This window comes from Kitasatospora sp. NPDC053308 (genome assembly GCF_055585785.1).
Genome location: NZ_JBVJJY010000004.1, coordinates 1 through 111,747, shown reverse-complemented (window position 1 = coordinate 111,747; position 111,747 = coordinate 1). Strand labels below are relative to the sequence as shown.

99 protein-coding genes and 1 pseudogene (1 of these 100 only partly in view) are annotated in these 111,747 nt (G+C 74.7%); 62 read left to right on the top strand and 38 right to left on the bottom strand.

What is annotated here, in order from left to right; translation table 11 throughout:
• Positions 1-1,304 carry the 5' portion of a radical SAM protein gene (locus ACZ6Y7_RS11185; protein WP_465757609.1) on the bottom strand. Its footprint begins 22 nt before the window's first position, so 1,304 of the gene's 1,326 nt are visible here — the first part of the coding sequence; it begins with the start codon at positions 1,302-1,304; its stop codon lies off the left edge, out of view.
• Between the two features lie 330 nt (positions 1,305-1,634).
• Here ACZ6Y7_RS11185 and ACZ6Y7_RS11180 point away from each other — a divergent pair, with 330 nt between their 5' ends.
• On the top strand, positions 1,635-2,906 hold the full coding sequence (locus ACZ6Y7_RS11180; protein WP_465757608.1) for an alpha/beta hydrolase family protein: 1,272 nt from the start codon (positions 1,635-1,637) through the stop codon (positions 2,904-2,906).
• A gap of 78 nt (positions 2,907-2,984) precedes the next feature.
• Here ACZ6Y7_RS11180 and ACZ6Y7_RS11175 read toward each other — a convergent pair whose 3' ends face one another.
• Positions 2,985-3,323: a cyclic-phosphate processing receiver domain-containing protein gene (locus ACZ6Y7_RS11175; RefSeq protein ID WP_465757607.1), complete on the bottom strand. Its 339-nt coding sequence runs from the start codon at positions 3,321-3,323 to the stop codon at positions 2,985-2,987.
• A gap of 290 nt (positions 3,324-3,613) precedes the next feature.
• Here ACZ6Y7_RS11175 and ACZ6Y7_RS11170 point away from each other — a divergent pair, with 290 nt between their 5' ends.
• From ACZ6Y7_RS11170 to ACZ6Y7_RS11155, 4 genes are all read left to right on the top strand, one after another.
• Positions 3,614-3,823, top strand: a complete 210-nt coding sequence (locus ACZ6Y7_RS11170; protein ID WP_465757606.1) for a hypothetical protein — start codon at positions 3,614-3,616, stop codon at positions 3,821-3,823.
• A complete protein-coding gene (locus ACZ6Y7_RS11165) occupies positions 3,810-5,201 on the top strand; it encodes an amidase (RefSeq protein ID WP_465757605.1) in 1,392 nt (463 codons plus the stop codon). The genes ACZ6Y7_RS11170 and ACZ6Y7_RS11165 overlap by 14 nt, the downstream gene beginning before the upstream one ends.
• 899 nt (positions 5,202-6,100) lie before the next feature.
• Complete coding sequence (locus ACZ6Y7_RS11160) at positions 6,101-7,381, top strand: family 2 encapsulin nanocompartment cargo protein terpene cyclase (RefSeq protein WP_465757604.1); 1,281 nt, start codon at positions 6,101-6,103, stop codon at positions 7,379-7,381.
• A 59-nt stretch (positions 7,382-7,440) separates the two neighbouring features.
• Complete coding sequence (locus ACZ6Y7_RS11155) at positions 7,441-8,319, top strand: geranyl diphosphate 2-C-methyltransferase (protein WP_465757603.1); 879 nt, start codon at positions 7,441-7,443, stop codon at positions 8,317-8,319.
• A 92-nt stretch (positions 8,320-8,411) separates the two neighbouring features.
• Here the strand turns inward: ACZ6Y7_RS11155 and ACZ6Y7_RS11150 are convergent, their stop codons facing one another.
• Positions 8,412-9,056 (bottom strand): dihydrofolate reductase family protein, encoded by a 645-nt coding sequence (locus ACZ6Y7_RS11150; RefSeq protein WP_465757602.1) that lies wholly within the window; start codon positions 9,054-9,056, stop codon positions 8,412-8,414.
• A 312-nt stretch (positions 9,057-9,368) separates the two neighbouring features.
• On the opposite strand from ACZ6Y7_RS11150, the gene ACZ6Y7_RS11145 reads away from it, so the two are divergent.
• Entirely contained in the window at positions 9,369-10,439 is a 1,071-nt protein-coding gene (locus tag ACZ6Y7_RS11145) for a phosphatidylinositol-specific phospholipase C domain-containing protein (protein ID WP_465757601.1), read from the top strand.
• 174 nt (positions 10,440-10,613) lie between these two features.
• Here ACZ6Y7_RS11145 and ACZ6Y7_RS11140 read toward each other — a convergent pair whose 3' ends face one another.
• Positions 10,614-12,233 (bottom strand): alpha/beta hydrolase, encoded by a 1,620-nt coding sequence (locus tag ACZ6Y7_RS11140; RefSeq protein WP_465757600.1) that lies wholly within the window; start codon positions 12,231-12,233, stop codon positions 10,614-10,616.
• A 216-nt stretch (positions 12,234-12,449) separates the two neighbouring features.
• On the opposite strand from ACZ6Y7_RS11140, the gene ACZ6Y7_RS11135 reads away from it, so the two are divergent.
• The 3 genes from ACZ6Y7_RS11135 to ACZ6Y7_RS11125 all read left to right on the top strand — a co-directional run bounded on the left by ACZ6Y7_RS11135 (position 12,450) and on the right by ACZ6Y7_RS11125 (position 16,728).
• Complete coding sequence (locus ACZ6Y7_RS11135; RefSeq protein ID WP_465757599.1) at positions 12,450-13,808, top strand: MFS transporter; 1,359 nt, start codon at positions 12,450-12,452, stop codon at positions 13,806-13,808.
• Positions 13,809-13,867: 59 nt separating this feature from the next.
• Complete coding sequence (locus ACZ6Y7_RS11130) at positions 13,868-14,782, top strand: SAM-dependent methyltransferase (RefSeq protein ID WP_465757598.1); 915 nt, start codon at positions 13,868-13,870, stop codon at positions 14,780-14,782.
• Between the two features lie 293 nt (positions 14,783-15,075).
• Entirely contained in the window at positions 15,076-16,728 is a 1,653-nt protein-coding gene (locus tag ACZ6Y7_RS11125; protein ID WP_465757597.1) for a purple acid phosphatase family protein, read from the top strand.
• Between the two features lie 202 nt (positions 16,729-16,930).
• Here ACZ6Y7_RS11125 and ACZ6Y7_RS11120 read toward each other — a convergent pair whose 3' ends face one another.
• The 5 genes from ACZ6Y7_RS11120 to ACZ6Y7_RS11100 all read right to left on the bottom strand — a co-directional run bounded on the left by ACZ6Y7_RS11120 (position 16,931) and on the right by ACZ6Y7_RS11100 (position 21,883).
• Positions 16,931-18,436, bottom strand: a complete 1,506-nt coding sequence (locus ACZ6Y7_RS11120; protein ID WP_465757596.1) for a cytochrome P450 family protein — start codon at positions 18,434-18,436, stop codon at positions 16,931-16,933.
• Positions 18,437-18,611: 175 nt separating this feature from the next.
• Complete coding sequence (locus tag ACZ6Y7_RS11115) at positions 18,612-19,229, bottom strand: GTP-binding protein (RefSeq protein ID WP_465757595.1); 618 nt, start codon at positions 19,227-19,229, stop codon at positions 18,612-18,614.
• Positions 19,210-19,572: a DUF742 domain-containing protein gene (locus tag ACZ6Y7_RS11110; RefSeq protein ID WP_402211468.1), complete on the bottom strand. Its 363-nt coding sequence runs from the start codon at positions 19,570-19,572 to the stop codon at positions 19,210-19,212. The genes ACZ6Y7_RS11115 and ACZ6Y7_RS11110 overlap by 20 nt, the downstream gene beginning before the upstream one ends.
• A gap of 119 nt (positions 19,573-19,691) precedes the next feature.
• Entirely contained in the window at positions 19,692-20,078 is a 387-nt protein-coding gene (locus ACZ6Y7_RS11105; protein ID WP_402211471.1) for a roadblock/LC7 domain-containing protein, read from the bottom strand.
• A gap of 17 nt (positions 20,079-20,095) precedes the next feature.
• On the bottom strand, positions 20,096-21,883 hold the full coding sequence (locus ACZ6Y7_RS11100) for an ATP-binding protein (RefSeq protein WP_465757594.1): 1,788 nt from the start codon (positions 21,881-21,883) through the stop codon (positions 20,096-20,098).
• A 433-nt stretch (positions 21,884-22,316) separates the two neighbouring features.
• Between ACZ6Y7_RS11100 and ACZ6Y7_RS11095 the strand changes: the two genes are divergently transcribed.
• The 8 genes from ACZ6Y7_RS11095 (at position 22,317) to ACZ6Y7_RS11060 (ending at position 29,642) form a co-directional block, all read left to right on the top strand.
• Positions 22,317-23,003, top strand: a complete 687-nt coding sequence (locus tag ACZ6Y7_RS11095) for a Crp/Fnr family transcriptional regulator (protein WP_465757593.1) — start codon at positions 22,317-22,319, stop codon at positions 23,001-23,003.
• Positions 23,004-23,121: 118 nt separating this feature from the next.
• Positions 23,122-24,048, top strand: a complete 927-nt coding sequence (locus ACZ6Y7_RS11090) for a hypothetical protein (RefSeq protein ID WP_465757592.1) — start codon at positions 23,122-23,124, stop codon at positions 24,046-24,048.
• Complete coding sequence (locus tag ACZ6Y7_RS11085) at positions 24,045-26,249, top strand: DUF445 domain-containing protein (protein ID WP_465757591.1); 2,205 nt, start codon at positions 24,045-24,047, stop codon at positions 26,247-26,249. The genes ACZ6Y7_RS11090 and ACZ6Y7_RS11085 overlap by 4 nt, the downstream gene beginning before the upstream one ends.
• The gene (locus ACZ6Y7_RS11080) at positions 26,233-27,192 is read left to right on the top strand and encodes a hypothetical protein (protein WP_465757590.1); all 960 of its coding nucleotides are present in this window, start codon (positions 26,233-26,235) and stop codon (positions 27,190-27,192) included. Before ACZ6Y7_RS11085 ends, ACZ6Y7_RS11080 begins: the two co-directional genes overlap by 17 nt.
• A 104-nt stretch (positions 27,193-27,296) precedes the next feature.
• Positions 27,297-27,743 (top strand): Pycsar system effector family protein, encoded by a 447-nt coding sequence (locus tag ACZ6Y7_RS11075; protein ID WP_465757589.1) that lies wholly within the window; start codon positions 27,297-27,299, stop codon positions 27,741-27,743.
• 122 nt (positions 27,744-27,865) lie between these two features.
• On the top strand, positions 27,866-28,801 hold the full coding sequence (locus ACZ6Y7_RS11070; RefSeq protein WP_465757588.1) for a class I SAM-dependent methyltransferase: 936 nt from the start codon (positions 27,866-27,868) through the stop codon (positions 28,799-28,801).
• Positions 28,785-29,369: a GNAT family N-acetyltransferase gene (locus ACZ6Y7_RS11065; RefSeq protein ID WP_465757587.1), complete on the top strand. Its 585-nt coding sequence runs from the start codon at positions 28,785-28,787 to the stop codon at positions 29,367-29,369. Before ACZ6Y7_RS11070 ends, ACZ6Y7_RS11065 begins: the two co-directional genes overlap by 17 nt.
• A gap of 69 nt (positions 29,370-29,438) precedes the next feature.
• On the top strand, positions 29,439-29,642 hold the full coding sequence (locus tag ACZ6Y7_RS11060) for a hypothetical protein (RefSeq protein ID WP_465757586.1): 204 nt from the start codon (positions 29,439-29,441) through the stop codon (positions 29,640-29,642).
• A 70-nt stretch (positions 29,643-29,712) separates the two neighbouring features.
• Here ACZ6Y7_RS11060 and ACZ6Y7_RS11055 read toward each other — a convergent pair whose 3' ends face one another.
• Positions 29,713-30,729, bottom strand: a complete 1,017-nt coding sequence (locus ACZ6Y7_RS11055) for an NADP-dependent oxidoreductase (protein WP_465757585.1) — start codon at positions 30,727-30,729, stop codon at positions 29,713-29,715.
• A gap of 200 nt (positions 30,730-30,929) precedes the next feature.
• Between ACZ6Y7_RS11055 and ACZ6Y7_RS11050 the strand changes: the two are divergent.
• Positions 30,930-31,501, top strand: a pseudogene (locus ACZ6Y7_RS11050) (Uma2 family endonuclease).
• Positions 31,502-31,551: 50 nt separating this feature from the next.
• Here ACZ6Y7_RS11050 and ACZ6Y7_RS11045 read toward each other — a convergent pair.
• The 3 genes from ACZ6Y7_RS11045 to ACZ6Y7_RS11035 all read right to left on the bottom strand — a co-directional run bounded on the left by ACZ6Y7_RS11045 (position 31,552) and on the right by ACZ6Y7_RS11035 (position 34,952).
• Positions 31,552-32,589: an LLM class flavin-dependent oxidoreductase gene (locus tag ACZ6Y7_RS11045; RefSeq protein WP_465757584.1), complete on the bottom strand. Its 1,038-nt coding sequence runs from the start codon at positions 32,587-32,589 to the stop codon at positions 31,552-31,554.
• A 217-nt stretch (positions 32,590-32,806) separates the two neighbouring features.
• Complete coding sequence (locus ACZ6Y7_RS11040; RefSeq protein ID WP_465757583.1) at positions 32,807-33,196, bottom strand: SCO5389 family protein; 390 nt, start codon at positions 33,194-33,196, stop codon at positions 32,807-32,809.
• Positions 33,197-33,296: 100 nt separating this feature from the next.
• Positions 33,297-34,952 carry an MFS transporter gene (locus tag ACZ6Y7_RS11035; RefSeq protein WP_465757582.1) on the bottom strand — a complete coding sequence of 552 codons (1,656 nt, stop codon included), beginning with the start codon at positions 34,950-34,952 and terminating at the stop codon, positions 33,297-33,299.
• 437 nt (positions 34,953-35,389) lie between these two features.
• Here ACZ6Y7_RS11035 and ACZ6Y7_RS11030 point away from each other — a divergent pair, with 437 nt between their 5' ends.
• From ACZ6Y7_RS11030 to ACZ6Y7_RS10995, 8 genes are all read left to right on the top strand, one after another.
• Positions 35,390-36,067, top strand: coding sequence for a lysophospholipid acyltransferase family protein (locus ACZ6Y7_RS11030; RefSeq protein WP_465757581.1), 678 nt, complete (start codon positions 35,390-35,392; stop codon positions 36,065-36,067).
• A gap of 260 nt (positions 36,068-36,327) precedes the next feature.
• Complete coding sequence (locus ACZ6Y7_RS11025; protein ID WP_465757580.1) at positions 36,328-37,041, top strand: molybdopterin-dependent oxidoreductase; 714 nt, start codon at positions 36,328-36,330, stop codon at positions 37,039-37,041.
• 40 nt (positions 37,042-37,081) lie between these two features.
• Positions 37,082-37,750, top strand: a complete 669-nt coding sequence (locus tag ACZ6Y7_RS11020; protein WP_465757579.1) for a cytochrome b/b6 domain-containing protein — start codon at positions 37,082-37,084, stop codon at positions 37,748-37,750.
• Between the two features lie 369 nt (positions 37,751-38,119).
• Positions 38,120-38,635, top strand: coding sequence for a hypothetical protein (locus ACZ6Y7_RS11015; RefSeq protein WP_465757578.1), 516 nt, complete (start codon positions 38,120-38,122; stop codon positions 38,633-38,635).
• Positions 38,636-38,885: 250 nt separating this feature from the next.
• Positions 38,886-40,163 carry an ABC transporter substrate-binding protein gene (locus ACZ6Y7_RS11010; RefSeq protein ID WP_465757577.1) on the top strand — a complete coding sequence of 426 codons (1,278 nt, stop codon included), beginning with the start codon at positions 38,886-38,888 and terminating at the stop codon, positions 40,161-40,163.
• Positions 40,160-41,092, top strand: coding sequence for a carbohydrate ABC transporter permease (locus tag ACZ6Y7_RS11005; protein WP_465757576.1), 933 nt, complete (start codon positions 40,160-40,162; stop codon positions 41,090-41,092). Before ACZ6Y7_RS11010 ends, ACZ6Y7_RS11005 begins: the two co-directional genes overlap by 4 nt.
• Positions 41,089-41,922: a carbohydrate ABC transporter permease gene (locus ACZ6Y7_RS11000; protein ID WP_465757575.1), complete on the top strand. Its 834-nt coding sequence runs from the start codon at positions 41,089-41,091 to the stop codon at positions 41,920-41,922. Before ACZ6Y7_RS11005 ends, ACZ6Y7_RS11000 begins: the two co-directional genes overlap by 4 nt.
• A 49-nt stretch (positions 41,923-41,971) precedes the next feature.
• A complete protein-coding gene (locus ACZ6Y7_RS10995; protein WP_465757574.1) occupies positions 41,972-43,156 on the top strand; it encodes an ABC transporter ATP-binding protein in 1,185 nt (394 codons plus the stop codon).
• Between the two features lie 42 nt (positions 43,157-43,198).
• On the opposite strand, the gene ACZ6Y7_RS10990 is transcribed toward ACZ6Y7_RS10995, so the two are convergent.
• Positions 43,199-43,582 carry a cupin domain-containing protein gene (locus ACZ6Y7_RS10990; protein ID WP_465757573.1) on the bottom strand — a complete coding sequence of 128 codons (384 nt, stop codon included), beginning with the start codon at positions 43,580-43,582 and terminating at the stop codon, positions 43,199-43,201.
• 229 nt (positions 43,583-43,811) lie between these two features.
• On the opposite strand from ACZ6Y7_RS10990, the gene ACZ6Y7_RS10985 reads away from it, so the two are divergent.
• The gene (locus ACZ6Y7_RS10985) at positions 43,812-44,111 is read left to right on the top strand and encodes a hypothetical protein (RefSeq protein WP_465757572.1); all 300 of its coding nucleotides are present in this window, start codon (positions 43,812-43,814) and stop codon (positions 44,109-44,111) included.
• Positions 44,112-44,233: 122 nt separating this feature from the next.
• Here ACZ6Y7_RS10985 and ACZ6Y7_RS10980 read toward each other — a convergent pair whose 3' ends face one another.
• The 3 genes from ACZ6Y7_RS10980 to ACZ6Y7_RS10970 all read right to left on the bottom strand — a co-directional run bounded on the left by ACZ6Y7_RS10980 (position 44,234) and on the right by ACZ6Y7_RS10970 (position 45,883).
• Positions 44,234-44,674, bottom strand: a complete 441-nt coding sequence (locus ACZ6Y7_RS10980) for a universal stress protein (RefSeq protein ID WP_465757571.1) — start codon at positions 44,672-44,674, stop codon at positions 44,234-44,236.
• Between the two features lie 109 nt (positions 44,675-44,783).
• A complete protein-coding gene (locus ACZ6Y7_RS10975; RefSeq protein ID WP_465757570.1) occupies positions 44,784-45,347 on the bottom strand; it encodes a YbaK/EbsC family protein in 564 nt (187 codons plus the stop codon).
• 62 nt (positions 45,348-45,409) lie between these two features.
• Positions 45,410-45,883 carry a nucleoside deaminase gene (locus ACZ6Y7_RS10970; protein WP_465757569.1) on the bottom strand — a complete coding sequence of 158 codons (474 nt, stop codon included), beginning with the start codon at positions 45,881-45,883 and terminating at the stop codon, positions 45,410-45,412.
• 334 nt (positions 45,884-46,217) lie between these two features.
• On the opposite strand from ACZ6Y7_RS10970, the gene ACZ6Y7_RS10965 reads away from it, so the two are divergent.
• Positions 46,218-46,724, top strand: coding sequence for a mycothiol transferase (locus ACZ6Y7_RS10965; protein WP_465757568.1), 507 nt, complete (start codon positions 46,218-46,220; stop codon positions 46,722-46,724).
• A 146-nt stretch (positions 46,725-46,870) separates the two neighbouring features.
• Positions 46,871-48,151, top strand: a complete 1,281-nt coding sequence (locus ACZ6Y7_RS10960; RefSeq protein WP_465757567.1) for a hypothetical protein — start codon at positions 46,871-46,873, stop codon at positions 48,149-48,151.
• Between the two features lie 9 nt (positions 48,152-48,160).
• On the opposite strand, the gene ACZ6Y7_RS10955 is transcribed toward ACZ6Y7_RS10960, so the two are convergent.
• Positions 48,161-49,057, bottom strand: coding sequence for a universal stress protein (locus ACZ6Y7_RS10955; RefSeq protein ID WP_465757566.1), 897 nt, complete (start codon positions 49,055-49,057; stop codon positions 48,161-48,163).
• A gap of 302 nt (positions 49,058-49,359) precedes the next feature.
• Here ACZ6Y7_RS10955 and ACZ6Y7_RS10950 point away from each other — a divergent pair, with 302 nt between their 5' ends.
• Entirely contained in the window at positions 49,360-49,722 is a 363-nt protein-coding gene (locus tag ACZ6Y7_RS10950) for a zinc ribbon domain-containing protein YjdM (RefSeq protein ID WP_465757565.1), read from the top strand.
• A 405-nt stretch (positions 49,723-50,127) separates the two neighbouring features.
• Here ACZ6Y7_RS10950 and ACZ6Y7_RS10945 read toward each other — a convergent pair whose 3' ends face one another.
• Together ACZ6Y7_RS10945 and ACZ6Y7_RS10940 are read right to left on the bottom strand one after the other, a co-directional pair.
• Entirely contained in the window at positions 50,128-50,688 is a 561-nt protein-coding gene (locus ACZ6Y7_RS10945) for a CGNR zinc finger domain-containing protein (RefSeq protein ID WP_465757564.1), read from the bottom strand.
• A 102-nt stretch (positions 50,689-50,790) separates the two neighbouring features.
• Entirely contained in the window at positions 50,791-52,425 is a 1,635-nt protein-coding gene (locus ACZ6Y7_RS10940) for an ABC-F family ATP-binding cassette domain-containing protein (protein ID WP_465757563.1), read from the bottom strand.
• A gap of 511 nt (positions 52,426-52,936) precedes the next feature.
• Here ACZ6Y7_RS10940 and ACZ6Y7_RS10935 point away from each other — a divergent pair.
• Positions 52,937-54,553 (top strand): tannase/feruloyl esterase family alpha/beta hydrolase, encoded by a 1,617-nt coding sequence (locus tag ACZ6Y7_RS10935; RefSeq protein WP_465757562.1) that lies wholly within the window; start codon positions 52,937-52,939, stop codon positions 54,551-54,553.
• Between the two features lie 99 nt (positions 54,554-54,652).
• Here the strand turns inward: ACZ6Y7_RS10935 and ACZ6Y7_RS10930 are convergent, their stop codons facing one another.
• Positions 54,653-55,120: an SsgA family sporulation/cell division regulator gene (locus tag ACZ6Y7_RS10930; RefSeq protein ID WP_465757561.1), complete on the bottom strand. Its 468-nt coding sequence runs from the start codon at positions 55,118-55,120 to the stop codon at positions 54,653-54,655.
• A gap of 283 nt (positions 55,121-55,403) precedes the next feature.
• Between ACZ6Y7_RS10930 and ACZ6Y7_RS10925 the strand changes: the two genes are divergently transcribed.
• Positions 55,404-56,330, top strand: a complete 927-nt coding sequence (locus ACZ6Y7_RS10925) for an alpha/beta hydrolase (protein ID WP_465757560.1) — start codon at positions 55,404-55,406, stop codon at positions 56,328-56,330.
• Between the two features lie 98 nt (positions 56,331-56,428).
• On the opposite strand, the gene ACZ6Y7_RS10920 is transcribed toward ACZ6Y7_RS10925, so the two are convergent.
• The 3 genes from ACZ6Y7_RS10920 to ACZ6Y7_RS10910 form a co-directional block, all read right to left on the bottom strand.
• Positions 56,429-56,857, bottom strand: coding sequence for an SRPBCC family protein (locus ACZ6Y7_RS10920; protein WP_465757559.1), 429 nt, complete (start codon positions 56,855-56,857; stop codon positions 56,429-56,431).
• A gap of 43 nt (positions 56,858-56,900) precedes the next feature.
• A complete protein-coding gene (locus tag ACZ6Y7_RS10915) occupies positions 56,901-57,764 on the bottom strand; it encodes an alpha/beta fold hydrolase (protein WP_465757558.1) in 864 nt (287 codons plus the stop codon).
• Positions 57,765-57,898: 134 nt separating this feature from the next.
• Positions 57,899-59,263 (bottom strand): amidase family protein, encoded by a 1,365-nt coding sequence (locus ACZ6Y7_RS10910; RefSeq protein ID WP_465757557.1) that lies wholly within the window; start codon positions 59,261-59,263, stop codon positions 57,899-57,901.
• A gap of 188 nt (positions 59,264-59,451) precedes the next feature.
• On the opposite strand from ACZ6Y7_RS10910, the gene ACZ6Y7_RS10905 reads away from it, so the two are divergent.
• On the top strand, positions 59,452-59,646 hold the full coding sequence (locus ACZ6Y7_RS10905; RefSeq protein WP_465757556.1) for a hypothetical protein: 195 nt from the start codon (positions 59,452-59,454) through the stop codon (positions 59,644-59,646).
• Positions 59,647-59,765: 119 nt separating this feature from the next.
• On the opposite strand, the gene yczR is transcribed toward ACZ6Y7_RS10905, so the two are convergent.
• Positions 59,766-61,208 (bottom strand): MocR-like transcription factor YczR, encoded by a 1,443-nt coding sequence (gene yczR / locus ACZ6Y7_RS10900; protein ID WP_465757555.1) that lies wholly within the window; start codon positions 61,206-61,208, stop codon positions 59,766-59,768.
• A 135-nt stretch (positions 61,209-61,343) separates the two neighbouring features.
• Between yczR and yczE the strand changes: the two genes are divergently transcribed.
• Both yczE and ACZ6Y7_RS10890 read left to right on the top strand, forming a co-directional pair.
• On the top strand, positions 61,344-62,090 hold the full coding sequence (gene yczE / locus ACZ6Y7_RS10895; RefSeq protein ID WP_465757554.1) for a membrane protein YczE: 747 nt from the start codon (positions 61,344-61,346) through the stop codon (positions 62,088-62,090).
• 150 nt (positions 62,091-62,240) lie between these two features.
• The gene (locus ACZ6Y7_RS10890) at positions 62,241-62,858 is read left to right on the top strand and encodes a TetR-like C-terminal domain-containing protein (protein ID WP_465757553.1); all 618 of its coding nucleotides are present in this window, start codon (positions 62,241-62,243) and stop codon (positions 62,856-62,858) included.
• A gap of 147 nt (positions 62,859-63,005) precedes the next feature.
• On the opposite strand, the gene ACZ6Y7_RS10885 is transcribed toward ACZ6Y7_RS10890, so the two are convergent.
• Positions 63,006-63,863 (bottom strand): slipin family protein, encoded by an 858-nt coding sequence (locus ACZ6Y7_RS10885; RefSeq protein ID WP_465757552.1) that lies wholly within the window; start codon positions 63,861-63,863, stop codon positions 63,006-63,008.
• A gap of 342 nt (positions 63,864-64,205) precedes the next feature.
• Here ACZ6Y7_RS10885 and ACZ6Y7_RS10880 point away from each other — a divergent pair, with 342 nt between their 5' ends.
• Positions 64,206-64,856, top strand: coding sequence for a helix-turn-helix domain-containing protein (locus tag ACZ6Y7_RS10880; RefSeq protein ID WP_465757551.1), 651 nt, complete (start codon positions 64,206-64,208; stop codon positions 64,854-64,856).
• Positions 64,857-64,921: 65 nt separating this feature from the next.
• Here the strand turns inward: ACZ6Y7_RS10880 and ACZ6Y7_RS10875 are convergent, their stop codons facing one another.
• Positions 64,922-66,169, bottom strand: a complete 1,248-nt coding sequence (locus ACZ6Y7_RS10875; protein ID WP_465757550.1) for an MFS transporter — start codon at positions 66,167-66,169, stop codon at positions 64,922-64,924.
• 165 nt (positions 66,170-66,334) lie between these two features.
• On the opposite strand from ACZ6Y7_RS10875, the gene ACZ6Y7_RS10870 reads away from it, so the two are divergent.
• The 15 genes from ACZ6Y7_RS10870 to ACZ6Y7_RS10800 all read left to right on the top strand — a co-directional run bounded on the left by ACZ6Y7_RS10870 (position 66,335) and on the right by ACZ6Y7_RS10800 (position 86,870).
• The gene (locus tag ACZ6Y7_RS10870) at positions 66,335-67,357 is read left to right on the top strand and encodes an ArsR/SmtB family transcription factor (protein WP_465757549.1); all 1,023 of its coding nucleotides are present in this window, start codon (positions 66,335-66,337) and stop codon (positions 67,355-67,357) included.
• 280 nt (positions 67,358-67,637) lie between these two features.
• Positions 67,638-68,876 carry a styrene monooxygenase/indole monooxygenase family protein gene (locus tag ACZ6Y7_RS10865; RefSeq protein ID WP_465757548.1) on the top strand — a complete coding sequence of 413 codons (1,239 nt, stop codon included), beginning with the start codon at positions 67,638-67,640 and terminating at the stop codon, positions 68,874-68,876.
• Between the two features lie 157 nt (positions 68,877-69,033).
• Positions 69,034-69,558, top strand: a complete 525-nt coding sequence (locus ACZ6Y7_RS10860; RefSeq protein ID WP_465757547.1) for a hypothetical protein — start codon at positions 69,034-69,036, stop codon at positions 69,556-69,558.
• Positions 69,559-69,651: 93 nt separating this feature from the next.
• On the top strand, positions 69,652-70,563 hold the full coding sequence (locus tag ACZ6Y7_RS10855; RefSeq protein WP_465757546.1) for a phytoene/squalene synthase family protein: 912 nt from the start codon (positions 69,652-69,654) through the stop codon (positions 70,561-70,563).
• A gap of 207 nt (positions 70,564-70,770) precedes the next feature.
• On the top strand, positions 70,771-70,938 hold the full coding sequence (locus ACZ6Y7_RS10850; protein ID WP_465757545.1) for an SflA family class IV lanthipeptide: 168 nt from the start codon (positions 70,771-70,773) through the stop codon (positions 70,936-70,938).
• Positions 70,939-71,009: 71 nt separating this feature from the next.
• Positions 71,010-73,736 (top strand): class III lanthionine synthetase LanKC N-terminal domain-containing protein, encoded by a 2,727-nt coding sequence (locus tag ACZ6Y7_RS10845; protein WP_465757544.1) that lies wholly within the window; start codon positions 71,010-71,012, stop codon positions 73,734-73,736.
• 522 nt (positions 73,737-74,258) lie between these two features.
• Entirely contained in the window at positions 74,259-75,224 is a 966-nt protein-coding gene (locus ACZ6Y7_RS10840) for an alpha/beta hydrolase (RefSeq protein ID WP_465757543.1), read from the top strand.
• Positions 75,225-75,549: 325 nt separating this feature from the next.
• Positions 75,550-75,747 (top strand): thiazolylpeptide-type bacteriocin, encoded by a 198-nt coding sequence (locus ACZ6Y7_RS10835; protein ID WP_465757542.1) that lies wholly within the window; start codon positions 75,550-75,552, stop codon positions 75,745-75,747.
• A 53-nt stretch (positions 75,748-75,800) separates the two neighbouring features.
• The gene (locus ACZ6Y7_RS10830; RefSeq protein WP_465757541.1) at positions 75,801-75,998 is read left to right on the top strand and encodes a thiazolylpeptide-type bacteriocin; all 198 of its coding nucleotides are present in this window, start codon (positions 75,801-75,803) and stop codon (positions 75,996-75,998) included.
• A 229-nt stretch (positions 75,999-76,227) separates the two neighbouring features.
• Positions 76,228-78,888 (top strand): lantibiotic dehydratase, encoded by a 2,661-nt coding sequence (locus tag ACZ6Y7_RS10825; protein ID WP_465757540.1) that lies wholly within the window; start codon positions 76,228-76,230, stop codon positions 78,886-78,888.
• A 613-nt stretch (positions 78,889-79,501) separates the two neighbouring features.
• Positions 79,502-80,728, top strand: a complete 1,227-nt coding sequence (locus ACZ6Y7_RS10820) for a hypothetical protein (RefSeq protein ID WP_465757539.1) — start codon at positions 79,502-79,504, stop codon at positions 80,726-80,728.
• On the top strand, positions 80,725-82,599 hold the full coding sequence (locus tag ACZ6Y7_RS10815; RefSeq protein WP_465757538.1) for a hypothetical protein: 1,875 nt from the start codon (positions 80,725-80,727) through the stop codon (positions 82,597-82,599). The genes ACZ6Y7_RS10820 and ACZ6Y7_RS10815 overlap by 4 nt, the downstream gene beginning before the upstream one ends.
• Positions 82,596-84,482, top strand: coding sequence for a TOMM precursor leader peptide-binding protein (locus tag ACZ6Y7_RS10810; protein WP_465757537.1), 1,887 nt, complete (start codon positions 82,596-82,598; stop codon positions 84,480-84,482). Before ACZ6Y7_RS10815 ends, ACZ6Y7_RS10810 begins: the two co-directional genes overlap by 4 nt.
• Before the next feature lie 68 nt (positions 84,483-84,550).
• Positions 84,551-86,206 carry a thiopeptide-type bacteriocin biosynthesis protein gene (locus tag ACZ6Y7_RS10805; RefSeq protein ID WP_465757536.1) on the top strand — a complete coding sequence of 552 codons (1,656 nt, stop codon included), beginning with the start codon at positions 84,551-84,553 and terminating at the stop codon, positions 86,204-86,206.
• A gap of 91 nt (positions 86,207-86,297) precedes the next feature.
• Positions 86,298-86,870 carry a DUF6368 family protein gene (locus ACZ6Y7_RS10800; RefSeq protein WP_465757535.1) on the top strand — a complete coding sequence of 191 codons (573 nt, stop codon included), beginning with the start codon at positions 86,298-86,300 and terminating at the stop codon, positions 86,868-86,870.
• Between the two features lie 98 nt (positions 86,871-86,968).
• On the opposite strand, the gene ACZ6Y7_RS10795 is transcribed toward ACZ6Y7_RS10800, so the two are convergent.
• On the bottom strand, positions 86,969-87,697 hold the full coding sequence (locus tag ACZ6Y7_RS10795; RefSeq protein ID WP_465757534.1) for a TetR/AcrR family transcriptional regulator: 729 nt from the start codon (positions 87,695-87,697) through the stop codon (positions 86,969-86,971).
• A 129-nt stretch (positions 87,698-87,826) separates the two neighbouring features.
• Between ACZ6Y7_RS10795 and ACZ6Y7_RS10790 the strand changes: the two genes are divergently transcribed.
• Entirely contained in the window at positions 87,827-88,981 is a 1,155-nt protein-coding gene (locus ACZ6Y7_RS10790; protein WP_465757533.1) for an FAD-dependent oxidoreductase, read from the top strand.
• Between the two features lie 298 nt (positions 88,982-89,279).
• On the opposite strand, the gene ACZ6Y7_RS10785 is transcribed toward ACZ6Y7_RS10790, so the two are convergent.
• Together ACZ6Y7_RS10785 and ACZ6Y7_RS10780 are read right to left on the bottom strand one after the other, a co-directional pair.
• Positions 89,280-90,023 carry an SOS response-associated peptidase gene (locus ACZ6Y7_RS10785; RefSeq protein ID WP_465757532.1) on the bottom strand — a complete coding sequence of 248 codons (744 nt, stop codon included), beginning with the start codon at positions 90,021-90,023 and terminating at the stop codon, positions 89,280-89,282.
• A gap of 50 nt (positions 90,024-90,073) precedes the next feature.
• Entirely contained in the window at positions 90,074-90,877 is an 804-nt protein-coding gene (locus ACZ6Y7_RS10780) for an AraC family transcriptional regulator (RefSeq protein WP_465757531.1), read from the bottom strand.
• Positions 90,878-90,931: 54 nt separating this feature from the next.
• Between ACZ6Y7_RS10780 and ACZ6Y7_RS10775 the strand changes: the two genes are divergently transcribed.
• Complete coding sequence (locus ACZ6Y7_RS10775) at positions 90,932-92,287, top strand: MFS transporter (RefSeq protein WP_465757530.1); 1,356 nt, start codon at positions 90,932-90,934, stop codon at positions 92,285-92,287.
• A gap of 30 nt (positions 92,288-92,317) precedes the next feature.
• Here ACZ6Y7_RS10775 and sigJ read toward each other — a convergent pair whose 3' ends face one another.
• On the bottom strand, positions 92,318-93,241 hold the full coding sequence (sigJ, locus tag ACZ6Y7_RS10770; protein ID WP_465757529.1) for an RNA polymerase sigma factor SigJ: 924 nt from the start codon (positions 93,239-93,241) through the stop codon (positions 92,318-92,320).
• A gap of 181 nt (positions 93,242-93,422) precedes the next feature.
• Between sigJ and ACZ6Y7_RS10765 the strand changes: the two genes are divergently transcribed.
• From ACZ6Y7_RS10765 to ACZ6Y7_RS10745, 5 genes are all read left to right on the top strand, one after another.
• On the top strand, positions 93,423-94,994 hold the full coding sequence (locus ACZ6Y7_RS10765; protein WP_465757528.1) for a sodium:solute symporter: 1,572 nt from the start codon (positions 93,423-93,425) through the stop codon (positions 94,992-94,994).
• Positions 94,995-95,129: 135 nt separating this feature from the next.
• Positions 95,130-96,113, top strand: coding sequence for a DUF1906 domain-containing protein (locus tag ACZ6Y7_RS10760; RefSeq protein ID WP_465757527.1), 984 nt, complete (start codon positions 95,130-95,132; stop codon positions 96,111-96,113).
• Positions 96,114-96,385: 272 nt separating this feature from the next.
• Positions 96,386-98,044, top strand: a complete 1,659-nt coding sequence (locus ACZ6Y7_RS10755; RefSeq protein WP_465757526.1) for a hypothetical protein — start codon at positions 96,386-96,388, stop codon at positions 98,042-98,044.
• A 244-nt stretch (positions 98,045-98,288) separates the two neighbouring features.
• The gene (locus tag ACZ6Y7_RS10750; RefSeq protein ID WP_465757525.1) at positions 98,289-98,612 is read left to right on the top strand and encodes a hypothetical protein; all 324 of its coding nucleotides are present in this window, start codon (positions 98,289-98,291) and stop codon (positions 98,610-98,612) included.
• 223 nt (positions 98,613-98,835) lie between these two features.
• Positions 98,836-99,306 carry a hypothetical protein gene (locus tag ACZ6Y7_RS10745; RefSeq protein ID WP_465758016.1) on the top strand — a complete coding sequence of 157 codons (471 nt, stop codon included), beginning with the start codon at positions 98,836-98,838 and terminating at the stop codon, positions 99,304-99,306.
• On the opposite strand, the gene ACZ6Y7_RS10740 is transcribed toward ACZ6Y7_RS10745, so the two are convergent.
• The 3 genes from ACZ6Y7_RS10740 to ACZ6Y7_RS10730 all read right to left on the bottom strand — a co-directional run bounded on the left by ACZ6Y7_RS10740 (position 99,296) and on the right by ACZ6Y7_RS10730 (position 105,337).
• A complete protein-coding gene (locus ACZ6Y7_RS10740; protein ID WP_465757524.1) occupies positions 99,296-101,362 on the bottom strand; it encodes an alpha-galactosidase in 2,067 nt (688 codons plus the stop codon). The genes ACZ6Y7_RS10745 and ACZ6Y7_RS10740 overlap by 11 nt on opposite strands.
• 121 nt (positions 101,363-101,483) lie before the next feature.
• Positions 101,484-103,868: an RICIN domain-containing protein gene (locus ACZ6Y7_RS10735; RefSeq protein ID WP_465757523.1), complete on the bottom strand. Its 2,385-nt coding sequence runs from the start codon at positions 103,866-103,868 to the stop codon at positions 101,484-101,486.
• Positions 103,869-104,074: 206 nt separating this feature from the next.
• On the bottom strand, positions 104,075-105,337 hold the full coding sequence (locus tag ACZ6Y7_RS10730) for an alpha/beta hydrolase (protein WP_465757522.1): 1,263 nt from the start codon (positions 105,335-105,337) through the stop codon (positions 104,075-104,077).
• A gap of 483 nt (positions 105,338-105,820) precedes the next feature.
• On the opposite strand from ACZ6Y7_RS10730, the gene ACZ6Y7_RS10725 reads away from it, so the two are divergent.
• Together ACZ6Y7_RS10725 and ACZ6Y7_RS10720 are read left to right on the top strand one after the other, a co-directional pair.
• Positions 105,821-106,066 (top strand): hypothetical protein, encoded by a 246-nt coding sequence (locus tag ACZ6Y7_RS10725; RefSeq protein WP_465757521.1) that lies wholly within the window; start codon positions 105,821-105,823, stop codon positions 106,064-106,066.
• Between the two features lie 167 nt (positions 106,067-106,233).
• Complete coding sequence (locus ACZ6Y7_RS10720; protein ID WP_465757520.1) at positions 106,234-107,202, top strand: LLM class F420-dependent oxidoreductase; 969 nt, start codon at positions 106,234-106,236, stop codon at positions 107,200-107,202.
• Between the two features lie 45 nt (positions 107,203-107,247).
• Here the strand turns inward: ACZ6Y7_RS10720 and ACZ6Y7_RS10715 are convergent, their stop codons facing one another.
• A complete protein-coding gene (locus tag ACZ6Y7_RS10715) occupies positions 107,248-107,520 on the bottom strand; it encodes a hypothetical protein (RefSeq protein WP_465757519.1) in 273 nt (90 codons plus the stop codon).
• 168 nt (positions 107,521-107,688) lie between these two features.
• Here ACZ6Y7_RS10715 and ACZ6Y7_RS10710 point away from each other — a divergent pair, with 168 nt between their 5' ends.
• Entirely contained in the window at positions 107,689-108,045 is a 357-nt protein-coding gene (locus ACZ6Y7_RS10710) for a helix-turn-helix transcriptional regulator (RefSeq protein WP_465757518.1), read from the top strand.
• A 93-nt stretch (positions 108,046-108,138) separates the two neighbouring features.
• On the opposite strand, the gene ACZ6Y7_RS10705 is transcribed toward ACZ6Y7_RS10710, so the two are convergent.
• The 3 genes from ACZ6Y7_RS10705 to ACZ6Y7_RS10695 all read right to left on the bottom strand — a co-directional run bounded on the left by ACZ6Y7_RS10705 (position 108,139) and on the right by ACZ6Y7_RS10695 (position 111,475).
• Positions 108,139-109,605 (bottom strand): aminotransferase class I/II-fold pyridoxal phosphate-dependent enzyme, encoded by a 1,467-nt coding sequence (locus ACZ6Y7_RS10705; RefSeq protein ID WP_465757517.1) that lies wholly within the window; start codon positions 109,603-109,605, stop codon positions 108,139-108,141.
• Between the two features lie 37 nt (positions 109,606-109,642).
• Complete coding sequence (locus ACZ6Y7_RS10700) at positions 109,643-110,680, bottom strand: trypsin-like serine peptidase (protein ID WP_465757516.1); 1,038 nt, start codon at positions 110,678-110,680, stop codon at positions 109,643-109,645.
• A gap of 99 nt (positions 110,681-110,779) precedes the next feature.
• Positions 110,780-111,475, bottom strand: a complete 696-nt coding sequence (locus ACZ6Y7_RS10695; protein ID WP_465757515.1) for a hypothetical protein — start codon at positions 111,473-111,475, stop codon at positions 110,780-110,782.
• Positions 111,476-111,600: 125 nt separating this feature from the next.
• On the opposite strand from ACZ6Y7_RS10695, the gene ACZ6Y7_RS10690 reads away from it, so the two are divergent.
• Positions 111,601-111,747: transposase (locus tag ACZ6Y7_RS10690; RefSeq protein WP_465758015.1), on the top strand; the 147-nt coding region annotated here is incomplete at its 3' end.

The following is a 111,747-nucleotide window of genomic DNA, read 5'->3' as shown; positions in this document are numbered from 1 at the left end:
AAGGAGCTGACCGAGAACACCGCGTTCCCCGGCCCGGCCGGGCCGTAGCCGGGCGGGGAGGAGAGCCCGAACTCCTCCAGGGTCGCGCGGTAGGTCTGCAGCAGCCGGATGTGGTACTCCAGCGGCGCACCCTGCGGATTGGCCTTGCCCAGCGGGGTGGTGGGCTCGGGGCACCAGGTGGTGAAGCGCGGCACGACGCCGTGCGACATGAAGAACCGCAGGCCCTCCTCGGTGGAGGCGATCGCCTCGTCCACCGTGGTGAAGCCGAACGGCTCGGCCATCTCCACGCCCGCCACGAAGTTGGGGATCACGTTCTCCGGGCCGAACACCTCGGTGGAGTCGAGGATCCGGCGGTGCCACTCGTCGCGGCCGACGTAGCGCTCCTTGCCCGGGCAGTAGAGCTCGAAGAGCCGCTTGTCCCAGACCTCGAAGTTCGGGTGGTAGATCCGCACGCCGTAGTCGTGGAAGCGCTGGACGTCCTCGCGCGGCAGCGCCTGCGCCACCACCTTGCCGATCCAGCGGCCGGGGAAGCGCTCCTCGATGGCCTTGGCGTACTGTCCGTAGAAGTCGGCCTCGTCCCGCCCGCCGACCTGCGAGGTGATCGCTCCGCCGGTGAGGGTGTACGCCTGCGAGGCGCGGGCGGTGTCGTGGCGGTCGATGATCTCCAGCGCCTCCAGCACCTCCTCCACCGGCTTCACTCCGGTGTACGGGCGGCCGGCGGCCTTGTGCTGGCGCCAGTTGTGGTTGATGTCGCAGTACTGGCACTCCTCCTTGGCACCGAAGTACTGGCAGACCCGGAACACCGTGAGGTAGATCAGGTAGCCCCACTGGATGGTCGGGGCGACCTCCATCACCGACTTCCCGTTGGCCAGTGTGTGCCGGTAGTAGTCCGGCATCGGCGGCAGGCCGACGTCGGCGATCCGCGCCCCGTCCAGGTAGAGGCCGAGCGTGCCGTCCTCTCCGGCTCCGACCCGGTACGGGGAGTCCGGGTTGACCCGCACCGACACCACCGTGCGGCGCAGCCCGTACGGTCCGCCGGTCAGCACCACCTCCTCCGGCGGCCGGTTGAGCGCGGCCGCGCCCAGCTCGGGCAGGGTGCGGTGGTCGAAGGAGAAGATGAAGTACGACTTCGGCTTGACCTCGCCGCCCCCGTCGGCGCTCGCGCTGCCGCTGAGCGCGGACTCGTCGAAGGCCATGCCGCCGCGCAGCAGGTCCTCCTTGATCACCGCCTCCCGGGGCACGTCGGGATAGCGCCCCATGAGCTCCTCGACGAGTGCGGTGCGGCTGCGGGCCTGGCTCTCCATAGCGCTGGTCTTCCTTCCTGGCCCCGATCCTCCACGGCGCCGTGGCCATTCTTCTCCCCCTTACGCGCCCAGCCCCGCACCCGTCGACCCGGGGACGGTCACCTCGTCCGTGCCGCGGGCCGGCGCGGCACTCCGCCCCGGCCCGCAGACCCGCCGGACGCGGGACTCCCGACGTAGGTCGTTCCCGGGACCCGGTGCGAGGGCCCGAACGCCGTCATACCGGGGTGCTACCGGGGGAATTGCCACCCCGGTATGACGGATCTCGCCCCTCCTGAGCCGTACGGTCGCCGTGTCGAAGGCGACGACGGAACCGAACGAGGAGGAACGGCGATGAGCAGGCGAGGACGGGCCGTGGCGGCCGTGCTGCTGGCGGCGACGGCGGTGTCGGGCGTGGTCGGCGCACCGGGCGCGGTGGCGGCACCGGGTGGGAACGCGGGTCGCCCGGCCGTGGCCCGGCTGCCGCAGCCCACCGGGCCCTACCCGGTCGGCACGACGGCCCTGCAGCTGACGGACGACCGCCGGGACGACCCCTGGAAGCCCGGCCGCCACCGCACGCTGATGGTCAGCTTCTGGTACCCGACCACCCGGCCCGCCGCCGGCGGTGACCGCGCGCCCTTCATGGTGCGTGCCGCCGCCGACCACTTCGGCAGCGCGGGGAGCGTCGGCCAGAGCGACTACGGCTTCGAGCCCGACCGTACGGACTGGGCCGGCATCCGGACCCACGCCCGCCCCGACGCGCCCGCCCTCCCCGGCGGCAAGCGGCCCGTGGTGCTGTACTCGGCGGGCTTCGGCGACCCGCGCACGTGGGGCACCGGTCTGGTGGAGGACCTCGCCTCGCGCGGCTACGTCGTCGTCACCGTCGACCACACCTACGACGCCTCCGAGGTCGCCTTCCCCGACGGGGACCTCGCGACCTCCGTGTTCCCGGGGCTGCTGACCCAGCCCGGCCTCGACCTCGGCGCCCTGCTGCGCAAGACGCTGCAGACCCGGGTCGACGACACCCGCTTCGTGCTGGACCGGCTGGCCGGGCTGTGCCACGACGACCGGCTTCCGGCCGGTCTCGCCGGCTCCCTCGACCTCGACCGGATCGGCATGGTGGGCCACTCCGGGGGCGGCTCCGCGGCCCTGCAGACCATGCACGACGACCCCCGCCTCAAGGTCGGCGTCAACCTCGACGGACAGCTCCACTTCCCCGGTCCGGACGGCACCGGCGTCGACCTGACCGGCGTCGCCGCGGACGGCCTGACCCGGCCGTTCCTGCTCATGGGCACCCAGAACCCCGACTCCGGCAGCTACCACCAGCAGCCCGGCTGGGACGCCCTGTGGCAGCACAGCACCGGCTGGCACGCCGACCTCACCCTCACCGGCTCCCGCCACGCCTCCTACACCGACGCGCAGTCCCTGCTGCCCCAACTCGCCGACCAGGGCGCGATCAGCCGGGCGAAGCTGACCGAGGACGTCGGCGACGTCCGCCCGGACCGCGCGGTGTCGGCCACCCGCTCGTACGTCGCTTCGTTCTTCGACCGCTGGCTGCGCGGCCGGGACGACCACCTCCTGGACGGCCCCTCGCCGCGCTTCCCCGAGATGGTCTACGAGCAGTAGGGGCGGGACCGCCGGACCGGGCACGGGGGTGCCGCTGCGGGATCGGGCGGTTCGCGCGGTGATCCCGTCGGACAGGACCTACGCCGTCGCCCGCTGGACGCGGTAGCTCCACCGCGCGAGCGACCGGACGACGGTCTCGGCGCCGATGGGGTTGGCGCTGTGAACGAAGACCGTTCCGATCCGGAAGGGCCGGCCGTGGAAGGCGGCCTCCTCCAGGAGGGTCACCACCGGCATGACGGTGTCCTCGCCGCCGAGATCGTGGTCGAGCCACAGTTCGTCGATGAACCGGTCGCGGTACTCCTCCAGGAGCCGGACACCGTCACGGCTGGTCCGGGCGATCCGCGTGGCCCGGGGGAGCGGACGGAGGTCGTCGACACCGAGGACGACGGGCGTCGCCAGGGCGGGGGCTTCGTTCACCGGGTCATCGTGGCAGGACCGGCGGCCTGGCGGCCACGGGTTATCGGGACTCCTGGCCCTCCGCCTAACGCAACAGATTTGCGTTAGGCGGAGGCGAAGCCTAGGGTCTCTTAAAGCGAATCCTTTGCCTTTGGGCCATGGGTCCTGGTCTTCGGGCCTGGGGCCTTCGGGTCTTCAGGCCATGGGCCTCCGGGTCTTCTGGGCCGCCGGCGCCGTTCGGGCGCGGCGGCCTCTCGGCTCCGGGGCCTTCGGGATCGCCACCCGCGCCATGACCGAGAGGGAGAACGCCCATGTCCGCCGTCGCACTCACACCGCCGGAGGCCGCCCGCTGGGCCGCCCGCGCCGGGCTGGTGCTGCCCGCCGAGCGCCACGCCGCGGTCGCGGCCGTCGCGAACCACATCCACCGCGTCGTCTCGGTCCTGCGCGAGCTGGACTTCGCCGACGTCCCGCCCGGCAGCGCCTACCGCGCCGGAGGGGAGCAGCCCGATGCAGCCGTTTGAGCTCTCCCTCACCGCCGCCGCGGAGGCGATCAGGGCCCGGACGCTGTCCCCGGTCGAGCTGGTCGACTTGGTGCTCGACCGCCTCGAACAGGTGGAGCCGAAGCTCGGTGCGTACGTCACGGTCGCCGCGGAACAGGCGCGCCGGGCGGCGCGCGAAGCCGAGCGCGACGTGGCGCAGGGCCGCCACCGGGGGCCGCTGCACGGCGTGCCGATGGGGCTGAAGGACCTGATCGACGTCGCGGGCATGGCCACCACCGCGAGCTCCCGGGTCCGCGCCGACCACCGCGCGCCGGCCGACAGCACCGTCGCCGCACGCTTGACGGCAGCCGGCGCGGTCCTGCTCGGCAAGACCCACACGCACGAGTTCGCGTTCGGCCTGACCACCCCGCAGACCCGCAACGCCTGGGACCGTGGCCGGGTCGCCGGCGGCTCCAGCGGAGGGTCGGCCGTCGCCGTCGCGTCGGGCGCGGCGACCTTCGCCCTGGGCACCGACACGGGCGGGTCGATCCGGGTGCCCGCCGCGCTCAACGGGGTCGTCGGCCTCAAACCGACCTACGGTCTCGTGCCCCGGCACGGCGTCACCTCGCTGTCCTGGTCGCTGGACCACGTCGGCCCGCTCACCCGCACCGTCGAGGACGCGGCGCTGGTCCTGAACGCGCTGGCCGGACACGACCCGCGCGACCCCGCCTCGCTGCCCCTGCCCGCCACGGACCACCGGCCGGGCACCGGCACGGACCTGACGGGGCTGCGCATCGGCGTGCCGCGCACCTACTACTTCGACCACGTCGACGCGCGGGTGGAGGCCGCCGTCCGGCACGCCATCGGACAGCTGGAAGCCCTGGGCGCACGGCTGGTCGAGATCGACGTCCCGATGACCCGCTACATCCAGGCCACCCAGTGGGGCCTGATGGTGCCGGAGGCCAGCGCCTACCACGAGGACGGCCTGCGCACCGTCCCGGAGCTGTACCAGGACGACGTCCGCATCCTCCTGGAGGCCGGCGAACTGATGAGCGCCGGGGACTACCTGCGCGCCCAGCGTTCCCGCACGCTCATGCGCGCCGCGTGGGCCCGCGTCCTGGAGGAGGTCGACGTGATCGCCGCCCCGAGCGTTCCGATGACCGCGGTCGGGGCCGGCGAGGAGACGGTCACCTGGCCCGACGGCACGGTCGAGAGCGTCTCCGGGGCCTACGTGCGGCTCTCCGCCCCGGCCAACATCACCGGCCTGCCCGCCCTGTCCGTCCCGGTCGGCCACGACCCGGCGGGCCTGCCGATCGGCATGCAGCTGCTCGCCCGCCCCCTCGGCGAGCCCACCCTCCTGCGGGTCGGCCACGCCTACGAGGAGACCCGGCCCGCCCGGGTGCTCGCCGCGGTGGCCTGAGCACGACGGCGCTCGCCGCGAAGGCGCTCGCCGGGCCCGATCCGCCGGCCCGGCGAGCGCCTTCGTGCGCGCCGCGAACCATAAAAGCAACCTCTGAGCGTTAAGGCGTCGCGGTGGGCCACCGGCGGCGCTGTCCCGCGAGGCTGTTCCGTCCCGCGAGGCTGTTCCGTCCCGCGGGGGTGGTCGCCCGGGCGGGCGAGCCGCTGTCAGGCGTGTGTCAGGCGTGGGTGTGCGGGACGGGTTCGCCGGTGGGGACGTCGGTCGGGGGCCGGGTGCCGAGAGGGTGCCGCAGGACGACCTTCAGCTCGGCGGCGCCGCCGTCCTCGCATCCGGTGCCCGGGCCGGCGTCCCGTCCACCGGGCGACGATCGGTGGTCGAACCGCCCGTGTCGCGGGCTTCACCGCAGGTGGTGCGGGCCGGGACACGCGTGGTGGGCGCCGGGTTGACGTGGCGCTGGCGCCGGCGCGGGCGTGGGCCGGGGCGGCCGGTCGGGGCCGGCTGCGCCGGGGTGCGGGGCGGGCCGATGCATGACAGGGGCGGTTCCAAACGCCGTCAGCATGAACGTTCACCCTATCGGGTGTAGAAGATCGTCCGTTGCGTTCCGGAACGGGCCCACCCGCCTACGGTTGGGAGTCGAGCGACACGGGGCCGGCCGCGTGGAGTTCCTTTCGCGACGGGCGAGATGACGTCCCGTCATATCGTGCGATCCTTTCCTGAGGAGGCTCCATGCCCCTGCGTGTCAGAACGGACTCACCACCCGGGCTCGTCGCCCCGGCGGTGGGGCCATGACCTCCCCGGCGATCGAGCGGATCCTCCGCGGCCCCAGCGGACTGGGCACCTCGGGCCTGCAGGTGAGGCCGCACGTGGGCGGGTCGGGTTCCGCTGTGCGGGAGCCTTCCGTGTCAGAGCCTTCCGTACCGGAGACTTCCGTACCGGAGATCGAGGTACCGGAGGCCGCCGCACCGGAGGTCACGGTACCGGAGGTCGACGCACCGGCCGCGGCCGCAGCAGGGCTTCCGGTGTCCGGGGTCCGGGCTGCGCAGTCCCCGGCGGTGTCCGAGGCCGTGGTCCCCGACGTCCAGGCACCGGCCGCGCCGCCCGCCTTGTCCCTGCCCGCACTCTCCGCACCGGGGCCGTCCGTTCCGGCCCTGCTCGGGGTGGCACCGGCCGCCGAGGCGCGGGCCGGTGGCAAGCCCAGGACCGGCGACCCCGTCCCCGGCCTCTACCACCACCCGATCGCCGAGCCGGACCCGGCCCGGGTGGAGGTGCTCAGCCTGAAGATCAAGGCGTGGGCGATGGACGAGATCGAGCTCTACCCACCGGAGTGGGAGAAGGACTTCGACGGCTTCTCCACCGGGCGCTACATGGTGGCCTGCCACCCCGACGCGCCCAGCGTCGACCACCTGATGCTCGCGGCCCGCCTGATGGTGGCCGAGAACGCGGTGGACGACTGCTACTGCGAGGACCTCGGCGGTTCGCCGGTCGGCCTCGGCAGCCGCCTGCTGCTGGCGCACACCGCGCTCGACCCGCTGCACACCACGCCGGAGTACCACCCGGACTGGGAGGCCTCGCTCGCCGAGGACGCCCCCCGCCGCGCGTACCACTCGGCGATGCGGTACTTCACCGCCGCGGCCACGCCCTCCCAGGCGGACCGTTTCCGGCACGACATGGCGCGGCTGCACATGGGCTACCTGGCCGAGGCGGCGTGGTCCGAGACGGACCACGTGCCGGAGGTGTGGGAGTACCTGGCGATGCGCCAGTTCAACAACTTCCGCCCCTGCCCGACGATCACCGACACCGTCGGCGGCTACGAGCTGCCCGCCGAACTGCACGCGCTGCCCGCCATGCAGCGGGTGATCGCGCTGGCCGGCAACGCGACGACGATCGTCAACGACCTGTACTCGTACACCAAGGAGCTGTCCAGTCCCGGGACGCACCTGAACCTGCCGACGGTGATCTCCGAACGCGAGGGCGTCTCGCGCAAGGAGGGCTACCTGAAGGCCGTCGAGGTGCACAACGAGCTGATGCACGCCTTCGAGGCCGAGGCGGCCGCCCTGGCCGTGGCCTGCCCGGTGCCGAGCCTGGTGCGGTTCCTGCGCGGCGTGGCCGCGTGGCTCGACGGCAACCACTACTGGCACCAGACCAACACCCACCGCTACACCCTGCCCGACTTCTGGTGACAGCCCCGGCGACGTCATCCGCAGTCCGTAACCCTTCTTGATGATTCGGGAGTTGACCCATGTCCCTGACCGACGACCTCACCACCCCCGGCAAGGCCATCCCCGGCCCGGCGACTCCGTACCAGGGCGACATCGCACGCTACTGGGACCACGAGGCTCGCCCGGTCAACCTCCGCCTGGGCGACGTCGACGGCCTCTACCACCACCACTACGGCATCGGCGAGATCGACCAGGCCGCGATCGGTGACCCGGCCGACAGCGAGCGCGAGAAGAAGGTGATCGCCGAGCTGCACCGGCTGGAGTCCGCCCAGGCCGACCTGCTGCTCGACCACCTCGGCGCCATCCCGGCCGACGGCACCCTGGTGGACGCCGGCTGCGGCCGCGGCGGCTCGATGGTGATGGCCCACCAGCGCTTCGGCTGCCGCGTGGAGGGCCTCACCCTCTCCACCCAGCAGGCCGACTTCGGCAACAAGCGGGCCGCCGAGCTCGGAATCGGCGACTTCGTCCGCTCCCGGGTCGCCAACATGCTGGACATGCCCATCGAGACCGGTACCGTCGCGGGCTCCTGGAACAACGAGTCCAGCATGTACGTCGACCTGCACGACCTGTTCGCCGAGCACGCCCGGGTGCTGAGCGTCGGCGGCCGCTACGTGACCATCACCGGTTGCTGGAACCCCCGTTACGGGCAGCCGTCCAAGTGGGTCTCGCAGATCAACGCCCACTTCGAGTGCAACATCCACTCCCGCCGCGAGTACCTGCGGGCGATGGCCGACAACCGGCTGGTGCCGCAGGCCGTCATCGACCTGACTCCGGACACCCTGCCCTACTGGGAGCTGCGGAACACCACCTCGCTGGTCACCGGCATCGAGGAGGCGTTCATCGAGTCCTACAAGGACGGCTCGTTCCAGTACGTGCTGATCGCGGCCGATCGGGTCTGATCCCGGTGCGCCGGTTCCGGTAGGAACGCCTGACGGCGGCCTCCCCGTGCCCTCGGGGAGGCCGCCGTCAGGCTTGGGCGGCCGAAGACCGGCTACCGCCGGGTGAAAGTGAGGTGGGTGACCCCGCTGGGGGTGCTCACCACCTCGGTGTCGAAGCGCTGTTCCAGCCCCTCCAGCCCTGCCCAGAGCCGCTCGCCCCGCCCGAGGACGATCGGCACCACGGCCACGTGCAGGTGGTCGATGAGGTCGGCCTCCAGGAAGGCGCGGACGGTGCTCGGGCCGCCGCCGATCCGCACGTCCTTGCCGCCGGCCGCCTCCCTGGCTTGCCGCAGCGCCTCCTCCGGCGTCGCGTCGATGAAGTGGAAGGTCGTGCCGCCCTCCATCTCCAGGGACGGGCGCGGGTGGTGGGTGAGGACGAAGACCGGGGTGTGGAACGGCGGGTTCGCGCCCCACCAGCCCTTCCACTCCTCGTCCTGCCAGGGTCCGCGCTGCGGGCCGAACTTGTTGCGGCCCATGATCTCCGCGCCGATGCCGTCGGCCCAGGTGCCGGCCAGCGCATCGTCCACACCGGTGCTGCCGCCCTCCTTGCCGTGCATCCGCTGGAACATCCGGGTCAGGAAGAACCATTCGTGCAGCCGGTGGCCGGCGTGGCCGAAGGGCGCGTCGAGCGTCTGCCCCTCGCCCGTGCCGTAACCGTCGAGGGAGATCGAGAAATTGTGGACCCGGACCAGGGACATCGGCTTCCTCCGCCGCTCGGCGCCTCGGTGCGGTGGAGCCGCACCCTGTTCGCCGGGCCACGCTAACCCGCCGGTCCGACACCCTGAGGCTCCGTCACCCGTCGCTGGCGTGGCGCGGCGGGAGCAGGGGGAGCAGCGGGAGCACCGGATGTGGACGAAGCGGGGGCGAAGGGGAGGGGGTGCGGGGAGAAGCAGCGCAGCCGTCACGCTATTGTCGTGCCTTCTTCACGCGGAGCACGCCCGGATCGGCGATGCTTCGTCAGGCCGCCCGGAGGAGGGCGGCCGGCACGTTCCGAGCCTCGGGGGGTTCCCATGACCATGCGCCGTACCCTGTCCGGATTCCTGGCCGCCGGCCTGCTCGCCGGAGCGGCCGCGCTCATCCCCACCGCCCCGGCGGACGCCGCCGCGAGCGGGACGGGTGACCTTCCCTTCGGCTCGGCCACCACCGTCGGCCTGCACAACACCTACGACCCGGCCGCCTTCCCGTACCTGGCCCAGGGCCTGGACACCGGCACCGGGATGATCGAGCTCGACCTCTGGCCGGACATCGTGACCAAGGAGTGGAAGGTCAGCCACTCCAACCCGCTCGGCAACGGCAACAACTGCACCGCCGCCACCACCCCCGCCCAGCTCTACAGCGGCGGCACCAACAAGAACCTGGAGAACTGCCTGGACGACGTCCGGGTCTGGCTCGCCGCGCACCCCTCGGCCGGGCCGCTGGTCATCAAGCTGGAGCTCAAGCCGGGCTTCTCCGCCAACCTCGGAATGGGCCCCGACCAGCTGGACACCCTGATCGCCCAGCACCTCGGCTCCGCCGTGCTGCGCCCCGCCGACCTGCTGGCCAAGCCGGGCGGCGGCTCGTACGGGAGCCTCGACGAGGCGGTGAAGGCGGGCAACTGGCCGAGCCGCTCGGCGCTGGCCGGGAAGGTGATGCTGTACGCGATTCCGGGCACGGTCGAGCTGGGCAACCCCTTCGACACCCTGCACACCGACGTCGAGTACGGCCGCCACCTGCGCGACCTGGCGGCGGCGGGCCGGATCGGCCGGGCCCAGGTGTTCCCGTCCGTGCTGGGCGCCGCCTCCGGCGACCCCCGGGCCCAGTACACCGGCGCGGACGCCTCGATCCGGCCCTGGTTCGTGGTCTTCGACGGTGACGCCGCCACCTACCTCAACGGCATCGACACCGCCTGGTACGACCGCTCGCACTACCTGCTGGTGATGACCGACGCGCACAAGATCGCGCCGGAGATCAGCGGCACCGACCCGACGGCCGACCAGGCGCGGGCCCGAGCCGAGCAGTTGGCGGCGGCGCACGCCAGCATCGTGTCCAGCGACTGGCGCAAGCTGCCGGCGGTGCAGTCGCTGGTGCTGCCGCGCGGCTGACGCGAGCGGACCCCCGGGACGCGGGCCCGGGCCGAACCGCAGCGGTCCCGTGTGCCCGGCGACGAGCCGTGCGCACGGGACCGCTGCGGTCGGTCACGGAAGCCGGGGTGACTGCCGCCGCTTGCTCAGATCAGCCTGTTCAGTCCGTTCAGTCCGTTCAGTCCGTTCAGTCCGTCAGTCCGTCGGGCAGTGCGTGCCCGCCGTCGGTACGGTGCCGTCCAGCAGGAAGGCGTTCACCGAGTTCCGGATGCAGGCGCTCGCGCCGTACGCCGTGTGGCCCTCGCCGTCGCGGGTGAGCAGGACGGCGTTGCCGAGTTCGGTGGTGAGCTTCTCGGCCCAGGCGTACGGGGTGGCCGGGTCGCCGGTACTGCCGACGACCACGATCGGCGCGGTGGCGGTGGACTTGATCACGTGCGGCTTCTCGGTGGCGCGGAACGGCCAGATCCGGCAGTCCGGGTCGAACAGCGCGGCCAGCGGGTCGTGCTTGCTGACCAGCGGGGCCTTGGCGGCGAGATCGGTGAGCGCCGCCTGCAGCTGCTCGCCGGCCGGGGCGTCGGTGGCGCCGTCCGCGCAGTGGATGGCGGTGTAGGCGTCGGCCGAGGGCGCGTAGTGGCCGTCCTTGTCCCGGCCGTTGTAGGTGTCGGCGAGGGCGAGCAGGTCGTCGCCCTTGCCGCGGACCATGGCCCAGCCGAGGGCGTTGCGCAGGCTGCTCCACGCCTTCTCGCCGCCGTAGAGGCGGCTGAGCACGCCGCTCCAGGCCGCGTTGGAGGTCAGGGCGCGGCCCTTCGAGGTCTTCAGCGGCTTGTCCTTGAGCCCGTCGAGGAACGCGGCGAGCTTCTGCGGGGCCTGGCCGGCGTCGGCGCCGAGCGGGCACGGGTCCTTGGCGACGCAGTCGGCGGCGAAGGCCTTCAGCGCGCGCTCGAAGCCGGCCTGCTGCTCGATGTTGTGCTGCACCAGGGAGAAGGACGGGGAGGTGGCGCCGTCCAGGACGAGCCGGCCGACCCGGTCCGGGAACTCCTCGGCGTACAGCGCGCCGAGGTAGGTGCCGTAGGACATCCCGAGGTAGCTGAGCTTCTGGTCGCCGAGGGCGCCGCGCAGCACGTCCATGTCCCGGGCGGTGTTCCGGGTGCCGACGAACGGGAGCACCTGGGCGTACTTGGCCTGGCAGGCGTCGGCGAGCTGCTTGCCGTGGTCGTCGCCCGGCGTGTCGGTGGTGAGCCAGCCGTCGCGGGCCTGGTCGTCGAGGCAGTTCAGCGGGCTGGTGCCGGCCACGCCGCGCGGGTCGAAGCCGACGATGTCGTAGCGGTCGTGCACCGGACCGTCGTAGCCCTTGGGGTTGTACGTGACCATCTCGACGCCGGAGCCGCCCGGGCCGCCCGGGTTGAGGAGCAGGGAGCCGATCCGCTGGTCGGGCTTGGCCGCCGGGTTGCGCACCACGGCGACGTCCAGGGTGCCGGTGGCCGGCGCGGTGTAGTCGAGCGGCACCTTGAGCGAGGCGCACTGCAGGGCGGAGGTGTCCGCCTGGTTCTGCGGGTCCTTCGGGCAGGCCGCCCAGGCGAGTTGCTGGCCGTAGAAGGCCTTGAGCGCCGGGTCGGCGGCGCCGGTGGGCTTGGCCGTCGGGGTCGGCGTGGCGCTCGGCGTCGCGGCGGAGGCGGCGGTGGCCGGGGTGGTCGCGGGAGCGGCCTTGTCGCCGCTGCCGCTGCCGCCGCCGGTGCAGCCGGCCAGCAGGGCGGCGGCGGTGGCGACGGCTGCGACGGCGGAGGGCAGGGAGCGCCGTGAGGTTCGGGGGATCATGAAATGCACCGCACACAAATATCATTTGCTCATCACATCGGTCACACGGGTATCCCGGGATCCGACCGACCCGCTGCGGACCCGCTGCGGCGGGGGCCGGGCTCGGGCGGGGTCTGCCGGAGCTCGGCCGGGATCCGCCGGGATCCGCCGGGGCTCGGCCGGTGGACATCGGGCTGCCGGATTCCGTCGCCTCCCGAACGGTGCCATGCTGAGGCCATGACAGAGAGCAGGGCGGTCGCGTCGCTCGGTGACCGGGTGGAAGTCGGCGGGCGGCGGCGGGAGTTGGCGGCGGCGACGGTCGGGTCGGTGGTCGAGTCCTTCGACTGGAACATCTACGCCGTCCTCGCACCGTACCTCGCCGCGGACCTCTTCGGGCACGGCAAGCACGGGGTCAGCGGGGTGCTCGGGGCGTACGTGACGTTCGCGGTGGGCTTCGTGGCCCGGCCGGTCGGCTCGTACCTGATCGGGCGGCTCAGTGACACCCGGGGCCGGCGGTTCGCGCTGAGCCTCGGGATGGCCGTGATCGCCGCGGCCAGTCTGGGGATCGCGGCGATCCCCGGCCAGCGCACGATCGGGGTCTGGGCGGCGGCGCTGGCCGTCCTGGCGCGGGTGGTGCAGGGGCTCGCCTTCGGCGGGGAGGCGCCGAGCGTCGCCGCGTACGTGACGGAGACGGCTCCGCCGCGGCACCGGTTCGCGTTCAGCTCGGTGTCGTACGGCGGGATCATCCTGGGCTCGCTGCTCTCCTTCGGGGTGCTCACCCTGCTGATCCACACCCTCGGCAAGTCCGGCCTGGAGAAAGGCGGTTGGCGCTGGGGCTTCGTGGTCGCCGCGCTGCTCGGGCTGGCCGCCGTGGGGGTGCGGCGGTGGGCGCCGGAGAGCGCGGAGTTCCACCGGGCGCGGGCGCGCGCCGCGGGCGGCGGCCCGCGCCGCCCGTCGTTCCTGCGGACGCTGCGCGAGCACCGCTGGGCGGCGTTCACCGTCTTCCTCAACACCCTCGGCGGGACGGTCGGTTACTACTTCGCCCTGGTCTACCTGCCGCAGTACGCGGCCGCCTACCACGTGATCGGCAAGGAGGAGGCGGCCTCCTTCATGACCGTGGTGCTCGCCGTGGTGCTGGTCACCATGCTGCTCACCGGCGCCGCCGCCGACCGCTTCGGCCTGCTGCCGGTCGCCCGGATCGGGTTCGGCCTGCCGATCCCGCTGGTCGGGCTCCTGCTCGCCGGACTGCGCCAGGGCTGGCTGCCGTTCCAGGCCGTCGCGGTGCTGCTGGGGATGCTGGTCGCGACGGTGCTCGGCACGCTCAACGTCTTCACCGGGCTGCTGTTCCCGACCGAGGTACGGGCGGTCGGCCTCGGCGTGGTCAACGCGGCCACCATCGCGGCGTTCGGCGGCACCTTCCCGCTGCTCGCCGAGTGGCTCAGCGACCGGCACCGGCTCGGCGTGATCCCCGTGTACGTCACCGTCTGCACCACCGGCCCGGCCCTCGCGCTGCTGACGGCGATGAAGGTGCCCTCCTTCGCGGCCGCCGTCCGGGAGGCCCGGGCCACGGGCGGCAGTTCACCGGGATCCGCCTGACGGGCGATCACCGGCTGTGGTTGAGTGGTCCGGACAACCGCCGAACGGGGAGGGCGAGCGTGGACACCGACACGCCGGACGACAACGCGGCCGACGACGGCTCCTGGGACAGCGACGCCTTCGGCGGCGACGCGGCGGAGAGCTGGCTGGCGGGGGCGGGCTTCGAGGAGCCCCCGCCCGTGGACCTGCGCACCGACCGGGCGCACTCCGCCCGGGTCTACGACTACCTGCTCGGGGGCAAGACGAACTTCCCGGCGGACCGCGAGGTCGGCGACCGCGTCATGGCCGACCTGCCCGGCGCGCGGGAGGCCGCCACCGCCGCCCGCGCGGTGATGCACCGGATGGTCCGCCGGCTCGCCGAGGTGCACGGCGTCCGCCAGTTCCTCGACGTCGGCACCGGCATCCCCACCGCGCCCAACCTGCACGAGATCGTCCAGTCGGTCGACCCGTCGTGCCGCGTGGTGTACGTGGACAACGACCCGATCGTGCTCGCCCACTCGCGCGCGCTGCTCACCAGCACCCCCGAGGGCCGCACCGCCTACGTCCAGGGCGACCTGCGCGAGCCCGAGGAGTTCCTCGCCGACCCGGCGGTGGCCGGCACCCTGGACCTCACCGAGCCGGTCGCGCTGACGCTGATCAACATCGTGCACTTCCTCTCCGACGAGGCCGCGCACCCTCCGGTCCGCAAGCTGCTGGACGCGCTGCCCCCGGGCAGCTTCCTCGCGCTGACCGCCGGCACCGGGGACAGCTCGCCCGACCGGGCGGAGATCGGCTCCCGCCGCTACGCGGAGGCCGGGATAGAGGTCCACATGCGCTCGCACGAGGGCGTCCAACGCTTCTTCGCGGGATTGGAACTGGACGATCCCGGGGTGGTCCTGATCAACCGCTGGCACCCCGAGCTGGGCGAGGCCCCGTCGCCGAGCCTGGCCGACGAGCAGGTCCCGGTGTTCGGGGGAGTGGGCCGCAAGGCGTAGCCGGGTGGCGCCGGGGCCGACCGCCGGCTCGCGGTCGGCTCGCGCCTGGAGGGGCCGCCGAGTGGTGGGGCGGCCGAGTGGTGGGGCGGCCGAGTGGTGGGGCGGCCGAGTGGTGGGGCGAGGGCGGGCGGTGGGGCGGGGAGTTCGAGCAGCGCCTCCGCGAGCCGCCACCGCCGATATTGCGTCAATTCGACGACGGTCCGGACCCGGAGCCCGCCGAAACGATCGCCTTTACGTGCACATGTCATTACAGTGGCCTCCCGTCGATCCCCCACTCGACACCCGGAGCTTCCATGACCCTTGCACGCAGGTCCATCCTCAAAGGCACCTCGGCGGCCGGAGCCGCCCTGGTGGCAGCGGGCACGACGGCGGGCGCCCAGCCCGCGGTCGCGCAGCCGGCCGACGACGCCCCCGCCGGCCCCCTCCTGCAGACCGGCCCCCTCCTGCAGACCGGCCCGCACCGCAGCGGAGCCGCCGGCGTGACCGGACTGCACCTGCAGTTCGGCACCGACCCCGGCTCGGAGATGACCGTCTCCTGGCTCACCCCCCAGTCCGTCCGCCGCCCGCAGGTCCGCTACGGCACGCCGGACGGCGGCCTCGGCCGGGTCGTCCAGGCGGAGACCCGGACCTACCGGGACTCGATCGACAAGGTGGAGGTGTACGTCCACCACGCCCGCCTCGGCGGCCTGCGCCCCGGCACCACCTACCTCTACAGCGCCGGCCACGAGGGCGCGAACCCGGAGACCGGCACCTTCACCACCGCCCCGCGCGGCCGCGCCCCGTTCACCTTCACCAGCTTCGGCGACCAGGCCGCGCCCAACCTCCGCCGGCTGGTGACTTTCCCCGACGGCGTCCCCTCGCCGCTCGGCACGTACCCGGTGTACATGAGCAGCCAGGTCGGCACCTCGGCCTCCGCCGACATCGTCAGCGCGGTGGAGCGCGTCGGGCCGCTGTTCAACCTCCTCAACGGCGACCTCTGCTACTCCTCCTACGCCGGGCGCCACGGCCAGAGCCGCACCGCCACCTGGGCGGACTGGTTCATCAGCAACAGCCGCTCCACCCGGCTGCGGCCCTGGATGCCCTGCGCCGGCAACCACGAGAACGAGGGCGGCAACGGCCCGATCGGCGCCCTCGGCTACCAGGCCTACTTCGACCTCCCGGACTCCTCCGCCTCCTCGGACGAGGAGACCCGGGGCATGTGGTACGCCTTCACCGTCGGCTCGGTGCGGTTCATCAGCCTGGCCAACGACGACGTGGCGATCCAGAACTCCGGTGACAGCTATCTGCGCGGCTACTCAGGCGGCGCCCAGCAGCGTTGGCTGGAGCGCGAGTTGCGCGCATCCCGGAACAACCGGGCGATCGACTGGATCGTGGTGTGCATGCACCACCCGATGATCTCCAGCTCCCTGCACGGCGCCGGCAGCGACCTCGGCGTCCGGGAGACCTGGGGTGCGCTGTTCGACGCCTACGGGGTCGACCTGGTGCTCTGCGGCCACGAGCACTACTACGAGCGCTCCCACCCCGTCCGCGGCACCCTGCCCAACGACACCCGCACCCCGGTGCCGACCGACACCCGCACCGACCTGATCGACACCGGCCGGGGCACCGTCCACATGATCATCGGTGCCGGCGGCAACGCCGCCACCACCCAGGGCGACCTCTTCAAGACGCCCAAGGGCCGAGTGGTCATCGGCCTGGAGGACCCGAAACCGGGGGCGCCGTACCGGGAGTCGATCTGGCTCACCGAGGACGCGCCGTGGGCCGCCGTCCAGGACCGCGTCCACAGCCACGGCTTCGCCGCCTTCGAGGTCGACCCCGGCGACCGCCGCGGCGGCACCACCACCATGAAGGTCACCTACTACACCTTCGACGGACCGCACGGCGACCTGACGCCGGTGGACACCTTCACCCTGTACCGGCGCCGGACGGACGGGCGCTCGGGCTGACGGCGTAGCGGCCGGCGGGGGGAAGGCCGAGGTGCGCAGCGACCGGCGGGGTCGGTGAAGACCCCGCCGGTCGCGGTCCACGGCCGGTCCGCCGCCGCGGATCCGGGCCGCGGCGCCGCGGCGCAGGCGTTCAACGCAGACCTTCAACGCAGGCGTACAGTTCGGGCGTTCAGTTCGGGCGGTCAGCGCAGTCGGGTCCGGATCAGCGCCGGAAGTAGCCGGTCAGCGCCGTCCACCAGGAGCGCCGTCGCTGCCCCGGAACGCGCGGCGCGGCGGAGCCGGACGCCCCGGCGCCCGTGCCCGCGGCCTCGATGCGGGCGGCCCGCTCGGTGTCCGCCAGCCGCTGGGCCTCCGCCCGCCGGGCCGCCGCCCGCTCCGCCTCGGCGACCGACTCCGGGTCCGGCTCGATGTCGCGCGGGGTGAACTCCACCGGCAGCGCCGTCAGGTGCCGGGAGATCCAGGCGGCGCTCCAGGTCAGGTCCTCCTCCGGCACGGCGAGTCGGACGTCCGGCAGCAGGGTGAGCAGGATGTCGATGCCGGCCTCGGCGACGTGCCGTCCGATGTCCTGGCCCGGGCACTCGTGCGGTCCCGCGCCGAAGGACAAGTGCGAGCGGTTGCCGTACAGCGGGGTGGTCAGGTCGGGGCGGACCACCGGGTCGACGTTCCCGGCGGCGAGCCCGAGCAGCAGCAGGTCCCCGGCCTTGATCTGCTGGCCGCCGAGCTCGGTGTCGGCCGTCGCCCAGCGCCCGGCCACCAGGGACATCGGCGGGGAGTCCCAGAGCACCTGGTCCAAGGCCTCGCCCAGGGTCATCTGGCCGCCGGAGAGGTGGGCGCGGAAGCGCGGGTCGGTGAGCACCATCTTCAGCGAGTCGGCGATCAGGTTGACGGTGGTCTCGTTGGCGGCGAGCAGCACCACCCGCAGGTGCTCCATCACCTCGTCCTCGGTCAGCCCGGCCGGGTGCGCCAGCAGGTGGCTGGTCAGGTCGTCGCCGGGCGCCTCGCGCTTGAGGGCGATGGTCCGGCGCAGGCCGGCCACCACGTACTCGTTGCTGGCGATGGCCGTCTCGGTGCCCTTCATCAAGTCCCGTGCGGCTTCGACCAGTTGCGGGCCGTACTCGTCGGGCATGCCGAGCAGTTTGGTCATCACCAGCATCGGCAGGTGCTCGGCGAACTGGGTGATCAGCTCGGCCCGGCCGGTCGGCCCGACCACCTGGACCAGGTCGGTGGTGAACCGGCGGACGTGGCGGCGGATGCCGCGCCGGTCGAAGCGGTTCAGGCCGTCCAGCACGGCGCCGCGCAGCCGGCGGTGCTCGTCGCCGTCCGCGAACACGCAGATCGGCTGCCAGGCGATCACCGGCAGCAGCGGGGAGTCCATCGAGACCTCGCCCTTGCGGAACGCCGTCCACAGTCGGGAGTCGCGGGAGAAGAGGGAGGGGGTGCGCATCGCGGTGATGTTGGCGCCGTGGCCGAGGATCAGCCAGGCCCGGTGGTCGCCGTGCAGCAGCACCGGGGCCACCTCGCCGTACTCGGCGCGCAGCTTCTCGTAGAGGCCCGCCGGGTCGGCCTCGGCGTCCGGGCCGTACAGGCGCCGCAGGCCGCCGGGGCCGATCGGGCCGATCCGGTCGGCGGCGAGGCCGTGGGCCGGGCAGCCGGGCGGCGGGGTGGGGGCGGCGGAGCCGGCGGAGGCGTCGGGGAACGGGGTGGTCACAGGGTCTCCGGTCACGGGGGGTCGGGCTGGTATGTAGGCGGGCCGCGGGACCGCGCCCGCTGGTTCGGGCCCGCGGGTTCGGCCTACGGGATGGTTCGGTCTGCCGGATGGTTCGGCCCACGGGATGGACCGGCCGGCGTGCCGTGGTTCGCGGCGGCCGGCCGGTGGACGGTCGTCAGCGGCCGGGCGGCGCGGCGAGTTCGTACAGGTAGTGCATCAGCGTCATCAGGGTGTCCCGGCTGGACTCGCGGCTGCGCGCGTCGCAGGCGACGATCGGGACCTCGGCCGGGAGGTCGAGCGCACCGCGCAGCTCCTCCAGCGGCACGCTCGGCGCCTCGGGGAAGCCGTTGACGGCCACCACGAAGGGCACGCCGCGCTCCTCCAGCCGCCCGATCACCTCGAAGCTGACCTCCAGCCGTCTGGTGTCCACCAGGACCACCGCGCCCAGGGCGCCCTCGAACAGGCCGTTCCAGAGGAACCAGAACCGCTCCTGCCCGGGGGTGCCGAAGACGTACAGCACGAGTCGTTCGCTGAGACTGATCCGGCCGAAGTCCATCGCCACGGTGGTGGAGGTCTTGGCCTCGACCCCGGTCGGGTCGTCCACGCCGACCCCGGCCTGGGTCATCGTCTCCTCGGTGGTCAGCGGGCGGATCTCGCTGACCGAGCTGACCAGCGTCGTCTTGCCGACGCCGAAGCCGCCCACGATCACCACCTTGACCGCCGTGGTGACGGTGTCCGGCAGCAGGTCCGCGCCGGCCGGCCCCACCACCGTGTCAGAGCCGCTGAAGTCCATGGATCACCGCCTCCAACAGGGCCCGGTCGGGAAGTTCAGCCGCCGGGACGGCGGCGCGGGCCTCGATCAGTTCGTCGTCGAGCAGGTCCGCCAACAGGACGGTGACCACGCTCGTGGGCAGCTCCAGGTAGGCGGAGACCTCCGCCACCGAGAGCGGGGAGCGGCACAGCCGCAGGATGGCCGCGTGCTCGGGCTGCAGGGCGGGCGTCGGCTCCCCCCGGGAGACGATCAGCGTGACCAGGTCGAAGACCCCGGGCCCGGACGGACCGCTGCGGCCGCGGGTGATCACGTACAGGCGGTCGGGCTCGGGGCCTTCCCAGCCGCTGCCCTGGTCTGCCGTCATGCGACCGCCTCACTGTCCTCGTTCATGTGCCCGTCGCTCGTTCACGTGTCGGGCGCCCGGTCATGTGCCGGACGCTCGGTCATGGGCCGTCGCGCCGGGGCGCCGGACCGGGGGCCGGTTCACGCGACCACCTCGGGATTGCGCGGCGGCGTGGAGAGGTGCTCGCCGATCCGGGCCACCAGGTCGCGCATCTGGTGGCTCACCAGCCCGGCGTCCACGCCCTCGTCGGCGAGCACCGCGAGGTAGGCGCGGTCGCCGGCCGCCATCAGGTAGAAGTAGCCGCCGTCCACCTCGATCACCACCAGCCGCATCGAGCCGTTCCCGTGCGGGAACTCGTGCCCGACGGCGGCCGCCAGGCTCTGCAGTCCGGCGCAGGCGGCGGCGAGGCGGTCGGCGGTGTCCGGGTCGGTCCCGTACTGGGCGATCCGCAGGCCGTCCGCGGACAGCACGATGACGTGGCGCACGTACGGGACGCTGTGCGCGAGGTCGTTGAGGATCCAGTCCATGTTGCTGCGGTGCGGAATCACTGCTCGCCTTTCCCTGCCGTTTCTTCACTGGTGTGTCCGGGTCGGGTGCGTCCGGGGCCGGCCTGCGCCGTACCGCCGCCCGGGCCGGCGGAACCGTCGGGCCAGGCGGAACCGGCAGGCCGGGCGGAACCGTCGGGACCGGCCGAACCCTCGGGACCGGCCGAGCCGGCGGACGGTGCGGAGCCGGTGCCCTTGATGCCGTCCATGAACGCCTCCAGCCACAGGCCGGGCTGCTTCGGCTCCTTGGCGGCGGTGCGGGGCGCCTGGGCCGCCGGCCCCGCCGCGGGGCCCGCTGTCGGACCGGCCGGCTGGGCGGGATGGGCGGACGGCTGTGCGGCGGGCCGGCCGGAGCCGCGGGCGGGCGTGGCGAAGGCGGCGCGGCCGGTCGGCCGGACCCGCCGGCGCTGGGGCAGGCCGTTGGCCGTCCGCTCGGTCACGATCACCTCGTCGTCCCCGCCGGCCGGGACGGCGCCCGCCGTGACCGGCGAACCCCACGGGTTGGTCGAGCCGTAGGACGGACCGACGCCGGCCGAGGTGGTCCGGGCGGCCCACGGGCGGCCCGAGGCCTGCCGGGGCGGGGTGGGCGGCAGCGGGCGCGGGCCGGAGAAGGCGCCGATGCCGTGCGCCCGCCCGGTGGGGGGAGCGGTGGTGAGCAGTTCCTGCGGCACGACCAGCACCGCGCGCACGCCGCCGTACGCGGAGCGGCGCAGCGACACCTGGAAGCCGTACGCCTGGCAGAGCCGGCCGACGATGGCGAACCCCAGCCGGGGGGACTCGGTGAGGTCGTCGAAGTCCTTGGAGACCATGGCCTCGCGCATCGACCGCTCGGCGCGGGCGACGGCCTCGTCGGTGAGGCCGAGGCCCCCGTCCTCGATCTCGATCGCCATCCCGCTCTGCACCTCGGAGGCGCTCAGGTGCACGTGGGTGTGCGGCGGGGAGTAGCGGGTGGCGTTGTCGAGGAGTTCGGCGACGGCGTGGATCAGCGGCTCGACGGCCGGGCCGGTGACGGAGATCTGGGCGACCGGGTGCAGGTCCACCCGCTGGTACTCCAGGATCCGGGACATGCCGCCGCGCAGCACGCTGTAGAGGGCGATCGGGCGGGTCCACTGGCGGCCGGGGCGGGCGCCGGAGAGCACGGCGATACTGTCGGCGAGGCGGCCGGTCAGCGCGTTGCCGTGGTCCAGGCGCAGCAGGTCGTCGAAGACCGCCGGGTCGTTGCCGTGCCGGTCCTCCATCTCCCGCAGGTCCTTGGCCTGCCGGTGGATGATCGCCTGGACCCGGCGGGCGATGTTCACGAAGGCGCGCTCGGCGGAGTCGCGCCGACTCACCTCGTCGTCGACGGCGACGGCGATGCCGTGCGCGACGGCCAGCAGGGACTTGCGGAACCTCGGGGAGACGCCTGCGGCGGCCTGCTCGATCGGGTTCAGCAGGACGTCCATCGAGTACCCGTAGCGGGCCCCGGCGACCACCCGGCGCAACTCGACCTCGGCGAGCCGCGCGAGCTCGTCCTCCTGCCCGGTCAGCCGCCGCTGCAGGTCCTCCACCTGTCGGGTGCTGCGGTCCCGCAACTCGGCCAACGCGCGCCCCCGGCGGGCCGATTCGGCGGCCACCACGGCCACCAGCACGGTGCCCGTCGCCCCGCACCACAGCACCCCGGCCCGGGCCCCGGCAGTCACCACCGCCGCGGCGACCGCCACGGCCGCCGCCATCACGGCCGTCGGCAGCAGCCAGCCGAGCAGGGGCGCGGGGCGCCGTCTGGCGGGTGACGATCCAGCTCGAAGCATTCAGCATCCTCAAACGATCGGAACAGTACGGGGACGGACGGCGACCGGCTCCGGAGGCGTGGTGCTGCAGCATAGCCAAGTTCAGGACAATCCTGACCGAAACTCAAAAATACTGTCGCTCAACTGACTTGTGGCAACTTGCCGGACATGCCCGACATCTCGCACACCAGTCCCGCACCCGGCGGAACGCCGCCCCGCACCAGGCTTCTCGCCCCACCGCCCCCGCACCGGCAACCCGCCCCGGATTCGCCCATGCGAAGGGTTTCCCCACCAAGTCCCGGCGCGTCGGCACCAGTTCGTGCTAAGCACCACCCTTTCCGTCAACCCGCCACCCCCGGACCACCCGGAAGGGGAACCCCGACCCACCGCCTCGGCGCCGTCGGTCCGCCCGGAATCCGTCCGCGCACCGACGCCCCGCCCCTAAGGTCGTCGCATGACCGATCACGCCGGCCGAACCCCCGACGCACCGGGCCACACCCTGCGCCACCTGATGGGCGACGAGGCCTGGACCGGCCTGCTGGACGGCGCCTTCGAACGCCGGCATCCGATCGGCGCCACCCTGCTGCGGCAGGGAGAGGAGGGCACCCACGTCCTCGCCCTGCTCGCCGGAGTCGCCAAGGTGACCCGCCGCGAACGCAACGGGGACATCCGGCTGCTCGCCTTCCGGGGCCCGGGCGAGGTGCTCGGCGAGGTCGCCGTCCTGGACGACGGCGTCCGCTCCGCCAGCGTCCACGCGATCTCGGGCTGCACGGTCGCCGTCCTGACCAAGGCGGCCTTCCTGCGCTTCGTCACGGAGCGGAACCTGTACCCCGTGATGGTGCGCTACGCGATGGGACGGCTGCGGGAGTCGGACCTGGCCCGCACCGGCGGCGACGTCACGGTCCGGCTGGCCGCCGCCCTGGTCGCCCTGGCCGAGTTCTCCACCGGTGCCCCGGAGGCGGCGCGCGTCGAACTCGCCGTGACCCGCGACGAACTGGCCCAGCACCTGGGGGTCTCCAGGAACACCGTCACCGCGGCGCTCGGGGGCCTGGGCGCCCGAGGGGTCGAAGCGGGCCGCAAGTCCGTCGTCATCGGCGACCTCTCCGCACTCCGGCGCACGGCCGCGACGATCGGCAGCTGACACCACCGGCCCGTGTGATCGCCGTCACGCTTCTTCCGCACCGAGTGGGCACACCGCGCGACCCCGTCTCGCGAAGCTGGGTGGCGCAAGGTCAGTACGGGAACGACGAGGAGCACAGATGACGGAGTTCGACCGGCCGCGGCCCGAGGCCAGCGCCCTGCCCTACACGCGCAGCCGACACCTCCCCCCGTACCGGGGAATCGTGGCGGTCGACGCGAAGGACTTCACCGGGCACCCGGCGATCGAGCACGGCGTGATCAGCCGGGCCGTCCCGGAGGTGCTGCAGTGGTCCTTCGAGCGGGCGGGACTGGCCGAGGTCTGGCAGGACCGGCGGTTTCCCAACTCCACCGGCGACGGCTATGTCTTCGGTTTCGATCCGGCCTGGATGCCCTTCGTGATCCAGCCCTGGCTGAGCACGCTGCAGGACGTGCTCACCGAGTTCAACGTCCACTCGTCGGGCACGGTGCGCATCCGCCTGCGGGTCAGCCTCAACATCGGCCCGCTCCCCGACTCCGGCGGTGAGTTCGACGGCAACGGCACTCCGCGCAACGACACCCACCGCCTGCTCGACTCCCGCCCGGTCAAGGCGATGCTGGCCGCCTCCAACGAGAGCATCACTCAGGTGGCGGCCATCCTGTCCGATCGCTGCTACCAGGATGCCGTGGCCGGCGGATTCACCGGACGGCACCCCGACCACTTCATCGAGGTCCCCGCCACGGTTGAGGGCAAACGCTTCGACCAGCGGGCCTGGCTGTACGTGCCCGCGCCGTCCGGGAACCTCTACGACCGCAGGATCCTCGGAGACGCGGTCATCGAGGAGCAGGAACGGCGCGCGCCTGCCGCCCAGCCCGCCGAGCACCGTCGCGCGCGGCGGACGGTGGTGAACCAGCGGGCCGACGGCGGCAACGTCAACAGCGGCACGGTGCACGGAGGGCAGAGCGTCACCAACGCGGGCCGCGACTCCTACGGAGGCTTCGGCGGCGACTTCGTGGCGGGCAACAAGGGCGACACCGTCCACGGCGACAAGAACGAGCACCACCGGTGAGCCCCGACGAACGCCGGGCGATCGAGGGACCGTCCGAGGCGGCCGGCGCCGGCGCCGCCGCCGACGACTTCGACGCCGACTTCGAGGAGTTCGACGACCTCGACGACCTCGGCGACCGTTTTGATGACCAGTTCGATGACCGGTTCGGTCCCTGGGGGAGGGGTCGGCCGTTCATCTACGCCCCGCACGGCAACATCAACACCGGTTCGGTGCACGGGGACCAGCGCGTCGAGAACGGTGCCGCCGGGGCCGCCGCCGGGGGTGACAGGCGGGTGGAGGCGCACGACGGGCCCATCTCCCCGTCGGAGATCCTGGCCGCCCGTACCGGCTTCGCGCGGCCGGCGTGCTTCCCCGAGGCACTGGAGGAACTCGGCACGCGCCTGCTCTTCCTGACCGGGGAACCCGGCACCGGACGCCGCACCACGGCCCTCAACCTGCTGTTCGAGTGCAGCGGGAGGAGCATGAGCCTGCGCGCGCTGGACAATGACGAGGACCTCTCCTCCTGGCGGCCCACTCACGGTGGCGCGCGCGGTTACCTGGTGCACGGCCTGTCGCCGACGGTCAGGCTCGGGCCGACAGCCGTCGCCAAGCTGAGGGACCGGTTGGACAAAGCCGGCGCCTGCATGGTCGTGATGGTGCCGCAGGACCCGGAGACCCTCCGCCGGCTCGCCCGGGAACTGGACGTCAGTCCGGTGCGCTACGCGCCCCCGTCGCCGCGGATGGTCTTCGAGGCGCGCCTGGCGGCTGCCGTGCCGGAGCAGGGGCGACGTCGGCAGCTGCTGGACCGGCTGGAGCCGGACCTGGACGGACTGCTGGTGAGCGAGCTGGTGCCGGCCCAGGTCGCCGAGCTCGTGGACGAGGTGAGCCGGGCCGGGGCCGACGGCCCTGATCCGGACGAACTCGGCCAGCGGCTCAGTTACCTCGCGGAGCAGGAGGTTCCCGAGCTCGTGAACGAGCTCCGCGAAGACCCCGACGCGCTGGCGTTCCTGCTGGTGACGTGTGTCCTGGAAGGGTTCGATCATCGGATCGTCCGGGACGAGACCGATCGGTTGCTCAAGGTGGCCGACGGCCGCCTCGACGCGGTGGTCCTGCCGGGCACGGACGCGAACAGCGCGGAGACGCGGCAGAACCCGCGCTTCGTCCTGCGCCGATCGTTGGACGAACTGCTGGCCACCATCCGGGCCGAGTGCCGTCCGGGCGAGGTCCGCGAGGTCGGCGGATACACCTATCGGGTGGAACCGGTGCGGTTCAAGCGGCACCGGCAGGCGGAGGCGGTGCTCCGGCACGTGTGGCGTCAGTACGGCGAGGTGTCCGGATTGCTGACCGAGTGGATGGACAGCGTCCCCGGCACCGAATCCGAACTGGCCGAACCGGTGGGCCGCGCGCTGGGGCTGGCCGCCGGCTGGAGCGGCGGACGCAGAGCGCTGCACCACATCCGGAAACTGGCCCGGTCGGACCGTCCGCAGAGCCGGACCACGGCTGCGTACGCCCTGGGCATCGCCGCGCAGGACCCGGTGCTGGCAGGCGAGGTGAAGTCCCGCCTCACCAGCTGGAGCCGCATCGGCAGCTGGCGGCTCCGGTCGACGGTGGTGGACGCCTGCGGCGGAGACTTCGGAGCAGCCCGGCCGGAGCTCGCGATCGCGCTGATCCGGCGCTGCTTCCGTGGGGACGAGGGCGACGAACGCGAGGTCGCCCGGGAAGCACGCTGGTCGCTGGAGAGTCTCTTCTCGGGCGGCAACCAGGCGGCTGTCTTCCGCCAGCTCGTGGAGTGGGCCGACCGACCCGGACAGGAGGCCGAACTCGCGGTGATGACCTTCCCCGAGCTGATCCGGGATCCGTCCTGGTTCCGGGGACAGCTGCTTCCCGGCGGCGAGTTCACCGAGGCGGTGATCTCGTTCGCCCGCCGTTGCCTCAACGACGAGAGGCTCTTCGCCGCCACCAGCAGGAGGCTCCTCCTCTGGTGCCACCAGGCGTCCTGGGACGAGCAGCTTCGAGCCCCGGTGGAGGCACTGCTCACGGCGCTCGCGGGGGACATGCACCCCGGGGAGCTGAGGCTGCTGGTCGAGATCGACCGCAGCGACAACCCCGACCTGGTCGGCCGCGACATCGCCCACCACGCCCTGGAGGCCTGGCGCCGGGGCGAACCGCAGCCGTACCCGCCCGCCCACGTTTTCGGAGGCCCCGATGACCACCGACACTGACCAGCCCGTCTACACCCAGGCCACCCGTGCCCCCTGGCGGGAGATCCTCCGGCACCGCTGGTCCGGTCGGCGTGACCGTGCGCTGGTCCTGCGGGACCGTGACGGGCTCTACCACCAGCTGGGCGAGCGCCGGACCCCGTCCGACGAGGACGGGGAGCCGACGGGCGGACCGTCCGTCAGGCTCGGCCTGCGCGGGTTCGACCGGGCCTACCTGGTCGACCTCGACGAGCGCTCCGGCACTCGGGCCGTCGCGCTGCCCACCCCGTACGGCACGGAGTCCGTGGACGTCCACGTCCTGTGGTGGGTGCACGACGCCGTGCAGGTCGTGCGGACCCGGACCACCCGGAGCTGGCTGCCGGTGCGCAAGGAACTCGACCGGCGCCTGCGCCACCTGAGGGGACAGTTCGCCGCCGCCGGCAGCGGGCTGAGCAGCGCCGACCTGCTGCAGTACCTGGCGGCGCCCCATGTGATGCCCGAGTTCGGCCTCAGCTACCGCGTCACGGACGTTTCCGAGCGGGAGCACGGCGGCGAACTGCGGCTCGGCGAATCCGAGGTGACGGACGTGCCGTTCGACTGGACGGCCAAGAGCCAGGACGAGTACGCGTTCTGCCGACGGGCCGTCCAGGACGGCCCGGTCGCCCTCGCGGCGCTCTGGCTGGCCAGGAAGCCGGACGAGGTCCGCGACGTCCTGGACTGGGCGGTCAGCCACGCCGACCTGCTCCGGGGCGAGACCACCTGGCAGGACCAGCTGGCCGGCATGCTGGGGACGCTGACGGCGCAGGAGCAGCAGGAGCTGTCCAGGATGCTGCGCGACCGTCTCGTCGCCCTCGGACGGAAGGTCCCCGGGCCCGGCCCGCAGGGGGCGGGGCCGGAGTTCGTGAAGATCCGTTCCCAGGCCAACGGCTGGACACCGGGTGCCGTGCCGAACGGGAGCCCGCGGTGATCCGGCCGGCCGTGCGCCGTGCGCCGGCACGACGCCGACGGGTGGCGTCCGCGCCCACGGCGGCGGCAGGCAGCCCGTGGGCGGTGTCGGCGATGGAGCGCCTGATGGCGGCCAACACCGCGGAGCTCGTCCGGGCGGACACCAAGGCCGCCGTGTTCCTGGCCTTCACGGGCGCTGTACTCGCCGCCTTCCTCCCGCTGGACGGTGCCGCCGGGGCGGATCCCGGAAGCCGACTCCTACGGTGGACCTCCGTAGCCAGTGCCCTGCTCGCCGTCGCCTGCTTCGCGGCCGCGCTGGTGCCTCGCCACCGCAGGGGCCGGGGCACAGGGGCCGGCGGTCCGGGGTACTTCGAGCACATCGCCCCCGGTGCCGGTCCGGACCGGCTGCGCCGTGAATTCGAGCGCGCCGGGCGCGACCCGGTCGGCCCGCTGCTCACCGCCCTGGTCGGCACCAGCGCGATCATCCGGGCGAAGTACCGGTGGATCGAGGTCGGAACCGTCCTGCTGCTCCTGGCGCTTCCGCAGTTCGCGCTGACTCTCGGGCCGCTGTGAGGGCGACGGCCCCCGGCCGGGCTCCGACCGGGGGCCGTCCGGTCCCTCGAGGGGCAACATCCGTTGCGTCGACGGGCAACGACCGTTGACGGATCGTGGCGGCCGCCCTACAGTGCGGGGCCATGGAGACGGGTGATCTTGGTCAGCGGGTGGCGGCGGATGTGGCCGGGGCGGGCGGGGTGGAGGGGTTGCGGCGGTTGTCGGGGGTGATCGCGGCGTTGGAGGAGCGGCGGACGGAGCTGGTGGAGGAGCTGCGGCGGGGGCGGGCGGCGACGTGGGAGGAGATCGGGCAGGCCTGCGGGATGACCCGGCAGGGCGCGACGCGGCGGTGGGCGGAGCGGCTGCGGGCGCGGTCGTTCGGGGTGGCGGCGGCCGCGTACCAGGCCGGGCGGCCGGGGTACCCGCAGGCATTGATCGGCTCGGCGGTGCCGCGGCAGGCCCGACGGGTGCTCGATCTGGGCGCGGGCACGGGCAAGTTGACCAGGCTGCTGGTGGAGGCGGGCCTGGACGTGGTGGCGGTCGAGCCCGACGCGGGAATGCGGGCGCAGCTGGCCGCGGCGGTGCCGAAGGCGGCCGTCCGCGCCGGCTCGGCGGAACGCATCCCGCTGCCGGACGGGAGCGTGGACGCGGTCGTGGTGGCGCAGGCCTGGCACTGGTTCGACCCGGCGGCCGCGGTGCCCGAGATCGCCCGGGTGCTCGCCCCCGGCGGGACGCTGGCACTGGTGTGGAACGTCCGCGACGAGTCCGAGCCCTGGGCGGCCGAACTCGGCGCGCTGATGCACCGCTCGGCCGGTCAGCGGATCGACACCAGCCCGGCCGTCCCCGCGCCCTTCGGCCCGCCCGAGCGGCTGGAGATCCGCTGGGAGCACGCCACCACGCCGGCCGGGATCGTCGACATGGTCGCCTCGCGCAGTTACGTCATCGCCCTGCCGGAGGCCGAGCGCGCCCGCCTGCTGGCCGATGTCGAGCAGCTGCTGGCCGGCCACCCGGACCTGGTCGGCCGGGAGACCATCGCCCTGCCGTACGTGACCCGGTGCACCCGTGTCCGCCTCGGCTGAGCCCGCGCCGGGCCGCCGCGCGGCCGAGCCCGTCACCGTCCGCCGTCTGGGCCGCGCGGACGCCGAACCGTACCGGGCCTTCCGGCTGGAAGCCCTGCGCGTGACGCCCAGCGCCTTCACCTCCCGCTACGCCGAGGAGCGCGTCAAGCCGATGGCCGCGACGCTGCGCCGCCTCGCCGAGGCCGAGGACGGGCCGGGCGCCCTGCTCGGCGCCTTCGACGGCGCCGGCGCGCTGGTCGGGACCGCCGGGCTCGACGTCGCGTGGCGGAGCCAGGAACGGCACAAAGGCACGCTCTACGGCATGGCGGTGGCCCCCGCCGCGGCCGGCCGGGGGATCGGCCGCCGCCTGGTGCGCGAGGTGCTGCGCACCGCGGCCGAGGACGGTCGGCTGCGGCAGGTGCTGCTGACCGTCTCGGAGGGCAACGAGACGGCCCTGCGGCTCTACACCGCCTGCGGGTTCGAGGTGTGGGGGCGGGAGCCGAGGGCCGTCCTGGTGGACGGACTCGCCGTCGCCAAGCTGCACATGGTGCGCCTGCTGGACACCGGGCCGACGGCGGCCGGGCGCTGACCATTGTCATGGCCCCCCGGTGTGCGAGCACACTGCCGCGCGCACCGGTCCCACGCCCACGATGGGTCCATGACCAGCATCCACAGCGACACCGGAAGCGACCACGGCACCCGCCTCGACGGCGCCGCCACCCGGCGGGCCTTCCGCACCGTGCGGCGGTGCGTCCTCGGCTACCTCGGCCTCAGCGTGCTCACGCTCGCCGCCGCCGCCACCGGCCTGCTGCAGAGCCGCGGCTCCGCCGGGAGCGGGGGTGGCCGCGATCAGGGCAGCTGAAGGGCCGGTCCGGCGTCGGGCGGCCGCGCGGGGGACGCGGCCGCCCGAGAAGGTCCGCCTCGTGACGGGGTCAGACCAGGCGGAGTACGAGCTTGCCGGTGTTCTCGCCGCGGAACAGCATCTGGAAGGTCTCCGGGAAGTCGTCCACGGTGCCCTCCACCACCTGCTCCTTGACCTTGATCCGGCCGTCGCCGATCCAGCCCGCGATCTCGGCGGCGGCCTCCGTGTACCGGCGGGCGTAGTCGAAGACCACGAAGCCCTCCATCCGGGCCCGCCGCACCAGCAGTGACAGGTAGTTGGACGGGCCCTCGACGGCGGTCTCGTTGTTGTACTGGCTGATCGCGCCGCAGATCACCACCCGGGCGTGCATCGCGAGGCGGGTCAGCGCGGCGTCCAGGATCGGGCCGCCGACGTTGTCGAAGTAGACGTCGATGCCGTCCGGGGCGTGCGTGCGCAGCGCCTTGCGGACGTCCTCGGCGCGGTAGTCGATCGCCGCGTCGAAGCCGAGCTCCTCCGTGAGCAGCGCGCACTTCTCGGGACCGCCCGCGATGCCGACCACCCGGCAGCCCTTCACCTTGGCGATCTGCCCGACGATGCTGCCGACCGCCCCGGCGGCGCCGGAGACCACCACGGTCTCGCCCTCCTTGAGCGCCCCGACCTCCAGCAGCCCGAAGTACGCCGTCATGCCCGGCATCCCGAGGGCGCCGAGGTACGTCGACAGCGGCGCCAGCGCGGGGTCCACGGTGATGGCGCCCTTGCCGTCCGACACCGCGTACTCCTGGACCCCGAAGGCGCCGACCACGTGGTCCCCGACCCGGAACTTCGGGTGGTTCGACGCGACGACCTCCACGACCGAGCCAGCCCGCATCACCTCGCCCAGCCCCACCGGCGGCAGGTACGACGGCCGGTCGTCCAGCCACCCCCGCATCGCCGGGTCCAGCGACACGTACCGCGTCCGCCCCAGGAACTCCCCGTCCCCGGGCACCCCGACCGCCTCGCTCCCGTGTGCCCAGTCCTCCGCCCGGACCTCGCCGACCGGCCGCCGGGCAAGGCGGATCTGGCGGTTGACTGCGGTGTCTGCGGTCATGACGTCTCCTGGTCACAGAATCGGCTCGCGGATAGCGGCGGGGCCGATTCTAAGCAAGCGCTTAGTCATATGACTAGAGCTTGGCCGGATCCGGCGGGGTGGGGACCGGTGAAGTGCGAGGACGCGGCCGCGAGGCACCGATGGTCTTTCCCGCGGGGCAGCCCGTCGGCTGATACCGGCGCCGGACAGGAGCGCAGCACGTGAGCACAGCGCATGTCGGCCCAGGCGACTACAGCCGTGTGCCGAACCCGGAACAAGCCCTCACGTACGCGATTCAGCACCTCGCGGGTGAGCGCGTCGAGATCATCGAGGGAGTCATCACCCCTGTGTCGCGATCGTGGGAACACGAGACCGCCGTCGACCTGATTCGGCTTCACATCACCTCACGACAGCTCGAACTCGGTTTGCGTGTAGGGTCCGGCAACCTTGATCTGCCCGGTACGGAGAACTACTACATCCCAGATCTCGCTGTTGTGTGCCGGCTGAACTGGCACGGAACCATCCAGGCGCGTTGCTGCCCGACCAGACGGTCTTGGTGGTCGAGGTCGCCCCGCCCTCGAACGGTGACACCGACCGGACCGTCAAGCGCCGGCGGTGCGCGCAGTACGGGGCGCCGCTCTACCTGCTGGTGGATCGCCAGGAGCGGACCTGCACGCTGTTCTCCCAGTCCGGGTCGCTCGGCTACACCCGGGTCGAGGGGCCGCACCCGTTCGGGGTTCCGGTGCGGCTCCCCGCACCCTTCGAACTCGACCTGGACACGGCAGAGTTCTGAACCCTGCCCGGCTCGGTACCGGTCGGCCGGAGGTGTGGGAGGCCGCCCGGTCAGCCCGCGTCCGCCGCCGGCTGCCAGCCGAGGGCCGGGCCGAGGCGGGTGGCGAGGTCCGTGAGGATCTGCACATAGTCCTCGTACGCGAAGTCGAACGGCAGGGCGAAGGCGACTTCGTCGACCTCCCGGTAGCCCGCGTGGGCGTGCAGCCGCTCGACGAGCTCCTCGGAGGTGCCGACCAGGTCCGGGGCGAACAGCAGCCGGGCCGGTCCCTGCGGGGTGAGGGTGCGCGGGGTGCGGGCGCGGGCGTACGCCTCGTACTTGGCGCGCTGTTCGGGTGTCGCGCTGTCGGTGGGGATGACCACCAGGCCCTGGGAGACCCGGGCCCGTTCGCCGTCCGGGTGCCGCTCGCGGAAGGCGTGGATCAGGGCGGCCTGGAGCGTGCCGAAGTCCTGCGGCCCGTCGTCCGTCTCGGCCTTGACCACGCTGCTGGTGAGCAGGTTGAGCCCCTGCTCGCCGGCCCAGCGCGCGGAGCGCAGGCTGCCGGCGCCGTACCAGAGCCGGGAGGCGAGGCCGGGGGAGTGCGGCTGGACCCGGCGCGAGTAGACCTCGATGCCCTCGGTGCCGGCGAAGTCGGAGGCGTCCCCGCCGCGGACGAGGGCGAGCAGGCGTTCGGCGCGCCGCGGGCTGAAGTCCTCCTGCTCGGCGGTGTCGGGGTAGAGCGCGCCGCGCACGTGCTCGTAGTGGATGGGCGGGCCGACGCTGAAGCCGGGGTTGAGCCGGCCGCCGGAGAGCACGTCCACGGTGGCGAGGTCCTCGGCGAGCCGCAGCGGGTTCTCCCAGCCGAGCGGGGTGACGGCGGTGCCGAGCTGGATGCGGCCGGTGCGCTGGGTGGCGGCGGCGAGGACGGTGAGCGGGGAGGAGATCCCGTACTGGAGGTGGCGGTGGCGCAGCCAGGCGCTGTCGAAACCGAGCTGTTCGCCGAGGGTGACGAGGTCGAGGGTGGACTCGTGGCCCCGGCGCGGGTCGGCCTCGTCGAAGAGTCCGATGGTGAGGAAGCCGAGCTTGCGCAGCGGGCGAGGGTCCGGCGACATGGTGGCGGCTCCGCAGGGTGTGAGGCGGCCCCGACAGGAGGGACCGGACCGGTGGTGCCCTCCGAACGTACGCATCCGCACCCCGCCCCGACAAGATCGGCAGGTGATCCGGACACCGGTGCGCAACACCCGGCAACACGCGGCAAGGCGGCGCAACGCGACCGCCACCGGAGGGTGGGCCCCCGCCCGGGCCGGGGGCCCACCCTCCCGCCGGCCGTCAGCAGCTGCGCAGTTCCGGGCTCTGGTTGCGGATCTGGTTGTGCAGCGAGGTGAACTCGCGGTACGCCTCGCTGTCCTCGGCGCCGGGCCGGAAGGCGCCGACGCGGTGGCAGTTGACGAAGGCGAGCTTGACCCCGAAGTGGTCCTCCAGGCTGCCCCGGATGGCGTTGCTGGCGAGCGCGCGCAGCAGCTGGGCGCGCTCCTCGTCGCTGGGCGTGGTGTTGTCGGTGGCGAACTCCTCGTCACCGGCCGCGAGTTCGGTGCTGAGCCCGGCCACGACCTGGTAGGCGTACGGGAGCGAGACGCGGACGGTGGCCAGGAACTCGGCCTCGTCGACGTGGCCCTCCCGGGCCTGGGCGAGGAGGGCGGGGGAGACGTCGAGCGACATGGGTGTGTCCTCTTTCGGCGTGCGGGCACGGGGGCGCGTGATGGTTATCGAAGATGAAAACCATTGCACACAAGACTCTCCCGCTCAGCCTGACGCCCTGTCAAGCACTGCGGCCCGCCGGGCCGCCTCCCGCCGGGCCGCCTCCCGGAGCACCGCCTCCCGCCGGGCCGCCTCCGCCTTCCGAAGCAGCGACTCTCGCCGGAGCGCCGCCCGCCGGACCGACACCTGTCGGACCGACACCCGTCGTCTCGGGCAGTCGGCGGACTTTGATGACGAGCGTGGCGATCACCACCGCCAGGCCGGCGAAGACCAGGCCCAGCTGGAAGGCGCTGGCGATGCCGTGGACCAGGACCTCGGAGGAGTACGGGGTGGGCAGTCTGCCGGTCGCCTTGAATCGGAGCAGCTGCTCGGGCGTGGCCTGTTGGAGGAACTTCCCGGCCTGCTGGCGCGCCTCGTTGCGGCTGGCGGTGCCGTAGACCGTGACCATGATCGACAGGCCGAGGGAACCGCCGACCTGCTGCGTGGTGTTGAGCATGCCGGTGGCCGCGCCGGTCTCGTGCGGGGCGACCCGGGAGACGGCGGTGAGCATCACCGGGACGAAGATCGAGCCCATGCCGAAGCCGAAGAGCAGGGTCGGGCCGAGGATGCCGCCGACGTAGCTGGTGTCGACGTCGATCTGGCTCGCCCACGCGACTCCGGCGAGCACCAGGACGGAGCCGGCGACCAGGAACGGCTTGGGCCCGTAGCGCAGTTGGTTGCGGGCGGCGAACTGGGCGGCGGTGATGATGGCCACGCTGATCGGCAGGAAGGCGATGCCCGCCCGCAGCGGGCTGAATCCGAGGATCTCCTGCACGAACAGGGTGATGAAGAAGAAGATGCTGAACATCGCCGCGGCCACGCAGAGCATCAGCCCGTACGCGCCGGAGCGGTTGCGGTCGCGGAACAGGTGCAGCGGGGTGATCGGCTGGGGCACCCGCCGCTCGTTGACCAGGAACGCGGCGAGCAGGGCGACGGCGAGACTGAACGCGGTGAGCGTCACGGGGTCCGTCCAGCCGTGCTCGGAGGCGCGGATGAAGCCGTACACCAGCGAGACCATGCCGGTGGTGGCGGTGAACGCGCCGGTGAGGTCGAAGCGTCCGGGGTGCCGTTCGGACTCGTTGATGTAGAGCGGCGCCAGCAGGGCGATCGCGATGCCGATCGGCACATTGACGAAGAACACCCAGCGCCAGGACAGCCAGGACGTCAGCATCCCGCCGAGCAGCAGGCCGATCGCGCCGCCCGCGCCCGCGACGGCGGAGAACACACCGAAGGCCCGGTTGCGCTCCGGGCCCTCCTTGAAGTTGGTGGCGATCAGCGCGAGGGCGGTCGGCGAGGCGATCGCGCCGCCGAGGCCCTGCAGCGCCCGCGCGGCCAGCAGCCAGGCGGAGGACTGGGCGACGCCGGCCAGCAGCGAGGCCAGGCTGAAGACCAGGACGCCGGCGATGAACACCCGCCGTCGGCCGAGGATGTCGCCCGCCCGGCCTCCGAGCAGCAGCAGTCCGCCGAAGGTCAGGGTGTAGGCGTTGATCACCCAGGACAGGTCGGTGGTGTTGAACTTCAGCGCCGACTGGATGTGCGGCAGCGCGATGTTCACGATCGTGATGTCGAGGACGACCATGAGCTGCGTGGCCGCGATGACGGTGAGGGCTATCCCTGGGTGCTGGCCCCGACGTGCGGTCGCGGGCGGAGCCGTGGCCAGGGCACGCGGAGTGGCCATGGCAGGTTCCCCAATGGCTCGGGAGCGAACGATGGGAGAGGGCGGATTCGTTCACTTCCACCGACAGTAGTCCCGGGAGATAGGGAACACAACCGTTCATTACGGACAAGCGGCGATTTCCGGACAGCGCGCGGCGTCGGCCGGGACGCCGGCATCGAGGAACCGGAGGGTGACCGGGCCCCCTCGGGCGCACGCCGGATCCGCCTCACGCGGGGTCCGCCTCACGCGGGGTCCGCCTCACGCGGGGTCCGCCTCACGCGGGGTCCGCCGCACGCCGGGTCCGCCTCACGCGGGACCCGGCTCCCACGGGATCCGCCTCATGCCGGATCCGGGAGGAATCCCGCTCCGGACTGAGTACGGCTACTCAGGCGGCCGGCGCCCGCACTCCACGAGGATGGGGGCACCCACTCCACCCCAGGCCACGAAGGAACCACCGCATGCTCAGCCGGATCGCCAGCACGCTGATCCCCGCCCTCGGCCGCCTGACCGTCACCTCCGAGGTGGCCGGGCCGGTCGCGCCGGGCAGCATCGTCGCGGCCAACCACAGCTCGCTCGCCGACCCGGGCGTGGTGCTGGCCGCGCTGCGCCGGGTGGGCACCGAGCCGGTGGTGATGGCGACCGCCGGGCTGTGGCGGGTGCCCGTGCTCGGCGGGGTCCTGCGGGCCGGCGGGCACATCCCGGTCCACCGGGGGAAGGCCCACGCCGCCGCCGCGCTCGACGAGGCCGCGGTCGCGCTCGCGGCCGGCCGGGTCGTGCTGATCTACGGCGAGGGCGGCCTGCCGAAGCGCCGGGACCCGCGCGACGCGGAGCCGGGTGCCTTCCGCACCGGCCTGGCCCGGCTCGCGGCGGTGAGCGGCGCCCCCGTCGTGCCGCTCGGCCAGTGCGGCGCCCGTCGACTGAGCTCGGGCGGCGCCGTCAAGCAGCTCGCCGGGCTCGCCACCGCCCCGCTGCGGCGCCCCGCCCTGCACGTCCACCTCGGCGCGCCGTTCCACCCGCAGGGCGACATCGCGGGCGCGACGGCCGCCGCCCGACGCGCCGTCACCGAGGCCTGGCACACCGCCCAGCAGCGACTGGACGGCCACGGGCATCCCGGTGCCCGGACGCCGGGGGCCTGAGCCGAGCCGCCCGGACGGTCCGTGCCACGCCCCCGACGGCCGCCCGGCTCCTCCTCGGCCCGGCCGGAGGACCGGCCACGCCGCGACGGCCGGGTGCCCGTCCGGGTGCCCGATCCGGAGGGCCCGTGCCCTGATCGAGCTCACCGTCCTCGCGGCCTTCGTGCAGCACGCGCCCCCGGTCCGGGGAGTTCATGACGAAATGCTGACGGATCGCCCCCGCCCCTGGCCGGGCCCGTCCCCGACCTGGTCGAATCGGGGGCGTGACCAGAGACAAGCACCATCCCGAGGGCAGCCCGGTGGGCCGACGGGTCGTCCTCGGACTGCTCGGCCTCGGCGCGGCCGGCGTCGCGATCGGCCCGTACCTGCAGCGCGCCGAGTCGGCGCTGGCCGAACGGGACCCGAGCGGGCTCAGCGGGCTGCTGCCCGGCAACAACGGCTTCCGCTACTACTCGGTGGTGACCTCCGTCCCCCGGCGGGACGAAGCGGACTACACGCTCACCGTCGGCGGCATGGTGGAGCGCCCGGCCGCGCACCGGCTGGCCGACCTGCGGGCGATGCCGCAGCGCCGGCTGGTCAAGGACGTCCAGTGCGTCACCGGCTGGCGGGTGCCGCACACCCCGTTCGAGGGCGTGCCGCTGTCCCACCTGCTGGACGCCGCCGGGGTGAAGGCCGGGGCGAAGGCCGTGCGCTTCGACTGCTTCGACGGCGAGTACACCGAGAGCCTCACCCTGGAGCAGGCGCGCCGCGACGACGTGCTGGTGGCGCTGCGGATGCAGGACAACCCGATCTCGCACGACCACGGCGGGCCGGTGCGGCTGTACGTCGCGCCGATGTACTTCTACAAGTCCGCGAAGTGGCTCTCGGGCATCACCGTCACCGGCTCGGTGGAGCCGGGCTACTGGGAGCAGAACGGTTATGACGTCGACGCCTGGGTCGGCCGGTCGAACGGGCGGTCCGATGAACCGACGAGCTGAACCGATCCGGAACCCTCCGACCACCACGGACGAGACCACGATGGACGAGCGCCCGACGGACGAGACCCGGGCCGGGCTGGTCCTCCGTTTCACCCGCGCCGAGCGCTGGGTGCACCGCACCACCGCCGTGCTGATGGGCGTCTGCCTGGCCACGGCCGCCTGCCTCTACCTGGCGCCGCTCGCCACCCTGGTCGGCAACCGCCCGCTGGTCGTCACCGTGCACGTGTGGTGCGGGCTGGCCCTGCCCGTCCCGCTGCTGCTCGGCCTCGCCTCCCGGGCGTTCCGGGCCGACGTCACCCGGCTCAGCCGCTTCACCCCGGCGGACTGGGCCTGGCTGCGGGCCGTGCGGCGCCGCTCCTGGGACCGGCCGGCCGGCAAGTTCAACGCGGGCCAGAAGCTGTACGCGCAGTGGACGCTCGGCACGATGCTGGTGATCATCGGCACCGGCCTGCTGATGTGGCTCACCCACCTCGCCCCGCCCGCGTGGCGGACCGGCGCCACCTTCGTGCACGACTGGCTGGCCGGGGCCATCGCGGTCGTGGTCCTCGGCCACGTCCGGATGGCCTGGCGGGATCCGGAGTCCCGGCGCGGGATGCGCACCGGACTGGTGGAGCGGTCCTGGGCCGAACACGAGCACCCGCAGTGGCAGGCTCCGGACGCCCACGGGCAGGACGGCCCCGACCGGCCGGGCCGGCCGGCCCGGCCCTGAACGCCCGGGACGCGCGGGGACGCCCGGGACGCCCGGGGCGCCGGGAACGTCCTGAACGCCCGCAACGGCCGGCACGCGCCGCCGGCCACCGGAGGGGCCGCCCCGCGAGCGCCCGGCCGGTCGTCCTTCCGGGCCCGGCCGCCCGCACGCGAGACGGTCGGCGCGGCTCCCGGCCGCCGGGCGGTGGTCCGCCGGCCGTGGCGGGTCGGTCGCACCGCCCACGGCGGCCGGGTCGAGCACCCGAGAGCCTGGTCACGCACGGAAGGGCGGGGACCACCGGCGGCGCCGCGCGCCGGGAGCGCGGGGCCCGGAAGGGCGCGCGCGGGCGTGGTCCGTGACCCGGACGGCCGAGCGGCCGTTGGACAGGGCATGACCGACGACAGCGAGTTCCGGACACCCTTCCAGCACCCCGACGCGGAGACCGTGCTCCTCGCCGTCCGCCGGGCCGACACCGCGGACCGGCTGGCCGCCGAGGCCGCGCGCACCGCCGAGGACCCGCAGGGCGCGGCGCTCGCCGCCGCCCTGCTGGAGGCGGCGGCCGCGGCGAGCCGGGCCGTCGCCTGGGTGTGCGAGCTGGCCGCGCGCACCGGCGGCGTCCGGCTGGCCGAGTTCGCCGTCGCCCTGCTCGCCTGCGGACGGGACCTCGACCCCACGGATGCCGAGACCGGCGGGGTACCCGAGTACCTGACCGAGAGGCTGGACGGGCTGATCGCCCTCCAGGAGGGCCTGACCGAGGGGGAGGCGCACGCCCTCGCCACCGTCGGCGCGCTCGCCCGCGCCCTGCCCCGGACCATCCTGCACACCGACGACCCCGCCGGGCACCTGCCCGTACTGGCCCGCCACCTCGACCGGGCGACCACGGCCGGCCGCGCAGCCCGCCCCTGACGGCCCGCCGCTCCCGGCCGTTCCCGGCCCCACCGTTCCCGGCCGTGCCGACGGCCGGCCCCACCGTTCCCCACACCACCGTGCCCCGCCCCACCGTGCCCCGCCCCACCGTGCCCCGCCCCACCGTTCCCGGCCGTGCCGACGGCCGGCCGGTTCGCCCGTCCGGCGGGTCCACGGCGCGGCGCACCGGTGCCGGGCGGGGCGGCCCCCTAAGGTCGGCCGGACCGGTCCGCCCCACCACGGGAGAACGATGCCGAGGGTCCCCAGTCTCCGCTCACGGTGGGCGAGTGCCGCCGCCGGGCTGGCCGTGGTCGCGTCCGCCCTGGCGGGCTGCGGGAGCGGCGGGCAGAGCGGCCCCGTCACGCTCAACTGGTACAACTTCCCGGACGATTCGGGCGCGCTCCAGCAGGCCGCCGACCGGTGCGGACAGCAGTCCGGCGGGCGCTACCTGATCCGCTACAACAAGCTGCCGCGCGGGGCGGACGGCCAACGCCAGCAACTGGTACGGCGGATGGCCGCGCACGACACCGACGTCGACATCCTGGGCCTGGACGTCACCTGGCCCGCCGAGTTCGCCGAGGCCGGCTGGATCCGGGAGTGGACCGGGCAGCTGCGCGACCGGGGCACCGCCGACACCCTGGACGCGGCGGTGAAGACAGCGACCTGGCACGACCGGCTGTACGCCGTCCCGTACAACTCCAACACCCAACTCCTCTGGTACCGCGACGACTTGGTGCAGACCCCGCCGAGGACCTGGGCGGAGATGCTGGCCCGGGCCGAGGAGCTGGCCCGGGCCGGCAAACCGCACCTGGTGGAGATCCAGGGCGCCCAGTACGAGGGACTGACCGTCTGGTTCAACACCCTGGTCACCAGCGCCGGCGGCTCGATCCTCACCCCCGACGCCCAGGCCCCCTCGCTCGGCGCGCCGGCCGTCGCCGCCGCCACCGTGATGCACGACCTGGCGACCTCCGCGGCCGCCGACCCCTCGCTGCCGAACCAGATGGAGGACCAGAACCGGCTCGCCATGGAGTCCGGCACGGCCGCCTTCGAGCTCAACTACCCCTTCGTCTACCCCTCGATGAAGGCCAACCAGCCGCAGCTGTTCCCGCACTTCCGCTGGGCCCCGTACCCGGCGGTGACTCCCGACCGCCCCGCCAGCGTCACCATCGGCGGGATCGACCTCGCGGTCGGCGCCTACAGTCGGCACGCCGACCTCGCCTTCGAGGCCACCCTGTGCCTGCGCGACCGGGACAACCAGCTCACCAACGCGCTCAAGGGTGGCCTCCCGCCCTCCCTGCGCAGCCTCTACCAGGCGGGCGAACTGACCCAGAGCTACCCGTTCGCCGCCGAGGTGCTGGCCGCCCTCGACTCCGCGAGCATCCGGCCGCAGACCCCCGCCTACCAGAACGTGTCCATCGCCGTCTCGCACACCCTCTCCCCACCCGCCGGCATCAACCCGGAGAAGGACGTGGCCGACCTCCGCGGGCAGATCCAGGACGCCCTCGGCTCGAAGGGACTGATCCCGTGACCCCACCGACCGGAGCCCGCGCGGCGGCCGTCCGGCCGCCCGCCGGGCCCTCCCGGGGCGCCCGCCAGGAGCGCAGGCTCGGCCTGCTGCTGTGCGCTCCCGCGGTCGTCGTGATGCTGGCCGTCACGGCCTACCCGATCGGCTACGCCGTCTACCTCTCGCTGCAGCGCTACGACCTGCGCTTCCCCGCGCAGGCGCACTGGGTCGGGCTCGCCAACTACGGCGCGGTGCTGACCTCGCCGTTCTGGTGGCAGGCGCTCGGCGTCACCGTGCTGATCACCGCGGTGTCCGTCGCCGTCGAACTGCTCCTCGGCCTGGCGCTCGCCCTGGTGATGCACCGCGCCGTCGTCGGCCGCGGCACCGTCCGCACCGCCGTCCTGGTGCCGTACGGGATCGTGACCGTCGTGGCCGCCTACTCCTGGCAGTACGCCTGGACGCCCGGCACCGGGTACCTGGCCGCCCTGCTGCCGGAGGGCAGCGCCCCGCTGACCGAGCAGTGGCCCGCCGTCGGACTGATCATCCTCGCCGAGGTCTGGAAGACCACCCCGTTCATGGCCCTGCTGCTGCTCGCCGGCCTGGCGCTGGTGCCCGAGGAGACCGTCCGGGCCGCCATGGTCGACGGCGCGAGCTTCGGCCAGCGGCTGCGCCTGGTGATCCTGCCGCTGATGAAGCCGGCGATCCTGGTCGCCCTGCTCTTCCGCACCCTGGACGCCTTCCGGATCTTCGACAACATCTACGTGCTGACCGGCGGCTCCAACGGTACCGGCTCGGTCTCGATCCTCGGCTACGACAACCTGTTCACCGCGCTCAACCTGGGCATCGGCTCGGCGATCTCGGTCCTGATCTTCGTCTGCGTGGCCCTCATCGCGCTGGTCTTCGTCAAGCTGTTCGGCGCGGCGACGCCCGGCGCCGAACCGGAGCGCCGATGAGCACCCGTCACGCCCGGGCCCTGACCGGCTGGGGCATCGCCAACCTGGTGGTCGTCCTCTACGCGCTCTTCCCGGTGTGGTGGATCGTGGCGCTGTCCTTCAAGGACCCGGCCACCCTCACCGACGGCAACTTCGTGCCGCGCAAGTGGACCTGGGCCAACTACCGCGGCATCTTCGAGACCTCCGAGTTCACCCGGGCCCTGGTCAACTCGATCGGGATCGCGGTGATCTCCACCGTCATCGCCGTCGTCCTCGGCACCATGGCGGCCTACGCGGTGGCCCGGCTGCGCTTCCCCGGCAAGCGGCTGCTGATCGGGGTGTCCCTGCTGATCGCGATGTTCCCGCCGATCTCGCTGGTCTCCCCGCTGTTCAACATCGAGCGGGTGCTCGGCCTGTTCGACACCTGGGCCGGGCTGATCATCCCGTACATGACCTTCTCGCTGCCGCTGGCGATCTACACGCTCTCCGCGTTCTTCCGCGAGATCCCGTGGGACCTGGAGAAGGCGGCCAAGGTCGACGGCGCCACTCCCTGGCAGGCGTTCCGGCTGGTCATCGCGCCGCTGGCGGCACCCGGCGTGTTCACCACCGGCATCCTGGTCTTCATCTTCTGCTGGAACGACTTCCTGTTCGCGATCTCGCTGACCTCCACCACCTCGGCCAGGACCGTACCGGCCGCCATCGCCTTCTTCACCGGGAGTTCCCAGTTCGAGCAGCCGACCGGCTCGATCGCGGCCGCCGCCGTGATCATCACGATCCCGATCGTGGTCTTCGTGCTGCTCTTCCAGCGCCGCATCGTCGCCGGGCTCACCGCCGGCGCAGTCAAGGGTTGAGACCCACACGACGACCCCGCCGCCCCCGGCGGGACCAGGAAGGCGGACCGTGGCCGAGATCGTCCTCGACGGCATCACCAAGCGCTACCCCGACGGCGCCCTCGCCGTCCGCGACGTCAACCTCACCATCGCCGACGGCGAGTTCGTGATCCTGGTGGGCCCCTCCGGCTGCGGCAAGTCCACCACGCTCAACATGATCGCCGGACTGGAGGACATCACCGAGGGCACCCTGCGGATCGCCGGCGAGGTGGTCAACGACCGCGCGCCCAAGGACCGCGACATCGCGATGGTCTTCCAGAGCTACGCCCTGTACCCGCACATGAGCGTGCGCGACAACATGGGCTTCGCGCTGCGCCTCGCCAAGGCCGACAAGGCGACCATCGCCGCCAAGGTCGAGGAGGCCGCTCGCGTCCTGGACCTCACGCAGCACCTCGACCGCAAGCCCGCGAACCTCTCCGGCGGGCAGCGCCAACGGGTCGCGATGGGGCGGGCGATCGTCCGCGACCCCAAGGCCTTCCTGATGGACGAGCCGCTGTCCAACCTGGACGCCAAGCTCCGGGTCCAGATGCGCACCCAGATCGCCGCCCTGCAGCGCCGCCTCGGCACCACCACCGTCTACGTCACCCACGACCAGGTGGAGGCCATGACCCTCGGCGACCGGGTGGTCGTCATGCGGGCCGGCGTGGTCCAGCAGGTCGGCTCGCCGCAGCACCTCTACGACGAGCCCGTGAACCTGTTCGTCGCCGGGTTCATCGGCTCACCCGGGATGAACTTCCTCGGCGCCACGCTGGAGGAGAACGCGCTGCGCACCTCCCTGGGCGACCTGCCGCTCGACGACCGCACCCGGCGCGCCCTGGAGCGCGCGGACGCGCCGCGCGAGCTGATCGTCGGCATCCGGCCGGAGGACTTCGAGGACGCGGCCCTGGTCGAGCACCCCGGTGGAGTCACCGTCACGGTGACCGTCGACGTCCGGGAGTCGGTCGGCTCGGACGTGTACGTCCACTTCACCGAGGAGGGCGGGCCCGCGGCCACCGAGGAACTCGCCGAACTGGCCGCCGACTCGGGCCGGGCCGACACCGGCATGCAGGGGCACCGCGTCGTCGCGCGGCTCAACACCGCGACCCGCGCCACCGAGGGCGGCCCGCTGGAGCTGTGGGTCGACACCGCCCGGATCCACGTCTTCGACCCCCGTGGCGGCGCCAACCTGACCCACCCGGAACGTCCGGCGGGATGACGGCGACCGGCCCGGCCCCCGCGCGGGGGCCGGGCCCGGGGCCTACGGCGTGCCGCCCTGCCGACGGCCCATCCAGTCGGCGATCGCCTGCTCGGTGCGGGCCAGCGCGTCGGTGGGGCTGAACTGCAGCAGCTCCGTCCCGGCGCCGACGTACGGTCGGTGGCCCGGCGGCTGGTAGAAGGCGTCGCCGGCCTCGTACACCTCCTCGTGGTCGGCGAAGACGAAGCGCATGCGCCCGGCGATGACGTAGCCCCAGTGCGGGCACTGGCACCTCCCGTCGGGCAGCGACTGCAGCGGCTCGTCCAGGTCGGCGTCGGCCGCGAAGGAGACGAATTCGACGGTGTAGCCGTTCATCTCCTCGCGGCGGTCGGTCACCGGACCGAACTCCTGGACGTTCGTCGCGGACTGCTTGGACACCTTCGGCATCGGTCGGCTCCTCTCCGTGACGGCCCCCGAAACCTCCCGTCGTGTCGAGTCGACCACTCCGCACGCCCGGGTGCATCCGGGGCGGACGGGCAGGGGCGTCGGACGCCCGCCACCGCGGCCGGCGCGGCCGGCGCGGGCCCGAGGTGCGTCCGGGCCCGGACGGGAGTCGGCTGGAAGGGGCGGACATCGGACCGCGGCGGCGAGCCGACGGGAGCGAAGGAGCGGTGAGATGAGCGTGGTGATGTCGATGCGGTGGGCCGGTGCCACCCCCGAGCAGTACGACTCGGTGCGTGACGAGGTCCGCTGGGAGGAGGTCGAGCCGGCCGGCGCGCAGCCGCACATCGCCTGGTCCGACGAGCAGGGCCCGAACGTGACCGACGTCTGGGAGTCCCGGCAGGCCTTCGAGACGTTCTTCGCCGAACGGCTGGCGCGCGCGGTCCGGAACGCCGGCATCACCGGAGAGCCCCAGGTGGAATTCCGCCGGCTGCACCGCCGCTTCGTCGCCACCGGCGTCAGCGGCGCCGCGTAGCGGGACTCGGCGCGGATGCCCTGCGGCGAGCTCCCGCGCCCGGCGGGCCCGCGGCGCTCCGGCCGGGGCACACAGCTGCCGGCGCCGGACGGGCCCTGGCGGGCTCACCCGGCGGGGAGGGCTCACTTGGCGCGGATAATGACCACCGGGCAGTCGGCGTGCTGCGCGCAGCGGGTGCTGACCGAGCCGAGCAGGGCGCGGGTGAAGCCGCCCCGGCCGTGGCTGCCCACCACCAGGACCTCGGCGCCCTTCGACGCGTTCAGCAGGACGTCCGAGGGATCGCCCATCACCATCCTCGGCCGCACCTCGACGGGGCGGTCCGCGCCGAGCACCGCGTGGAGCTCCTCGGTGAACCGCCGCTCGGCCTGGTCCCGGTCGAAGGACATGTCCACCACGGGCGCCGACCAGCCGTAGTGGCTCGGAGGCTCCCAGGCGCCCACCGCTTCCACCACGCCGCCGATCAGCGTGGCGTGCCGGATCCCCCAGCGCAGCGCGGCCTGCGACGACGGCGAACCGTCGACACCGACCACGACGCGGGGAACGGAGTCGTTGGCGTCCACCATGAGTCACCGTCCTGTCGGTCGTCGCCCCCTCCACCACGGTGGGGGCGGCCGGACGGCGCCGCCAGTACGGCCCGGCAGCCGGGTGACGTCCGCCGCCGCGCGCGGCGGCTCAGCCGGCCAGGCCCGGCAGCACCTCGGCCCCCGGCAGCCGCGCCAGCGCCCACCCGGGCAGGATCAGCTTGCCCCGGCGCCGACCGCTGCCGACCAGGACGTACGGGGCCGCGGCCACCGCCTCGTCGATCAGCAGCGGCCAGCCGCCGGGCAAGCCGACGGGGGTGATGCCGCCGTACTCCATGCCGGTCAGCTCGACCGCGGTGTCCATCGGGGCGAAGGAGGCCTTGCGCGCGCCGAGGCGGGTGCGGACCGTACGGTTCACGTCCACCCGCGTGGTGGCGAGGGCGAGGCAGGCGGCGTGGGTGGTCTCACCGGCGCGCTTGGCGGCGACCACCACGCAGTTCGCGGAGAGCTCCGGCGGCGTCTCGTAGGCGGCGCAGAACACCGCGGTGTCCGCCTTCTCGGGGTCGGTGTCCACGAAGAGCACGGCGGCGGCCGCCTCCCGGGCGTCCCAGTTCTTCAGGGCGTCGGCTACGGGGGCGGCGAGGTCCGCGTGAACGTCCAGTGCGGCGAAGGCAGTTGGGAAGTTCCCGAAGGGCGGGGGTACGGGCTCGCTCATGCCAGGGACTCTAGCGCGCCGCGGCGGGCGGGCCGGCCGGCCCGCCGCGGACGGCCGACCGGTCAGCCCCAGTACCCGGTGTGCGAGGCGGCGGCCTCCTCGTACAGGTGAGGCCCCGAGACCTCCACGGTGCCGCCGCCGGCCGCGAAGACCTGGCGGCACGGCAGGTCGAGCACCGGCTCGTCCGGGTCGACGCCGGCGATGGCGTTCAACTGCGGTGCGGAGAGCGCGTAGACGACGCGCCGGATGCCGCTCCAGTAGATCGCTCCGGCGCACATCGCGCACGGTTCGGTGCTGCTGTAGAGGGTGACCTCGCCGAGCTTCGCCGGGGGCAGCGTGCGGCAGGCCCGCCGTACCAGGTTGGTCTCCGCGTGGGCGGTGACGTCGTGGTCGCTCAGGACGGTGTTCTCGGCGGTGAGCAGGACCTCGCCGGCGGAGTCGGTCAGCAGCGCGCCGAAGGGGTGGTTGCCGTGCGCCCGCGCGCTGTCCGCGAGTTCGATGGTGGCGAGCAGGTGGGCACGGATGGGATCGGCCATGGCGGGCTCCTCGGGGTGGACCGGGCGGCTGGGTCGCGCGTGCGTCCACCCTATGACGCGGCTGCGTCCCATCCTCGTCGCAGCCGTCTCCGGCAGCACGCTGCCGGACTCGAACCGGCCCGTAGGCCCGCCGGTCCCGTACGCCCGCGGGTCCCGTAGGCCCGCGGGTCCCGTAGGCCCGCGGGTCCCGTAGGCCCGCGGGTCCCGTACGCCCGCCGGGCCCGTCCCGGTGGCCGGGGCTCCCCGGGCGGGACACAATCGTCGGGCGGCGGGCGCCCCGCCACGCCGCCGGGTGGGGACGGGGGTACTCGACCTGGAGGCGACCGTGGCCGGTGTGACCAGCACCGATCTTCTCGTGGACGCGTTCGACCGGATCCGTGAGACGGTCGCCGACGTGGTCGACGGACTTTCCCCCGAGCAACTGGCCTTCCGGGCGCGGGATTCGGCCAACTCGATCGCCTGGCTGGTCTGGCACCTCACCCGGGTACAGGACGACCACCTCGCCGACGCGGCGGGTCGCGAACAGGTCTGGACCGCGGACGGCTGGGCGGCGCGGTTCGCCCTGCCGTTCCCCGTGTCGTCCACCGGCTACGGGCACCGACCCGCGCAGGTCGCCGAGGTCACCGCCACCGCCGACCTGCTCCTGGGCTACCACGAGGCCGTCCACACCCGGACCGTCGACTACGTGCGCGGCCTCGACGGGCGGTCCCTCGCCCGGATCGTCGACACGTCGTGGCAGCCCCCGGTCACCCTGGCAGTGCGGCTGATCAGCGTGATCGCCGACGACCTCCAGCACGTCGGCCAGGCGGCCTTCGTCCGCGGCCTGCTGGCCGGGCGCTGACGGCCCACCCCGCAGGGCGCGGCGGGGCGGAGGCGGGGCGGGTTGCGGGTGCCGGGACAGGGCGGGCGTCCCGCGGCCCCGGAAGGTCCGGGCTTTCGGCCGGAAACGGCGGCGGCGGTGGGCCGGCGGGCGGCAGGATGGGCCGGATGATCGAGATCCTGCGCGCCGCCGAGCGCGTCCTGACCACCACCCTGTCCGACCCCGTCGACCTGGGCGGGAGCGCCCGCTCGTCCGTGCTGCGCTGCCGGACGGCCGACGGCCGCAGCGTCATCGTCAAGGCCTACACCGGCGGGCCGGACGCGCTGCGCGGCTTCACCGCGGAGGCGGCCGGGCTCTCGCTCGGCCTGGCCGGCCCTGCGGTGCTCGGCGTGGACCCGGAGGTGCCGCTGCTGGTCCTGGAGGACCTCGGGGAGGCACCGACCCTGGCCGACGTGCTGCTGGGCGACGACCCCAAGGCCGCCGAGCAGGGACTGCTGGCCTGGGCGGGCGGGCTCGGCCGGTTGGCGGCCCGGTCCGTGGGCCGGCGCGAGGAGCTCACCGGGCTGTGGACGCGCTTCGACCGGGGGATGCCGACCTGGGACGACGAGCCGTGGATCGCGCGGGCCGCCGCCCGGTTCCCCGAGGCGGTGGAGGCGGCCGGGGTCGCCGTGCCGGCCGGCCTCGGCGCGGACCTCGCCCGGATCGGCACGGCGGGCGGCGAGGAGTACCCCGCGTTCAGCCCGGGGGACACCTGCCCGGACAACAACCTGCTCACCGCGGACGGCCTGCGGCTGCTCGACTTCGAGGTGGCCTGCTACCAGTCGGTGTTCCTGACCGCGGCGTACTGCCGGATGCCGTTCTCGACCTGCTGGTGCGTCTTCGCCCTGCCGCCGGGGCTCGCCCGGCGGGTCGAGGCGGCGTACCGGGCGGAGGTCGTCCCGGTCTACCCGGGGCTGGCCGAGGACGCGGTGTGGGAGGCCGGAATGCGGCGGGCCGTCGCCGTGTGTACGGTGAACGCGACGCTGGGCCTGCTGTCGCGCACGGCCGAGGACCGCCCCATGCACCGCACCCGGCGGCCGGTGCCCACCACGCGCCAGGTGCTCCGGCACCGCTGGCAGGCCGCGGCGGGGCTGGAGGAGTTCCCGGCGTTCGCGGAGACGGTGCGGAGCCTGCTGCGGGAGGTCGCCGGCGGCTGGCGGGTGGCACCGCTGCCGGGCTACCCGTGCTTCGCGGGCTTCGTGGACTCCCCGGCTTCCCCGGGCTCCCTGGACTGCGCGGCCTCCCTGGACTTCGCGGCCTCCCCGGACCTCGCCGACTCCGGGGACTCCGTGGGCCTCGCGGAGTCCGCGGATTCCGCAGAGTCGGCGGACCTCGCGGAGTCGGCGGATTCCGCAGAGTCGGCGGACCTCGCGGAGTCGGCGGACGAGGACACCGCCGGCCGGGGCTGACGGCCCGGATCAGTCGTACGGGACGACGGCGACCGGGCCGTGCACATGGTGGATTGCGGCGTGGGCCACCGGACCGAGGTGGTGGTGGCGCAGCGGCGCGTGGCGGCTGCGGCGGCCCACGACCAGCAGCCGGGCGCCGGCCGCCGCGTCCACGAGTTCCACGGCGGGCTTGCCCCGGACCAGCTCGGCCCTCACCTCCACCTCGGGGTGCCGGGCCCGCCAGGACTCCAGGGCCTCGGCGAGGTCGGCCCGCTCGGAGCCGGCGACCTCGCCCTCCAGGCCGCCGATGGCGCCGTAGGACATGTGCTCGCTGCCGGGCGGCGGGGCCCAGACGTGGACGACGCGCAGCGGCGCCGAGCGGAGCGCGGCGGCCTCGAAGGCGAAGGCGAGGACCGGCTCGGCCTGGTGCGTCAGGTCGAGGCCGACCGTCACCGGGCCGCTCGGCTCCTGCCCGCCGACGTCCCCGCCCGCGTGCTCGACCCCGGCGCCGCCCGCGTCGTCACGCGCGCGGACGAGCACCACCGGGCGGACGGCCCGGCGCAGCACCTCCTGGCTGACCGAGCCGACCAGGTAGCCGCGCAGGGTGCCGAGCCCGCGCGAGCCGAGCACCAGCACGGCGGCGCTCCGGGCGGCGGTCTCCAGGGCCTCGACCGGCTCGGTGGTCACGGACGAGGTGGTGACCGTCACCTCGGGCACCAGGGCGCGCAGGGCGTCGGCCCGGTCGGTGAGCAGGCTCCGGGCCCGCTGGTAGCTCTGGTCGCTGCCGACCACGTCCCGCTTCGGCCAGGGCCAGGCCTGGAGGAGTTCGAGCGGCAGGCCGCGGCGGCGCGCCTCGTGGGCGGCCCACACGGTGGCGGCCTGGCTCTCGGGCGAGCCGTCGTAGCCGACGACCACGGATCCGGTCATGGCGTCCTCCTCGGTTCCCGCGCTTCGCTCCCGCCGTGCGGCCCCGCCGCGTTCGTGCGGCCCCGCTGTTCCGGTGCAGCCCCGCTGTTCCCATGCGGCCCCGCTGGGCCCGTACGGTCCGCGCGGCACGGCGCCGGGACGGGGCCGGAGCGGGGCCGGAGCGGGGCGGCGGGCTGCCGCCCGGGGCGCGGCCCCAGTATCGGCAGCGGGCGCGACCGGCGCCTCCCGGGAGGGCGGCGCCCGGCGCCCAAGCGCCGCTGACCTCGGGAAACGCGCTCCGAATGACTGGATATCCTGATCGTATGAGCGACAACCTTCCGCCGTGCCCGCAGTGCGGCGGCGAATACACCTACGCCATGGACGCCCTCATGGTCTGCCCGGAGTGCGGCCACGAGTGGGCGCCCTCGGACGCCGCCGGTGAGGCCGGTTCCGCCGGGGCCGGTGAGCGGGTGATCAAGGACGCGGTCGGCAACGTCCTGAGCGACGGCGACACCGTGACGGTGATCAAGGCCCTGAAGGTCAAGGGCAGCGCCTCGGGCATCAAGGCCGGCACCAAGGTCCGCAACATCCGTCTGGTGGACGGCGTCGACGGCCACGACATCGACTGCCGGGTGGAGGGCTTCGGCGCCATGCAGCTGAAGTCCAGCGTGGTCAAGAAGGCCTGACCCCGCGAGCCGCGCGTACCTGCTGCGGCCCGTCCGCTCGGACCGGCCGCAGCAGGGCTCCGGGCGCGGCCGCTCGTTCCCCCCGCCCTGGGCCGGCAGCCCGGCAGCTGTGCACCGTCCACCCAGCGGACCAGGTCCGCGCGTCGGTGAACCACGGCGGCGCCGCACCCCCCGGGGTGGGTTCGGATCGGCGCGCGTCACCGCCTTGGCTGGTGATGTGAGGGGCTGCCACTCCTTCATCGCCGCCTCGACCGGTGACGGGACGGACGTCCCGGACCCGGGCGCGGTGGGTGTGGCGCCGCAGGCGAGGCGCGGCGGAGGCCGGTGCGAGGTGATGATCCCCGCACCGGCCTCCGCCGTCGTCGTCCCGAGGGCCGCTGGGCCCCGTCGCGGCCGCGGACCCGGCTACACGCCGACCGCGGGCGAGGTCTTCTTCCGGGCCCGGTACGCGGCCGCCTTGATCCGGTTGCCGCAGGACTCCATGCCGCACCACTGGCGTCGCATGCCCCGGGAGCGGTCCAGGTAGATCCGGGTGCACTCCGGGTTGCCGCACTCCTTCATCAGTGGCACGTCCGGGCCGCTGAGGAGTTCGACGGCGTGCCGCGCGACGGTGGCCAGGGCCTGCTCGGGGGTCGCCTCGTTGTGCCGCCCGGTCAGGGTGAGTTGGGGCGTGACCGGTGCCTTGCGCGCGGCGCCGTTGAGCACGGCGAGCGCCTCGCGGTCGAGGTCCTCCCCGGCCAGGCGGTTGGTGACGAGCCGGTAGACGGCCTCGCGCACGGTCTTCGCGTCCCGGACGTCCTGCTCGCCGCCGGGCGTGATGGTGTCCACGAGTCCGCAGTCCAGGTACCAGGCGTTCAGCCGCTCGGGCGTCACGAACATCTCGAACCGGGTCGAACGCCGGGCCCGGAGGGTGGCCGCGAAGTCGAGGGCCGGGTGCCCGCACACGAAGACATGGTCAAGGTTCACATCACCATCCTGGCAGGTGACTGTGAGGGGCGCAAGAACGGCTTGGGCCGGGGTGGCCGGGCGGCGGGCCCCGGGCGGGGCCCGCGCGCACGGGCCGGCGGGTCACATCGTGGGTGCCCCGGTCTCCTGCAGGGCCCCGTCGGCGAGCCGCAGGCCGCGGTCGACCCCGATCCCGGCGAGGAACCGCTCGTCGTGGCTGACCACCAGGAAGGCGCCCCGGTACGCGTGCAGCGCACTCTCCAACTGGCCCACGCTGACCAGGTCGAGGTTGTTGGTCGGTTCGTCGAGCAGCAGCAGGTGTGGAGCCGGTTCGGCGCACAGCACGCAGGCCAGGGTGGCGCGCAGCCGCTCGCCGCCGGAGAGCACCCGCACCGGCAGGTGCGCCCGGGCGCCGCGGAACAGGAAGCGGGCGAGCAGGTTCATCCGCTCCGCCTCGGGTCGCTCGGGCGCGAAGGCGGCGAAGTTCTCCGCCACGCTGAGTTCCGGGTCCAGCAGGTCCAGGCGCTGGGAGAGATGGGCGATCCGGCCGTCGTTGCGGGTGATCCGTCCCTCGTCGGGCGTGAGGTCGCCGGTGACCAGGCGCAGCAGGGTGGACTTCCCCGCGCCGTTGGGCCCGGTGAGCGCGATGCGCTCGGGCCCGCGGATGCTCAGGTCGACACCGCCCTCGGCGAACACCGGCCGGTCGGCGCGCCGGACCTGGAGGCCCTGGCCGAGGAAGAGGGTGCGGCCGGCGGGCACCCGGGTGTCGGGCAGGTCCAGGGTGAGGCGCTGGTCCTCGCGCAGGGCGCGCCCGGCCTCGTCGAGCCGGGCCCTGGCGTCGTCGACCCGGGCCGCGTGCAGGGTGCCGGAGCGGCCCGCGGCCTCCTGGGCGCCGCGCTTCATGGTTCCGGCGAAGATCCGGGGCAGGCCGGCGTTCTTGAGGTTGCGCGCGGCGTTGCTCGCCCGGCGGTCGGCGCGTTCGCGGGCCTGCTGCAACTCCCGCTTCTCGCGCTTGAGTTCCTGCTCGGCGTGGCGGACGTTCTTCTCCGCTGCCTCCTGCTCGGCCCGTACGGCCTCCTCGTACGCGGTGAAGTCGCCGCCGTGGAAGCGCAGTTCGCCACCCGTCAGCTCGGCGATGCCCTGCATGCGGTCGAGCAGGGCGCGGTCGTGGCTGACCAGGAGCAGGCAGCCGGTGAAGTCGCCCAGCACGTCGTAGAGCTTGTGGCGGGCCTCGGTGTCGAGGTTGTTGGTCGGCTCGTCGAGCAGCAGTACGTCGGGGCGCTTGAGGAGCTGGGCGGCGAGGCCGAGCGAGACGATCTGTCCGCCGCTGAGGGTGCTCAGGCTGCGGTCCAGGGTGAGGTGGCCCAGGCCGAGTCGGTCGAGCTGGGCGCGGGTGCGTTCCTCGATGTCCCAGTCGTCGCCGATGGTGGTGAAGTGCCGCTCGTCGACGTCGCCGGACTCCACCGCGTCGATGGCGCGGATGATCCCGGCGATGTCGAGCACCTCGGCGACGGTGAGGTCCCCGGTGAGGGGGAGGCTCTGGCGGAGGTGGCCGAGCGTGCCACTGACCGTCACCGAGCCTGCGGTGGGCGTGAGTTCACCGGCGATCAGTTTGAGCAAGGTGCTCTTGCCGGAGCCGTTGGGCGCGACCAGGCCGGTACGGCCGGCGGGCACGGTGAAGGACAGGTTCCGGAAGACGGGGGTGTCGTCCGGCCAGGCGAAGGACAGGTTCGAGCAGACGACGGCGGCGTCGGACATGGAGGTGACCTCGAAGGGGGACTGAGGGCAGGACCGAGAGCTCTGCCCTGGGCAGACACGGGGGCAAGGGGTACGACGAGACCGACCACGTCGGCTGCGGCACCCCTGGGGCGCCGGCCGGTGGCCGTGGGATCCGGATCTCACCCGGAGATGTCGTCGTCACCCGCCATGTCGGTCACTCCTCGATCGGATCGATCACGTCGATCACCCGGACTTCGGGTCATCCGCAGCGTAGCAGGTCTTGCGGGTCGGCCACCGTGGATTCTCCACCGCCCGCTCGCTGGCCGCTCGTTGACAGCCCTCGGGAGCCGTGCCAGCATCGTCACCAGTTGAACCGGTGATGGTGACTGGGCGGCCCTTCGGCCGACGGGCCGCGCAGAGGTGTCACCGCGACGTCCCCGCGTGACTGCGCGCCCGAGGGCGAGCGGTCGGGCCCATGCCCACGCCTTTCTCCCCTCCATTCCTCCCGTCACCTCCCCTGACCTCCTTGACCCCCTTGGACGGGACACCCATGAAGAGATTCCTGATCGTGCTCGCGACCGGTGCCGCGCTGGCGGCGGCCGACCTGCCGACGGCGGCGGCCGCGTCCGGCGGTGGTCCGGCGCCCGCGACGTCCTCCTGCGCGCCGGTGTCCGTCGCGGCCCCCGCCGGCACCAGGGTGGAGTCGGTGACGGCGCTCCGCCGGGAGGGCGGCACCGTCGACGGGACCGGGGTGGTCGGCGGCCAGGTGACCGGTGTCCCCGCCTTCTGCGAGGTGACCGTCACCCTGACCCACCCTGGCGACGACGACCACGCCAAGGTGCGGACCTGGCTGCCCCTCACCGGCTGGAACGGCCGCTTCCAGGCGCTCGGCGGCAGCGCGTACGCGGCCGGGGACAACAACGTCGGGCTGGGCACGGCCGTCAAGAACGGGTACGCCGGCACCACGACCGACGCCGGGCTCGGCGACGCCGTCGACGTCAGCTGGGCGCTGGACGCCAAGGGGCGGGTCAACACCGCGCTGCTGGAGAACCTCGCCTCGCGGTCCCAGCACGAGGCCTCGATCGTCGGCAAGCAGGTGGTCGCCGCGGTCTACGGCCGCCACCCCTCCTACTCGTACTTCAACGGCTGCTCCACCGGCGGCCGCCAGGGCTACATGGAGGCCCAGCGCTACCCCGACGACTTCGACGGCATCCTGGCCAACGCGCCCGCCGTCAACTGGGACGAGTTCGAGGTCGCGACGCTGTGGCCGCAGGTCGTCATGAACAACGAGAAGACCTACCCGTCCCCCTGCGCGTTCAAGGCCTTCACCGACGCGGCCGTCAAGGCCTGCGACCCGCTCGACGGCGTGCGGGACGGCCTGGTCAGCGACGCGGCGCGGTGCGACTTCGACCCGCGCCGGCTGATCGGCACCACGGTCGTCTGCGACGGCCGGGAGTCGACCATCACGGCTGCCGACGCCGCCGTGGTGCGCACGATCTGGGACGGTCCGCGCACCGGCTCGGGCCGCAGGCTGTGGCCCGGGGCCCCGGTCGGGGCCGACCTCTCGGGGCTGGCCGGCACCACCCGGCCCGACGCCGACGGCGTCGTCAAGGGCGCACCGTTCCCGGTGCCGGCGCTCTGGGTGTCGACCTGGCTGAAGAAGCAGCCGTCCTTCGACGTCTCGACGATCACCTACGACCAGTTCACCCGGCTGTTCGAGCAGTCCCGGGCCGAGTACGACCGGATCATCGGCACGGACGACCCGGACCTGTCCGCCTTCCGGGACTCCGGCGGCAAGCTGCTGAGCTGGCACGGCCAGGCCGACCAGTTCATCCCCACCCAGGGCACCGTCGACTACCGCCGCCGGGTCGAGCGGACGATGGGCGGCACCGAGCGGGTCGACGCGTTCTACCGCCTCTTCCTCGTCCCGGGCGCGGCGCACTGCGGTCTCAACCGGGGCCAGGGCACGACCGACGACCTCGCGGCATTGACCGCCTGGGTCGAGCAGGGCAGGGCCCCCGCGACGCTGCCCGCCACCCTGGTCGACGCCACCGGACGGAGCGTCAAGCGCGACCTCTGCAGGTACCCCGAGGTGTCCCGCTACACCGGCCACGGTGATCCGGCCGCGGCGGCCGGCTTCCGCTGCGTGCCCCCCTCCCGGCACTGATCCCTCCGGAGCCCCGTCCCGGCCCGTGCCCTCCGTCCCGGCCCGTGCCCCCCGGCGCGGACCGGGACGCCATGCGTTTCCCACGATGGCGGGCCGCGGTCACTCGTACGGCGGGTCCGGGCGGTCGGCCAGGCCGCGCAGGAATCCGTCCCAGTCCAGGCCGTCCAGCTCGGTCTCGGCCGGGGCGATCCGGTAGCCGGCCTCCAGCCAGGCCGTCAGGGGCCCGGCCGGCAGCTCGAACAGGGCCTCCAGCTCCGGGGTTTCGAGCAGCAGCCAGGACGTCGGCCGCTCGTCGGGCTGGGCGGGCCACATCCGGACGTCGCCGCAGCCGCTCATCGTCGTCAGGCCGCGGTGCAGGAGCTCGCGGCCGAACCGCCAGACGAGGCCCGGGCCCCGCTCGGCGAGGAACTCGACGGTGATCACCGCGGGCATCGCCGGATCGAAGCGGAACTCCGCCCGCGAGGGGAGCCGGGTGAACTCGTCGAGCATCCGGTCGACGGCCAGGACCAGCGGGGGCAGGTGCTCGGGCGCCGAACGCGCCCTCGGCGGCGGTTGGTCGCGGTGCATGGCAGGAGGTCCCCTCCGGGGTGCGAACGGTGTGGCCGCCACTCTCCGCCGGACGCGCCCCCGCCCGCATCGGTCACATGACGGTCAAACGACGCTGTGCGGAGGCGAGTTCGACCGGCCGCGGCGGTGCGGCCGGCCGGGTACGAACTGGTGCGGCCCACCGTCATTTGACTGATCCGCCGGTCCGTCCGCCGGCTGCACAGTGGGGCCCGGACGCCGCCGCCCCGGTCGGGGAGCGGATCCGACGCACAGCCCCAGCAGACCGAGAGGGAAGAGCACCCCCATGCACAGGACCGACGTCCGTTTCCCCAGCGCCGGCATCGAGATCGCCGCGCACCTGTACACCCCGGCCGCTCCGGCGCCCGGCCCGAGGCCGGCGCTGGTGGTCGGCCACCCCGGTACGGGGGTGAAGGAGCAGACCTCCGGCACGTACGCGCGGCGGATGGCCGAGCGGGGGTTCGTCACCCTGGCCTTCGACGCCGCGTACCAGGGCGAGTCGGGCGGCCTGCCGCGCGGCCTGGAGGATCCGGCGCAGCGGGTGGAGGACTTCAAGGCCGCGGTGTCGTACCTGATGACCCGGGAGGAGGTGGCCGAGGAGCGGGTCGGGCTGCTCGGCATCTGCGCCTCCGGCGGCTACGCGCTGGCCGCCACCGGCGGTGACCAGCGGGTCCGGGCGGTGGCCACGGTGTGCACCGCCGACCCGTCCCGGCAGTTCCGGCTGGGCGCGGACGGCACGCAGGACCCGGCGGTCTTCCGGGCGCTGCTGGACGCGGCCGCCCGGGCCCGCACCGCGGCCGCCCGGGGCGAGGACCCGGGCGCGCTGCCGGTGTTCCCGGAGACGGCGGAGGAGGCGGCGGCGCTCGGCGGCGAACACGCGGCGGAGGGCTTCGCGTACTACTGCACGCCGCGCGGCGGCCACGAGCGGTCCGCGAAGGTCTTGGCCTGGGCGAGCGTCGACCGGCTGGCCTGCTACGACGCGTTCTTCGCCGTGCCGCTGATCGCCCCCCGCCCGATGCTGCAGGTCGTCGGGGAGCGCGCCGTCACCTCCTGGATGGCCGTGGAGGCGCATCAACGGGCGACCGGGCCGAAGGAGTTGGCCTGGATCGAGGGCGCCGGGCACGTCGACCTGTACGACCGGGAGGAGTACGTCGGCCAGGCCGTGGACCGGCTCGCCGCGTTCTTCACCCGCCACCTGGGGGCCGAGGCCTGACCGGCGGGTCTGACCGGCCGGCCTGACCGAGGGGCCGGACCGGTACGCCGCACGGGCCGACGGCTCGCGCCGTCGGCCCGTGCGGGGGCGGGGGAGGTTCACCCGGCGTGCAGGGGCCGGGCGAAGGACCTGCGCAGGGACGGCGGCGCGGCGACGGGTAGGAGCGAGGCGAGCATCCTGCCCTTGAGGGTGGCCGGCCGGCGCGTCAGCTCGACGTCGACCCGGGTGCCCTCGCCCTCGGGGGTCAGCCGGAAGACCCAGCCGCCGCCGGGGCCGAAGAGCTTGGAGTCGAGGGTGGTGACGGTCACGGTGTCCCCGCCCGGCCGCCACGTGTACCGGGCGCGCTCCCAGGCGGCGGCCGTGCCCTCGGTGACCTCGGCCCAGGTGTCGCCGAGGCCGTGGACCTCGAAGTGCTTCGCGTCGATCGTGGGCCAGGCCTCGGCGCGGGCGGGGCTGAAGTCGGTCAGCACCGCGAGGACGTCCTGCGGGGCGAGGGTGGAGACGAGATGGAACCGTACGACGGGCATGGCGGGCTTCCTGACGGAGGAGTGGGTGGTCCGGCCGGCGAGGTCAGCGGGCGGTGGCGCGGGCGGCCTGCTCGATGACGTCGGCGACGAGCCGGGGGTGGGAGACGGCGACGGAGTGCGAGGCGGCCACCTCGGTGGTCCGGGCGTGGGCCCGCTCGGCCATGAAGCGCTGGACGGCGGCCGGGATGTTGAGGTCCTGGGTGGTGACGACGGACCAGCTGGGCTTGGTCTGCCAGGCGGCGCCGGTGGCCGGTTCGGTCAGGGCGGCCTGGGCGATCGGGCGCTGGGCGGCGGCCATCAGCGCGGCCTGTCCGGCCGGGACGTCGGCGGCGAACTGCCGGCGGAACAGGTCCTGCTTGATGTACAGGTCGGTGGCGGTGCTGCCGTCACCCTGCCGGTAGGTGACCTGGTCCAGTGCGTCGGGGAGGGTGGAGCCCGGGTACCTGCCGGTGAGTTCCAGCGCGGTCTCGCCGGGGGCGGGCAGGAAGGCGGCCACGTAGACGAGCGCTTTCACGTCGGGGTCGTTCGCGGCGGCCTCGCTGATGACGGTGCCGCCGTAGGAGTGCCCGGCGAGGACCTTGGGGCCCTGGATGTGGTCGAGGACGGTGCGCAGGGCGGCGGCGTCGGAGGCCGGGCCGCGCAGCGGGTTGGCGGCGGCGATCACGGGGTAGCCGTCGGCGCGCAGGCGGGCGATGACGTCGTTCCAGCTGGAGCCGTCGGCGAAGGCGCCGTGCTCCAGGACGATGGTCGGCTTGGCGCGACCGCCGAAGGCATCGGCCTCGGCGGTCGCGCCGGTCGCCCCGCTCGCGGTGCCGGTGAGGGCGAGGGCGCAGAGCGCGAGACCCGCCGCGAGGGCCGGGACGGCACCCGTCATCCGTCGCTTGCGTCCACGCTTGATGCTCACCACGACAAACCCCTTTTCGGACGGTCCGGACACGAGCGGATCCGGCGATCGGCATGCCGTCACCGCTCTGACTGGTGATGAGTTTGTCGTGGCGCTTCGTCACCTGTCAAGGTGGTGACGAAGGTGAGCGGCGGGCGTCAGCCGCACCGGAGCAGGGCGTCCACCCGCGCGGCCACGGACAGCAGCGCCCGGTCGGCGCTCCGGCGCCCGATCAACTGGAGGCCGACGGGCGGCGTGGCGGTGACCGGAAGCGGCAGCGTCACCGAGGGCTGACCGGCGGTGGCGGCGGGGGAGGTGTTGCGGATCAGGGTGAAGAAGGTGGGCGCGTCCCGGCCGTTGAGGGGCAGGGAGTCCTCGAACCGGCGCAGCGGCCGGGCGCACACCGGGACGGTGGGGCTGAGGACCGCGTCCAGGCCGTGCGCCGCGAACAGCTCGTCGTAGGCGGCCTGCAGCACCCGGCGCTGCGCGAGCGCCCCCGCCAGTGCGGCGGGCCCCGGGTACCCCGGGCCGGTGGGCAGTGCGGTGGCCTTGAGCAGGTCGCCGATGGCGGGGTCGCCGACCGCGTCCAGGACCTCGACCGGGCTGGGGCCGGCCCGGTGCTCCGCCAGGTAGCGGTCGAGCGCGGCGGCGAACTCGCCGAACACCAGCGGGAATCCGATCCGGGCGTCGTGCTCGGCCAGCTGCGCGGTGTCCACCGCCACCCAGGTGTGCCCGGCGGACGTCAGGCGGTCGACGGCCGCGTCCCAGGCGGCTCGGACCGGGCCCTCCAGGTCCTCGGTGAACACGTGCCGCGGCAGGCCCAGCCGGAGTGGGCGGGAGGGGCCCGGCGCGTCTCCGGTCTCCCCGGTGACGAGGGTGTCCAGCGTCAGCAGCAGGTCCAGGGTGCGGGTCATCGGGCCGGCCGTGTCCCGGGTGGGGCACAGCGGGGTGAGGCCCGCCGAAGGGTAGCGCCCGGCGGTGGGGCGCAGCCCGTAGATCCCGTTCAGCGCGGCCGGGATGGTGACGGAGCCGCCGGTGTCGGTGCCGAGCCCGGCCTCCGCGACGCCCGCCGCCACCGCCGCGGCCGTGCCGCCGCTGCTGCCGCCCGCGAACAGCGCCGGGTCGGTGGCGTTGCCGACCGGGCCGTAGGTGTGGTTGCAGGAGGTGGCGCCCAGGGCCAGCTCGTGCAGGTTGGTCTTGCCGAGGACGATCGCCCCCGCCGCGCGCAGGGCCCGGACGACGGGCGCGTCGGCGGCCGGCACGAAGTCCGCGAGCGCGGGGGTGCCGGCGGTGTTGGGCAGGCCGGCGACGTGGATGTTGTCCTTGACGACGAGGCCCCAGGGCCTGCGTTCCCCCGCGGCGTCCCCGCGGTGCCCGGTGTCGCGGCGGGCGGCTTCGGCGCGTGCCCCCTCGGCGTCGAGCGTGATGAACGCGTTGAGGTGCGCCGTCGCGGCGGCCCGGTCGAGCGCCGCCTCGACCGTCTCCCGTGCTAGGCCCCGGCCGTCGGTGTCCGGTGTGACCATGCGGTCCTCTCCTTCGTGCTGGTCTTCGTGTCCGCGGGCGGGGCCGTGGCGGCCCCGCCCGGGCAACCCTGCCGCAGGGGGCCGGGGCGGAACAGCGGATACCCGGCGCCGCCGGGTCGGGCGGCACTGCCGCCGCATCGCCCGTCACTGCCTTGACAGGTGACGGCGGGAGGCGCAGGCTGAGGGGCATGAGTGAGGACCCCGGCCGCGACCCCGCCGCGGAAGCGCGGCGCGCACGCTACGGCACGCTTCCCGAACGCATCCCCTTCGCGTCCATGACGGAGGAGGTGGACGCCGGCCCGGGCGGCGGGGCGAACGATCCCTACGACCCGGAACGCGCCTGGACGTTCCCCAACTGCCTGGCCGTCGACCTCGGCCTGTAACGCCGGCTCCGGGGCGACTCCTCCGGGGACCGCACCCTGGCCCCCCGGGTGAACGGGCCTCGGCTCCGGCCGCGACGGGACCACGACCGGGAGCCGGGGCCCCGCCTGGGCGGGCGGGGTCAGACCACCAGGTGTGCCCGCCGTGCCGTCGACGGCACGGGGAGCCCCTGCGCCACGGCCGCCGCCATCCGCCGGACCGCCTCGCGCAGGACGGCCGGCGGCATCGTGTACGGGATCCGCAGGCGGTTCTCGAAGACGCCCGGGTCGGCGGCGAAGAAGGCGCCGCTCTCGATCCGGACGCCGTGGTCCAGCAGACGCTCGGCGAGGGCGGTGGCGACCGGTTCCCCGAGGTCGACCCAGAGGGACAGCCCGCCCGGCGGCAACTGCCAGCTCCACCCCGGGAAGTGCTCCGTCAGGGCTCCGGCCAGGGCGGCGCGTCGGGCGCGCAGCGCGTCCAACCGCCCGCGCACCAGGTCCTCGTCGGCGTCGAGCAGGTTACGGGCCACCAACTGGTCCAGCACGGAGCCGCCCAGGTCGTTGGCGATCCGCTGGCCGGCGAGCTCGGTCACCAGCGCGGCCGGCGCGCGCAGCCAGCCGATCCGCAGGCCGCCCCAGTGCGTCTTGCTCATCGAGCCGACGGTGATCACCCCGCCGGCTCCGCCCGACCCGGCCCGGGCTGCGAAGGGCGCGGGCGGCGGGCAGTCGAGGGCCAGCTCGGCCATGGCCTCGTCGATCACCAGCCAGCTCCCCGCGGCCCGCGCGGCCCGGACGACGCGGGCGCGATCCTCCTCCGGCATCAGCAGACCGGTGGGGTTGTGGAAGTCCGGGGTGAGCAGGGCCAGCCGGGGAGCCGCCCGGTGGAAGGCGGCTTCGACGGCCTCGACCTCCCAACCGTGCTCCGCCATCGGGGTGGGGACGAGCCGCAGCCGGGCGCGCCGGGCGGCCTCCAGGGCGTTGGGGTAGGACGGGCTCTCCACCAGGACGCGGTCGCCCGGCGCGGTCAGCAGCCCGATCACCAGGGTGAGCGCGTGCTGCGCCCCAGAGGTGATCAGCACCTGCTCGGGCACGGTCGGCAGCCCGCGCCGGGTGAACCGCTCGGCCACCGCCGCCCGCAGCGCCGGCAGCCCGTACGGGTGGTAGCCGGGGCCGCCGGTGTACACCGCCAGCTGCGGGGCGACCTCGGCCAGGGCCGCGTCCAGGACGTGCTGCGGCAGGCCGCAGGCGGCGCGGGCCAGGTCGATGGCGGCGTCCGGGCCGGGGAGCACCCGGCTGACCTTGTGCGGCACGACCTCCTTCGGCAGTGCCGTCCAGGTGCCGGAACCCTGCCGGCTGCGGGCGTACCCGTGGTCGCGCAGCAGCGCGTAGGACTTGGTGACGGTCGGCCGGCTGAGCCCGAGGGCGGTGGCGAGCGCCCGCTCGGCGGGCAGTCGGGTGTGCAGCGCGACCCGGCCGTCCAGGATCAGCGCGCTGATCGCCTCGAACAGATGGCGGTAGACCGGCCGGGCCTCCGGCAGGCCGGGCAGCAGCGCGGCCAGTTGTCGTGCGCCGAGCGCGTGGGTCATCGTCCCGGGCCCCCTGGGATCGGCTCGGTGGACCATACCACTTTCCGCCGATTGGCCATCCGATCGCGGGCGGCGGTCGTGGAGACTCCCCGGCAGGTGCCCAGCACCCCGCACCAGGACCGGAGGAACACCCGCATGCCCGTCAGCACCGCACCCCCGCGCCACCCGTCGACCGGGGGCCTCGGCTACCTGCCGCTCGCCGAACGCCCGCTGCACCGCCTCGCCCGGCTGTTCGGCGGACTGGCCCTGTACGGGTTCAGCCTCTCGCTGCTGGTCCGCGCCGCCCTCGGCGTCAACCCGTGGAGCGTGCTCTACCAGGGCGTGCAACGCCACTCCGGGCTGAGCTTCGGCACGATCAGCGCCGTCGTGGGCGTGCTCGTCCTGCTGGCCTGGGTGCCGCTGCGGCAGCGGCCGACGCTCGGCACCGGCGCGAACGTGGTGGTGCTCGCCCTCTCCTCCGACCTCGGGCTCGCCGTCCTCCCCGAGGACCTCGGACTGCCGGCCCGCGGCTGCCTGCTCCTGCTGGGCGTGCTGCTCAACGGGTTCTCCGTCGCGGTCTACGTCGGCGCCCGGTTCGGGCCGGGCCCCCGGGACGGTCTGATGACCGGACTGGCCGCGCTGACGGGCCGTTCGCTGCGGACCGTCCGGACCGGCCTGGAGGTCACCGTCCTCGCGGCCGGCTGGCTGCTGGGCGGGACGGTCGGGGTCGGCACCGTCGCCTACGCCCTCCTGGTCGGGCCGGTCACGCAGTTCTTCCTGCCGCGCTGGACCTACCGCGAGCGGGGCCCGGCCGGGAACCCGGAAGCGTCCGACCCGGCCGTCCGGGGCGAGGGGGCCGCGTACCCCGGTCCGGGGGTGGGAGGGAACGGGTTCGTTCACTAACATCGACAGTAGCCCGTGAGAGGAAAGCCCCCTTCGCCTCCGCGCGTGCTCGGAGACCGTTCCGGAGTCCGGCGGGCCGGAGAACCGCGACAAGGGCGAACGCGTGTACCGAGGGGATCGAGGAAGGGCGACTGAAGAAGGTGCGCAGCCATGACCGCTGATACGGACGCCGTCCACGGACCGGTGACGGGGGCCCCGCTGCGGCGGCGCGGCGAGGCGCTGGAGAGCGCCATCTTCGAGGCGGTCCTGCGGCAACTCACCACCGACGGCTACGCCCGGCTGACCATGGAGGGCGTGGCCGCCGCGGCGCAGACCGGCAAGGCCGCGCTCTACCGGCGCTGGTCCTCCAAGGAGGAGCTGGTCATGGACGCGCTGCGGGCCAGCCTGCCGCCCGGCGGGTCCGCCCCCGACACCGGCAGCCTGCGCGGCGACCTGCTGGAGGTGGTGGCCGGGCTGCGCACGGCGATGTTCAGCGAGCTGGGCGCCGCCGTGCGGGCGATCATGAGCGAACTCGACCACCAGAGGGCGCACGCCTTCGTGGAGATCGTGTTCGAGCGGGTGGTCGAGCCCACGACCGCGCTGATCGCCGAGGTGCTGGACCGCGGCACCGAGCGCGGTGAGGTCCGGCCGGGCGCCGTCACGCCGCTGGTCACCGACGTGGTGCCGGCGCTCATGCTGTACCGGATCAAGATGTGCGGCGGGGACGCGGTGCAACTCGACCCGGCGGAGATCGTGGACGAGGTACTGCTGCCGATCGTCCGTCCGTGACGGGGTCCACGCCCACAGCGGCGCAGCAGCTCCTCGCGCTCGACGACCGTGACGCGCTCAGGGCCCGCGGCCTGGCCGATGGCCCGCTCCCGGGCGTCCGGCAGCTGCCGGCCCGGACGGGTTCGCCCGGGCCGGCCGCGCGGGGCGTCAGCGCCCGTCGGCGGGGGCCTGCGCGGGTACGGCCGGGTTCGGCCCGGGTACGGCCGGCGGGGCGGGGTCGGGGGAGGCGGCGCCGGGGCCGTTCGCGCCGTCGGCGATCCGGGCCGCGGAGGACTCGAAGAAGCGCAGCAGCTCCACCGGGAACGGCAGCACCAGCGTCGAGTTCTTCTCCGCCGCGACCTCCACCACGGTCTGCAGCAGCCGCAGCTGCATCGCCGCCGGGGTCTCGGCCATCCTGTCGGCCGCCTCGGCGAGCTTGGCGGCGGCCTGGAACTCACCGTCGGCGGTGATGATCCGGGCCCGGCGCTCGCGGTCGGCCTCGGCCTGGCGGGCCATCGAGCGCTTCATCGAGTCGGGCAGGCTGACGTCCTTGATCTCCACCCGGTCGATGTGCACGCCCCAGCCGGTGGCCGGGCTCTCCAGCATGACCTCCAGCCCCTGGTGCAGGTTCTCCCGGCCGGAGAGCAGGTCGTCCAGCTCGCTCTTGCCGATGATGGACCGCAGCGAGGTCTGGGCGACCTGCAGCATGGCGAAGGCGTAGTTCTGCACGTCCACGGTGGCCTTGATCGGGTCGACCACCCGGAAGTAGAGCACCGCGTCGACGCTCACCGAGACGTTGTCCTTGGTGATGCCCTCCTGCGCGGGCACCGGCATGGTGACCACCTGGACGTTGACCTTGCGCATCCGCTCCAGCACCGGCACCAGCAGGGTGACGCCCGGCTCGCGGACCCGCCCGCTCACCCGCCCGAGCCGGAACACCACCCCGCGCTCGTACTGCTGCACCACCCGTACCCCGGTCGCCAGCCAGAGCAGGAACAGCACGGCGACGATCACGACGAATGCCACGATTTCGACCTCCCCCGTCGCGGCGCAGCCGGGCCGGGACCGGAGTGGCCCTGTCGCGCGGTGCGAGCCGCGCTGGACAGTATGCGCCGGGGGTGGGAGGGGTGACAGGCGTGTGCACAGCGGTTTTGACGGATCTTTAGCGGGCGGAGGGAGCGCTGCCGGCGCGCGGGCGCCGCGGTGGCGTGGTGCCGACACGCACGGGGCCCGGCCGTTGCTCGACTTGCCGCAGGCCGGACGCTTGGATGGGTCCGCCCTGGTCAACTCGACGGGACCGTACCGGAGTGCGCCTCTACGCGGCCCGGGCCCGGCCCGAACGCCCCCGGCAAGCCGAGGAGTCACCCCGTGCACGACACCACCGACCCCGCCGCCGTGGCCCAGCGGATCGCCGAACGGTGCGACCGGCTGGGCATCACCGAGGACGACCTGGCCCGCCGGGCCGCGATGGCCCCCCGCTACCTGCGGCACCTGCTCGGCGCCGGGCCCGACTTCGACCCGGCCGGCTTCGTGCGGATCGCCGCCGCGCTCGGCTGCAGTCGCGACGAACTGCTGACCGGCCGCGCCGACGCCCCGCCCGGCCACGGCGGCCCCGGCCCGCACCCCCGGCTGCAGAACCTCACCGAGGCCGAGTGCTGGGAACTCGTCGGCACCCACGGCATCGGCCGGATCGGGCTGGCGGTCGAGCCGGGGCCGGTGGTCCTGCCCGTCAACTACGTGGTCGACCGGGCGTCCTTCGCGTTCCGCACCGGCGAGCGCCACGCCGCCGCCCCGGCCGAGTCCGCCCCGGTGTCCTTCGAGGTCGACCGCATCGACGAGTACCTCGGCCGCGGCTGGAGCGTGCTCGCCCTCGGCCAGGCCCATTACGTGACCGACCCCGAGGAACAGCAGCACCTGGCCGCCCTCCCCGGCGCCACCCCGTGGGCCGGCGGCGACCGCCCCCGCTGGGTCCGGATCCGCCCCGACGAGATCACCGGCCGCCGCCTGGTCACCGGCTGACCCCGCCCCGCGGGGCCGCCCACTCCATCGCGCGCGTCGGCCCGGCTCCCGCGGACGACGCGAGGTCAGGCCTGCTGGGAGCGGGGGGACGGGCGGTCCTTCGTCCGGGGTGGCGGCCGACGGTCCGCCGGGGTGCGCGGGGCGGTGCGGGCGGTGGCGGCGAGATGGCGGGTCAGGGCGAGCAGGGCGAGGAGGGCCAGGAGGGCCAGGAGGGTGCAGACGCCCCACCAGCCGGTGCGGGCCCAGACCCGGCTGCCGAGCCAGGAGCCCGCGCTGCCGCCCAGGTAGGCACAGGTCATGTAGGCGCTCCTGAGGCGGCCGCGGGCTTCCGGCCGGAGCGTGTCGACCCGGGTCTGGTTGGCCACCATGCCGCACTGCATCGCGACGTCCAGCAGCAGGGTGCCGACGGTCAGGGCCGCCAGGCCGAGCGGGCCGCCGTGGCCGCCCGCCGCGAGGGCGGCGGCCGAGGCGAGCACGCCGAGCAGGCAGACCAGGTTCACCGGGTCGGGGCCGTGCCGGTCCACCAGCCTTCCGGCGTACGGAGTGCAGAGCATGGTCGCCGCGCCGACCAGGGCGAGCAGCCCGACCGCCCGGGCGTCCAGCCCGTACGGCGGGCCGGTGAGCAGCAGGGCCAGGCAGGTCCAGACGGCGGAGAAGCCGGCGAAGACGCTCGCCTGGTAGCCGCAGGAGCGGCGCAGTTCCGGCTCGGTGCGCAGCAGGCGCAGGGGTTCGGCGAGCAGGGCCCGGTACGGCTGCCGGGAGGGCGCGGTGGTGGCCGGGACGGCGCGGGCCAGGACGGCGGCGAGGAGCAGGGTGAGCGCGGCGGCGACCAGGTACGGGGCCCGCCAGCCCAGCCACTCGCCGAGGGTGCCGCCGAAGGTGCGGGCCAGCAGCATGCCGCCGGTCGATCCGCTCAGCAGGGTGCCGATCACCGCCCCCCGGCGCCCGGCGGAGGTCAGGTTCGCGGCCAGCGTGCCGACGATCTGGGCGGCGACGGTGGTCAGGCCGACGGCGGTGCTCGCCGCGACCAGGACGGGCAGGTCCGGCGCGCAGCCCGCGGCGAGCAGGGCGAGACCGGTGAGGCAGAGCAGGCTGACCAGGAGCGGGCGGTGGGGGAGCCGGTCGCCGAGCGGTACCAGGAGCACGATCCCGGCGGTGTACCCGAGCTGCGTGGCGGTCACGACGAGGGCCGCCGTGTCCGGCGGCGCGTGGAGTCCGGCGGCGATCAGCGGGGCGACGGCCTGCGGGAAGTAGAGGTTGCCGACCGCGACGGCGCAGGTGACGGCGAGGAGCAGGACCAGGCGGCGGGTCATCGGCCGGCCGGCCCGGGTGCGGCGGGGGTCGTGGTGGTCGCCGGTGTCGGGCCGGCCGGTGCCGGGCTGTTCGGGGTCGGGCCGGTCGGTGTCCGGTCGGTCGGTGTCATGGCGTCAGTGCACGGCATCGGCGGGGCGCCGCCAATCGATGTAGCGTGGGGCTTCATGATCAGCTTCGAACTCGGCGTCGAGGACCTCGCGGACACCCGGTTCGCGCTGTCGCCGCTGCACGAGGCGGTGCTGAGCCTGCGGGTGCTGCAGGACCCCGGGCTCTCGGCGCTGCACCTGCCGTGGCGCAGGTCGGTGCTCGGTCGGCTGGGGGCGCTCGACACCGAGCTGCTGCTGGCCCTGGTGGCGCGCCGGCGTACCGTCCCGGACCATCTGACACCCGTCCCGACCAGCTTCGCGCCGGACTTCCGGGACGAGCTGGCGGTCGTGCGCCGGACCTCCCCGGAGCTGGTCCGCCGCGACCTGCTGCTCACGCACGCGCCGGATCCGGTGCCCGGGGCCCTGCGGGCGGCCGTCGACGGCGACGACGCCGCGGTCGCCGCGCTGCGCGACGCCGTCTGTGACCTCCTGCACCGGTACTGGCGGTCGGCGATCGAGCCGGAGTGGCCGCGGATGCGGCTGGTGCTGGAGGCGGACATGACCTACCGGGCCCGGCGGCTCGCGCTCGGCGGCGCCCGGCTGCTGTTCGCCGACATGCACCCGGACCTTTGCTGGCGGGACGGCGTGCTGCACGTCGACCGGATGATCAGCCGGCACCGGGTCGCGGCGGCGGGGCGGGGTCTGCTGCTGATGCCGTCCGTGTTCGCCCACAAGCCCGCGCCGCCGCTCAGTCCGCAGGAGCCGCCCAGCCTGGTCTACCCGAGCCGGGGCGTGGCCACCCTGTGGGACTCCCCGCCGGGTGGCGCACCGCAGGACGGCTCCCCGCCGGGTGCCGCTCCGCGGGTGCTGGCGGCCCTGCTCGGTGCGCCGCGGGCCCGGCTGCTGGTGCTGCTGGAGGAGCCGACCGCCACCGTGGAGATCGCCCGCCGGCTGCGGGTCACGCCGAGCGCCGTCTCCCAGCACCTGCGCGTCCTGTACGCCGCGGGTCTGCTCGCCCGCGCCCGGGACGGACGCCAAGTCCTGTACCGGCGCAGTGCGTTGGGCGACCGGCTGGTGGCCGGGCGGGCGGGCGGCGGGTAGTGCGGGTGCGGAGCGGCGGCCGGCGCGCGCTGACCGTGAGCGGAAGCTCCGCCTCCCCCTCCTCGACCCTGCCCCGACCAGGGCTCGACCCGGCCTCGACCCTGCCCCGAACCGGCCTCGACCCGGCCCCGGCCAGGCCTCGCACGTCCGTCCATTCGCCGCACGGTGCACGGCACGGCCCGTGGACGGGCGGGCCGATGACTGGTATCCAGGCTGCGGGGCAGTCGCGAAGTGCCGTCCGGCTGTGGAGCCGTGACGCACCACCAGGAGAGCAGGGGCGATGCGCAGGATTCTGATCGTCGGCGCCGGGCAGGCCGGGCTCCAACTGGCCCTGGGGCTGCAGTCCCACGGCTACGACGTGACGGTGCTGACCGACCGCGGCGCGGACGAGGTGCGCTCCGGACGGGTGCTGTCCAGCCAGTGCATGTTCGACTCCGCGATGCGGACCGAGCGCGCCCTCGGCCTGGACTTCTGGGCCGACGCGGCGCCCCGGATCGAGGGGGTCGGGCTGTCGCTGAGCGGGCCGGCGGCGGAGCGGGTGGTGGACTGGGTCGGCCGGCTGGACGCCTACGCGCAGTCCGTCGACCAGCGGGTGAAGATGTCCGCCTGGCTGGAGGCCTTCGCCGAGCGCGGCGGCCGGGTGGAGCTGCGCCGGGTGACCGCCGCCGACCTGCAGCACCTGGCCGGCTCGTACGACCTGGTGCTGGTCGCCTCCGGCAAGGGCGCGCTGGGCTCGCTGTTCGAGCGCGACCACGTGCACTCGCCGTACGACCGGCCGCAGCGGGCGCTGTCCGCCGTCTACGTGCACGGGCTCGCGCCGCGCCCCGAGCACGACTTCCCGGCGGTGCGCTGCAATATGGTGCCCGGGGTCGGCGAGCTGTTCGTGGTGCCGGCGCTGACGGTCTCCGGGCCCTGCGACATCCTGCTCTGGGAGGCCGTGCCGGGCGGGCCGGCGGACGCCTTCGACGGGATCCGCGATCCGGCCGAACACCTCCGGGTGACGCTGGAGTTGATGAAGACCTTCACGCCCTGGGAGTACGACCGGGCCCGGACCGGCGTCGAACTCACCGACGCGGGCGGCACCCTGGCCGGCCGCTTCACCCCGGTGGTCCGCCACCCGGTCGGCGAACTCCCGGGCGGCGCGGTGGTGTTGGGCGTCGCGGACGTGGTCGTCACCAACGACCCGATCACCGGCCAGGGCGCCAACAGCGCGGCCAGGTGTGCCGCGGTCTACCTGGCGGCGATCCTCGCCCACGGCGACAAGCCCTTCGACCGGGACTTCCAGCAGGCCGCCTTCGACGCCTTCTGGGAGACGGCGGGCCCGGTCACCGTCTGGTCCAACGCGATGCTCGCGCCGCCGCCCCCGCACGTCCTCGACCTGCTCGTCGCGGCGGGCGAGCACCCGGCCGTGGCCGACCGCTTCGCCAACAACTTCGACGACCCGGCGGACGTGGACCGGTGGTACCTCGACCCGGCCAAGGCGGCCGCCTACCTGGCCTCGGTCACGGCCGGGAACTGAAAGGTCAAATCTTTCCAAGTCCCGTGCGCGAGCGGGCCGATCATGGTGGGTTCTTGTCACCCCCTCGCCGAGGGGGCCTCCGGCCCGGACATCCCGTCCGAGCCGTGGAGCCGGGACGGACGACGGGAGGCACGTGGTGGCGGTCGACGGGGGCAACATGGCCCAGGCTGTGATCGATACGGCGTACAACGAGCGCAAACGGCTGCACACCGGCCGCAGCCGGACCACCGCCGTGATCGTCCTGGGCCTCCTGGCGGCGATCGGCCTCTTCCTGGCCCTGGTGGTGGGCAAGTCCGACCCGGACTCCGCGCCGACCTGCGACGGCCACACCATGACACGGGACAGCGAATGCCGGATCTGGTCCAACCACGGTGGTGGAGGCACCTACTCCTACGACGAGATGATCGACCGCCGGGAGTCCTCGAACGGGACCTGGAGGGTCGTGGGCTTCGGCGTCGCCGGGCTCTCCGTCGTCCTGATGCTGGTCTCCTACAACAAGCTGGACCCGAAGCGCCCCTGGGGCAAGCCGGTCAGCGCGGCCTGCCCGCGCTGCCGCGAGACGAACCTCCGGGAGAAGCTCACCGTGCACAGCGTCACCAAGGGCCGGACGACGTACCGCTACAGCGGCATCGTCACGCTCTGCACCCCGGCCTGCGGCTTCTCCACGATCCGCCAGCGCTGACCCAACCGCCGGCCCCCGCGGGACCGCGGAGAGGGCGGACCGCTCCCACCCACTACGCTCGACCCCGATCGAACACGTGATGGGGTGAACCGAGTGAGCAGGTGGGAGCGGGCGCTGGACGCGGCCGGCGTGCACGACCCGGGGCTGCGGGCCGACTACGACCGGCAGCGCCGGCGGCTCACCCGGTACCGGCGGGAGGCCACCGTGGCGGCCGGCCTGCTGCTGCCCGCCCGCACCGTCCCGCACGTGATCGCGGCCGCCGCCTTCATGCACCACACCGACACCCTGCTCGACAGCGGGCCCCTCGCGGAGCGCCGCACCGCCTCCGCCCAGTGGCAGCGCCGCGTCACCGAGGCCCTCGCCACCGGCCGCACCGACGACCCCGAGCTGCGCCCCCTGCTGCACAGCGCCGACGCGCACCCCGTGCTGCGCGACCTGGTTCCGGACTTCCTCGCCGCGACGGACGCGGACCTCGACTTCACGGGCTTCGCCACCGAGGAGGAGTACCAGGCGTACGTCGACGGGTACTCGCTGCCCGGCTTCATGGTCGTCGCCGCGGTGCTCGGCCCGGACGGCGACCAGAGCGCCTACCGCGCCGCCTGCCGCACCTACATCGACGCCGGCCAGCGACTCGACTTCGTCAACGACCTCGCCGAGGACCTCGCCGACGGCCGGCTGACCATCCCCGAGCAGACCCTCGCCGAGCACGGCGTCACCCGGGACGACCTGGAGCAGGCCCGCGACCGGCCGGCCGTCCGCGCGCTGATCGGTGACCTGCTCGACCGGGTCGACCGCACCCTCGCCGAGGGCCGGGCCGTCGTCGAACTGGTGCCGGCCGCCCACCGGCCGATGGTCCGGTGCCTCATCGGGGTCGACGAGCTCACCAGCGCCGCCGCCCGCGCCGACCGCGGCGCCCTGCTCCGCCGTTCCGCGAGCCCCGCCAAGGGCGCGGCACTGCGGCTGCTGGCGCGCGAGTACCTCCGGGCCCTGCGGGTCCGCGGCTGACGGGGCGCGACGGGCTCTGCTGACGGGCCCGACCGGTGAAGGGGAGGGGGTGTGAGGGGCTGCGCAGGCGGCGTCCACAAACGGAACCACTCTTTGTCGTAGGCGATCCGTCGGCTCCGTCCGAGCCCTGTCCCGGCCCGGAGGGCGTGGCTAGCCTGGGGAACCCAGTCAGAGGTTCCAACGATTCGCATCATCGGGAGGATTCACATGAGTGCAGTCATGGCCGACATCCGCGACGCCGGTCCGCTGGACATCGACGAGGACGCCATCGCCTTCGAGGACGAGTTCGACGCCGACCTCGCGCCGGTCGCGTGCCTCGCCGACCCGTGGGTCACGTACGTTCCGACCCGCTTCCCCTGTGAGATGAACGCCTGACCCAGGCACCGGCGGACGACCGACCGAGGAAAAGAGCCAGGAAACAGGCGGACCGGGGGAGGGACGGATCCTTGACCACAGCACCCGACCCCGGCTCCGCCGAGGCACTGCGGCACCGGGTGGAGGCGCTCGCCGCCGCCGCGTCCGCACCGCACGGGCCGCTGCGCACGGACGGGCCGTGGTGGTACCTGCGGGACCCGCGGATGCCGCAGCTGGCCCACGGGTGGAAGCTGCACGTCTCCACCCGACCGGGCGACCTGGCGGACCTGCTCGACGTGGTGGTCCCGATCCTGCTGCGGCACACCGGGGACGTGAAGTTCGCCCGGAGCGCGGCGGTGCTGCGGGAACTCAACAGCGGCCGGCACGGCGCCGCCGCCGTGGGGAAGGCCGTGACGCTCTACCCCCGGCCGGACCACGTCCACGCCCTCGGGCTGGAGTTGGCGCGCGCCTTGGCCGGCTGGCCAGGTCCCGAGGTGGTCAGCGACCGCCGGATCCGGCCGGACGCCCCCGTGCACTACCGCTACGGCCCGTTCCGGGTCACGGAAGACGAGGCCGAGCGCGGCATGACCGGCCCCGACGGCTCGCTGTTCCCCGCCCTGGCCGAGCCCCGCTACCGTCAACCGCCCTGGGCGAGCGACCCGTTCGCACCGCGAGGCGACCGCGCCCGTCCGACGACCACCAGGGTCGGCGACGGCCGCTACCGCATCACCGCCGGGATCACCCGCGCGCCGAGCGGCCACGTCTACCGCGCCGTCGAACTCGCCACCGGGCGCGAGGTGGTGGTCAAACAGGCCCGGGCGTTCGTCGCCGAGGACGGCAGCGGCACCGACGCACGCGGCCGGCTGCGCCACGAGCGGCGGGTGCTGGCCGCACTCGCCGGGGTGCCCGGAGTGCCGGACCTGGTCGACTACTTCCGGCACGGCACCGACGAGTACCTGGTCAGCGGCGCGCGCGGGCAGCGCGACCTGCGGCGGGACGTCCTGACCCGCGGTCCGTACGGCGCGGGCGGGCGATCGGGTGTGGCCGGGGGATCGGGTACGGCCGGGGGAACGGGTACGGCCGGTGGGCCGGTCGGAGGAACGGCCGGGAGCTGGACCGGGGGACGAGCCGACGGCACAAACGGGGCGCCCGGTGGGCGCGACTGGTGGGTGCTCGCCCGCAGTCTGCTGCGGATCCTGGACGCGGTGCACGCCCGCGGCGTGGTGGTGTGCGACCTCAAGCCCGCCAACGTGGTGCTCGACCGGGACGGCCGCGCCTCGCTGGTCGACTTCGGGGTGAGCGCCCTGAACGGCGAACGCCCGCCCGGCGCCACCGCCGGCTACGGCCTGCCGGGCGGCACCGGTCACGACCCCACCGAGGACCACTACGCGCTGGGCACCACCCTGCACCACGCCCTCACCGGCCTCGACCCGGTCGTCATCGACCCCGACCCGGCGACCAACCGCGACCGCACCCTGGCCTGCCTGCGCGCCGCCCTGCCGACCCCCGGACACCCGGCGGTCGACCTGGTGGAGGGGCTGCTGAGCTTCGACCCGGCGCGGCGTGCCGCTGCCGCGTCCCGGTTGCGGGACCGGGGGCCGGTGAAACCGGTCGCTCTCGCCCCGGCGGGTGCCCGGCCGGACCGGGGCCTCCTGGCGGAGGCCCTCGACCACACCGTCACCACCTGCGTACGGATGGCCCGCGACCTGGTCGCCGCCGGCCCCGGCGCCGAGCGGCCCCGCACCCTGCTCTCGCTCTACGACGGCGCGGCCGGACTCGGCCTCGAACTGCTCCAGCACCCCGACCGCGCGGACGCCCGCTCCGCCGCCGCCGACCTGGCCCGCTGGACCGCCGCCCACCCGGCCCTCGACCGGCTGGACGACTCCCTCTACCAGGGCCGCATCGGCGTCCGGCTGTTCCTCGCCCAGGCGGCGGCCGTGCTCGGCACGCAGCCGCCTCCCCCCGGCCTCGGCGGTGCGTCGGGCGTCGGTGGCGCGTCGGGCCTCGGCGGTGCGTCGGGCGTCGGTGGCGCGTCGGGCCATAACGGCGCGTCGGGCCTCGGCGTGGGCACGGACCAGATCGCCGGTGCGGCCGGGATCGGCACCGGGCACCTGCTCCTCGCGGCCCTCGGCCCGGCGGAGGACGCCCTCCGGCACCGGGAGGCCGCCGCCCGCTGCGCCGTACGGCTGACGACCGGTCCGCTCGACGGACCCGAGGACCCGCCCAACCCCGGCACCGCCGCCCTCGCCGAAGGCTTCGCCCACGGCCGCGCGGGCATCGCCCACTTCCTGCTCGCCATGCCCGACGAGGCGTCCCGGCGGACCGCCCGCCGGATCGTCGACGGCCTCGCGGCCGACCTCCCCCGGATCGTGGACGCGGCCCGCCGGCCCGGAGCCACCCGGCGCTACCTCTCGTGGTGCCGGGGCCTGGCCGGACTCGGCACGCTGCTGGTCCAGGCCGGCCTGCGCTACGGCGACGAGGAGCTGATCGCCCTGGCCGCAGAGGCCGCAGACGCCTGCCGGACCCTCGCCCCGAGGACCGCCCAGGTCTTCCGCTGCTGCGGCCTGGCCGGCGTCGGGGACCTCCTGGTCGACCTGGCCGCGGCCACCGGCGACGACCGCCACCGGGAAGCGGCCGAGGACCTCGCCCACCTCCTCCTCGCCCGCGCCGGCGGGCCCCCGGGGCGGCCCGTCCTCCCGAGCCGCCGACCCGACGCCGAGTCACGCGCCTGGGCCGTCGGCACCCCCGGCGTCACCACCTTCCTCCGCCGCCTGTCCCGCCGGGGCGGTCCGGTCCCGGGCCTGCTGCCACTGCGCTGAGACGCGCCGTCGGCGCGGTCCGCTCCCGCCACGGGACCTGACGCCCGGAGCGGTGCCGCCGACGGCGTCGACCGCAGCCGTGCCCGTAACCTCGGCCGCCCGCAGTACCGCCCGTAACCTCGGCCGCCCGCAGTACCGCCTGCATCCTCGCCCGCCCGCAGCACCGCCGATGGCCGGTCGGCGGCTCCTCGGTGAGCCGGCTACCCGGTGGTCCGGCGGCTCGGCGATCCGGTGATCACGGCGATCCGGCGGGTCCGGCGGGGCCCGGAGCCGTCGCGGGGCCCGTGCGGGCGCACGGTGGCGGGTTCCGTGCGGTGCGGGGGCTGCGGTGCCGGGCGCCGGGGCGGCCCGTCCGGCCGGAGGCGGAGGGTGCGGGCCGTGCCGGTGGTCCGGCGAACCGGTGGACGGCCGGGGGCGCTGCGACGGCGTCCGGGCCGGGCTGGCAGGCTGGGGCGGGTGGCGTGTTGAGGGCGCCCCGTGCCGAAGGGGGCTGTGGTGGCGGGTGGGACAGGGGGACGGCGGGTGCCTCCGTTCGATCCGGAGGTGGCGGCCGTGCTGGCGGCCGCGGGCGCGCGGACGCGAGAGGTGCTCACTCCGGAAGGGCTGGCGGCGTGGCAGGAGCGGGACCGGGCCGCGCGACCCCGTCCGACGCTCGACCGGCTGCGCGACGGCGGCCGGTTCGAGGTGAGCGAGCTGGCGGTGCCGCGGCCCGACGGAGGGGGTGAGGTCACGCTCGTCAGCGCGCGGCCCGCCGGGGTCGGCGGGCCGCTTCCCCTGCTGTACTACCTGCACGGTGGCGGGATGGTGACGGGCAACGCGTGGTCCGTGCTGCCGCGGCTGCTGCGCGGGTGGGCGCTGCCGCTGGGGCTCGCTGTCGTGTCCGTCGAGTACCGGCTGGCGCCGGGCACCCGCTTCCCCGGGGCCGTCGAGGACTGCTACGCCGGACTCGTCCGGGTGGCCGAGCGCGCGGGCGAACTCGGCGTGGACGCGGACCGGGTGGTCATCGGCGGCAAGAGCGCCGGCGGCGGGCTCGCCGCGGCCCTGGCCCTGCTGGCCCGTGACCGGGGTGGTCCGGTGCCGGTCGGCCAGCTGCTGCTGAGCCCGATGCTCGACGACCGCGGCGACACCTACTCCAGCCACCAGATGGCCGGCCACGACACCTGGGACCGCACGTCCAACGCCACCGCCTGGCAGGCCGTGCTCGGCGACCGCCACGGCGCCGCCGACCTCTCGCCGTACGCCGCTCCGGCCCGTGCCACCGACCTGGCCCGACTGCCCGCGGCCTACCTCGACGTCGGGTCTGCGGAGACTTTCCGGGACGAGGTCGTCGCCTACGCGGACGGGATCTGGCGGGCGGGCGGCGACGCCGAACTGCACGTGTGGTCCGGCGCCTGCCACGGCTTCGACACCCTCGCCCCGGAGGCGGCCGTCGCGCGGGACGCCGACGAGGCCCGCACCCGCTGGCTGCGGCGCGTCCTGCGGAGGTGAGCTGAGGTCACCCCAACCACCCCGGGTGGAGCGGTGGTTGATTCGGAAGAGGCCGGCTGGTCGACGCCGGGTAGCGGATCGCTCAAGCGCCGCTGAGGCAGCGGCGGCGATGAGCCGTCGGGGCACGGACTACCGGCCAATGACGCGGCGGACCGTGCCGTCGGCCGTTGCCCGCGACCTAGACTCGCCATCGGGCGGCGCGACGCCGGGGTCCGAGGGACCCGCGTTCGACGCACCCACGGGGGGCCCGGCACATCCCGCAGCAACCGCTTCGCAGACGCGTCCCGGACCGTCCGGCACGCCTGCCACCTCAAGGGAGTCCGCCATGTCCGACACCACCACGTCCCGCTCCGCCGCCGAGACCGGCCTGGACCTCCAGGACCTCGACCTCAGCGAGCTGACCGTCACCTCCCTGCGCGACACCGTCGCGCTTCCGGAGAACGGCGCGTCCTGGGGCTCCTGCTCCTGCCAGGGTTCCTCCTCCTGCGCCCAGCCGCAGGACATGGTCGTCCCGCTGTCCTGATCCGACGTCAGTTCCTCTTTCCGGAAACATCCTTCGAGAGACCGGGAGACCACATGTCCGACCACGCTCGGGGCGAGCTCGCCCTCGATGACGCCCTCGCCCTCGACGGCCTCGACCTGGGGGAGCTGACCGTCACCGCGCTGCGCGACACCGTCGCGCTGCCCGAGACCGGTGCCTCCGGCGGCCCCAGCTCGACCTCCTGCGGATCGTCGTCCTGCGCGGTTCCGCACCCGCCGGTCCTCCCGTACTGAGGCCGGCCAACCCCTCCGCACCACCCCGGTAGCACCATCCCTGCAGTACCACGCCTTCAGCACCTCCCCGCACTGCCCTGAACCCGGCGCGTTCGCGCGGACGCGCCGGGTTCCTCCCGTGCCCGTCCCGCCCATGCCGTGCCCGTCCCGCCCATGCCGTGCCTGTCCCGCCCGTGCACTGCCCGTCCCGCCCGTCCCGCCCGTGCCGGTCCCGTCGGAGGGAGTCGTCATGCCGAACCGAGCCCTTCCGTACACCCTGCTTCGCGAGACCCCGGTCCCCGCCCGCGCCGCAGTCCCGGCCGCGTACACCGCGCGCCACGCCCTGGTGCGCGCCACCGTCCTCGCCCGGCCGCCGCAGTCCGCCGCTTCGGCGCGCGCACGGAGCCTGCTGGCCGAACTGAGCGCCCTCGAGGCCGCGGACGCGGCACTGCGGGCCGACCTCTGCGACGACCTCCACGACAGCCGCGCCGGACACGACGAGGAGTTCCACCGCCGGGTGGTGCTCCCGCTCCGGCGCGACCTGCACAACGGGCGCCCGCCCCGCGTCGCGCTGCTCGACCGGCTGGCCGACCTCCCGCAGCGCCTGCCGCGACTCGCCGCGTGGCTCGAACTGCGGCGCCAGCGCGACCAGTTGCTCGCCGCGCTCGCCGACTCCGTGCCACCCGCGCTCGCCGCCGAGCGTGCGGCCCTCGCCGCGCTCTGCCGCGAGCCCGCGTTCACCCGCGCCGTCGCCCTCACCAGCGCCGACCTGCTGCGCGCCGTCGCCCACACGGCCCGCGAGGCCGCCGCGGCGGGCGACCGGCCTGGCCGGGCCCGCAAGGAGGAAGCGGCCGTGCTGCGGCACGCGCTGCGGGCCACCGCCAAGACCAGCCCACTCTCCTGGTTCACCTCTGTCGGCTGGTCGCCGTCCCCCGGGGACCGGACGCCGGACCGGATGCCGGACCGGGTGCCGGACGAGCCCTCCGAGTCGCCGTACGCGGTCGTGAAGGAGAACCGGACACTGGTCGCCGCGCTCGTCCAGGCCCTGCTCGACGACCCCCGGCGCAGTCGCACCCTGCCGCACCGGATGGCCGGCGCCGCCCGGGTCGCCGACGGCCGCGCCCACTACGCCCGCAGCGAGGTGGTGTTCGCGGGCGGGCGCTACCTGGTCACCCGCGAGGAGGAGGTCGAACTGACCGCCCGGCCCGAACTGGCGCTGCTCGCCACGTTCACCGCCGTCCCCGACACCCCGGACCGGCTGGCCACCCGCCTGGCCGCCGCCCTGGAACGCCCCGCCGCCGACCCGGCCGTTCGACGCTTCGTCGACCAACTCCTCGGCGCCCGGCTGCTGGTACCCACCGACCCGGTCGACCCGCAGGACCCGCAGCCGCTGCGGAGCCTCGCCGACTGGCTGCGGCAGTGGCCCGAGGACGCCCCGATCGCTCGGCTCACCGACCGGATCGCGCTGTCCACCGCCGAGTTGGCGGACACGCCGGGCGAGCTTCGTCCCGCCCTGCTGGCCGCGCTCGCCGACTCCTGGCACCGGCTGCTGGCCGCCGCCGGCCGACCCGTCCCGCCGGAGGCCGCGCCGCTCACCGTCCTCAGCGAGGACGTGCACGTGTCGACGGCGCCGCCGCAGTCCCGGCCGACCCGGGCCGACCGGGCCGCGCTCGCCGAACTCACCGCGCTGGCCGAACTGTTCGACCACGGCCACCTGATGCGCCGGGCGGCCCGCGACCGGTTCCTCGCCCGCTACGGAGCCGGTGGGGTGTGCACCACGCCGTGGGAGTTCGGCGCCGAAGCCGCGCAGGCCTGGGCCGACATGACCGTCCCGAACGAACTGGCGTCACTCCAGGCCGAGTTCGCGGCACTGCCGGAGGAGGGCGGGGAACTCCTGCTGCCCGCCGACCGGGTCCGCGCGCTGGCCGCCCGGCTGCCCGACTGGACCGCCGCCCGGCCGCTCAGCTACTCCTGGTTCGTCCAAGGAGACCCCGCCGACGGCCTGTTGTGCGTCAACCACGTGTACGGCGGCTGGGGCCGCTTCACCAGCCGCTTCCTCGACGCCACCGCACCGCGGGCCGCCACGGACGTCGCCCGGCAGATCCGCCGCGGCCTCGGCGACGGCGCCCGCGCCGCCCAGATCCGGCCGGTCGGCGGTTTCAACGCCAACCTCCACCCGCTGCTGCTCGCCGACGAGATCGGCCCCGACCGGCGGTGGACCAGCCTGGCCGAGGGCGACCTCGACCTCGTCCACGACCTCGCGAGCGACCAGCTCCGCTTCCGGCTGCGGAGCACCGGCGAACTCCTGGACGTCCTCTACCTCGGCTTCCTCGCGCCGCTCATGCTGCCCCAGCGACTCGCCCCGCTGCTCGCCGACCACCCCAACGGCGTCGTCGACTTCCGCCCGCTGCTGCCGCGCACCCCCCTCGACGCCCCCGGCGGCACGGTGACCCGCACCCCGCGCCTGCGTCACCGCCACGTCGTCCTCGCCCGCCGCCGCTGGCACCTGCCGCCCGCCGTCCTCGACGCCCTGCGCGCCGAACTCGCCGGCGACCCGGGCCCGGACGGAGTCCCGGCCACCGCCGCCGCCCGCTGGCGCGCCCTGCTCGGGCTGCCCGAACAGCTCTTCCTCCACCCCGTGGCGGCGCAGCCCGCCACCAGCGGCACACCCGCCGACGCCTTCGTCGCCCACCTGCGCGCCCCCAAGCCCCAACCGGTCGACCTCGGCAACCCCTTGCACCTCCGGCACCTCGGCAAGTGGCTCACCCGGTACCCGAACGGCGTGGTACTGGAGGAGTCCCTGCCCGCCATCGCGGGGACGGCGAAGCCCGTCCGGGCGGTGGAACTGGTGGTGGAGACCTACCGCCCCGGCCGGACGCCCCCGGGCGCGGCGCGGGAGGGGGAGCGGTGAACGCCGACGGAGCGCCGCACCGGACGGGCCGAGGGGTGCGGGCTGTCGGCGGCTTCGGGGTCTGGGCTGTCGGCGCCGTCCGGCCGGTGCGTGTGCGGCGGTGGGGCGGGTGGCTCGCCCGGGTCCGGGTCCGGGCGGCGTGGTGCCGGTCGGGTCGCTGCCCGTACGGGCGGAGGCGTTGGGGCTGCTGGTCGCGGCCCGTCCGCAGGGCAGGACGGCCCGAGGGGTGCGGGCTGTCGGCGCCGTCCGGCCGGTGCGTGTGCGGCGGTGGGGCGGGTGGATCGCCCGGGTCCGGGTCCGGGCGGCGTGGTGCCGGTCGGGTCGCTGCCCGTACGGGCGGGGGCGACGGCGCCGGCCGCGAGCGGTCGCGCGACCGGTGGCGCCGTCGGGCCGGTGGCCGCCGTGCGGCGGTCCGCCGGAATGCGGCACCGCCCGGCCCGCCTGGCCCGGCCGCGACCGCAACCCGGCAGGCCGGGTGCCGCCCGGCCCGAGCGTCCGTCCGGCAGGTGCCGACGGGCACCCGGTTCGGAGCCAGGTCCGGCGCCGGGTCCAGCGCCCGGGGCCGCCCCGTCCTTCCGACCGTTCCGCCCACCCAGCGCCGAGGAGAAGTCCGATGAGTGACCCCGTCGCCGCCGACACCGTCAACGCCGCCGACACCGTCGACAGCGCCACCGCCACCGCCATCGCCACCGACGGCCCGGAGGCCGCGACCGTCCGCGATGTGGTCCTGACCTACTACCAGCCCGTCAAGGCCCGCGCGCTGCGCGAAGCCGTGCTGCCGCAGGCGCGGCGGGCGGTCGCGGAGGGGCTGGACGCGCACGTCGAGCGGCACTGGCGGTTCGGGCCGCACCTGCGGCTGCGGCTGCGCGGTCCGGGTGAGCGGGTGGGCGCCGCGGCCGAGCGGGCGGCCGAGGCGCTGCGGGCGTGGACGACGGCCCGCCCGTCCGTCGCCGACCGGACGGACGAGCAGCTGCTGGCCGAGGCGGCCGTCGCCGGGCGGGTGGAGCTGGTCGCACCGCCGTACGGGCCGCTGGTGCCGGACAACACCGTCCGGGTGCTGCCCGTGGACCCTGCCGCCGAGCGCTCCCTGCGGGCGCTGATCGGGGACGAAGCCGCCGCCCTGCGTGACGAGTTGCTCCGCCTGGGGCTGCCCGCCCTCGCCTCCGGGAGCGAGTTCCTCGGGGCGCACGGCGACGCCTCCGAGGCCCGGGTGCAGCTGGTGGTGGCGGCGCTCGCGGCGCACGCCACCGCGCACCCGGACGGCCTGGTCGGCGGGCACTACTCGATGCTGTCGCACCTGGAGGACTTCCTCGTCCACGAGGACCCGGACGGCAGCCTGCGGGCCGGCTTCGAGCGGCGCTGGGAGCGGGTCGGCGGCGCCGTCACCGCGCTGGTGGGCCGGATCACCGAGGGCGGCGCGCGCGGCTGGGAGCGGGACTGGGCGCACTGGTCGGCGAGCGCCTGGACCCTGGCGGAGCGCCGGCTGGCGGCCGGGGCCGACCTCGGCGGCAGCCGCGCGGAGTACCGCCATCGGGCGGCGGCGCTCGGCGATCCGGACACCGCCCTCCGCTGGAACGGTGAACTGCGCACCCGCTACAGCGAGTTCCACCGGCTGCTGCACCGCTCCGACCCGGCCGGCACGATGTGGAGCCGCCCGGACTACCTGATCTACCGGGCCTGCACCAACGGCCTGTACCGGCTGCTCGCGATCTGCGACGTCCGGCCGTTGGAGCGCTACCTGGCCGCCCACCTGGTGGTGCGCACCGTGCCCGAGCTGACCGGACACCGCTGGCAGGACCGGGTGGACGAGGTCATCGCCGCAGTGGAGGGCGCGGCATGACGGGCGTCAGGCCGGGCGCCGGGCCGGGCGTGGGGCCGGGCGTCGAGCACGGCGTCGAGCGGGGTGCCGCACCGACCGGCGGGCCGAGGCCGCACCTGCGCCCCGGGGTGGCGGTGACCCTCCTCCGGGACGGCCTGCACCTGCGCGGACGCGGCACCAGCCTCACCCTGGAGGGCAGCCGCGCCCTGCCGGCGCTGTGGAAGCTGCTCGCCGCCCGGCTCGCCCCCGGGCCGGAGACGGCGGTCGCGCCCGTCGCGGCGCCGGTTCCGGCCTCCGTCCCCGAGGTGGAGGTGGCGCCGGTTCCGCCCTCCGTCCCCGACGCCGAGGTGGCGGCGGCGCTGGCCACCGTCACCGCCCGGCTGCGCGAGCACGACCTCATCGTGGACCACCCGGACGGTACCCGACTGCCGTCCTGGCCGGGCTCGGTGGCGGACCGGCCGGTCGCCGCGGCAGGAGCCCTCGCCGCCGCCCGCCCGGTGGTCGCGGCCGCCGACCCGGACGGGCCCGTGGCCTGCGCGGTGGCCCGTGCCCTCGCCCGGGGCGGCACGGCCACGCCGACGCCGACCGCCGAGCCCGGACTGCCCGCCGGGCGGGTGGTGCTCTCGGCGGGCGAGCCGCCAGTGGCGGTCGCGGTGCAGTGCGGGCCGGACGGCGGCTTCGTCACCGAGCCCGCCGCGCCGGACCGCACCCGCGCGGACGCCACCGCCCTCGCGGCCCGACTGGGCGTCGGCACCGGCCGTGGTGGCGACGCGGCGCCGCCCGCCCCCGTGCTGCTCGCCCTGCTCGCCGCCGCGGGCGCCCAGCGGCTGCTGTGCGCCGTCGCGGGCCTGCCCGACCCGGGCGCGCCGGACGAGGACCCGCGCCTGCTCCCGGGCCGCCCCGCCGTTCTGCTCGCCGAGGCCCGGCCGCCGCGCGCCGAGCACCATCCGTGGGCGGCCGCTGACGGCGCCCCGGCCGCGCCGCCCGGGGACCTCGCGGAGGCGCTGCGCCGGGTGTCCGCACTCGGCGATCCACGGCTGGGCGTCCTGGACGCACCGTCCCCGGGCGACCTCCCTCAGCTGCCCGCCGCGCTGGTCTCCTGCGGCACGCCGTCCGGCACCCTGGTGGCCGGCGCGGCCCGCACGGACCTCGCCCGGCTCGCGGGCGCCTGCCGCTCCGCCGAGCTCCACCTGGCCGCCGTCGACGGGGGAGCGCAGCCGGTCGTCGGCGCCGACCCGGACCACGCCCTCGGCCGGGCCCTGCGCCGGGCGGCCCTCGCCGGCGCCGCGCTGAACGCGCCTCGGCCGGACGGGCGCGGGCCGGCCGGTCCCAGGTCGGCCGGTCCAGGGCGGGGCGGGCCCGCGCGGAACGCGCCCGGGTTGCTCGGGCCCGCTCTGCCGGAATCGGACTGGCGGGAGCATCCGCAGGCCGCGCACTGGTGGGAGGCGCTGGCACGCCGTCTCGGCCGCCCGCTGGAGTTGACGGTCCGGCAATTCCACGGTGCGGGCGTCCACCTGGCCGAGATCGAGGGGGTCCGAGCCGTCGAAGCGACCCCCGCCGACGCCGTCGCCCACGCCGCCCTGGCCGCGCTCACCCGCCTCCTCGCCCGCGAGAGCGGCCCGGCCGCCGCCCACCACACCGCGCTGACCGGCGCCGCCGCCCCGCTCGCCGCCACCGGGCGCCACCCGGCCGTCTGGGCGGACGAGGGGTCGACGGACCGCTGGCTCGCCGAACTCGCCGCGCGTGAACCGCACCTGCGCGCCTCCCTGCGCCGCCTCAGCGGCCTGCGCACCGCCCCCTGGCGGCCCACCACCGCCGCCGCCCGTCCGCTCGCCAACGCCCTGGCCGGCTGCGGGTTCACCGTGCTGGTCACCACCGGAGGCCCGCGATGAGCGAACTCCCCGTCCTCACCCCGGCGCAGGCCTTGGCCGCCACCGAGGGCACCGCCGTCGTCCACCTCCCCGAGTGGACCCTCGGGCTGGCCGCCCGGCTGAGCCGACACGCGCTCGACCACCCCGTCCGCCTGGTGCCGGTGCGCGAGGACGGCGCGTTGACCCTGGTCGGACCGGTGCTGCACCCCGGCGCGCCCGCCTGCCTCGGCTGCACCGAGTACCAGCGGCTCGCCACCGCCGGCGGCCGGGTGCCCTGGCACAGCCCGGGCCTGGCCCTCGCGGGCACCGGCACCCCGGCCTTCGGCGAGGCGGTGGCCGCGCTCGCCGCCGAACTGGCCGGGAGCGCACCGGCGTTCACCGACGCCACCGTCCACCTCGTGAACGGCGCCCGCGCCACCTGGTCCACCCACCGGGTCCGTCCGGTCGGCGGCTGCCCGGTGTGCCGCCCGCTGCCCGCCGACACCCCGGAAGCGGCCCGGCTACCCGACACGCCCCGCCCGCTGCCGGACCCGAGGGTGCTGCGCGGACCCAACGACCGTACGGCAGCAGCGCAGTTGCGGGCCGAACTGCACGACGAACGCTTCGGCCCGGTGCGCCGACTGTTCCGCACCGAGGACTCCGCCTTCGCCCTGACCACCGCGTGGGTGACCGACGGCCGGGCCGTCGACGACGGCGGGTACGGCCGGGCGGCGGACTTCCGCGCCAGCGAGCGGGTGGCGCTGTTCGAGGCGGTGGAACGGTACGCCGGCATGCGGCCGCTGGGACGCCGGACCGTCCTGCGGGCCTGCTACGCCTCGCTGGAACGCGAGCTCGGCCCCGGCGGCGTCCTCGACCCCGTCCGGCTCGGCCTGCCCGACCAGCCCCGGCCCGAACCCGGACGCTCCGGCGCCGCCACCACCGTCCCGTACACCCCGGACCTGGTGCTGGACTGGGTCCACGGCTGGTCGCTCACCCACCGCCGCCCCGTCGCCGTCCCCGAACACGTCGCCTACTGGGACCTGCCGGAGCGCGAACGCCCCCGCGTGGTCTACGAGTCCTCGAACGGCTGCGGGCTCGGCAACAGTCCCCAGGAGGCCGCCCTCTACGGCCTGTTCGAGGTCGCCGAGCGCGACGCCTTCCTGATGGCCTGGTACGCGCGCACCCCGCTGCCCGGCGTCGCCGTCCCCACCGAGGACCCGCAGGTCGCCGACCTCGCCGCCCGCGCCCGGCTGCTCGGCTACCGGCTCACCCTGCTCGACGCCACCAACGACCTCGGCGTCCCCGCCGTCATCGCCCTCTGCCGTTACCGGGGCGGGCACCCGGACGCCCCGCGCACCTTCCTCGCCGCCGGTGCCCACCACGACCCGCTGACCGCGATCCGCTCCGCCGTCGCCGAGGTGGTCACCAACGTCCAGGAGGCGCCGCACCGCTCCACCGCCCCCGGCGGCCCCCGGGACCCGCGTCGGCTGCGGCCGATGCTGGACCGGCCCGAGCTGGTGGTCACCCTGGACGACCACACCGGCCTGAACGCCCTGCCCGAGGCACAACCCCGGCTGGACTTCCTGTTCGCCGGCCCGCCCCCGGTGCCCTGGACCGCCCGCTGGCCCGGCGCGCCCGAGCCGGTCGCCGACCTGACCGACCTGCTGGAGCGCACGGTGGCCCGGCTCGCCGACGAGGGCCTGGAGGTCCTCGTGGTCACCCAGGACGAACCCGGCGTCCGCGACCGGCTCGGACTGCATTGCGCCAAGGTGATCGTCCCCGGCACCCTGCCGATGACCTTCGGCCACGCCAACCGCCGCACCCGTGGCCTGCCCCGGCTGCTGGACGTCCCGTACCGGCTCGGCCGCACCCCGGCACCGCTGCGCCACGACCGGCTGCCGCTCCACCCGCACCCGTTCCCCTAGGCCCTGCCCGGGACGCGTCAGACACGCCCCAGCCATCCCCGCCCGCCCAGCCGTCCGGGAAGGACGCGATGACCACCGACCAGCTGCCGACCACCCGATGGCACAGCCTCCACCTCGCGCTGCCGCTGCCCGCCGAGGAGACCGACGCCTTCCTCACCGTCGACCTCGCCCCGCTGCTCGACGGCCTCCCGGACACCGACTGGTTCTTCATCCGCTACGGCGAGGGCGGCCCCCACCTGCGGATCCGCCTGCGCGGCCACGTCCCGCCGCCCGCCGCCCTGGCCGCCGACCTCACCCGCCTCGCCACCCGCCGCACCCCGCTCGACGGCCCCTGGACGGCCCGGCACGGCGAGGTCACCGAGGTCCGGTACGAGCCGGAGACCGAGCGCTACGGCGGCCCCGCCCTGCTGCCGATCGCCGAGGAGGTGTTCACCCACTCCACCCGCACCGCCGTCCACGCCCTGCACGCCCTCGCCGCCGTCCCCGACTCCCGGCTGCCGCTCGCCCTCGACCTCGCCCACACCACCGCGCACGCCCTCGGCCTCGACGAACTCGCCGCCTCCCGCTGGCTGCGCCGCCACGCCGCGTCCTGGCGGTGGGTCACCGAGTACCGGGCGCTGCCGGGCGCCGCCGTCCACACCCGGGTCAACACGGTCTTCGCCCGGCAGCGCCAGGCCCTCGCCGCCCGCGCCCGGGCGCTGCGCGCGGCGCTCGACACGGGGACGGCCCCGCCCTGGCTGGGCGACTGGGAGGCCCGGGTAGCCGAGGCCGCCGCCCGGATGCGCACCTCCGCAGCGCAGGCCGCGCCGGACGGCGACGCCTCGGAACGCCTCTCCTGGGTCTGGGCCTCCCAGCTGCACATGCTGTTCAACCGGCTCGGCGTCGGCCCCGACGAGGAACGGGCGGTCTGCCGCCTCGCCGCCCGCACCCTGCTGGAGACCGACCGGCCGTTCACCTTCTTCCCCGACGACCGGCACGCCCCGGACCACCAGTACCTGGAACGCAGCAAGTTCCAGATCGGCCGCACCGAGGACAGCACCCTGCGCGACCTGCCGCCCACCCCGGCCCCGCGCCCCCGGCCCGGAGACCTCCCGCTGCCCGCCGACCCGCTGCCCGCCGTCACCCTCGCCGACGCCCTGCACGGCCGCCGCTCCACCCGTGGCCCCCTCACCGGCCCGCTCACCGCCGCCACCCTCGGCGGCCTGCTCTGGCCCGCCTTCGCCCCCGGCCCCGACACCGGCCACCGCCCGTACCCCAGTGCGGGTGCCCTGCACACCGTACGGCTGCGCCTCGTCGCCCTCGCCGTCGACGGCCTGCCCGCCGGCACCTACCAGTGCCTCCCCGAACACCGCAGCCTGCGCCCGATCGGCCCGGCACCCGCCCTGGACGACCTCAAGGCGCTCTCCTCCTACCTCTCCCGCCCGCCCGCCGACCCGGTCGCGGTCGGCATCGACGACGCCCCCGCCGTCCTCGCCGTCTACCTCGACCTCGCCCACCTCCGCCGCCGTTACGGTCTGCGCGCCCTGCGCCTCGGCCTCCTGGAAGCCGGCCACCTCACCCAGAACCTCCTGCTCACCGCCGCCGCCCACGGCCTGGGCACCACCCCCCTCGGCGGCGTCCAGGACGACCTCGCCCACGAACTCCTCGGCCTGGACGACCTGGAGGAACCCCTCCAGTACCTCCTCCCCCTGGGCCGCCCGGTGAACGCCGAGCCGCTCTCCTGAGCCGCCGGCCCGTGGCCGCGGACGAATCCCCTGGCGCCCACGGCCCGGCCGCGGCCATGCTGGGCGGCACGACCACGGAGAGGGAGGAAACATGGGCGGGCCCGCGGCGGGACTGTGGCTGTCCGTGGAGCGCAGCGCGCTCGACGCGGTGCCGTGGCTGGAGCGCTTCTGCGCGATCGAGGCCGGGGAGGACGGGTCGCTCGAGTTCCGTGTCCTGCGGCCGTCCGCGATCGGCCTTCCCGAGGTCGATCCCGCCTCGCTCGGCCCGTTCCACCTCAGCCCGGATCCCCTCGACGACGAGGAGGACCTCGGCTTCCCCGGGCTCCACCGTCCGCCCGCGGCCGCACTGCTCGTGGGGGCGTACTGCTCCGGCCCGGCGAACCACCGGACGCTCGGTCACCTCGTCCGCCTGCCGGCCGAACGCTACGACGCGCTGATCGACTTCTGCGGCCTGCTCGGCTACCGCCACTCGCTGGACGAGCTGTCCGAGGAGGAGGAAGCCGCCCGCCTGGCCGAGGCCCGGGCCCTGGTGGACTCCCTTCCGGGCCGGGTCCTTCAGATGCCGTACGCGGTCTACGGGGGCGGCCACCGGTACAGCCACGTCGGCGACGTCGAGTTCCTCACGGCCTGGTTGCGGCACCCGGACTTCCGGATGGTCAACTAGCCCCGTACTTCGCAGGTCACCGTTTCAGGTCCGTTGTGACTGAGCGCTTCACTTGGCGAGCTGGGCGTGTCGTGCTGTGAGCGCGGAGAGACCCCGTGTCAGCGGGTGTGTCGGGCGGCAATGCCGTCGAGCAGATAGTCGAGGCCGCTGTCGAACGTGGCGTCAGGGCTGAGGTGATTGCCGTCCCGGACGGCCGCTGCCAGCGTGGGGTGGCGGCCGGCGGCCAGCACGCGGGTGAGATAGGGGCCGGCGGCGCTCTGCCACTGCTGCTCGGTCGTGCCGGTGGTCCGTTCGGCGCGCAGCTCGGCGATTTCGCTCCGGAGTGCCCCGGTCAGGTAGGCGTTGACCGCGTTGACCGCATGCATCACCGTATCGATGTCGTCGAATCCGGGCGTGCCGTGCAGTGCGGCCAGTGATGCCTCCACGTGCGCCAGCGAGTGCGGGCCAAGTTGTGGCCGCCCGCCGAGCAGGTCGGCGAACCACTCGTGGCGGAGCGCGGCCTGCCTAATGTGGTGCGCGAGCAGTCGCAGCGCGCCGCGCCAGTCGGTGGTGGCCTCGGGCAGCGGGATCTCGGCGTACACCGCGTCCACCATGAGGTCCAGCAGTTCCTCCTTGGTGGACAGGTAGCGGTAGAGCCGCATCGGCCCCGCGTCGAGTGCGGCGGCGACCTTGCGCAGGGACACCGCCTCCAGCCCGTCCGCGTCGGCGAGCTCGATCGCGGCCCGGACGATCCGTTCCCGGCTCAGCGGGCTCGGCGCCGGTCGACTCGGCGGCTCGGGCCGCTCCCAGACAAATGCAGGCTCGCCCTCGCCTGCTGCTTCATGCATCGCCATCGGTTCTCGTCTCCCACATCCGTCATCGGCCGATCGGTGATCCCGAGGCAACGATACGCCGTTCATGTCGATACGGTGTATCGTCACGATGCATCGTATCGACCCCGTGAAAGGCAGAAGTCCATGAGCAGCACCACAAACCCCCCTCGCATCGGCATCGTCGGCGCCGGCGTCGGCGGGCTGACTCTCGCCTGCGTCCTGCAGGTGCACGGCATCGACGCCGTCGTCTACGAACGCGACGCCTCACGCACCGCACGCGGGCAGGGCGGCATGCTCGACCTGCACCAGGACGGCGGGCAGATAGCCATCCGCGAGGCCGGCCTGATGACCGGGTTCCAGGCCATCGCCCGCCGCGAGGGTCAGGACCTACGCCTGCTCGACCACACCGGCGCCCTGCTGCTCCGGCAAGACACCCCCGATGGTGCCCCGCTGGACCGTCCCGAGGTCGACCGCGCCGATCTGCGCGGCCTGCTGCTCGACTCCCTGCCTGCAGCGGCCATCGAGTGGGGCCGCACCTTCCGGTCCGCCACCCCCCTGCCCGGCGGCGGTCACCGGCTCCACTTCGCCGATGGCACCACCGCCGACCACGACCTGCTCGTCGGCGCGGACGGCGCCCGCTCCCGGGTCCGCCCGCTGCTCACCGACGCCGAGCCGTTCCACATCGGCGTCAACTCGATCGAGAGCGGCATCCCGGATATCGACCGCACCCACCCCCGGCTCGCGGCCATGGTGGGGCGCGGCAACTACTGGGCCATCGGTGAGAACAAGGTGCTGGCGGCTCAGCGCAACGGCGACGGCCGGGTCCGCGTCTACGTCACCCTCCGCACCCCCGAGGACTGGATCACGACCTGCGGCATCCCGTTCGCCGACGTGGAGCAGACCCGCACCGCCCTGGTGGAGCTGTTCGCGGGCTGGGCCCCACAGTTCACCGCCCTGCTCCAGGCCTGCACCGACACCTTCGTGCCCCGCCCGACCACCATGCTGCCGATCGGCCTGACCTGGCCCGCCACTCCCGGCGTCACCCTTCTCGGCGACGCCGCCCACCTCATGCCGCCCGTCGGCGTGGGCGCCAACACGGCCATGCTCGACGCCGCCGAACTCGCCCTCGCCCTGGCCGCCTTCCGCGACGACCCGGCCGCCGCCATCCGCAACTACGAGACCGCGATGTTCGCCCGCAGTGCCGCCGCTGCGCAAGAGTCCGCGCGCATCATGGAACTCCTCGTCGCTCCCGACGGCGCGCAGAAGATGCTGAATCTCCTTAACGGGTATGGCTGCTGACGCGAAGAATCGCCGGCCCCCCGCACAGCGTCGCGGCGGCAGGTTGAGGGTCGGCACGGTGGGCTCGACGGACGGCGACGGTGACCGGCGCGGACCGTGCCGGTCGCGCGTCGGGGCCGCGGCCGGGGTGGTGCGGCGGCGCTGCTCGAACGGCTCGGGGCCGGGCATGCCGCTCGCGGGGCGCGCGTGCGCGGGGACGGACGTCAGCCCGTCGGCGCCCCCACCCCCGCCTCCGGCCTTTCGCGAGCCCGCCGGAGTGGCGCGCGGACGCGGTGTCAGCGGCATGCGTGAAGGGGCGTCAGTCCGCCAGGCCCAGGGGGTCGGGGGCGGTGGCGAGGAGGTCGGGGCCGTTGTTGCGGACGCTGTTGACGGTGGTGGGGACGGCGCGGACGCGGAGGTCGCCGTCGGCGGGGCGGCGCAGCAGGTGGTGGAGTCCGGCGGGGTCGGTGTGGGCGGGGGAGAGCCAGGCGGGGAGGTCGTCGGGGGCGATGGTGAGCGGCATCCGGTCGTGGACGCGGCCCGCGCTGTCGGTGGCGTCGGTGGTGATGACGGTGGCGGTGGCCAGCCAGGCGAGCGGGTCGTCGTCGGCGCGGGTGCGGTCGCGCCAGAACTCGTAGAGGCCGGCCATCAGCATCACGCCGCCGGTGCTGAGGTAGTACGGCTGCTTGTACGTCTTGCGGTCGGCGGTCGCGGGGACTTCGCGCCATTCGTAGTAGCCGTCGGCGGGGATGACGCAGCGGCGGGCGGCGAAGGCCTTGCGGAAGGCGGGCTTGGTGTCGACGGTCTCCGAGCGGGCGTTGATCATGCGGGCGCCGCCGGACGGGTCCTTGGACCAGGACGGGACCAGGCCCCAGCGCAGCGGCCGCAGTTGGCGCAGCAGCTCGCCGGTGTCCCGGTCGACGCGCTCCAGGACGGCGGGGACCGGATCGGTCGGTGCGACGTTCCAGCTCGGCGCGAAGGTCTCGGCCGGGTCCCAGCGGAGCTCTCCGAGTAGCGAGACGAGGTCCTGGGGCGTGGTGGTGGAGACGAAACGGCCGCACATGCCCCCAGCCTGCCACTCGCGACCGACAACCGGGGCCCGGGGAGGCACGGTCAGCGCGTCGCCGGGCCGCCCTCGACCCGGCCGGCACGCGCACGGCCCCCCGGCGCCCGGCCGCCCGGCGCACGGCCGCCCGGGGTGTGGCCGAAGGTGCGGCGGAAGACGTCGATGAAGGCGCTCGCCGAGGCCCACCCGCAGCGGTGGGCGACGGCGGTGACCGGCAGGCCCTCGGCGAGCAGCACCAGGGCGTGGTGCAGCCGCAGCTGGGTGCGCCACTGGGGGAAGGTCATGCCGAGGTCGGCCCGGAAGAGCCGGGACAGCGTGCGGTCGCCGGCGCCGACGGCGCGGCCGAGCGCGGCCAGGGTGCGACCGTCGGCGGGGTCGGCCTCCAGCAGGGCGCACAGTTCGCGCAGCAGTGGCGTGGTCGGGGTGGGCAGGTGCAGCGGCTGCTGCGGGGAGGCCCGCAGCTGGTCGAGCAGGACGGCGCGCAGCCGGGCGCGTTCGGGGCTGTGGTCCTCGGGGGAGCGGGTGTAGGCGACGATCAGTTCCCGCAGCAGCGGGCCGACGGCGAGGACGGTCGGCCGGTCGAGGCCGAGCGGGTTCTCGGCGGCGGGCAGGCCGACGAGGTGGAGTTCGACCTCGCCGTGGGCCTGGTGGGCGTGGACGGTGCCGGCCGGGATCCACAGGGCGCGGTTGCCGGGGGCGACCCAGGAGCCGGCGTCGGTGGTGACGGCGACGACGCCGCGGGCGGCGTAGGCGATCTGGTGGTCGTCGTGCCGGTGCGGGTCGATCCCGCCGCCGGGCGGCAGCCGTCGGGCCCGGGTCGGTGCGACGGGATCGTGGCGGAACATCGGCATGGACTGGCAGATTATCGGAAGTCCGTCAGGGGGCGCCGCCCCGAGCATGGCGGCATGCCGAAACGAACACCCGACCGCGGGTCCGTCCTCCTGCTCTCCGTGGGGCACTCCTGCGTGGACGTCTACCAGGGCGCGGTCGCCGCCCTGGTGCCGTTCTTCGCCGCCGAGCGCCACTACGGCTACGCCGCCGTGTCCGGCGTGGTGCTCGCCGCCTCGCTGCTGTCCTCGTTGACGCAGCCGCTGTTCGGGGCGCTCACCGACCGCCGTCCGCTGCCCTGGCTGCTGCCGGCCGGCACCCTGCTGGGCGGTGCGGGCATCGCGCTGAGCGGGGTGAGCGGCTCGTACGGGCTGACGCTCGCCTCCGTGGCGCTGTCCGGGATCGGCGTGGCGGCCTACCACCCGGAGTCGGCCCGGGTGGCCCGGGCGGCGGCGCGGCGGGCGCACGGCGGGCCGGGCGGTCACCGCGGCATGGCCTGGTTCTCGCTGGGCGGCAACCTGGGCTTCGCGGCGGCTCCGCTGCTGGTGGCCGCCGTGGTCGGCACCGGAGGGCTGCGGCTGACCCCGCTGCTGGTGCTGCCGGCGCTGGTCGGCGCCGGGCTGTGCCTGCCGGTGCTGCGCGAGCTGGAGCGGCGGCGGACGGCCGGGGCTCAAGCCGCGCAGCCTCCGGGGGCGGAGGACCGGTCGGCCTTCGTCCGGCTGTCGCTGGCCGTGGTGTGCCGCTCGATCGCCTTCGTCGGGCTGAGCACCTTCCTCTCGCTGTTCGTCACCCAGCGCCTCGGCGGCGGCGCGGCGAGCGGCACGGCCGCGCTGGTGGTGCTGTACGCGGGCGGCGCCGTCGGCTCGGTGCTGGGCGGCGCGCTGGCCGACCGGTGGGGCAGGGTCGCGGTGGCCCGCCGCTCGTACCTGGTGGCGGCGGTCGCGGTGGCCGGGGTGCTGCTGATGCCCGGCCCGGCGCTGTACCTGTGCGTGGCGCTGACCTCGGCGGGGCTGTACGTGCCGTTCTCGCTGCAGGTGACGCTCGGTCAGGACTACCTGCCCTCGCGGATCGGCACGGCGAGCGGGATCACCCTCGGGCTGACGGTGAGCATCGGCGGCCTGGCGGGCCCGCTGATCGGCGGCCTCGCGGACACGACCTCGCTGCGGACGGCGCTGCTGCCGCTGGTGCTGATGCCGCTGCTGAGCTGGGCGCTGTTCCGGACGCTCCCGGAGCCCGCCCTGCCCGAGGGCTCGGAAGGGCCGGCCCCCGCCCTGCCCGAGGAGCTGGAATCGCCGGAGCCCGCCCTGGCCGAAGGACCGGAAGACCCGGCACCCTCCCTGCCGGCAGGGCGGGAGGGGCCGAAGGCCGCCGCACCGGAGTCGGTCCAGGACGGGCCGGCTCCCGAAGGGCGGGCGGCACCCCTCCGTCCGTGACCTCCGAACAGTCCCGCCGTCGGCGGGGCGTCACGTCGCGTTCCACGGCCGCAGCTTCTCCGGATTGCGCACCGCCCAGATCCGGGTGATGCGGCCGCCCTCGACACCGATGGCCGCCACCGTCGCGGTGCGCCCGGCCTGCTGGGCGACCAGGCCGGGCAGGCCGTTGACCGTGCGCTCCAGGAGGACGAGCCCGGGGGCCTTCTCGGCGATGTGGAGCAGGTACTGGGCGATCCGCTCGGCGCCCAGGACCGGGCGCAGCGCGGCGCCGACCGTACCGCCGCCGTCGGCGGTCATCGTGGCGTCGGGGGCGAGCAGCCCGATCAGGGCCTGGATGTCCCTGGCCTCCCAGGCCTCCTTGAAGTGCCGCACCAGACCGGCCTGTCCGGCCCGGGGAGCCGTCGGGGCCTGCGCGGCGCGCACCCGTCGGCGGGCCGAGGCGGCGAGCTGCCGGCAGGCCGCCGGGGTGCGGCCGACGATCTCGGCGACCTCGGGGAAGGGGTACCGGAACACGTCGTGCAGGACGAACGCCACCCGCTCGGCCGGGGTCATCGCCTCCAGGACGACGAGGAAGGCCATGTTCACCGACTCGTCCAGGGTGACCCAGTCGGCGGGGTCGGCCGGCTGCGTCCCGCTGCCGCCGCCCGGCCCGCCGATCCACTCCGTCCGGTCGGGCAGCGGCTCGGGTATCCACTCGCCGACGTAGCGCTCCCGGCGGGCCCGAGCGGAGCCGAGCAGGTCCAGGCAGACGCGGGTGGCCACGGTGGTCAGCCAGGCGCCGGGCGAGGCGATGGCCTCCCGCTGCGGCCGCGACAGCGCGTACCAACGGGCGTAGGCCTCCTGGACGGCGTCCTCGGCCTCGGCCAGCGAACCGAGCAGCCGGTAGGCGAGGTTGATCAGCTGTCGCCGCTCGCCGACGACCGCGATCGGCTCCGGCTCGGATGGGGTGCTCATGATCGGACCCTAGCGATCGACCGCCGCGGGGTCAGAAGGGGGGGCCGCGGTCCCGGGCCCTCCTGCGGACGACACGGGCCGGCGGCCCCGGCCGCCGACCGCCGCCCGGGAGAGAGTAGGGGCGGGGAGGAACGGGGAACGGGGAGGGAGCGGGAGCCGGCAGGGAGAGACAGGAGAGAGCGTGCGCCAACTCGACCTTCTCGTGGTCGTCGTCTACCTGGTCGCCATCGCGGTGATCGGTCTGCGGCTGGCGGGCCGTCAGACGACTTCGAAGGACTACTTCGTCGGCGAGGGCCACATGCCCTGGTGGACGGTCTCGTTCTCGGTCGTGGCCACCGAGACCAGCGTGCTGACCGTCATCAGCCTGCCCGGCGGCGCCTACGGCGGGCAGGGCTTCGGCAACGTCGAACTCGCCCTGGGCTACGTCATCGGCCGCGTCGTCGTGGCCACCGCGCTCATCCCGCTGTACAAGCGCGGCGGCTTCGTCAGCGCCTACCAGTACCTGGGCGGCAGGTTCGGCCCCGGTCTCCAGGGGCTCGCCTCGGTGACCTTCGTCGTCACCCGGCTGCTCGCCGAGGGCGTGCGGCTGTTCGCCTCGGCGATCCCGATCCGGCTGCTGCTCGGCGAGCTCGGGGTGCACACCGGCTACCGCACGATCATCGTCGTGCTCACCCTGATCACCGTCGTCTACACCTACCTCGGCGGGATCAAGGCGGTGATCTGGACGGACGCCATCCAGATGGGCCTGTACCTCGGCGGCGCCCTGCTCACCATCGCGGTGCTGTCCGGCCGGGTCGGCACCGACGGCTACGCGCGCGCCCTGGACGCCGGCCGGTTCCGGCTCTTCGACACCGACTTCGACCCGGCCCACATCCTCACCAGCCCGTTCGCCCTGCCGACGGCGATCGTCGGCGGCGCGATCTTCGCCATGGCCAGCCACGGCTCCGACCAGCTGATCGTCCAGCGCATCCTCGCCACCAGGACGCTGCGGGACGGCCAGAAGGCGATGATCGCCTCCGGCGTGTTCGTCACCCTCCAGTTCGCCGCCTTCTCCCTCGTCGGCGCCCTGCTCTGGTCCTACAACCAGGGCCGGAGCTTCAAGGAGCTCGGGCTGGGCAGCTCCGACAACCTCTACCCCGACTTCATCCTGCACGGGCTGCCCGTGGTGGTCTCCGGCCTGCTCGTCGCCGGCATCCTCGGCGCCGCCATGGGCTCGCTGTCCTCGGCCCTGAACTCCATGTCGAACTCGACCGTCGCCGACCTCATCCACCGCTCCTTCCGCAGCACGCCCTCCGAGGCGTTCCTGCTCAAGCTCGCCCGGGTGATGACCCTGGTGTGGGCCGCGCTGATGGCCGTCTTCGCCTGCGCCTTCAGCACCAGCACCGGAAACGTCTACCTCACCGGCCTGACGATCGCCGGCTACACCTACGGCGCCCTGCTCGGCGCCTTCCTGCTCGGCCGCCTGGTGCGGCGCGCCAACGGGACGGACTCCGTGCTCGCCTTCCTGGCCACCCTCGCCGTGATGACCTACGTCGTGCGCGGGGTGAGGATCGACGTCACCACGGCCGCCGGTGTCGTGCCCACGGCCATCGCCGCCCAGTGGCTGGTCCCCGTCGGCGTGCTGGTCACGCTGGCCGTCGGGGGCCTGCTCAGCCTGTTCCACCGCGCCCCCGAGACCGCGCGCGTCGCGGCGGACGCCGCCCGGTCCGGCCCCGGCACCGACCGCGCCGAGGCGGCCCCCGCCCAGGAGTGACGCCCACCCGGCACTCCTTCGCCAGGCCCGCTGTTCCGGCGCTTTCGGGCGGCGGTGTCGCGCGTGCGGGTGAACGCGGGCGGCACGGCGGCACCGTGACGCGGGGACGCGCTGGGAGGCCGCTAGAAGGGAACGATGCGCCTTCCGACCCTCGCCGTGCTCCCCGCCGCAGCCGTGCTCGCCCTGCTCCCCGGCACCGCCCACGGGCTCGCCCCCGACCTCCGGGTGCCGGCCGCCCGACTCGCGCCGGTACCCGATCCCCTCACCGCGCTGCTGCCGATCGCGCCGCGCCCGGCCGACCCGCGCCCGGTGGACCCGAGCCCGGTCGAACCGCGACCGACCGGGCCGCGCCCGGACGAACCGGTGTCGGAGGACGCCCTGCCGACGTACCGCTTCACCGGGGCGGGCTTCGACGCCTGCTCGGCGCCGTCGCTGGAGGCCCTCTCCGTCTGGGGCACCGCCTCGCCCTACGGCGCGGTCAACATCTACAGCAGCGGGAGCCAGCGCCACTGCGCGCAGGACGAGTTGACGCCGCAGTGGGTGGCTCAGGTCCGTCTGATGGGGTGGCAGCTGGTACCGACCCACGTCGGGCTGCAGGCGCCCTGCGCCCAGCGCCCGGACAAGCCGCTGCGGATCGACCCGGAGCGGGCCGAGGAGCAGGGCGGCCAGGAGGCGGAGGAGGCGGCGCAGGCGTTGCGGACGCTGGGCCTGGGAGCGGGCAGCCCGGTGTACCTCGACATGGAGGCGTACCCGGCGGGCGACGAGGTGTGCAGCCGGGCGGTGGTCGACTTCGCCGCCGGCTGGACCAAGGCCCTGCACGAGGCCGGCTACCGGTCGGGTTTCTACTCCAGCCTGAACTCCGGCATCGCCGACATCGTCGCCGCGGCCCGGGACGGACGGTCCCCGCTGCCGGACGCGATCTGGTACGCCCGCTGGGACGGAAAGCCCACGACCACCGGCCAGGCCGGGCTGCCGGACGACCTGTGGGCCGGCCACCGGCGCATCCACCAGTACCGGGGCAGCGCCGACGAGACGTACGGCGGGGTGACGCTCAACATCGACCGCGACCAGGTGGACGGCCCGGTGGCGGGCGGCCCCCTGGAGGTTCCCGAACCGTAGCGGGCCGCCGGACGGCCGTCCGGATCGGGCGCCCCCGTTCGGCCGTCCCGGGTCGGCCATCCCGACCGGCCGTCCCCGTCCGGCCGTCCCCGTCCGACCCTCCCCGGGGCGGCCCTCCCGACCGGCCATCCCGACCGGCCGTCCCGGGTCAGCCGCCAGGATCGGACGCCGGGATAGGGCACGGCGCGACGCCCCGGGCCCTCGCACTATCGTGACGGTCCGGGCGGCGCCCTCGCGCGGTGCGAGGGGCGGGCCGCCGCTGAGGGGGCGTCATGATGGTCGAGGAGCTGGCTCAGTGGGGCCCGGAGCTCTACTGGACGAGGGCCCGGGAGCAGCGCCTCGGCGTGGTTCCGCCGGGGAGGGGTGACCAGGGGCTGCTGCGCAGCGGTGCCGCCCCCTGCCTGCTGACGGTCCTGCGGCTGGCGGCACACCGGACGGCGGCCCGCAGGACCGATCTGGACCTGGCACTGGCGCTGGTGCGTGCCGGTCGGCTCGACCGGGCGGTGGAGCTGGTCCGGTCGGGGGCGGATCGGGCGGCGGCGGGTCGGCCGGGGCCGGAGGAAGACCTCGTCCGGCTGGTGCGGGCGGCGGGCGAGGCCGGGGACCTGGACGGTGCGCGGGCGCTCGCCGAGTCGCTGACCGACCGCGCCCTGCGGGACAACGCCTTGGTGGACCACATCCGGGCGGTGGCACGCGCCGGCGACCACGAGCGCGCCGCCGAGCTGGCGCGGACGGTCCGCTATCCGCACAATTGGCCGCGCGCGTGGGCCGGGATCGCGGAGGCGGTGGCGGACGCCGGTGACTTCCCCACCGCGCTCGGGTACGCCGCCACAGCCGACGAGTGCGCAGGCCCCGGCGCGTCGGGCCACGCGCTCGTCACGGCCATGGAGATCGCGCGCGCCGCCGGGGAGCACGTGCTGGCCGGCACGTACGCCGACCGGGTGGAGGACCTCGTGCGCCGCGAGGGCCGCGACGGCGTCGGGCAGCGCGCGCTCCTGGTCGCCGTGCTGGCCTCGGAGGTCCGCAGCGGGGACCTGGACCGGTTCGACGCCGTGCTGCGCAGCCTGGCCCGGGCGGCCGCCGCGCAGGCGGCGGAGGCCGCAGCTGCGGGGGCGCAGGAGGGCGACACGGACCCCGACGTCCTCTGCCTGACGATCCTCGCCCGCCCCCGTGCGCCCTTCGACGCGAGGATCGTGCCCGAGCTCCTGGAGGCGGTCGCCGAGACCGCCGACCGGGAGGTGGCCCTCGCCCTGGCCGACCAGGCCGAGGACCTGCTCCGGTCCGAGGCCGGGCGCGGCAACCTCGCCCTGGAGGAGGCCGTGACCTCGCTGCTCGCCCGGCACGGGCAGGTCGACCGGGCGCTGGCCCTGGTCGACCGGATCGTCGCGCCCGATCTGCGGGTGGTGCGGAGGATCGGGGTCGTCGAGGTCCTGGCCCGGTCCGGGGACACGGACCGGGCCGAGGCCCTCGCGCGTTCCCTCGCCGCCCCGTGGGCGCGGAGCCGGGCCCTGATGGCCGTCGTCGGCGCGCTGGCCGGGCGCGGCGAGACGGCCCGGGCCGAAGCCCTCGCCGCCGCGATCCCCGACGACTGGGCGCGGGGCGAGGCGCTGATCGACGTCGTCGGTGCGCTGGCCCGGCAGGGTGAGCCGGACCGGGCCGAGGAACTCGCCCGCGCGCTCCCCCACAGCGGGTCGCGGGCCCGTGCCCTGGCCGTCCTGGTGGGGGCCTCGGAACCCGCCCGCGCCCGCCGACTGGCGGCCCGGGTCGTGCTCCTCGACGGTTGGGCGACCGTCCTCGACGACCTGGAGGACATCGCCCCCGGCGGGGTACTGGCCATCGCCGACGAGGTGCTGTCCTGGCGGGCGGTCCACCCCGCCACCACGGAGGAGGCGAAGCGGTCGGGACGCCGGCCCCCGGCCCGGCGGCCGTGACGGGAGGCCGGAGAGGGGCCCCGGGCCGGACGAGCGGGGCAGCGGCCGGTGCACTCGAACGGCGGTCGGCCGTCCGTCCCGGCCACCCGTGCCACGCTCCCGGGGAAAGGGGCAGGTCAGGTGCCTCGGTGAGGGGGTGTCACGATGCCGTCCTCGCCGCGCCGGAGCGGGTGTTCGATCCGCTTCCGGGCGCACTTGTTGCGAATATCCCGGTACGAGTCCGCACGCACCAGAGGAGTAGTCCATGTCCGTGATCTTGACCGTGGAGGCCGCCGGCGACGCGAAGGCGCTGGAGCAGTACGCGCGGGACAACGCGGAGACGTTCCGGGCCGTCCTGGAGGCCGCGAAGCGCCACGGTCTCATCGCGCACCGCTTCTACGGTTCCGAGGACGGCAGCAGGGTGCTGGTGCTGGACGAGTGGCCCGACCGGCAGAGCTTCGAGTCGTTCTTCCAGGAGCAGGAGTCCCAGATCCGGCCGATGTTCGAGGCCGCCGGGGCGACCGCGGCGCTCCAGCCCACGGTCTGGCGGGAGCTGTCGACCGCAGACGCCCACGGCTGGGGCGCCTGAACCCCGCGCGGTCCCCGCCTGAATCCCGCCTGATCCCCGCGTGATCCCCGACGCCACCACGCGGACCCGGACCCGGCCCCCGCACCCGCACGCGCTGGGGCCGGGTCGCGCCACGACCGGCTCCCGGACGGTCGCACCTCACACTTCGGGGGCCCACGTCGTCGGATCACTGGAACACCGGTGATGGACGCCGCGAGGCAGAAGAGGGGACCACGTGATGGCAATGACGACGGGGACAGGGGCGGCAACGGGAACGGCGACGGCGGCGGCGCGGGCGGGGACGGCGAGGCACCGGCGCAGCCAAGGCTTCCTGCGGGTGGCCGTCGCCCTGCAGACCACGACCGTCTTCTTCCAGGCGGTCACCGCGGGCCTGCTGCTGACCACCTCCTCCGGCGAGGTGCTGCACGGCGTCGGGGCGCGGGTGATGTACGGCGCCTCGATGCTGTACGTGCTCGCCGCCGTGCTGGCGTGGCGGCCGGGCGGCGGTTCTCCCCGCCCGATCCTGTACGCGACCGGCTTCCTGGTGCTGGCCTCGGCGCAGGTGGTGCTGGGCATCGCGCACGTCCCGTCGGTGCACGTGCCCCTGGGCGTGCTGATCTTCGGGCTGAGCGTGGCGGTGCTGGTCCGGACGCCGGCCGCCCGCGTCGCGGAGCGGGCCGGCGCCCGGGAGGGGGAGCGGGACCTCAGGAGCTGACGGTCCAGCCCTGACCGGCGGAGGCGCCGGCCGGTGGGTCGGTGGTGACGGGCGTGCCGGGGGCCGCGGTGGGGACGCCGAGGACCAGGCCGGTGGCGACGTTGGTGACGGTGAGGGGGCCGCCGGCCTGGCCCTGCGTCACCTTCCACTCCTGCCAGGGGTTTCCGGGCGCCAGGTCGTACAGGTAGGCGCTGTTCCCGGCGGAGGCGCCGGCCGAGAGCACGGTGTGCCGGTGGGTCGGGGTGTCGCAGGCGTCGGTGATCCGGACGGTGCCGTCGGGGTTGGTGGTGAAGGTCCACCGCTGCGCCGGGTCGCCGGAGCGCGGCGGCTCCAGGTCCGTGGTCGAGGTGAGCGGGGAGGCGCAGGAGCCGGAGAGCGAGAGCGCCAGGCCTCCGGTGGTGAGGGTGTGGTACCCGCCGTCGTCGACCACGCCGGAGCCGCCGCCGGCCGGCTGCGCGGTGAGCCGGTAGAGGGCCGCGCCGTGCGGGGGCAGTGCGGCGCCGAGCGGGCCGGTGACGGTCGAGTCCGTGCCCGTCCAGAGCTCCTCGGCGCGGTAGGAGGCTCCGGTGAGCCCGAGGTCGGGGAGGCCGGTGCTCACCGTACGCGCGGCCGTCGGGTCCTGGTTGACCAGCAGGACGGCGGTGTCCCCGTTCGCCAGCTGCCGCTTGAGCACGACGGGGGCGTGGCCGTCGGCCGGCCGGGCTCCGACCAGGGTGGCGGGCTCGGCCAGGGTGTCCTGGTCGAGGGCGATGACCTCGCGGTTCTTCAGGATCGCCAGACTCGCCTCGCTGATCCCGGTCGACCAGGTCCGGCCGCCGGCGCTGTGCTGGGACTGCGCGGGGGTGCGCAGGTCGGCGCCGGAGATCAGCGGAGCGGCGAGCATCGCCAGGATCGAGGTCTCGGTCCGGGACTCGTCGTCGGTGAACGGCTTGTGGCAGGGGCAGGTGTCGGTCGTGCCGTACTGGCCGTAGACGTCCTGCCAGCCGGTGAACATCATGTCGAGGTCGTTCCAACCGCCCGGGCGGACGTTGCCGGAGTACTGCAGGGCGGTGGACAACTGCCCGTTCCAGAGCACTCCGTCGAGTTCGCTGTCCCGGTCGCCGCCGATCCGGCACAGGTGGGCGACCTGGCCGCACCAGACGCCGGTGGGCGCGTAGCCGGGGGCCTGGAAGGGGGCGGTGCCGGCGGCCCGGACGACCGGGTCGGTGCGGGCCGGATCGTCGGCGGCGAGCAGGTGGGGGACGCCGGTGTGGACGGGCTGGGCGGAGACGCTGAGGGTGACCTCGGGCCGCCCCTGGGCGGCGGAGGCGGCGTGCAGGGCGTGCTGGAAGGTCTGCACCCGGGCGTAGATCGAGCGGGTCAGTTCCGCGCCCTCGCCCTGGGTGCCGTAGTCGTGGCCGTCCGGGCCGACGATCGGCGGGCCGTACGGGCAGTCGTCGTACTTGACGAAGTCGACGCCCCAGGCGACGAAGTCGGCCGCGTCGGTGGCTTCGTGGCCGAGGCTGCCGGGGTGCATCTGGCAGGTGAGGTAGGTGTCGGTGGCGTAGAGGCCGAACTTCATGCCCTTGGCGTGGGCGTACCGGGCGAGGTACTCGATCCCGTTGACGGTGCGGCCGTCGACGGTCTGCGCCGGGAAGTGGTCGGGGCGCGGGATCAGGTGGCCGGAGGTGGGGTCGGTGCCGGTGCCGTCGCTGCCGCCGACCGGGCGCCCGGCGGTGTCGTAGAGCTGGAGGCCGCCGTCGGCGTTGCGGACCAGGTCGGTGCTCTGGCCGTCGCGGTGCCAGAGGGACCAGCCGTCGTCGATGGTGACGGTGTCGTAGCCCGCTGCGACCAGGCCGTTGGCGGCCATGAAGTCGATGGTCTGGACGACCTGTTCCTGGGTGACCTCGGTGCCCAGGGAGTTCCAGGAGTTCCATCCCATCGGCGGGGTCAGGGCGTTGCCGTCGCCGAGGGCGGCGGCGGGGGTGGCGGCGCGGAGGCCGGCGGCGCAGAGGCCGACGGCGGCGAGGGCGAGGGACAGGAGGGTGGCCGCGAGGCGGTGGGGGGTTCGGCGCATGCGCGCGCTCCTGGGGGTGTGGGGGGTGTGGGGGTGTACGGAATTGACGGTGCGTCAGCGAAAACACGGGGTGTGCGGCCGGCCGGGTGGGGCCGGCCGGCCGCGGGTGGTGCGGTGGGGGTCAGTCGGCGGCCGCGGCGGTGGCGGAGCGGCCGGGGGAGAGGACGACGGTGGTGTAGCTGTAGGTCACGCCGTCGACGGTCTTGGTGCGGGCCTCGCGGACGGCGCCGTCGACGCTGAGGCGGTCGTGCCGGCCGCGGAAGCGCGCCTCCCAAGTGATCGGCGCGGCACCGGTGTTGGTGACGGTGCTGGCGTGGTCGCCGTCGTGGCGGACGGTGACGGTGCCGCTGCCGACCGGGATGGACGCCACCTGGAGCCAGTCCATCGAGGCCGGCAGTCGGGAGGTGGTGGCGAGCGCGCCGCCGGCGGCGTCCGGCTCGACGCCGAGCAGGCCCTGGACGGTCTGGGCGAGCAGGGTGAACGGGACCTCGGGGTAGTCGCCGTTCAGCAACTGCCCGCTGACGTGCGGCTCGCCGGTGCTCTCGTAGACGTGCCGCATCCACTTCCAGGCGGTGGTGCCGTCCGCGTTGGCGAAGAACGCGTCCGGCAGGTAGGTGTAGGCCTCCAGGTTGGCCGAGCGGTCCGGGCCGGAGTCGGCGGCGTCGACGGCGGTGAGGAGCGCGTCCCGGCGCGGGCCCGGGTCGATCAGGTGCTTGACCGGCATCAGCACGCTCGCCTCGTAGCCCCACCCGGTGTCCGGCCGGCCGTCGGTGTCGTAGCCGTGCACGACCTCGCCGGGGTGCTGCTCGTCCACGCTCCAGCGGGAGTTGACGTACGACCGCAGGACTTCGGCGGCCTGCCTCAGCCCCGCGGCGGAGGCGGCGTCGCCCCGGGCGTCGGCCAGGGCGGCGGCGCCGAGGTAGGCCTGGTACTGGGCGCCGAGCGCGTCACCGGCCTCGGCGTAGGTGCCGGCGGCATTCTCGGCGTAGCTGGCGGTGCCGGCGAAGATGCTGCGGCTGGTGGCCTGCGGGATCGGCAGCCCGCCGTTGTCGACCGGGCCGGGGTGGCGGGCGATGAACGGGCCGAGGGTGTTGCGGACGTACGCACCGAGCGCCGGGTCGTCGGCGTAGTCGCGGTCACCGGTCCAGCGGAAGGCCTCGCCGGCCTTCTGGACCAGCTCGAACGGCGCGGGCAGTTCACGGACGAAGCGGTTCGGGCCGCGGTAGTCGATCGCACCGTACGTCCGGGCGTCGAAGTTGAGCGCCCAGACCGGGTAGAGCCCGTTGGCCTCGGTGGCGGAGGCGGCGAAGCCGCGCAGCATGGTCTTGTTCTCGGCGTCCAGGCCGAGCAGGTGGGCGCCGACCAGCTGGTGGGCGAAGTCGCGGCTGTAGAAGGCGGACCGGAAGGGGTAGCCGGCCCAGTAGGTGGCGTCGTAGCCGGTGCTGCCGGTGCCGCCCGGGTGGTTCTCGTCCATGTCGAGGACGCCGCTGGTGCCGGCCTGCTGCACCCAGCTGTTGGCCTTGGTCTTGGCCCAGTCGAACAGGGCGACGACCTCAGGGTCGGAGGACTCGGCCACGGGGTCGTTGGGCGCGGACGGGGCGACGGCCGCGTCGTCCACGTTGACCCAACCGGTGGGCGAGGAGCCGATGGTGAGGACGATCCGGTCGCCGGGAGCGACCCGGACCCGGGGGAGGGTGTACTTCGCGTAGACGGGCTGTTCGGGGAGGGTGAGCGAGCGCACCACCGCGCCGTTCACGCTGACCGTGAGGGTGCCGCCGGCGCCGCCGGTGGCGATCCAGGCCGAGAGGTCGTGGCTGCCGGCGGCGGTGGCGGTCGTGGACCGGCTCACCGCGTAGCCGGTGCCGGCGTCGAGGTAGGCGAGCCGGGTGCCGCTGTGCGGGTTGTTGGTGGCGATGCCGGTGTGCTCGGTGAGGGTCCAGCCGTCGGCGCCCTGCTCGAAGCCGGGGTTGGCGAGGACGAGGGGCTCGGTGCGGGTGAGCGTCCAGCGGTGGGCGGGGCGGGCGTCGCAGTGGGGCCGAGCCGGGGTGCGCGCCGGCTCGGCGGTGAGGCAGGCGCCGGAGCCCCGGGCGGCGAGGGTGAACGTGCCCTGGGGGGCGCGGGAGACGGTGAAGCGCTCGGTCTCGGGGGAGGTGCCGCAGTCGGCGGTGGCGGGCGGGCGGCCGGAACCGTCGAGGGTGAGGCAGCGGCCGCTCGCGGCATTGACGAGCAGGTAGTCGGCGCCGGCGCGGCGCAGCTGCCAGCGCTGGCTGAGCAGCCGCTGGCAGGCCGCGCCGACCACCGGGGTGCCGGCCTCGGCCCGGGCGAATCGGGGGCCGAGGCACCGGCCGTCCAGGGCGGAGCCGAGGACGTAGCTGCCGCCGTCCACGAGCGGCGTCCGCTCGTCGGCGAGGGCCGGAGCGCCGCCGAGGGCCTGGGCGGCGAGGACGGCCAGGAGCAGGAGACCGGACGGTAAGGCGCGGGTACGGGCGCGGGCGCGGGGCGGCATGGCGGATCGTCCTCCGGTCGGGCGGGTGGCGGATGCGCGGGTGGTGCATTGGGGCTGTTTGAACGTTCAAATCAGTTCAGACAGGGATCGCATGTGATGGGTGACATTTCACATGTTCAGACAACCCCGCGTCAACGGCCGTGCGATGCCGACCTTTACGCGAGCCCGGCGCCGGAGGCGGGCGTGTGCCCGCCCCCGGCGGGCCGCTACCGCGCGAGCGCGTCGAACCAGCGCACGATCTCGGGCCCCGCCAGCTTGAAGGAGCCGTTGTGGTCGGCCTGCCCGTGGTCGATCACGGGGGCCGTCACCCCGTGGCGGGCCAGATCGGCCGCGCAGTCGACGGCGTTGGCGATCGGCACGTCCGTGTCGCCGGCCGCGCTGTGCAGCCGTACGGGCACGTCGGGCTTCCAGTCGCACGTCCCGTCCTGCGCGGTGAGCGCGGCCGCGAGGCCGCCGTCCGGGTGCCGCAGCCGCTCGTAGAAGCCGTCAGTGAGCAGTTCCTTCACCGAGCCGGGCAGCTTCGTGACGATCTCCTCCTCGGTGTGCCGGGTGTCGAAGAGTTCCTCCACGTACCCCGCGTACGGCTGCCGGAACGCCTCGGCCGGGTTGTCGTAGACGGGGTGCAGCCGGTTCTGCGCGGTGAGGAAGTACGACAGGTAGAAGACGCCGCTGATGTCGTTGACGCGACCGTCGAGCAGGGCGGGGATCTCGGCGCCCCGCAGGTCGTACGGTCCGGCGATCGGCGCCAGCGCCCGCAGCCGGAAGTGCCGGTCCGCGCCCCGCGCCAGCTCGCGGCCCAGCGCCATGGCGACCTGTCCGCCTTGGGAGAACCCGGTGCCGTACACGTCTCCGGTGAGCGGCCTGCCGAGCGCACGCGCGGCGGTCCGGGAGGCCCGCAGCATGTCGAGCGAGGCGGAGACGGCGGACGCGGTGTCCATGTACGGGTGGAGGCCGGGGCCCTTGCCGAGCCCGAGGTAGTCGGGTGCGGCGACGGCACGGCCCGCGGCGGCGTGCAGATAGGGCGCGTACCGCCCGAAGTCCTTGGCGACGGACGGCGCGTAGTCGCGGTTGACCATCGTGCCGTGCGTGTCGGCCACCAGGTCGAGCCGGTGCTCGCCGTCCTTGGGGAGCACCAACAGGCCGGTGGCCGTGGTCGGTTCGCCCCGAGGCGTCAGGGTCCGGTACGTGAGGCGGTAGCCGCGCACACCGTGGCGCACGGTCGACGGGTCGATGTCGGCGCCCTTGAGGAACGCGGCGACCTCGGCCTGGCTCAGGTCGGCGACGGGGGTGACGCCGAGAAGCTCCCCGCGGCCGGTGCTCTGCCGGGCCGGGCGGGGTTCGGACGCCGCGACCGCCGGGGCGGCGGCGAGGGCGGCGAGGACGACCGCGGTCACGGCGGCCAGGGACCGGCGAACCCGTCGGCGCCCCAGGGACGTTCGGACGCGGGTGCGTGTCGTGGTGTGGGTCATGGCGACAACGCTACGGAGCCGTCCGGCACCGGGACATCCGACGCTCCCCCCGGCCGGGGTGGGGCCAGCCCCACCCCGGAAGCAGGGAATCCCCTTCGGGTGAAGGAGAGTTGGGCCGGAAGCCGATTGGGTGCGCCGCGCCTGACGAGCCGGACACCGAGCCCACCCGGGACGGTCCGGCGCGGGGAGTGCGGGGCCGGGCTCCCGTGCCGCGGTGGCGATGAGACCGTCACCGTCCTGATCGGCGCCTCCGACCGGCGGCGCGGTCGCAGCGGACAGGACGCCCCGCGTCCTGCGGGCCCCTGCGACGCCGTGCCCGGCGATCGCGGTGGCACGGGCGGCGACGTCGCCCTCCCACCGTGCCCGGATGCGGAGCCGGTGTCGGAAGGATGCTCGATTGACGGTGTTTCGGCAGGTCAGACCGCTATTCCCGTTCTGTCGTCACGCTTGGTCAACGCGGCCGCCAGGCCCTACAGTGCGCGCATGAACCTCCGCACCAAGAAGACACTGGCCTTCCTGCTCAGAGGCGCGCTCATCCTCGGCGCCTGGACCCTCTACGGCACGCTCCAGAGTGGGCAGTTCGAGCCGGGGCCGACCTTCTTCGTCTTCGTGGCGATGAACCTCGCGATCGCCGGGTACGCGTGGTGGTGGTACGGCGACTCCCCCAAGGCGACGGCTCTGCGGGCGCAGGCGGAGGCGAAGAAGGCGGCCCGGCAGCAGCAGCGCTGAGCCGGCCGGCCGCACCTGGGCCGATGTCGCCGATGGCGCCGATGGCGCGGCGGAGGCGGGCCGCCCGGCTGTGCAACCCCGCGTCCGTGCGGGACGGTCACGGACCGCCTCGCCGATCGTCCCGCTCGGCGGTGTGAGGGGCGCCGTTTTCGGGGCAGGCGCAGGCCATGGTGAAAATCGGATACACGATGATGACCGAGCAGCGCGGCCCCCGTGAGCTGGTCGCGGACGTGGTGCGCGCGGAGCAGGCCGGCTTCGACTTCTCGGTGACCTCGGACCACTTCTTCCCCTGGCTGGACGAGCAGGGTCACGCCCCGTACGCGTGGGCGGTGCTCGGTGCCGCCGCGCACGCCACCTCGCGGATCCCGCTCATGACCTACGTGACGTGCCCGACCTTCCGCTACCACCCGGTGGTGGTGGCGCAGAAGGCCGCCACGCTGCAGCTGCTGTCCGAGGGCCGCTTCCGGCTCGGTCTGGGCAGCGGCGAGAACCTCAACGAGCACGTGGTCGGCCGCGGTTGGCCGGCGGTCGCGGTGCGTCAGGCGATGCTCGACGAGGCGGTGCAGATCATCCGGGCGCTGTTCGACGGCGGATACGTCACCCGTCACGGCCGGTACTTCGACGTCGAGGGTGCCCGGCTGTGGGACCTCCCGGACCAGCCGCCGCCGATCGGGGTCGCGGTCTCGGGGCCGGAATCCTGCGAACTGGCCGGTCGGCTGGCCGATCTGGTGATCGCCGTCGAGCCGGACGCGTCGTTGATCAGCGGCTTCGCGGAGCACGGGGGCGCGGGGAAGCCGGCGGTGGGCCAGCTGCCGGTGTGCTGGGACCCGGACCGGGGCGCCGCCGTCCGGCGGGCGCACGAGCAGTTCCGCTGGTTCGGCGGCGGCTGGAAGGTCAACGCCGAGCTGCCCGGCACGGCGGGTTTCGCCGCCGCGAGCAGCTTCGTGCGCCCCGACGACGTCGCCGAGGCGATCCCGTGCGGCGACCGGGTCGAGGACTTCGTCCAGGCGGTGCGGCCGTTCGTCGACGCCGGCTTCGGGGAGGTCGCCCTGGTGCAGATCGGCGGCGACAGCCAGCCCGCGTTCCTCGACTGGGCCGAGGACACGCTGCTACCGGCGCTGCGGACGGCGTTCTGACCCCGCCGGCGCGCTCCGGGGTCGGCGGGGGCCGTCGTCAGCGGTTCACCCGGCCCCGCCGTCGGCGCCGTCCTGCCGGGGCCGCACCGAGGCGAGGCGCTCCAGGCCCTGCCACAGCTCCAGGGCCTGCTCGCGCAGCCCCACCGCGGCGCAGTGGCCGGCCTCCACCGCGCTGAGGTAGGCGTCGATTCCGGTGACCGCGTGGCGGACCTGGCGGCGCAGCGGCTCGACCCGGCCCGCCTCCGTGCCGTGTTCGCGGGGCGGGCCGATCCGTTCGGCCAACAAGGACGTGAGTTCCTCCAGCCCTGCTCTGCTCATCGGGGCCATGCGCACCGTCTCCCGTCGAGTGGCCGCCGGACGGATCCGCCGCGGACGCGGGACAGGCAGCTCTCCCCACTTTTCGCCCATCTGCCGGACCTGTCAACCGTTGCACGAATCAGCGATCGTGTATCGGCGGTCGTGAAACGAAGGACCTATCGTGGGGGCATGGACAACGGTCCGGCCACCGAGCGGCAGTGGACGTTCCTGACCAACCACGCTCGTGTCCTCGTCCAGATCGCCCGCGACCCCGGCGTACGCGTGCGGGACATCGCCGCCCGTTGCCTGCTCACCGAGCGCGCCGTCCAGCGCATCATCTCCGACCTCGAACAGGCCGGGTACCTCAGCCACGAACGCCGTGGCCGTACCAACCACTACAGCGTGATCGCCGGCAAACAGCTGCGCCACCCCGCGGACGCCGGGCCCACCGTCGCGGAACTCCTCGCCACGCTCATGCGCCGTGACGTCCCTGCGGCGGGCCGGGGGAATCCGGCGTCCGCGGGGGAGGGACCGCCCCGGCGGTGACGGCCGTGGCCGGGCCACCGCGAGGCGGCGGAAGGACGTGCCGTCACCGGCGGTGTCCGTACCGCAGCCCGGCCGCCCGCTCCCTCGGCGGGTTCAGGTCTCCACGGCGACGCGCACCGTGGTCAGCTCGGGGTCGGCGCTGTCGGGGATGAGCATGCCCGCGGCGAGGCCGGTGCGCAGGTAGTCGATCACGTCGTCGTCGAGGCGCTCGCCCGGGAGGGCGGCCGGGATGCCGGGCGGATAGGGGGTGAGCATCTCGGCGGCGATCCGCCCGGCCGCCTTCTCCACGGGTACCTGTTCGGTGGGGCCGAAGAAGGCGTCGCGCGGCAGCATCTCCTGCACCAGCCGCAGGTCCCCGGGCGCGGGGACGTGGATCCGCGGGACGGGCCTGAGGTCGGGAGCGATCGCGACCAGCTCGGTCAGGCCGTGGACGAGGGCGTCGGCGCTGGCGGGCCCGTCGGCGTGGGTGAGCTGCGCGCTGATGCGGCGGTGGTCGCAGATGTGCAGGGTGAGCTGGTGGTGGGAGCGCAGCCAGTCGCCGGCCCGGTAGCCGGTGGTGCCGAGGGCGGAGATGTCGATGATGACCTGCAGGGGGTCCAGGTCGGCTGCGAGGCGGGGCCCGCAGAAGTCGTCGCGGCCGTGGACGTGCAGGCCGTCCAGGGCCTCGATCCGGCCGCGGAGGTCGTCGGCGAGGGCGAGGGTGCGGTCGTAGAGGGTGCGGCCGTGCTGGACCATCTGGCGGCGCCAGCCGTCCAGCGCGGCGTAGACGAGGGTGGACGGGCTGGTGGTGCCCAGCAGGTCCTCGCGCTGCTTCAGCACGGACGGGTCCAGGAGCTCGCCCTGGAGGTGGAAGACGGAGCTCTGTTCGAGCGCCGAGCCCATCTTGTGGACGGAGGTGACGCACACGTCGGCGCCGGCGTCCATGGCCCAGCGCGGCAGCCGGGGGTGGAAGGGGAGGTGCGCGCCCCAGGCCTCGTCCACGATGAGTGGTCTGCCGTGGTCGTGGCAGGCCACGGCGATCGCTTCGAGGTCGGCGCAGGTCCCGTAGGGCGTGGGCGAGGTGACGAGGGCGCCCCGGGCGTCCGGGTGCCGGGCGAGGGCCGCGCGGACGGTGTCCGCGGAGGGCGGGTGCGCCAGGTGCCGCTCCGCATCCCACTGGGGTTCCATCCACACCGGACGGATGCCCGCGAGGATCAGACCGGCGACGACGGACTTGTGCGCGTCCCGGCCGACCAGCAGTTCCTCGTGCGGCCCGGCGACGGAGAGCATCGCGGCCTTCACCGACAGGGAGCTGCCGCAGGTGGAGAAGAAGGTGTGGTCGGCGCCGACGGCCTCGGCCATCAGCTCCTGCGCCCTCTGCAGGATGCCGCGGGAGTCGATGCGGTCGTCCAGCCCGCCGGTGGCCAGGACGTCCGCGCGGAAGACGTCCGGGCCGAGGGCCTCGATGACGCGCGGGTCCGCCCCGCGCCCCTGTTTGTGGCCGGGCGGGGTGAACGTGGTCAGCGGGTTGGCGTGGAAGGCCGCGAGGGCCTCCAGCACCGGAGCTTGTGACTGGTCCATGACTGGGCGTCTGCCCGGCGGGCGGAGCGGAAAACGGTCACCGCGGGCCCGCCCTTCGTGCGGCGCGTCGTTCCCGCTCGGCGCCGGCGGGACCGCCCGCTCCCGGCGCGGTGGCGGCCTCGTACAGGGTGCGGACGGCGGAGCCGAAGGAGGCGCTGTAGGAGATCTGGGGCGTGTTGCCGCCGGCGTGGTAGCCCCCGATGATCCCGATGACCGCCCAGCCGCCCGCGCGGGGCACCAGCATGGGCCCGCCGGACGTCCCGCCCACGAAGCCGGCGCAGGCGATCCGTTCGAAGGTGCCCGGATCGGCGGGGTCGTCGCTGACCCAGCGCGTGGTGCGGCTCAGGCACTCCAGCGGCTTCCGCGCGCCGGCCGGGTAGCCCGTCATCCGTACCGGCGCGTGGTCGTCGCCGGTGCCGGTGAGCAGCTCGAACCCGCCGACCACGTCCTGGATCCGCCGGCCGTCCCGGTCGGGCTCGGTCAGCGCGAAGGCGAAGTCGTACGCGGCGCCGGCGTGCGGGCCCAGCTCGGTGTACGGCTGCGGGACGTACACCCCGTTCGTCCTGACCGGGAAGATGCCGAACGGCAGGAGCCCGTCGTGGTACTGCGGGGCGAACCCGAGGTGCCGGGCGGGGGAGGTGCCGGAGGCTCCGATGAGGCAGTGCCCCGCGCTCAGCACCAGGTCGCGGCCGGGGCTTCGGACCACGGAGCCGCTGCAGGTGCGGTGCGTGCCGGCGGCGTCGGTCCAGAAGAACGTGCCGGCCTGCGGCATGCCGTCGAAGCTCCGGCTCGCGGGGATGAACTCACCGGGCCGGGGGCCGTCCGCGGTGGCCGCCGTGGCCGCTGTGGCCTCCGGATTCGGTGCGGCCGGTGGGGCCGGTGCGGTGACCTCGGGGCCGACGGGCCGCGCGGCCGCCATGCGGGCCGGGGTCCAGTACCGGCCGAGCTGTGCGGCGTCCGGACTGCCCGCGGACGGCGTCGCCGCCGCGGTCGGGGCGAGCCCGGAGCCCACCACCAGGGCGGACACGACGGCCGCGGCCTGTCTGACGGCCCGCACTCCCCGCGGTACGGGCACGGGCACGGGCTCGGGGCCGGTAGCGGGTGCGGCGGGGATCGGTGGCCGGGGCGGCGCGGAGGTCGTCATGCCGGTGCAACCCCCGCAGGGCGCGGAGGGTCACGGGCTGTCACCCGGGGCTGCCCCGCACTGGCGGTGGACCTCGAGGTAGGGCAGTCCGGCGTGACGGCGCCACTTCGCCGCCTGCTCGTGCGCCGCCGGTCGGACCGCCGCCACCTCGGCCGCGTCCTCGGTCCAGCCGTACGGGTACGGGCCGCCCAGGGCGGCCGCTGCCGTGGCCAGGTAGCGGGCCATCGCCGCGTCGTCCGGGACGGACAGGGTCTCGACCTCGCCGCGGTCGATCTCGATGCCGATCTCCCAACTCCCCTGCGCCGTCCGCCGCGCGCCCCAGCCCTGCGCCCAGGTCACGTGCTCCGCCGTGACCTCGCCCCCGGGCCGGGGTTCGAGCCCCGCTTCCCGGAGGGCGGGGACCACGGCGGCGGGGGAGCCCCAGGGGACCGGCAGCCCGGCGCCCACCGCCACGCCGAGCACCGTGCGGCACGGGTAGGGCGTGCCGCAGCTCGCGCAGCGGGGCCGCTGCGACCCGGCGCCACCGTCCTCCGCCCGGGCGGGCCGGTGCAGCTCCACCACGGCACCGAGCAGGTACTGGTGCCGGCCGACCGGTTCCCCGGCCTCCTTCAGGTCCCGGAGGAACAGGAGGAGCAACCGGTGGAAGAGCCGGCCGGACTCGTAGCCGCCCAACGGCGGCACCGGTACCCGGACCCCACTGTCACTGCCCTGCCCGTCACGACGCATGCGGGCGAGCTTAGAGGGTGTTCGATAGGGGATTCCCCCCAACTGTCCGGCTTTGGTTCTTGCGGCACGGACTCGGTTCCAGGATCTCCTGGCGGCCGGGTCCGTGTCCGCGATATTGATCAACTGTGACGGAACGGCGGCGGTATCCCTCGGACCTGAAGGACGATCAGTGGGAGCTCATCGAGCCCATGCTGCTGGAGTGGCGACGCACGCGCGCCGAAGGGCGTGAGCCCACGACCGGGCTGCGCGAGGTGGTGAACGCGATCCTCTAC

Coding starts and splice junctions, on each gene's coding strand:
- ACZ6Y7_RS10745 (WP_465758016.1), top strand. CDS start 98,836: ATGACGACGGGGACAGGGGCGGCAACGGGAACGGCGACGGCGGCGGCG.
- ACZ6Y7_RS11000 (WP_465757575.1), top strand. CDS start 41,089: ATGAGCACCCGTCACGCCCGGGCCCTGACCGGCTGGGGCATCGCCAAC.
- ACZ6Y7_RS10730 (WP_465757522.1), bottom strand. CDS start 105,337: ATGACCCACACCACGACACGCACCCGCGTCCGAACGTCCCTGGGGCGC.
- ACZ6Y7_RS10725 (WP_465757521.1), top strand. CDS start 105,821: ATGAACCTCCGCACCAAGAAGACACTGGCCTTCCTGCTCAGAGGCGCG.
- ACZ6Y7_RS11055 (WP_465757585.1), bottom strand. CDS start 30,729: ATGACCGCAGACACCGCAGTCAACCGCCAGATCCGCCTTGCCCGGCGG.
- ACZ6Y7_RS11015 (WP_465757578.1), top strand. CDS start 38,120: ATGACCGACGACAGCGAGTTCCGGACACCCTTCCAGCACCCCGACGCG.
- ACZ6Y7_RS11115 (WP_465757595.1), bottom strand. CDS start 19,229: ATGGACTTCAGCGGCTCTGACACGGTGGTGGGGCCGGCCGGCGCGGAC.
- ACZ6Y7_RS11040 (WP_465757583.1), bottom strand. CDS start 33,196: ATGTCGCTCGACGTCTCCCCCGCCCTCCTCGCCCAGGCCCGGGAGGGC.
- ACZ6Y7_RS10755 (WP_465757526.1), top strand. CDS start 96,386: ATGATGGTCGAGGAGCTGGCTCAGTGGGGCCCGGAGCTCTACTGGACG.
- ACZ6Y7_RS10975 (WP_465757570.1), bottom strand. CDS start 45,347: ATGAGCGAGCCCGTACCCCCGCCCTTCGGGAACTTCCCAACTGCCTTC.
- ACZ6Y7_RS10920 (WP_465757559.1), bottom strand. CDS start 56,857: ATGCCCGTCGTACGGTTCCATCTCGTCTCCACCCTCGCCCCGCAGGAC.
- ACZ6Y7_RS11125 (WP_465757597.1), top strand. CDS start 15,076: ATGACCCTTGCACGCAGGTCCATCCTCAAAGGCACCTCGGCGGCCGGA.
- ACZ6Y7_RS10710 (WP_465757518.1), top strand. CDS start 107,689: ATGGACAACGGTCCGGCCACCGAGCGGCAGTGGACGTTCCTGACCAAC.
- ACZ6Y7_RS10820 (WP_465757539.1), top strand. CDS start 79,502: ATGAGTGACCCCGTCGCCGCCGACACCGTCAACGCCGCCGACACCGTC.
- ACZ6Y7_RS10870 (WP_465757549.1), top strand. CDS start 66,335: ATGATCAGCTTCGAACTCGGCGTCGAGGACCTCGCGGACACCCGGTTC.
- ACZ6Y7_RS10950 (WP_465757565.1), top strand. CDS start 49,360: ATGAGCGACAACCTTCCGCCGTGCCCGCAGTGCGGCGGCGAATACACC.
- ACZ6Y7_RS11030 (WP_465757581.1), top strand. CDS start 35,390: ATGCTCAGCCGGATCGCCAGCACGCTGATCCCCGCCCTCGGCCGCCTG.
- sigJ (WP_465757529.1), bottom strand. CDS start 93,241: ATGAGCACCCCATCCGAGCCGGAGCCGATCGCGGTCGTCGGCGAGCGG.
- ACZ6Y7_RS10780 (WP_465757531.1), bottom strand. CDS start 90,877: ATGCCGATGTTCCGCCACGATCCCGTCGCACCGACCCGGGCCCGACGG.
- ACZ6Y7_RS11140 (WP_465757600.1), bottom strand. CDS start 12,233: ATGATCCCCCGAACCTCACGGCGCTCCCTGCCCTCCGCCGTCGCAGCC.
- ACZ6Y7_RS10930 (WP_465757561.1), bottom strand. CDS start 55,120: ATGCACCGCGACCAACCGCCGCCGAGGGCGCGTTCGGCGCCCGAGCAC.
- ACZ6Y7_RS11045 (WP_465757584.1), bottom strand. CDS start 32,589: ATGTCGCCGGACCCTCGCCCGCTGCGCAAGCTCGGCTTCCTCACCATC.
- ACZ6Y7_RS10905 (WP_465757556.1), top strand. CDS start 59,452: ATGAGTGAGGACCCCGGCCGCGACCCCGCCGCGGAAGCGCGGCGCGCA.
- ACZ6Y7_RS10760 (WP_465757527.1), top strand. CDS start 95,130: ATGCGCCTTCCGACCCTCGCCGTGCTCCCCGCCGCAGCCGTGCTCGCC.
- ACZ6Y7_RS11095 (WP_465757593.1), top strand. CDS start 22,317: ATGACCGATCACGCCGGCCGAACCCCCGACGCACCGGGCCACACCCTG.
- ACZ6Y7_RS10910 (WP_465757557.1), bottom strand. CDS start 59,263: ATGGTCACACCGGACACCGACGGCCGGGGCCTAGCACGGGAGACGGTC.
- ACZ6Y7_RS11180 (WP_465757608.1), top strand. CDS start 1,635: ATGAGCAGGCGAGGACGGGCCGTGGCGGCCGTGCTGCTGGCGGCGACG.
- ACZ6Y7_RS10925 (WP_465757560.1), top strand. CDS start 55,404: ATGCACAGGACCGACGTCCGTTTCCCCAGCGCCGGCATCGAGATCGCC.
- ACZ6Y7_RS11110 (WP_402211468.1), bottom strand. CDS start 19,572: ATGACGGCAGACCAGGGCAGCGGCTGGGAAGGCCCCGAGCCCGACCGC.
- ACZ6Y7_RS10785 (WP_465757532.1), bottom strand. CDS start 90,023: ATGTGCGGCCGTTTCGTCTCCACCACCACGCCCCAGGACCTCGTCTCG.
- ACZ6Y7_RS10800 (WP_465757535.1), top strand. CDS start 86,298: ATGGGCGGGCCCGCGGCGGGACTGTGGCTGTCCGTGGAGCGCAGCGCG.
- ACZ6Y7_RS10935 (WP_465757562.1), top strand. CDS start 52,937: ATGAAGAGATTCCTGATCGTGCTCGCGACCGGTGCCGCGCTGGCGGCG.
- ACZ6Y7_RS11035 (WP_465757582.1), bottom strand. CDS start 34,952: ATGGCCACTCCGCGTGCCCTGGCCACGGCTCCGCCCGCGACCGCACGT.
- ACZ6Y7_RS11080 (WP_465757590.1), top strand. CDS start 26,233: ATGACCACCGACACTGACCAGCCCGTCTACACCCAGGCCACCCGTGCC.
- ACZ6Y7_RS10805 (WP_465757536.1), top strand. CDS start 84,551: ATGACCACCGACCAGCTGCCGACCACCCGATGGCACAGCCTCCACCTC.
- ACZ6Y7_RS10960 (WP_465757567.1), top strand. CDS start 46,871: ATGATCGAGATCCTGCGCGCCGCCGAGCGCGTCCTGACCACCACCCTG.
- ACZ6Y7_RS11150 (WP_465757602.1), bottom strand. CDS start 9,056: ATGTCCCTGGTCCGGGTCCACAATTTCTCGATCTCCCTCGACGGTTAC.
- ACZ6Y7_RS11170 (WP_465757606.1), top strand. CDS start 3,614: ATGTCCGCCGTCGCACTCACACCGCCGGAGGCCGCCCGCTGGGCCGCC.
- ACZ6Y7_RS10985 (WP_465757572.1), top strand. CDS start 43,812: ATGAGCGTGGTGATGTCGATGCGGTGGGCCGGTGCCACCCCCGAGCAG.
- ACZ6Y7_RS10865 (WP_465757548.1), top strand. CDS start 67,638: ATGCGCAGGATTCTGATCGTCGGCGCCGGGCAGGCCGGGCTCCAACTG.
- ACZ6Y7_RS11075 (WP_465757589.1), top strand. CDS start 27,297: ATGGCGGCCAACACCGCGGAGCTCGTCCGGGCGGACACCAAGGCCGCC.
- ACZ6Y7_RS11145 (WP_465757601.1), top strand. CDS start 9,369: ATGACCATGCGCCGTACCCTGTCCGGATTCCTGGCCGCCGGCCTGCTC.
- ACZ6Y7_RS10705 (WP_465757517.1), bottom strand. CDS start 109,605: ATGGACCAGTCACAAGCTCCGGTGCTGGAGGCCCTCGCGGCCTTCCAC.
- ACZ6Y7_RS10775 (WP_465757530.1), top strand. CDS start 90,932: ATGCCGAAACGAACACCCGACCGCGGGTCCGTCCTCCTGCTCTCCGTG.
- ACZ6Y7_RS10875 (WP_465757550.1), bottom strand. CDS start 66,169: ATGACCCGCCGCCTGGTCCTGCTCCTCGCCGTCACCTGCGCCGTCGCG.
- ACZ6Y7_RS11135 (WP_465757599.1), top strand. CDS start 12,450: ATGACAGAGAGCAGGGCGGTCGCGTCGCTCGGTGACCGGGTGGAAGTC.
- ACZ6Y7_RS10735 (WP_465757523.1), bottom strand. CDS start 103,868: ATGCCGCCCCGCGCCCGCGCCCGTACCCGCGCCTTACCGTCCGGTCTC.
- ACZ6Y7_RS11060 (WP_465757586.1), top strand. CDS start 29,439: ATGACCAGCATCCACAGCGACACCGGAAGCGACCACGGCACCCGCCTC.
- ACZ6Y7_RS11010 (WP_465757577.1), top strand. CDS start 38,886: ATGCCGAGGGTCCCCAGTCTCCGCTCACGGTGGGCGAGTGCCGCCGCC.
- ACZ6Y7_RS11100 (WP_465757594.1), bottom strand. CDS start 21,883: ATGCTTCGAGCTGGATCGTCACCCGCCAGACGGCGCCCCGCGCCCCTG.
- ACZ6Y7_RS10810 (WP_465757537.1), top strand. CDS start 82,596: ATGAGCGAACTCCCCGTCCTCACCCCGGCGCAGGCCTTGGCCGCCACC.
- ACZ6Y7_RS10830 (WP_465757541.1), top strand. CDS start 75,801: ATGTCCGACCACGCTCGGGGCGAGCTCGCCCTCGATGACGCCCTCGCC.
- ACZ6Y7_RS11070 (WP_465757588.1), top strand. CDS start 27,866: ATGGAGACGGGTGATCTTGGTCAGCGGGTGGCGGCGGATGTGGCCGGG.
- ACZ6Y7_RS11090 (WP_465757592.1), top strand. CDS start 23,122: ATGACGGAGTTCGACCGGCCGCGGCCCGAGGCCAGCGCCCTGCCCTAC.
- ACZ6Y7_RS11105 (WP_402211471.1), bottom strand. CDS start 20,078: ATGGACTGGATCCTCAACGACCTCGCGCACAGCGTCCCGTACGTGCGC.
- ACZ6Y7_RS10940 (WP_465757563.1), bottom strand. CDS start 52,425: ATGTCCGACGCCGCCGTCGTCTGCTCGAACCTGTCCTTCGCCTGGCCG.
- ACZ6Y7_RS10740 (WP_465757524.1), bottom strand. CDS start 101,362: ATGCGCCGAACCCCCCACCGCCTCGCGGCCACCCTCCTGTCCCTCGCC.
- ACZ6Y7_RS10695 (WP_465757515.1), bottom strand. CDS start 111,475: ATGCGTCGTGACGGGCAGGGCAGTGACAGTGGGGTCCGGGTACCGGTG.
- ACZ6Y7_RS10720 (WP_465757520.1), top strand. CDS start 106,234: ATGGTGAAAATCGGATACACGATGATGACCGAGCAGCGCGGCCCCCGT.
- ACZ6Y7_RS10890 (WP_465757553.1), top strand. CDS start 62,241: ATGACCGCTGATACGGACGCCGTCCACGGACCGGTGACGGGGGCCCCG.
- yczE (WP_465757554.1), top strand. CDS start 61,344: ATGCCCGTCAGCACCGCACCCCCGCGCCACCCGTCGACCGGGGGCCTC.
- ACZ6Y7_RS10750 (WP_465757525.1), top strand. CDS start 98,289: ATGTCCGTGATCTTGACCGTGGAGGCCGCCGGCGACGCGAAGGCGCTG.
- ACZ6Y7_RS11165 (WP_465757605.1), top strand. CDS start 3,810: ATGCAGCCGTTTGAGCTCTCCCTCACCGCCGCCGCGGAGGCGATCAGG.
- ACZ6Y7_RS10850 (WP_465757545.1), top strand. CDS start 70,771: ATGAGTGCAGTCATGGCCGACATCCGCGACGCCGGTCCGCTGGACATC.
- ACZ6Y7_RS10825 (WP_465757540.1), top strand. CDS start 76,228: ATGCCGAACCGAGCCCTTCCGTACACCCTGCTTCGCGAGACCCCGGTC.
- ACZ6Y7_RS10815 (WP_465757538.1), top strand. CDS start 80,725: ATGACGGGCGTCAGGCCGGGCGCCGGGCCGGGCGTGGGGCCGGGCGTC.
- ACZ6Y7_RS10990 (WP_465757573.1), bottom strand. CDS start 43,582: ATGCCGAAGGTGTCCAAGCAGTCCGCGACGAACGTCCAGGAGTTCGGT.
- ACZ6Y7_RS10835 (WP_465757542.1), top strand. CDS start 75,550: ATGTCCGACACCACCACGTCCCGCTCCGCCGCCGAGACCGGCCTGGAC.
- ACZ6Y7_RS10955 (WP_465757566.1), bottom strand. CDS start 49,057: ATGACCGGATCCGTGGTCGTCGGCTACGACGGCTCGCCCGAGAGCCAG.
- ACZ6Y7_RS10715 (WP_465757519.1), bottom strand. CDS start 107,520: ATGAGCAGAGCAGGGCTGGAGGAACTCACGTCCTTGTTGGCCGAACGG.
- ACZ6Y7_RS10795 (WP_465757534.1), bottom strand. CDS start 87,697: ATGCATGAAGCAGCAGGCGAGGGCGAGCCTGCATTTGTCTGGGAGCGG.
- ACZ6Y7_RS11020 (WP_465757579.1), top strand. CDS start 37,082: ATGGACGAGCGCCCGACGGACGAGACCCGGGCCGGGCTGGTCCTCCGT.
- yczR (WP_465757555.1), bottom strand. CDS start 61,208: ATGACCCACGCGCTCGGCGCACGACAACTGGCCGCGCTGCTGCCCGGC.
- ACZ6Y7_RS10980 (WP_465757571.1), bottom strand. CDS start 44,674: ATGGTGGACGCCAACGACTCCGTTCCCCGCGTCGTGGTCGGTGTCGAC.
- ACZ6Y7_RS10860 (WP_465757547.1), top strand. CDS start 69,034: ATGGCCCAGGCTGTGATCGATACGGCGTACAACGAGCGCAAACGGCTG.
- ACZ6Y7_RS11155 (WP_465757603.1), top strand. CDS start 7,441: ATGTCCCTGACCGACGACCTCACCACCCCCGGCAAGGCCATCCCCGGC.
- ACZ6Y7_RS10790 (WP_465757533.1), top strand. CDS start 87,827: ATGAGCAGCACCACAAACCCCCCTCGCATCGGCATCGTCGGCGCCGGC.
- ACZ6Y7_RS10970 (WP_465757569.1), bottom strand. CDS start 45,883: ATGGCCGATCCCATCCGTGCCCACCTGCTCGCCACCATCGAACTCGCG.